This window comes from Burkholderia sp. AU6039, assembly GCF_002223365.1.
Taxonomy (GTDB): Bacteria; Pseudomonadota; Gammaproteobacteria; order Burkholderiales; family Burkholderiaceae; genus Burkholderia.
This window is the reverse complement of record NZ_NKFK01000003.1, coordinates 510,802-622,153: the sequence shown is the minus strand read 5'-3', so window position 1 is coordinate 622,153 and position 111,352 is coordinate 510,802. Positions and strand designations below refer to the sequence as shown.

Sequence of the window (111,352 nt, the reverse complement as noted above, 5' to 3'; positions counted from 1 at the left end):
TCCCGCGCTTTGCGCACCTTCTTCGTCATGCCCAATCTGGATTTCACGCTGACCGGCGAATACGTCGAGCTGCACAACCTCCTCAAGATCACCGGCCTCGCGGACAGCGGCGGCACCGCGAAGCTGATCGTCGCGTCCGGCGCGGTGAAAGTCGACGGCGCGGTCGAGCTGCGCAAGACCTGCAAGATCCGCGCGGGCCAGGTCGTCCTGCTCGGCGACACGCGCATTGCCGTGCGCGAAGCCTAGGGCCGACGGTTCCCCCTGCCTGCGACATGGCCATCGGCGCGCGCGTTCGACACCGTTCGAATAAAGCCGTAAGCTAGCCGTCTCTCAAAATAAATACATATAGCGCGGGCCCGCACCCGCGCGAGCGCCCATTCCATGTCGCATTCCGGTCTTACGCGGACGGCCGCCGCGCCGCCGTCCCTGTCCAGTCATGCCGCCGATACCGCGCGCCTCGCCGCGCCGCTCGCGATCGCGCAGCTCTCGCAGATGGCGATGAGCGTCACCGACACGGTGCTGCTCGGCTCGCTCGGCCCTGATTCGCTCGCGGCGGGCGGGCTCGGCGCGAACTTCTTCTTCGTCATCGTGACCGTGCTGCAAGGCGTGCTGTCGTCGGTCAGCGTCAGCGTCGCGCATGCGCGCGGCGCCAAGGCCGACGAGCGCGTCCCGCACATCTACTGGACCGGCTTCGCGCTGTCCGTGCTGCTCGCGATTCCGGCCATCATCGCGCTGTCGCTGTCCGAACCGATCCTGCTGATGTTCCACGAGCCGCCGCTGCTCGCCCATCACGTCGGCGAATACACCGGCATCCTGCGCTTCGCCGCGCTCGGCAGCCTGATCGGCGTCGGGCTGATGCGCGCGTTCCTGCCGGCGATCGGCGCGGCGCGCCGGCTGCTGTGGGTGTCGATCGGCGGCGTCGGCGTCAATGCCGTGCTGAACTACGGGCTGATCCACGGCGCGTTCGGACTGCCGCGCCTCGGCTTCCTCGGCTCGGCGGTCGCAACGACGATCACGATCTGGCTCACCGCATTCGCCTTGATCTGGCTGCTGCACGGCCGGCAGCGCTTCCGTCATTTCGTCACCGCCGCCCGCCCGAAGCTGCCGATGATGGGCGAACTGATCGGCATCGGCTGGCCCGTCGCGATCACGTACGGGGTCGAGTCGACACTGTTCCTCGCGACCGGCCTGACGGTCGGCGTGCTCGGCGCGACGTCGCTGGCCGCGCACCAGATCGCGCTGAACGTCGCATCGGTGGCGTTCATGGTGCCGCTCGCGATCGGCCAGGCCGCCAACGTGCGGGTCGGTTACTGGGTCGGCGCAGGGGCGCCCGTCGCCGCGCGGCATGCCGGCTTCGTCGCACTCGGCCTCGGTGTGGCGTTCATGACGCTGTCGGGCATCGTGCTGATCGTCGCGCCGCATGCGATCGTCGGCCTGTACCTGAACCTCGACGATCCGGCCAACGCAGCCACCGTGTCGCTCGCCGCGTCGCTGCTCGGCATCGCCGCGGTGTTCCAGATCGTCGACGGCGCGCAGACCGTCGGGTCGGGTGCGCTGCGCGGCCTGAAGGACACGCGCATCCCGATGCTCGCGGCCACCCTCGGCTACTGGGGCATCGGTTTTCCGACCGGCTACTGGTTCGCGTTCCACGTGGGCCTCGGCGCCCGCGGCCTCTGGTGGGGCCTCGCGGCCGGCCTCGCCAGCGTGGCCGTGCTGATGGCGTGGCGCTTCCATCTGAAGAGCGCGTCGCTCGTGACGTCGCCGCACTGAGCGCGACAAGACGCGAAATCCGCGCCGGCGCTATGCTAGTCGGCTGAAGATCTCGAGACGCCGCGCGAGCGGCGCGACTGCCTCACGATACGTCTGATTACGTCTGATGCCGCGCGACCACGCGCGGCCTTTCCCCTTTCCTGGAGGAGTGGATCATGAACGAAGCAGTTCGGATGGAACGCGATACGTTCGGCGAGATCGCCGTGCCGGCCGACCGGCTCTGGGGCGCGCAGACCGAGCGCTCGCTGCAGAATTTCCGGATCTCGACCGAGAAGCAGTCGCCCGAGCTGATCCACGCGCTCGCGATCGTCAAGCGCGCCGCGGCGGCCGTGAACCAGTCGCTCGGCGTGCTGGCCGACGACAAGGCGCGCGCGATCATCGACGCGGCCGACGAGATCATCGCCGGCAAGCATCCGCGCGAATTCCCGCTCGCCGTGTGGCAGACGGGCTCCGGCACGCAGACCAACATGAACCTCAACGAGGTGATCGCGAATCGCGCGAGCGAACTGCTGGGCGGCGAGCGCGGCGAAGCACGCAAGGTTCATCCGAACGACGACGTGAACCGCGGCCAGTCGTCGAACGACGTCTTCCCCACCGCGATGCACGTCGCGGCCGCGTACGCGATCGTCAACCACCTGCTGCCGGCGCTGCGCACGCTGCGCACGACGCTCGACGCGAAGTCGAAGGCGTTCGCCGACATCGTGAAGATCGGCCGCACGCACCTGCAGGACGCGACGCCGCTCACGCTCGGCCAGGAGTTTTCCGGTTACGTCGCGCAGCTCGACCAGGGCATCCGTCACGTCGAATCGGCATTGCCGCACCTGTACGAACTCGCGCTCGGCGGCACCGCGGTCGGCACGGGGCTGAACGCGCATCCGGAGTTCGCGGTGCGCGTCGCCGATGAAATCGGCCGGCTTGCGAAGCTGCCGTTCGTGACGGCGCCGAGCAAGTTCGAGGTAATGGCAGCGGCCGATGCGCTGGTGTTCGCACACGGCGCGCTGAAGACGGTCGCGGCCGGCCTGATGAAGATCGCGAACGATGTCCGCTGGCTCGCGAGCGGGCCGCGCTGCGGGCTCGGCGAACTGTCGATTCCTGAAAACGAGCCGGGCAGCTCGATCATGCCGGGCAAGGTGAACCCGACGCAATCCGAAGCCGTGACGATGCTGTGCTGCCAGGTGTTCGGCAACGACGTCGCGGTCAACGTCGGCGGCGCGAGCGGCAATTTCGAGCTGAACGTGTTCCGGCCGATGATCGCGCACAACGTGCTGCAGTCGGTGCGGCTGCTCGCCGACGGCGCGCAGAGCTTCAACGATCACTGCGCGGTGGGCATCGAGCCGAACCGCTCGCGGATCGACCTGCTGCTGAACGAATCGCTGATGCTGGTGACGGCGCTCAATCCGCACATCGGCTACGACAAGTCGGCGCAGATCGCGAAGAAGGCGCACAAGGAAGGTACGACGCTGAAGGCGGCCGCGCTCGCGCTCGGCTACCTGACCGAGGCGGAATTCGATGCGTGGGTACGTCCCGAGCAGATGATCGGGTCGCAGTAACAGCAGGAAGAGGCAGGATGACGGGCGCGGCGCGATGCGCGGCGCCCGCAGCGGTCAGACCGCGCCCTTCGCGACCTCTTCCGGCTTCATCTCGACGATCTTGTCGAGCGCGGCCCGCACGTCGGCCGCATATTTCGCGAGCACCTTCTGCTCGTCGGTCTCGGGCACGAACGGCGGCACCGGCACCGGGTTGCCGTTCTCGTCGACCGCGACGAACACGACGAGGCAATCGGTCGTCTGGCGCAGCATGCCGCCCTTCGGATCGCCGGCATGCACGGACACATGGATGTGCATGCTGGTGCGGCCCGTCGCGACGACGCGCGCCTTCAGCTCGACCAGATTGCCGACCATGATCGGACGCTGGAAACGGATGTTGCCGACGCTGACCGTCACGCAATAGCGGCTCGACCAGACGGCCGCGCACGCATACGCAACCTCGTCGATCCACTTCATCAGCGCGCCGCCATGCACCTTGCCGCCGAAGTTCACGGACGACGGCTCGGCGAGGAAGCGGAAGACGGTTTCGGTGCGGTCGAGGGCGGCCGGTACGGGGGACGGTTGGGACATCTTGTTGGCTCCAGGCGGCAGGGGCGCTGTAATCGGGCCATTATACGTTGCACTGCGGCAACGCGTCGCGGGGCGCCCCGTGTGGCGCGGCTGCCGGGGATTGGCCCGGCGCGCGCTCGGCCGGCACCGGTCAGCGGCGCACCGTGATGCCCTGATCGATCGTTCCGTACATCTCGATGCTGCCGCCGCGCTCGCCGGCCGCGCCCGCACCGCCCTGCGCACAGGCCGCGCAGACGAGCGCGGCCGCCAGCAAACAGAAAATCGTCTTCATCATTGCATCGTGTCACGTGCGGCCGCCCGCTGCGGCCGCTTTCAGCCATTCTACGCGCGCGCCGCAAGCGGCCGCAGCCCGGTTCCGCCGCATCGACGACGCCCGCGCCAGTGCATCCGACATTTCATCCAAAAGCGAAACATCGAATGCGCACGCCCACTACACTGAAGCTCATCCCGCCTGACGAGACACGACGATGACCGACCAAGACGACCACCACTTTCCGGGCCTGAGCCGCATCGGCTCGCTGATCGCCGACCCGGGGCGCGCCGCGATGCTGTGGGTGCTGATGGACGGCAGCGCGCGACCGGCAGGCGAGCTGACGATGATTGCGGGGCTGTCGCCGTCCGCTGCAAGCGCCCATCTCGCGCGCTTGACCGAGGGCGGCCTGCTCGCGCTCGACGTGCGCGGCCGGCACCGCTACTACCGGATCGCGTCGGCCGACATCGCGGCCTCGCTCGAGGCGCTCGCGAACGTCGCCCGCGCAGCCGCACCGCATCGCCCGGTTCCGGCGCCGTCCCGCACGGTCCCGGCCGAGTTGCGCTATGCGCGCACCTGCTACGACCATATGGCCGGCGAACTCGCGGTGCGCATCTTCGACGGGCTCACCGCGCGCGGCTGGCTGCTTGCCGACGGCGATGCGATCGAGACCACCGAACTCGGCACCCAGGCGCTCGCGCAATGGGGCATCGACGTCGCGCAGCAGCGCACGCGCCGGCGCCGCTTCGCATGCGGCTGCCTCGACTGGAGCGAACGGCGCTCGCATCTCGGCGGCGCACTCGGTGCGGCGCTGCTCGATAGCTTCTGCGCGCACGGCTGGATCGAACGCGCCGCACGGCCGCGCGTGCTGCGCGTCACGGTGCCCGGACAGCAGGTTTTCGACGAGTGGCTTACGTCCGCTTGACGCCTGGATTGCGTCTGCACGACAACGGCGCGTGATCGACAGGTTTTGTTACATCGCGTGCCATTCGACTTACAAAACACCGAGCATTGAAACAGGCCGAGCGGATATTGTGAACTCAACGGCACGAATCGACGCGCCGCGATAATGACGAAGACGCTCACCATGGCCACCCTGTTCACGCTCAAGCGAACCGCCCGCTGCACGCTGGTCGCGTTCGTCGCGCTTGCGGCACTGCCCCCCGCATTCGCGCAATCGGCCGGCGCGCCGCCCTATGCGACCGCAGCACGGCAACCGGGCGGCGATCCACCCAGCCGGGTCGCGCGGCTCAATTACCTGTCGGGCGCCGTGACGACCGAACCGGCCGGCACCGATACGTGGTCGTATGCCGCCGTGAACCGGCCGCTGACGACCGGCGACCAGCTCTGGAACGATGCCGGTGCGCGCTCGGAGCTGCACATCGGCTCGACCGCGGTGCGGCTCGGCGAATCGACGAACCTGTCGGTGCTGAACCTCGACGACACGACGACCCAGCTGAAAGTGGGGCTCGGCACCGTATCGACGCACGTGCGCGATCTGCCGGCCGGCGGATCGTACGAAATCGACACGCCTAATCTCGCGCTCGGCATCACGGGCCCCGGCGACTATCGCGTCGACGTCGCGCCGAACGGTGCGAGCACGACGGTCACGGTGCGCAGCGGCAGTGCGACCGTCTACGGCAGCAACGGCCAGTACCCGCTGTCGCCCGGGCAGCAGGTCGTGTTCACGGGCACCGACCTGCAGGTCGCGCAGCAATCCGCCGCCCCGGGCCCCGACCCGCTCGACCAGTGGGCCGCCAGCCGCGACGCGGCCGAGGAGCGCTCGGTATCGGCCCGCTATGTGTCCCGCGACATCCCCGGCTACCAGGATCTCGACGCGAACGGCACGTGGCGCGAAACCCCGAACTACGGCCAGGTCTGGGTGCCGAACGACACGCCGGCCGACTGGGCGCCGTATCACGACGGCCACTGGATCTGGCAGGCACCGTGGGGCTGGACGTGGGTCGACGACGCGCCGTGGGGTTTCGCACCGTATCACTACGGCCGCTGGGCATACGTTGATGATAGCTGGGCCTGGGTACCGGGCCCGATGGTCGTCAGCCAGCCGCCGGTCTATGCGCCGGCACTCGTCGCGTTCGTCGGCGGTGGCGGCGGCCCCGACTGGAGTGTCGCGCTCACGGTGGGCGGCGTCGCCGCGGCCGGCTGCGCGTGGTTCGCGCTCGGCCCGGGCGAACCGTGGCATCCGGGCTGGGGCGGCTGGAGCCCGCACTACTACGACCGCGTGAACCGCAACATCGTGGTGAACAACGTCAACGTCAACGTGAACAAGACCGTGAACGTGACGAACATCACCAATATCACCAACATCAACAAGACGTACGTGAACTTCCGCGCGCCGCACGCGATCACGGCCGTACCGGCCTCCGCATTCGTGCACGGCCAGCCGGTCGCGCACTTTTCGCAGCACGTCGATCCGCAACAATGGCGCAACGCGCATGTCATGCCGGGGACACCGGGCATTGCGCCGGTGCGCCAGAGCTTCACGGGCGGGCTGCGCAATGCGAGCTACCGTCCGCCTGCGGCGATTGCCCAGCACCCGTACGTCGCGACGCGCAATCCCGCCGTGCCGCCCGCGTATCGCGACCACGCGGCGGCCCACCTCGCGCAGCAAGGCGGGCGCGTACCGGGTGCCGGCGCACCTGTCGTGAAGACGAACGTACCGGCCGACTACACGGCTCGCCCGGTCCGCGTTCCGGGCAAGCCGGACGGCGGCGCATGGGCGATGCACAACGTGCAGCTCGTGAATCCGCACGGCCCCGTCGTGCAACCGGCTCGCGCGCCTCGCGAAGGCCAGCCGGCCGCCGGGCAGGCCGGGCGGCCGGGCACACCGATGCCGGGCATGCCGAATCTCGCGCGGCCGGCGAACGGCGAAACCCCCAACGCACCGCGTTTCGCCAACGGCGGCATGCCGCAGGCGCCCGGCAACCCGGTGCCGCATCAGGCATTCGGGCCCGGCAATGGCGTCCCGCATCCGCCGGTCGCGAACAACGGTCCGGCGGGCATCGGCAATGCACATGCAGCCGAGACGCCGTCACCCGCGTGGATGCAGCCGCACACACCGATGGAACGTCAACGCCCCGCGCCGCCGACCGCGCTCCACGCGGCGGGACAGAATGCGCTGCCGCCCGTGCGAAGCGCGGCGATACCACATCCGGAAGGCGTGCCGACTCCGCAGGGCGCGCAGCCCGGCAGCCGGAACGAAGCGCCGCGCGCCCTGCCGCAACCGCGGCTCGACAGCACGGCGCAGATTCCGCAGCCGCGTCCGCGCCCCGATTTCCAGTCGCCGGCCCAGCATGGGCAATCGCAACCGGAACGGGCCGCACCTGCGCCGCAACCGCACCCCGAATTCGCGCAACCGGCGCCGCATCGCGAAGTCGCGCCGCCCCGTGTGAACGAGTACCGTCCGCCGGCCCCCGCCGTGCATGACATGCCGCGCCCGCAACCGCAGGCGCCGCGCATGGAGCCTCGGCCGCAACCTGCACCGCGTATGGAGCCGCGACCGCAGCCGGCGCCACGCATGGAACCGCGTCCGTCGATGCCCGCTCCGCGCATGGAACCGCGGCCGCAACCGGCGCCGCACGTCGAGGCACCTCACCCGAGCAACCCGCCGCCGCAAGGCGGTCACGAAGAGCGGCATCGCCAGTAAGCGCCGCAAACGTGAAACAAAAAGGCCCGCCCGGGATCAACCGGTCGGGCCATTTTTCTACGGGCGCGGCGCGATGCATCCGCGCGCCCCGGCTTGCTCGATCAGACCGCCATCGGTGCGGTCAGCGGCTCATGGTGGCGGTAGCCGACGAGCGAGAAATCGGACGGCTCGATCTGTTCCAGCCACTCGGGCGCGTAGACGCCCGTCTTCGCGTATTCCGGCACGCGCTCGGCAATCTCGAGCCGCGGGCTCTCGTAAGGCTCGCGCGTGAGCTGGCGCTGCAGCATGTCGAGCTGGTTCTCGTAGATGTGCGCGTCGCCGATGAAGTACGTGAACCAGCGTGGCGCGTACCCCGTCAGCCGGCCGACGAGTTCCAGCAGCGCCGCCCCTTCCGTCAGGTTGAACGGCGTACCGAGGCCGACGTCGTTGCTGCGGATGTACAGGCACAGCGAGATTTCACGCTTCGTCGCATTCGGCAGGAACTGGTACAGCAGGTGGCACGCGGGCAGCGCGATCTGGTCGAGCACGGCCGGATTCCACGCGTGAAACAGGATGCGGCGGTCGGACGGATTCTCCATGATCGTGTCCAGGCACTGGCGCAACTGGTCGATCGCCTTGTACAGCAGCACCTTCGGCGCACCGTCTTCGTCGAAACGCGTGACGATCCGGAAGCCGCGGCGCGTCGCATCGGCGATCTGCGCGTCGGCGCCCGCGTCGAGCACCTTGTAGCCCGGCCACTGGCGCCATTGCACGCCGTACACGTCGCCGAGATCGTCGACGCCCTGGCGATACGGGTTCGCGAGCCATTGCGCGTTCTCGTTCGCGTTCGCATCCCACACCTTGCAGCCGAGCGCGCGGAAATCGGCCGCGCTGCGCGTCGCGCGCAGGAAGCCGACCAGTTCGCCGATCGCCGACTTGAAGGCCAGCTTCTTGGTCGTCACGGCCGGGAAGCCTTGCTGCAGGTCGAAGCGCAGCATCGCGCCCGGCATGCTGATGGTGCGGATCCCCGTGCGGTTCTCCTGCCAGGTGCCGGTATCGAGAATGGTACGAACGAGATCGAGATACTGTTTCATGCGGGTTCCTTCGGCCGCGAGGGCGGCCGTACCCGCCAATTTTAGCAAGCGTGGTGAGGAAGCTCCGGCAACGGCGCCGAAAACCCTGCCAGCGTGTCGCCGCGATCGCGCATGCCGTGTGCGCACATCAGCCGGTAGAGCGTCACGCGCGACACACCGAGTTCGCGTGCGGCATCCGCGAAACGGCCGCGATGCCGCAACAGCGCCTGCTCGATCGCCTGCCGTTCGGCCGCCTCGCGCGCCTCCAGCAGCGACACGGGCGCGAGCGTCGCGAAGTCGTTCAGCTCGAGATCGGCCGCGGTGATCAGCCGGCCTTCCGACATGACGATCGCGCGGCGCACGCGATTGATCAGCTCGCGCACGTTGCCCGGCCACGAATAGCCGTACAGCGACGCGACCGCATCAGGGGAAAAGCCGCGCAGGCGACGATGCGCGTCGCCCTTGAAACGCTCGAGCATGTGGCGCGCGAGCACCTCGATGTCCTTGCCGCGCGCGCGCAGCGGCGGCTCCTCGATCTTCAGCACGCACAGACGATGGAACAGATCCTCACGGAACCGCCCTTCGCGCAGCGCCGCTTCCATGTCCACGTGCGTCGCGCAGATCACGCGCACGTCGACGGGCACCGACACATGGGCACCCAACCGCTCGATCTTGCCTTCCTGCAGGAAGCGCAGCAGGCTCGCCTGGCTTTCGAGTGGCAAGTCGCCGATTTCGTCGAGAAACAGCGTGCCGCCGTTGGCAGCCTCGACGCGGCCGATCTTGCGCTGGTTCGCGCCGGTGAACGCGCCGCGCTCATAGCCGAACAGTTCGGCCTGCAGCAGCGTCGACGGAATCGCACCGCAATTGATCGCGATGAAAGGCGCCTGCGCGCGCGACGAACGTTCATGAATCGCGACCGCCGTCAGTTCCTTGCCCGTACCCGATTCGCCGGAGATGAACACCGGCGCGTCGGTCGCCGCGACGCGGCGTATCGTCCTGAAGAGCCCGAGCATCGCGTCGCAGGTCCCGACCATTTCGCCTTCGCTGCGTCCGGCGCCGACGGGCGGCGCAACGGTTTCGGTCAGCGCGATCATTCCGTGTGCATGGCCGACGGTCTCGACGATCCGCGCCGTCTCGTACGGCATCGTCACGTAGTCGAAACAGTAGTCGCGAATGAGATGGCGCAGCGTAGCGTCCTGCAACTGGCCGCGGCGCGTCGCCGCGATCCAGCCGATGTGCTGAATGCTCAGACAGGATTCGAGTTCGCGCAGGTCGGAAGGCTTGAAGCCCGGCGAAAAATCGAGCAGCCCGGCCGTTGCGACACCATGCTGCACGACGCGCCGTACGTCTCGCACGGTCTCCGCGAGATCGACACGCCAACCGCATTCGTCGAAATGGCCGCGCAACGCGTCGTTCGGTTCGCGCGAATAGTAGATCACGTGCCGCTGATCGGCGCCCATAGCTCACCCCGTTCATCAACCGTCTAACGATTGCCGTGCACGCCAGGTCACGTGCGAAAAGGATCGAATCGGGTCAGCCGAAGGCGGCTCGATTCGCCATGCCGATGCGTGGCGACGACAAAGCCTCGCATGATGGCGCTTATCTCGCGTCCAGTTATTTTGATCAAGACAGCTTAGTTATAGGCACTGAATACGACAATCCAATTTCAGCGCGGTGGGCGATGCGGCCGTATCGCTCAGGAGGTCGATGCATGTCAATCGTCTGCACATAGCCCCGGCGCAGCGATACGCTCTGTCATCAACACTTGCGACGATTTTCATCCTTGAGGCGTATCGATTGAATCAGCAGTATTCCCAAGCCCCCTCGTTTCAGGCCTGAAACATTTTCAGCCGTTTTCCGACACAATTCGCAACGCTTGAGCACGAATCGCAGTCTCGACAACGGTCCCGGCGCGATGGCATGCATTTCGCTGAACATGGAAACCGTCGGAGACAGCGACCATGCGAAAACATCTTTTACTTTCTTTCGTGCCGGTGACCATTGCGGTCGCGGCCGCCGGCCCGCCCACGCCCGTACGCGCAGCCGAAGGCACGAATCCGGGTCGCGCCATGCTGCTTGCGGAAAACACGCCGAGCATGCAGCACGGCAACGGGTTCGGCATCGTGACCGTGTCGTCACCGCAACCGCTGCCGGCCGGCAGGATGTCGGTGACCCTGTGGGACGAGATCCCGCCGCCGCCGCAATTGCCGATGCCGCTTCCGGCACCGCAGCCGGGCGACGTGCAGCACGTGATGGAAGGCACCACGCACGGCAGTACCCATCAGTGATGCACGAGCCGAACCATTTGATCAGGATGACGTATTGATTTGCACGAGCCGGACAGCATCGACCCGATGCCGGCATCGTCGCGCTCGCAACACGAAACGGTTTTTGTGCTCCGTCCCCCGGCGGGCACTCTTTTTATTCATTCCGTCGCCGCGACGCATTGCCTCGGGCGTCGCGGCGCGCAGTGCGGAAAGGCGGATGCGCATACCCGGAACCGGCGCAGGCCGCCGTTCCGGTAAAATCGGCGCCATTCCGGTTTTCCTTTCCCCGACCTTCATGACGACGTTGACCCTGATCGTCGCGCGTGCCCGCAACGGCATCATCGGCCGCGACAACCAGTTGCCCTGGAAACTTCCCGAGGATCTCGCCTTCTTCAAGCGCACGACGATGGGCGCACCGATCGTGATGGGCCGCAAGACCCACGAGTCGATCGGCCGGCCGCTGCCGGGCCGCCGCAATATCGTGGTCACGCGCGACGCGACGCGTCGCTTCGACGGCTGCGACACGGTCACGTCGCTCGCCGATGCGCTGACGCTCGCCGCGCGCGACGGCGTGCCCGAAGCGTTCCTGATCGGCGGCGCGCAGCTCTACACGGAAGGTCTCGCACTCGCCGACAAGCTGGTCGTTACCGAGATCGATGCCGACTTCGACGGTGACGCGTCGTTCCCGGCACCCGACGCCGCGCAGTGGCAGGAAGTGTCGCGCGATGCGCACAAGGCGGCCGCACCGAATACGTTCGGCTATGCGTTCGTCGTCTACGAGCGCAAGCGCGGCTGACGCGTCAGCACGATGAAAAAAGCCCGACCGGCGCGAGCCGTCGGGCTTTTTCGTTTGATGGCGGCCGATGCCGCGTGCCGCTTACTGCCCGGCGATCGTCATCTGCTCGATCAGCACCGAGCCCGTTTCCTTCGTGCCGCGCACGATCGAATCGGCACCGATCGCGACGATATGCCGGAACATTTCCTGCAGCGTGCTCGCGACGGTGATTTCCTCGACCGGATACTGGATCACGCCGTTCTCGACCCAGAAGCCCGCCGCACCGCGCGAATAGTCGCCCGTCACGTAGTTCACGCCCTGCCCCATCAGCTCGGTCAGCAACAGGCCCGTGCCGAGCTTCTTCAGCATCGCTTCGAAATCGTCGCCCGCCTGCGTGTTCGAGCTGCGCAGCGCGAGGTTGTGCGAGCCGCCCGCGTTGCCGGTGGTCTGCGTGCCGAGCTTGCGCGCCGAATAGGTCGACAGGAAGTAGCCTTCGACGACGCCGTCCTTGACGACGCTGCGCGCACGCGTGCGCACGCCTTCCTCGTCGAACGGCGCGCTGCCCATCGCGCGCGGCACGTGCGGATCCTCGACGACCTGGATGTGCGGCGCGAACACCGGCTTGCCGAGGCTGTCGACGAGGAACGACGTCTTGCGGTACAGCGCACCGCCGCTCACCGCCTGCACGAATGCGCCGAGCAGGCCGGCCGCGAGCGGCGCCTCGAACAGCACAGGCACCTTGCGGGTATCGAGGCGGCGCGCACCCATCCGGGCAAGCGCACGCTCGGCCGCGTAACGGCCCACCGCTTCGGGTGCCGCGAGATCGATCGCGCTGCGTTTCGACGAATACCAGTCGTCGCGCTGCATGTGACGGCCGCTGCCCGCGATCGGCGCGCAAGCGATGTAATGACGCGAGTACGGGTAGCCGGACAGGAAGCCGCGCGACGTGGCCAGCACGAACTGCGAATGCTGGGCCGACACGCTCGCGCCTTCCGAGTTGCGGATCTGCGGGCTGACCGCGAATGCGGCGTCTTCCGCGCGGCGCGCGAGCTCGACGGCCTCGTCGGCCGACAGCGCCCACGGATGGTAGAGGTCGAGGTCACGCGGGTCGGTTTCGAGCAGCTCGGCCTCGGCCAGGCCGGCCGCCTCGTCCTCGGCCGTGAAGCGCGCGATGTTGTACGCGGCGGCGACGGTATCCTTGATCGCGCCCGGCGAGAAATCCGACGTGCTCGCGTTGCCGCGCTTCTTGCCGATGAACACGGTCACGCCGACCATCTTGTCGCGGTTGTGCTCGATCGTTTCGACTTCGCCGCGGCGCACCGACACCGACAGGCCGTCGCCCTCGGAGATTTCGGTCGCGGCGTCCGTCGCGCCGAGCGCCTTCGCATGGCGAAGGATGTCGGAGGCGATTTCTTTGAGCTGGTCCTGCGTGTGCGGGAAATAGCGCGCTTGTACGTCGAGATTGGCTGCCATCGTCTTGATATCCGGTGGCGGGCGGGCGCCCGCATGTTCAAAATGTTGCGTATCCCGCGATCATAGCAAGGTCCGGGGCCGGACACCGACAAGCTTGGGGTGTCCGCGGCGCGATACAATGCCGTCCATGACACGCAAAACCCGAATCCAGCCGATCGAGCATGCCGCCGAAGACGACGACAATGGCTACGATCGCCCCAGCAAATCCCAGTTGAAGCGCGAGATGCACGAGCTGCAGGTACTCGGCCAGGCACTCGTCGATCTGCCGAAAGACGCGCTGAAACGCATGCCGATGCCCGAAAGCCTCGGCGACGCCGTGCGCGAGGCGCGCCGGATCACCGATCACGAAGGCAAGCGCCGCCAGCTCCAGTACGTCGGCCGCGTGATGCGCTCGCTGACCGACGACGAGACGGCCGCGCTGCGCACCGCGCTCGACGCGCAACGCGGCGTGAACAAGGCCGCGACGGCCCGCCTGCACTGGATCGAACGCACCCGCGAACAGTTGCTCGCGAGCGACGACGCGCTGACCGAATTCCTGCGCCAGCACCCGGAAGCCGACATCCAGGAAGGCCGCACGCTGATTCGCAACGCACGCAAGGAAGCGCAGCAAGGCAAGCCGCCGCGCTATTTCCGCGAGTTGTTCCAGTGGATCAAGACCGCCGGCGGCACGTCCCAAGCGGACGACGAAGCGGCGGACGACGCCGGAGACGACCATGACGACGACGAAGCGTAACCACCCGAACGAGCTCGTCGTCGGCCTCGTGTCGATCAGCGACCGCGCGAGCACCGGGGTCTACGAAGACAAGGGCATTCCGGCGCTGCAGGAGTGGCTCACCAGCGCGCTGGTGTCGCCGTGGCGCGCCGAAACGCGCCTGATCCAGGACGACGCGCCGACGATCTCCGCCACGCTTGCCGAACTCGTCGACGTCGCGGGGTGCGACCTCGTGCTGACGACGGGCGGCACGGGCCCGGCGCGCCGCGACGTGACGCCCGAGGCCACGCTGGCCGTGGCGACGAAGGAAATGCCGGGATTCGGCGAACAGATGCGGCAGATCAGCCTGAATTTCGTGCCGACCGCGATCCTGTCGCGGCAGGTCGCGGTGATCCGCGAGACGGCCGACCATGCGGCGCTGATCGTCAACCTGCCCGGCCAGCCGAAGTCGATCCGGGAAACGCTCGAAGGGCTGCGCGATGCCGACGGTAAATCGACCGTGCCCGGCATCTTCGCCGCGGTGCCCTACTGCATCGACCTGATCGGCGGCCCGTACATCGAGACCGACGCCGCGGTGGTCGCGGCGTTCCGGCCGAAAAGCGCTCAGCGCGCACCGCGCTAAACGCGTGCCGGCCCGCTCAGGCGGCCGGCGCGGACTCGCCTGCCGAAGCCGACGCGGCAGGAATCAGGAAATGCTCGCGGTAGTACTTCAGCTCGTCGATCGACTCGTGAATGTCCGCGAGCGCCGTGTGCATCGCCCGCTTCTGGAAGCCCTTGTAGATCGCGGGCTGCCAGCGGCGGCACAGCTCCTTGAGCGTGCTGACGTCGAGGTTGCGGTAGTGGAAGAACCGCTCGAATTCGGGCATCCAGCGCGCCATGAAGCGGCGGTCCTGGCAGATCGAGTTGCCGCACATCGGCGACTTGCCGGGCGACACGTACTGCGCGAGGAAGGCCTGCAATTGCTCGGCGGCGTCCGCCTCGGTCACGGTCGACGCGCGCACGCGGTCGATCAGGCCCGAGCGGCCGTGCGTCGACTTGTTCCAGTCATCCATCTTCGCGAGCGTTTCGTCGCTCTGGTGGATCGCGAACACGGGGCCTTCGACGGCGATATCGAGCGTGGAATTGGTCACGACGACCGCGATCTCGATGATGCGGTCGTTATCCGGGTCGAGGCCCGTCATCTCCATGTCGAGCCAGACGAGGTTCAACTCGTTGCGCACGAGCGCGGGCTGGCTGGCGGAAGCGGCGGTATCGGTCATGAGTCATCCTGGAAAATGGCGGACGGCGCGCGGCGCCGCCCGGGCGGCCGGCATCGCATCAGCGGGGCCGGTCCGCAAGAACATATAATTCTCGCATAGAACCCTTTGGCGCCTTCGATGTCACCCTTTTCGTTCACCCTGCTGTTCGCGCTCGCCGTGCTCGCGATGGTCGTCACCAAGCTGTGGCTCGCGTCGCGGCAAATCCGCTTCGTCGCGGCGCACCGTAACGACGTCCCCGCGCAGTTCAGCGCAACCATCCCGCTGACCGCCCACCAGCGCGCGGCCGACTATACGGTCGAGCGCACCCGGCTGACGATGCTCGAAATCGTCGTCAGCGCGGCCGTGCTGGTCGGCCTCACGCTGCTCGGCGGCGTCGGCGCGCTCGACACGCTGCTCACCGGCTGGATCGGCCGCGGCTACGGGCAGCAGGTCGCGCTCGTCGCGGCGGTGCTCGTGATCACGAGCGTCATCGACGTCCCGTTCGAGTATTACCGCCAGTTCGGGATCGAACAGCGTTTCGGCTTCAACCGGATGACGAAGCGGCTGTTCTTCACCGACATGCTGAAAAATTCGCTGCTCGGCGCCGCGCTCGGCCTGCCGCTGCTGTTCGTCGTGCTGTGGCTGATGAACCAGGCCGGCAGCCTGTGGTGGCTGTGGACCTGGATCGTCTGGGTCGCGTTCCAGATGCTCGTGCTGCTGATCTACCCGACCTTCATCGCACCGATCTTCAACAAGTTCGAACCGCTGAAGGACGACGCGCTGCGCGCGCGCATCGAGTCGCTGATGAAGCGCTGCGGCTTTGCGGCGAAGGGGCTGTTCGTGATGGACGGCAGCCGCCGCTCGGCGCACGGCAACGCGTACTTCACGGGCTTCGGCGCATCGAAGCGGATCGTGTTCTTCGACACGCTGCTCGCGCGCCTGTCCGGCCAGGAAATCGAAGCCGTGCTCGCGCACGAACTCGGCCACTTCAAGCGCCGCCACGTGATGAAGCGGATGCTCGTGTCGTTCGTGCTGAGCCTCGTGCTGCTCGCGCTGCTCGGCTGGCTGGCGCAACGCACGTGGTTCTACACGGGGCTCGGCGTCACGCCGTCGCTCGACACGAGCAACGCGGGCGCCGCACTCGTGCTGTTCTTCCTCGCGATTCCCGTGTTCCTGTTCTTCGCAACGCCGTTCGGCAGCCTCACGTCGCGCAAGCACGAATTCGAGGCCGATGCGTTCGCGGCCAGCCAGACCGACGCACAGGATCTCGTCAGCGCGCTCGTGAAGCTCTATGAGGACAACGCGTCGACGCTGACGCCCGACCCCGTCTACACGGCCTTCTACTACTCGCATCCGCCCGCATCGCAGCGGATCGACCGCCTGATGCAGCACGCATGAGCCGGCCGACCTCCCGCAAGCCGGCCCCGCGCGCGTCGAATGCGCAACGGGTCGAAGGCCGCGTGATCGCGGCGCACGGGCGCCACTACATCGTCGCGCCCGACGACGGCGGCCCGATGCTGCAGTGCTTCCCGCGCGGCAAGAAGAGCGACATCGCGGTCGGCGACCGTGTCGTGTACGAACTCGCATCGGCCGACCAGGGCGTCATCGTCGAGATCGGCGAGCGGCGCAACCTGCTGTACCGTTCCGACCAGTTCAAGTCGAAGCTGTTCGCGGCCAACCTCGATCAATTGCTGATCGTGCTCGCGACCGAGCCCTACTTCAGCGAGGACCTGCTCGGCCGCGCGCTGATCGCCGCCGAGGCGAACGAGCTGAAGCCGCTCGTCGTGCTGAACAAGATCGACGTCGAAGCCGCGCTGCCGGTCGCGCGCGAACGCCTCGCGCCCTACCGCGCCCTTGGCTACGACGTGCTCGAGCTGTCCGTGAAGGGCTCGCCCGACGACGCGCGCACACAACTGATGCCGCACCTCGCCGGGCATTCGACGATCCTGCTCGGCCAGTCCGGGATGGGCAAGTCGACGCTCGTGAACCTGCTCGTTCCCGATGCCGAAGCCGCCACGCGCGAGATTTCGGCCGCGCTCAACAGCGGCCGTCACACGACGACGTTCACGCGCCTCTACCCGTTGGCGGGCGGCGGCGCGCTGATCGATTCGCCGGGCTTCCAGGAATTCGGCCTCTACCACCTGACGGAAGGCCGTCTCGAGCGCGCCTTCCCGGAGTTCCGGCCGCTGCTGGCCGACTGCCGTTTCTATAATTGCCATCATCTGCACGAACCTGGCTGCGCGATTCTCGACGCTGTCGCCGACGGCCGCATCGCACCGTCGCGGCATGCGCTGTATGCGCAGCTCGTGCACGAGGCGAGCCAGATCGTTCGCTGACCGCGCGGCACACGCGCGGCAGCCAGCCGGCGCCATGCGGGCCGGCGTTCACCAACAGGAGCCGCGATGCGTTTCAAGGCACCCGATCTCGCGACGGCACAGCATTGGGCCAACGTGCTTCAGGTAGCCGGCATCGGTTGCGAGCTGCATAACTGCTACGCGACAGGCGCGCTCGGCGGCCTGCCCGCCGACGCCTGCACGCCCGAACTGTGGCTCGACGACGAACGCGACGACGCACTCGCACGCCGGCTCCTCGATGCCGCGTCGCACGGCCCGTCGGCCGGCGCCGCGCCGTGGCGCTGCCGGCAGTGCGGCGAGGCGCTCGAAGCCCAGTTCACCGCGTGCTGGCAATGCGGCGCCGTCCGCGATCCGCTGGAAGACGACTGAACCACAGCAAAAAGGCCGGCTTCAAGCCGGCCTTCTGCCTTTCATCGGATACCGCACTGCCCCGTCATGACACCCAGACGGCGAGCGTCAGCATCAGCAGCAGAATCATCCACAGGATCACCGCACGCCAGACGAGACCCACCGCGGATTGCAGCGTACGCGGCGTGCAATCGTCACCGACCGTCAACGGGCCGCTGTCGCCGACGGCCAGCGCATCGAGGCTCGACGGTTCCGCGAGCGGCCCCGCGAGGCGTGCGCCGAGCGCACCGCTGCCGGCTGCCAGCAGGACGCCATCGTTCGGATCGGGCCATTGGCGCGTGTGGTTGCGCCACGCATAGATCGCGTCCTCGAAATTGCCGACGATCGCGAAACCGAGCGCGGTCAATCGCGCGGGAATCCAGTCGATCACGAAGAACGCACGCTGCGCGAACGTCGAGAAGGCCGCCGTGCGGTCGTCGCCCGGCGTCGACCAGCTGCGTGCGAGGTATTCGGAAATCCGGTACAGCACGGCACCGGCCGGGCCGATCGGCAGCACGTACCAGAAGAACACGCCGAACACGTGGCGATGCGATGCGACCACGGCGTGAATCAGCGTATGGCGGACGATTTCGCCGACCGGCATGTCGACCGTGTCGATGCCCGTCCACTCGTGCAGGATTTCGCGCGCACGCGGCACGTCGTCGTTATTGAGCGCGAGGTGGATGTCGGTGAAGTAATGGCTGAACTGACGGAAGCCGAGCGTGAAATACACGACGACGACGTTCCAGATGAATGCGAGCACGAAGCTCACCTTGAACAGCAGGAAATAGATCAGCGCGACGATCAGCACCCACGGCAGCACGACCGCGAGCCAGGCGAGGATGCCGTGCTTCTGCTTGCCCGCGTCGAGACCATGCGCGACGGTTTCCGCATGAAACTGGAACAGCGCGAACACCGGATTGTTCGGCGACAACGCGCGGACCTGTTCGATGATGAGAGCGAGGAGAACCGAAAAGAAAGTCATGCGTGGCGCCGTCTTCGGAGTTATGTCATTTTTTGCATAACGATAGCACAGCGTAAGCACCGGATGGCTGCCGGTGCAGCCGCCCGCCAGCCGGCCACGCACGCCGACAATCGTGCACGCCTAGCCGGCGGCCAAGAAGCGGTACAGATTGCGCAACATGCCGGCAGTTGCGCCCCAGATGAAGTAATGCCCGCCGGGTTCGCCATTCGGATAGGGCATCGCAAAAAAACGACGCTCGCCGCCTTCCCAGCGGAACACACGGACCTGATGGTTCGCGGGATTCATCAGGAACGCGAGCGGGACCTCGAAAATCTCGGCCACTTCGAACGTGTCGGCCTGCACGGTGAACGGCGGATGCACGAGGCCGACCACCGGTGTCACGCAAAAGCCCGTACCGGTCAGGTAGTCGGGCAGCGCGCCGAGGATCTCGACACGCTCGTCTGCCAGACCGATCTCTTCCTTCGCCTCGCGCAGCGCGGTGGCGGTTGCATCGCGATCGAACGGTTCGCGACGACCGCCGGGGAAACTGATCTGCCCGGCGTGGTCGTTCAGGTGGTCGGCGCGCTGGGTCAGCAGCATGGTGAGGCCGGACTCGCGGACGACGAGCGGCACGAGGACGGCCGCGCTGCGTGGGTCGACGCCCTCCTGCAGCCTCGCCTCGCCGGGCTCGACGCTCCATTCGAGCGTGCGCGCGAAACGGTCGCGCAGGCCGGACGGCGTCATCAGGCGGGAATCGATGGCCGGCAGGCCGGCGCCAGTGCCTTCGACCGGCAGGACTTCGGGATCGATGATGGGGCGGCGATTCAATGGGGCTCTCGGGTTCGTGTCGTATCGAGCATATTCTCGCGCCAGAATGAAAAAAGCACCCGGTTGGGTGCTTTTTCCTTACAGCTCTTACTCTTGGGAAGCTGCTGCGGCGCGATCCTTCGACACCAGCTTTTCCTTGATACGAGCCGACTTGCCCGAACGCTCGCGCAGGTAGTACAGCTTCGCACGACGCACATCACCGCGGCGCTTCACGACGATGCTTGCCAGCAGCGGCGAGTACGTCTGGAACGTACGCTCGACGCCTTCGCCCGACGAGATCTTGCGGACGATGAAGTTCGAGTTCAGACCACGATTGCGAATCGCGATCACGACGCCTTCGTAAGCCTGAACGCGCTTGCGGTTACCTTCAACCACGTTCACGTTCACGATCACCGTGTCGCCCGGGGCGAATTCGGGGATCGTCTTGCCGGCGAGCGCGCGCTCGATTTCTTCCTGCTCAAGTTTTGCGATCAGATTCATTACTGACTCCTTATGCCATCGTGTCGGCGTTGGTACCCGCCTGCTTCCAGGCCTGGCCCCGATAGAGGATGGATTCACATCAGGCGCCGCACACGCATGTACGGCACCGCCAATTCCCGCTCGCGCAGCCGCCTCAGGAGGCGTCCTTCGCTTCGCGTGCGAGGTTCGCGAGCCACGCCTCGTCGGCGCGGCTCAACAACTTCTCGCGGCGCGCCCGGACGATCAGGTCCGGCCGCTTCCGCAACGTATTTCTCAATGCTTCCTGGCGCCGCCACTTCTCGATCTCGGCATGATGCCCGCCGAGCAGCACGTCCGGTACGCGCACGCCGTCGTATTCCTCGGGGCGCGTGTAGTGCGGACAATCGAGCAGGCCGTCAGCGAAACTGTCCTGCACGGCCGACAGCGAATCGTTCAGCACACCAGGCAGCAACCGTACGACAGCATCCATCATCGCCATCGCCGGCAATTCTCCGCCGGACAGGACGAAATCGCCGAGGCTGATTTCCTCGTCGACGCAACGATCGAGCAGGCGCTGGTCGATCGCTTCGTAGCGGCCGCACAGCACGACGACACCGGGTTCCTGCGCCATCCGCACCGCACGCTCGTGCGTGAGCGGCGCGCCCTGCGGCGACATCATCACGACACGCGTGCTCGCGATGCCCTGCTCCGCCTGCGCCGCTTTCGCGGCATCGATCGCGGCTTCGAGCGGCCTGGCCAGCATCACCATGCCCGGACCACCGCCGTACGGACGATCGTCGACCGTGCGGTAGTTGTCCGTCGTGAAATCACGCGGATTCCAGGTGCGCAGCCCGAAGCGCCCTTGCTTGACGGCCCGGCTGGTGATCCCCCAGTCGGTCAGTGCACGGAACATCTCGGGAAAGAGCGTGACGACGTCGAACTGCACCGCGCTCTCGGTAACCTGGTTCATTTCAGTAATCGGCTTCCCAGTCGACGACGATACGACGCGCCGCCTGATCCACCGTTTTGACGTATACGCCGACGAACGGAATCAACCGCTCGTCGGTGGTCGGCTGACCGTCTTTGCCGGTCGCCGGATACTCGACACGCATGATCGAATGCACGCCATTGTCGATCATCCCGCTCACCTTCCCGAGTGCCACCGATTGCTCGTTGACGACGTCGAGACCGATCAGGTCGACCCAGTAGAATTCGTCCGCGGCCAATGCCGGGAAATCTTCCCGGCGCACGAACACGCGAAAGCCGCGCATCGCGTACGCGGCATCGCGGTCGCTGACGCCCGCGGGTTGCGCAACGACGGTGTCGCTGTGCGCCTTCGACTGCATGATGCGGACGGAAAGCCGCTCCGCTCCGCGTTCCAGCCACCAGTGGCGCGCCTTGAGCAGCGCATCGCCACCGCGGCCGGCGTCGGCATGCGTCGCCACCTTGACCCAACCCTTCAGGCCATAGGCGTCGACCACCGCTCCGACCTCGACGGCATCGTCGGGCCAGGCTTGCGCCACTTCGAGACTGCCCTGCTGCTCGGCAGCCTGACCGGCGTTCGCGACAGCGTCGCGCTCGACCGGCTTGCGGACGAATGCGCCAAACGACGCACGCCCGCGCCTTGCATTACCGGAATCGTGACCCGCCATCAATGCACCTCACAGCCGGCACGACCGGCACACCGCGCCATGTTAGGCAGCCGGTTGCGCCTTTTGCGCTTCCTTCACGAGACGCTGGACGGTCGGCGACAGTTGCGCGCCAACACCTTGCCAGTACGTCAGGCGATCCTGAGCGATACGCAGCGATTCGCCCTTCGTAGCGACCGGGTTGTAGAAACCGACGCGTTCGATGAAGCGGCCGTCACGACGGTTGCGCGAATCGGTAGCAACGATGTTGTAGAACGGGCGCTTCTTCGAGCCGCCACGAGCCAGACGGATGATAACCATATGATGTCCTTCGGGAAAACCGGGTTCGAAACTACTGAAACACGCGATTATAGCCGGAAACCAGAGGTACAACAAACACTTACGCGGAAAAAATCCGGAGGCGGCCTGTCCGCCGGGCATACAATCGTCGTGTCCGGGACGTTCCACACCGTCATGCCGCCCCTTCGCGCCGCCTCGATGCGCCGCGCGCAGCACCGTTTCGCGGTGCTGCTTGCCGGCCTTGCCTGCCTCGCGTCCGCACTGGCGTTTGCCGCGCCGTTGCCGGTGGGCGAACTCGTCGTGCCGCCCGGCTTCCACGTCGAAGTGCTGGCCGACGCGGTACCGACCGCGCGCGAAATGGCGTGGTCGCCGCGCGGCATCCTGTATGTCGGCACCCGGGAAGGCCGCGTTCACGCGTTCGTCATGCACGAGGGCCGGATCAGCGCGCGCTATGTTGTAGCGTCCGGGCTCGACATGCCGGTCGGCGTCGCCTACCGTGGCGGCGCACTCTATATATCCGCCGTCTCACGCATCCTGCGTCTCGATCACATCGACGACCGGCTGGCCACGCCGCCCGCCCCTGCGGTCGTCACCGACGCGCTGCCGACCGAACACCATCACGGCTGGAAATTCATCGCGTTCGGCCCCGACGGCAAGCTGTATGTACCGACCGGCGCACCGTGCAACGTCTGTCTCGCCGATCGCAGCCGCTACGCGATCATCGCACGCATGAAGGCGGACGGCGGCGGGAATGAGGTCGTTGCCCGCGGCGTACGCAATACGGTCGGCTTCGCGTGGCATCCGGATTCGGGCGAGCTTTGGTTTACCGACAACGGGCGCGACATGATGGGCGACGATGTGCCCAACGACAAGCTGAACCGCGCACCGCGTGCCGGCCTCGACTTCGGTTTCCCATACTGCCATGGCGGCGACACGCCCGACCCCGAATTCGGCAGCGCCGACGTATGCCGCCGCTATGTGCCGCCCGTATTGAAACTCGGGGCTCACGTCGCAGCACTCGGCATGCGCTTCTATACAGGGTCGATGTTTCCGGCCTCGTATCGCAATAATGTCTTCATCGCCGAACACGGCTCGTGGAATCGCAGCACGAAGGTCGGCTACCGCGTGATGCGCGTCGTCGTTTCGGCGGATGGCAGCCAGGCGCGCCAGACCCCGTTTGTCACCGGCTGGCTGCGACCCGACGGCACGGTATGGGGACGCCCCGCCGACGTACTGCCGCTGCCGGACGGCTCGCTGCTCGTCAGCGACGACTATGCGGGCGCGATCTACCGCGTGACCTATGCGGCACCTTGACGCAGGACAGGGGTGACCGGGCCCGACCGGGCGTCGTAGAATGCGTGCCGGGCCGCGCGCCCGCGCCGGCCCGCCGGCCGCCCATGCCAACGACAATACGCCGCCATCCATGTCCAGCAGCACCGCACCGTCCCGCCGCTTTCGCTCCAAGACGCTCACCGCCGCCCTCGCGTTCCTGTTCGGATCGCTCGGCGCGCACCGCTTCTATCTGTATGGCTTTCGCGACGTGTTCGGCTGGGCGCACCTGCTCGCGACGATCGTCGGCATCCCGGGCTTCCTCCTGCTCGCCGCAACCCAGCGCAGCGCGGGCCTCGGCTGGTGGCTTGCCGTTCCCGGCGCGATCTCGCTGCTGGCGGCGTTCCTCGCCGCACTCGTCTACGGGCTGCGCCCCGACGAAAAATGGGACGTGCAATTCAACGCGGAGACGGGCAAGCACAGCAAGTCGGGCTGGACCGTGATCTTCGTGGTGATCTTCTCGCTGCTGATCGGTGCGTTCCTGCTGATGACCGCACTCGCGCTGTCGTTCCAGACGTACTTCGAGTCGCAGGTCGAAGCGGCGAAGCAGATTTCGCAGTAAGCGTAACCGCCGCTACGCGCCGGCGCCCTGCGCCGGTTTGGCACGCCGTTCAGAACAGGTTCAATTGCGAGTCGTCACGCGACTGCGTCGACCGTGTCGCGGCTGAACGAACAGCAACGCGCGGCGCCGCGGTGGCCGGCGCACCGCGAAACTGCGACAGATCGAGAATCCCGTTCGTGCGCTCGTTCAACCCGAGCCGCTTGACGGCCTGGCGGAAACGCTGCCGCAGCAGGTCGGCCCAGATCCCCTCGCCCTTCATCCGTTTCGAGAAATCCGAGTCATAGTCCTTCCCGCCGCGCATGTCGCGCACGCGGTTCATCACGCGCTCCGCGCGATCGGGAAAATGCGCGGCAAGCCAGTTCTTGAACAGCGGCGCGACTTCCCACGGCAGCCTCAGGATGATGTAGCTCGCATGCGTCGCGCCGGCTTCCGCGCATGCCTCGAGCACGCGCTCCATGTCGGGCTCGGTGACGAACGGAATCATCGGGGCAATGCTCACGCCGACCGGCACACCCGCCTCGCTCAGCGCACGAATCGTACGCAACCGGCGCGCCGGCGTTGCCGCGCGCGGCTCGAGCGTGCGCGCGAGATCGGCATCGAGTGTCGTGATCGTGACCGCCGCCATCACCTGCCCGCGTTCGGCCATCGGCGCGAGCAGGTCGAGATCACGCTCGATCAGCGACGACTTCGTGATCGCGGCGAACGGCAACCCGCGATCGTGCATCACCTGGATCACGCTGCGCGTGATGCGCAGGTCGCGCTCGACCGGCTGGTAGGCGTCGGTGTTGACGCCGAGCGCGATCGGCTCCGGCACGTAGCGCTTGCGTGAAATCTCGCGCTCGAGCAGTTCGGCCGCATTGACCTTCGCATAGATGCGGCTTTCGAAATCGAGCCCCGGCGACAGGCCGAGATAACTGTGCGTCGGCCGCGCGAAGCAGTAGATGCAACCGTGCTCGCAGCCGCGATACGGATTGAGCGATACGCTGAATGGAATGTCGGGCGACTGGTTGTGCGTCAGGATGCTCTTCGCACGCTCCTCGAAGACCTGCGTGCGCAGTGGCGCGGGGAAATCGGTATCGTCCGACTCGTGTGCCCAGCCGTCGTCGACCGCTTCGCGCTGCGCGATCTCGTATCGCCCCTGCAGGTTGTCGACCGCACCGCGCCCCTTGCGGGGCACGGGCGGCGCTATCGGAAATTCGTTGTCGGATCGATCGTCCATGTGCCCACCCATTCGCCTGCACCCAATACTGTATATTTATACAGTATTGGGTGCAGCATGCCAAGGGCGGGATAAAGGGCCCGACGGCCCGCCGCAGGCGCGTCAGTCACCCACCGCGATCGTCAGCGTCTCCTTGATTTCCTCCATCACGACATAGCTCTTCGACTGCACGGCGCCGGGCAACTGCAGCAGGATGTCGCCGAGCAGCTTCCGGTAGTCGGCCATCTCGCCGATCCGCGCCTTGATCAGGTAGTCGAAATCGCCAGACACGAGATGACACTCGAGCACCTCGTCGATCTTCATCACTTCCCGGCGGAACTGCTCGAACATGTTGCCGCCCTTGTGGCCGAGCGTGATCTCGACGAACACCAGCAGCGCGGCATCCAGCTGGTGCGGGTCGACCCGCGCGTGATAGCCGGTGATCACGCCATCGCGCTCCATGCGCCGCACACGCTCGATACACGGCGTCACGGTCAGTCCAACCTGTTCCGCAAGGTCTTTCATCGCCATCCGGCCGTCGTCCTGGAGCAGTTTCAGGATGCGTCGATCGAGCTTGTCGAGCGAGCGTACGGGCTGACGTTGCGTTCTCATTTGTTTATGCTGAAAACCTGAAAAATACGATAACAAAACCTACACATTCGACAATACCATAGCGCAAAAAACTAGATCAGCTAGAGGTTACACGGAGACGCAGGTGCGCCCGGCCTCGATCTGGTCCCTTCCATCTGGAGCAGCTATGCGAGTCGTCATTCTGGGCAGCGGTGTGGTGGGCGTGGCAAGCGCGTATTACCTCGCGCGCGCCGGCCATGAAGTCACAGTGATCGACCGGGAAGCCGGCCCGGCGCTCGAGACGAGCTTCGCAAACGCAGGCCAGATCTCCCCCGGCTATGCCGCGCCGTGGGCCGCGCCCGGCGTACCGCTGAAGGCCGTCAAGTGGATGTTCGAAAAGCACGCGCCGCTCGCGATCCGCCTCGACGGCACGCGCTTCCAGCTCCAGTGGATGTATCAGATGCTGCGCAACTGCACGGCCGAGCGCTACGCGGTCAACAAGGGCCGCATGGTTCGTCTCGCCGAATACAGCCGCGACTGCCTGCAGGCACTGCGCGCCGATACCGGCATCCAGTACGAGGGCCGCACGGGCGGCACGCTGCAACTGTTCCGCACGCAGCAGCAACTCGACGGCGCGGCGAAGGACATCGCCGTGCTTCAGGAAGCGAACGTGCCGTTCGAACTGTTGTCGCCGGCCGACCTGAAGAAAGCCGAACCGGCGCTTGCCGCCGTCTCGCACAAGCTGACGGGCGGCCTGCGCCTGCCGGGTGACGAAACGGGCGACTGCCAATTGTTCACGACGCGCCTTGCCGCGCTCGCCGAATCGCTTGGCGTGAAGTTCCGCTACAACACGCCGATCGATGCGCTCGCGATCGCGGGCGGCAAGATCGCCGGCGTGCAATGCGGCAGCGAAACGGTGCGCGCGGACGCGTACGTCGTCGCGCTCGGCTCGTACTCGACGAGCTTCATCTCGAACCTGATGAAGATCCCCGTCTATCCGCTGAAGGGCTATTCGATCACCGCGCCGATCGTCAACGAAGCGGCCGCGCCCGTGTCGACCGTGCTCGACGAGACCTACAAGATCGCGATCACGCGTTTCGACCAGCGCATCCGCGTCGGCGGCATGGCGGAAATCGTCGGCTTCGACAAGAAGCTGCGTGCCGCCCGCCGCGAAACGCTCGAAATGTGCGTGAACGACCTGTTCCCGGGCGGCGGCGACACGTCGAAGGCAACGTTCTGGACGGGCCTGCGCCCGATGACGCCGGACGGCACGCCGATCGTCGGCCGTACGCCGGTGTCGAACCTGTTCCTGAACACCGGCCACGGCACGCTCGGCTGGACGATGTCGTGCGGCTCGGGCCAGCTGCTCGCGGACCTGATCTCGGGCAAGATGCCCGCGATCCAGGCCGACGACCTGTCGGTGCATCGTTACCTGAAGGACGTGGCCGGCCAGACGCGCCCGGCGTACGCGTAAGCCGCGGCTGCCTGCAGCCATGCGTGCCGGCAGGCATCAAAAGGAAAGGCGCCCGCGGGGCGCCTTTCTCGTTTCACCGGATGCGTGACGGAATCAGAACTGAGCTTCCGCTCGGGTTGCGGTCGCCTTCGGCGTTCAGCGCGGCCAGCACCTCGCCGCAGAACTTCGCGGACTCGTCTAGCACGGTCTGCGCCGTGTCGTAACCGGCATCCTCGCAGCCCGGCAACTGCGCAACGGCGTCGATGCCGGCCAGTTCCTTCAGCACGAACAGCACGTCCTTGACGGGGGCGTGATAGCTCATGGTGTGCCCCCTCTTCTCTCTTCTGTCGATGGCGAAAAAAAGGGGCGCTCGTGGCGCCCCTCTTCTCGTGTGCTTACCGCCGAAGCGTCACACTGCTTTAGCCGAGCTCGGCTACGAGTTCCGGCACGAGCGCGAACAGATCACCGACGAGGCCGTAGTCGGCCACGCTGAAGATCGGCGCTTCCGGATCCTTGTTGATCGCGACGATCACCTTCGAATCCTTCATGCCGGCCAGATGCTGAATCGCACCCGAGATGCCGACCGCGATGTACAGCTGCGGCGCGACGATCTTGCCGGTCTGGCCGACCTGATAGTCGTTCGGCACGTAGCCCGCGTCGACAGCCGCGCGCGAGGCGCCCAGCGCCGCGCTCAGCTTGTCCGCCAGCGGCTCCAGCACCTTCGTGTAGTTCTCGCCGCTGCCCAGACCGCGGCCGCCCGACACGATGATGCTTGCGCTCGTCAGTTCCGGACGGTCCAGCTTCGTCACTTCACGGCTCACGAACTGCGACTTGCCTGCATCAGCTGCCGCTTCGATCTTCTCGACCGACGCGCTGCCGCCTTCCGCCGCCACCGGATCGAAACCCGTTGCACGCACCGTGATGACCTTGATCGGATCGCTCGACTGCACCGTCGCGATCGCGTTGCCCGCGTAGATCGGGCGCTCGAACGTGTCGGCCGAATCGACCGCCGTGATGTCCGAGATCTGCGCGACGTCCAGCTTCGCGGCGATACGCGGCGCGATGTTCTTGCCGTAGGCGGTAGCCGGCGCGAGGATGTGCGAGTAGTCCTTCGCGATGTTCAGCGCGGTCGCTTCGACGTTTTCCGCGAGGCCCGCTTCGAGTTGCGGCGCGTCGGCCAGCAACACCTTGCCAACACCTGCGATCTTCGCTGCCGCGTCGGCTGCCCCTTGCGCGTTGTGGCCCGCGACCAGCACGTGAATGTCGCCGCCGATCTTCGCCGCCGCCGCCACCGTGTTCAACGTCGCGGCCTTGATCGACGCGTTGTCGTGTTCTGCAATCACCAGAATCGTCATTTCTTTCCGCTCCCTCTTACAGCACCTTGGCTTCGGTCTTCAGCTTCTCGACCAGCGTCTTCACGTCCGGCACCTTCACGCCGGCTGCGCGCTTCGGCGGCTCGACCACCTTCAGCGTCTTCAGACGCGGCGCGACGTCGACACCCAGGTCTTCCGGCTTCACGGTTTCGAGCGGCTTCTTCTTCGCCTTCATGATGTTCGGCAGCGTCACGTAACGCGGCTCGTTCAGGCGCAAGTCGGTCGTGATGACGGCCGGCAGCGACAGCGACAGCGTTTCCGCGCCGCCGTCGACTTCGCGTGCGACCGTTGCTTTACCGTCGGCCACCGTGACCTTCGATGCGAACGTCGCTTGCGGCAGGCCTGCCAGCGCGGCCAGCATCTGGCCCGTCTGGTTCGAATCGTCGTCGATTGCCTGCTTGCCGAGGATCACCAGTTGCGGCTGCTCCTTGTCGACCAGCGCCTTCAGGATCTTCGCGACGCCCAGCGGCTCGACGCTGTCGTTCGACTCGACGAGGATCGCGCGATCCGCGCCGATCGCCAGCGCCGTACGCAGCGTTTCCTGCGCTTGCGTGACGCCCACCGATACGGCGATCACTTCGGTCGCCACGCCCGCTTCCTTCAGGCGCACCGCTTCTTCAACAGCGATTTCGTCGAACGGGTTCATCGACATCTTCACGTTCGCGATGTCGACACCCGTGTTGTCCGACTTCACGCGGACCTTCACGTTGTAATCGACCACTCTTTTCACTGGCACCAGGATTTTCATGCACACGCTCCAAAGTTACGAATACGACCAGAGGCCATTCTATAGCGAGGCCTCATGACTGCGCGGCCAAGCGGACCCAACCTTCGTGGTTGTCGAGGATACCGCTTCTTGGCGACGCGCCAATGATAGCGAACGGTCGTTCTATTTTAAAAGAGAAAAAACCCGGACGCAAAGCCCGGGTTTTCGATCATCGACTCTAATCTCGCCGGGCGTCCCGTGCTTCGCCTGTTACCAGGCGGCAATGACCGCGCCGCCGAACTTGCCTTCGATGAACTGCTTCACCTCGGCCGAATGATAGGCCGCGACCAGTTTCGCGACCCACGGCTTGTTCCGGTCCGCCTCGCGGATCGCGAGGATGTTCGCGTACGGACCGTTCGGGCCCTCGATCGCGATCGCGTCCTGTTTCGGTTTCAACCCCGCTTCCATCGCGTAGTTGGTGTTGATCGCAGCCGCGTCGACGTCGCCGAGCGAGCGCGGAATCTGCGCCGCATCGAGTTCGACGATCTTCAGCTTGCGCGGATTGTCGACGATATCGAGCGCCGTCGCCTTCAGCCCCGCGTCCGCGCGCAGCTTCAGCAGGCCCTGCTTCTGCAGCAACAGCAGCGCACGGCCGCCATTGGTCGGATCGTTCGGGACCGCGATCCGCGCGCCCGGTTTCAGTTCGGCCAGCGACTTCACGCGCTTCGAATAGATACCCATCGGGAACGTGACGGTATCCGCGACCTTGACCAGCTTGTAGCCGCGGTCCTTCACCTGCGCCTGCAGATACGGATCGTGCTGGTAGCTGTTCGCATCGAGGTCGCCCGACGCAAGCGCGGCGTTCGGCTGCACGTAATCGGAGAATTCGACGATGCGGATGTCGAGGCCGCTCTTCGCCGCGACCTTCTTCACCGCTTCCATGATCTGCGCGTGCGGCCCGCCCGTCACGCCCACCTTGATGGTTTCGGCCTGCGCGTGCGCGCCCGCGAACAGCGCGGCCGCGCCCAGTGCCGCCGCGAATTTCAGCATGAAGCGTCGTTGCATCGAGTGTCCCCTAACGGATCAATCTTGTTTTACTTGTGGCTCAGCCGGCGGACGAGCCAGTCGCCGAACGACTGCACGATCTGCACGAACACGATCAGGATCGCGACCACCGTCCACATCACTTCGGGCAGATAGCGCTGGTAACCGTAGCGGATCCCGAGATCGCCGAGGCCGCCGCCGCCGATCGCGCCCGCCATCGCCGAATAGCCGACCAGCGACACGAACGTGATCGTCAGGCCCGCGACGACGCCCGGCAGCGACTCGGGCAGCAGCACCTTGAAGACGATCTGCGACGTGGTCGCGCCCATCGATTGCGCAGCCTCGATCAGCCCGCGGTCGACTTCGCGCAACGCCGTCTCGACCAGACGCGCGATGAATGGCGCGGCCGCGAGCGTCAGCGGCACGACCGCCGCGGCCGTGCCGATCGACGACCCCGTGACGAGCCGCGTAAACGGAATCACCGCGACCAGCAGGATGATGAACGGCGTCGAGCGGACGGCATTCACGATGCCGCCGAGCACGCGATTCACCGCGAGGTTCTGCAGCACGCCCTGGCGGTCGGTCAGGTAGAGCAGCACGCCGAGCGGCAGGCCGACGAGCGCGCCGACCACTCCGGAGATGCCGACCATGATCAGCGTCTCCCAGAACGACTGCACGAACATATCGAACATCTCACTCAACATACGAAAGCTCCTCTACCACCACACCTTGCTCGCGCAGGAACGCGAGCGCCTGCCCGACCTTGCCCGGCTCGCCGCCCGCGAGCACCGCGAGCGAACCGAAGGCCTGCCCCTGGATCTCGTCGATCTGGCCGTGCAGGATGTTGAAATCGAGTTCGTACCGGCGGATCGTCTCGGACAGGATCGGCTGGTCGACACCCGAGCCCGTGAACGCGAGCCGCAGCAAATGCCCGCTGCCCGTCTTCAGCCGCTCGGCCACGCGCACCTTCAGCGCGGGCGGCAATTCCTGCGCGATCACGTCGCCGATCAGCGCGCGCGTCACTTCGTGATGCGGCTGCAGGAACACGTCGATCACGCGGCCTTCCTCGACCACGCGCCCCGCATCGAGCACGGCGACGCGATCGCACACCTGCTTGATCACTTCCATCTGGTGCGTAATCAGCACGATCGTCAGGCCAAGCTCACGATTGATGCGCTTCAGCAGGTCGAGAATCGAACGCGTGGTCTCGGGATCGAGCGCGGACGTCGCTTCGTCCGACAGCAGTACCTTCGGCCGGCTCGCGAGCGCGCGGGCGATGCCGACGCGCTGCTTCTGCCCGCCGCTGATCTGCGACGGATAGCGATCCTTCTGCGCGGACAACCCGACGAGGTCGAGCAGCGGCAGCACGGCGGCCTCGATCTCGGCACGGCTTGCACCGGCCAGTTCGAGCGGCAGCGCGACGTTGTCGAACACCGTGCGCGACGACAGCAGGTTGAAGTGCTGGAAGATCATGCCGATCTCGCGGCGCGCCTCGCGCAGCGCGCCGGCCGGCAGCAGCGTGAGATCGCGCCCGCCGACGACGACATTGCCTTCGGTCGGCCGCGTGAGCAGGTTGATGGTGCGCACGAGCGTGCTCTTGCCGGCGCCGCTTCGGCCGATGATGCCGAACACCTCACCCTGCGGAATCGTCAGGTTGATGTTGCGCAGCGCCTCGACCCAGCCGCCCGGCCCGGGAAATCGCTGCGAAAGATTGCGTAATTCGATCATGTAAACAAAACGGCGGCCCGGCTGGCGAGTTGGCCCGCCAGTCGGCCGCCGATGCATCTGGAATAACCGTCGATTTTACCGCAAACCCCTCATTCCCCTTAATAATCGATTTCGATCTTTTCATAACCGCACGAAATTAGAGGAGCACCGCTGGCGCGCCGCGACGGTGCCGCGACTATGATCCGGAACACACATACCAACCGACAGGGGACCCGCCAGATGACCGCTACCACTACGCCGGCCGCCGCACCTGCCACCGCCGGACCGGCGCCTTCGTCGTCGCCCGCGCCGATCATGGGCCGGCTGCGTACCGCGGACGGGCTCGAACTGGCGTCGTACCGGTGGGCCACCGGCAACGGCTCCACGCCGCCGCGCGCGACCATCGCGCTCGTTCACGGTCTTGCCGAACACGCGGGGCGCTATGCCGCGCTCGCCGGCCGGCTGAATGCGGCCGGCATCGACGTGCTCGCGATCGACCTGCGCGGGCACGGCCAGTCACCCGGCAAGCGCGCGTGGGTCGAGCGCTTCGACGGCTACCTGAACGATGCGGATGCACTGGTCGCCGAAGCCGCGCGCGGCAATTCGCCGCTGTTCCTGATGGGACACAGCATGGGCGGCGCGGTCGCGGCGCTGTACGCGATCGAACGCGCGCCGACGCGCGGCCACGCGTTGACGGGCCTCGTGCTGTCGAGCCCGGCGCTCGCGCCGGGGCGCGACGTGCCACGCTGGATGCTCGCGGTGAGCCGCGTCATCAGCCGCGTCTGGCCGACCTTCCCCGCCATCAGGATCGATGCGGCACTGCTGTCGCGCGATCCGGCCATCGTCGCGGCCAATCGTGCTGATCCGCTCGTGCATCACGGCGCGGTGCCCGCGCGCACGGGCGCGGAGATTCTCGACGCGATGGCGCGCATCGAAAGCGGCCGCGGCGGGCTGCGCGTTCCGGTGCTCGTCTATCACGGGACCGAGGACAAGCTGACCGAGCCCGACGGCAGCCGGGCGTTCGGCGCGCGCGTCGGCTCGCCCGATCGCACGCTGACGCTATACGAAGGCGGCTTTCACGAAACGATGAACGATCTCGAACGCGATCGCGTGATCGACGCGCTGATCGCGTGGATTCACGCACGCGTGCCGGCGCGCTGAGCGCGCCCGGCCCGGCCGCTCAATCGGTAATCAGATCCCGGCCAGCACGCGCAGGTGTGCGACGACGCTGCGCCCGAGCGCGGACAGGTTGTAGCCGCCTTCGAGGCAGCTCACGATGCGGCCCTGCGCATGCCGGCGCGCCACGTCGACGATCTGCGCGGTCAGCCATTCGAAGTCGGCTTCGACGAGGCCGAGGTTGCCGATATCGTCCTCGCGATGCGCATCGAAACCCGCCGACACGAACAGCATCTGCGGCTTGAACGCATCGAGGCGCGGCAGCCAGAACATGTCGACGGCCTCGCGGATCGCCATCCCGTTGCTGCGCGCGGGCATCGGCAGGTTGACCATGTTCGGCGCCTGGTGATCGGCGCCCGAGAACGGGTACAACGGATGCTGGAAGAAGCTGCACATCAGCACGCGCTCGTCATTCGCGAATGCGGCCTCGGTGCCGTTGCCGTGATGCACGTCGAAATCGATGATCGCCACGCGCTCCAGACCGTGTACGTCGAGCGCGTGCCGCGCGGCGATCGCGACGTTGTTGAAGAAGCAGAAACCCATCGCACGCGCGGGCTCCGCATGGTGGCCAGGCGGGCGCACGCCGCAGAACGCATTCGCATAGCGGCCCCCGATCACCGCGTCGGTCGCCGCGATCGCGGCACCGGCCGCGCGCAGCGCCGCACGCCACGTATCGCGGTTCATCAGCGTATCGGGATCGATCTCGACGTAGCCGTCAACCGGCGTCATGCTCCGGATGTAGTCGATGTGCGCCTGCGTATGCACCCGGCCCAGCGCCACCTCGCTCGCGAACGGCGCGGTTTCGTGCACGATCAGGTCGTCGATGCGGCTCGCGATCAGTTGGTCCTGGATCGCCGACAGGCGGGCCGGGCATTCCGGATGCCATTCCCCCATCTCGTGCAGCATGCAGTCGGGGTGCGTATAGAAAGCGGTTGCCATAAGCTGTCATCCGCGGCGCACGGTGCGCCGCAGGTCTCCATCAATGATGTCCATCGTCTGCCGCGAATTCGCCGCTAACTTACCACAACGGGGGCCCGCGACGCCCCGGCGCGCCGGATCCGTCGGGTATACTGCGCCGAACCCAATCGCCTTGTCCGCCCGCTTCGACATGAATTCCAGCAAGCCTGCCGCCCTTCTCTCCGCGCTGTTCCGTGCTCGCGTGCCGCTCGTTGCGGCCGCTGTGGTCGCGGCCCTCGGCACCGCGCCTGCCGGCGCGCAGACGCAACCCGCGAAGTCCACGGGCAAGCTCGTCGCACAGGCCCAGCCGCAGCAGCCGACGCCGCAAGGCCAGACCTTCGAAGAGGAAATTGTTCCGCAGCGTTACGCGAACAACGCGAAGGTCGATGCGTTCATCGACGAGATGGTCAGCCGCAACGGCTTCGACTCCGCGAGCCTGCATGCGCTGTTCTCGCGCATCAGCTATTCGGCGACGGCCGTCAAGCTCGTGAAGCCGGCCCCGTCGCCGACGGTCAAGAACTGGCGCGTCTATCGCTCGCGCTTCATCGAGCCGATCCGCATCAACGCGGGCGTGAAATTCTGGAAGGCGAACCAGGCAACGCTGCAGCGCGCGTCCGAGCAATTCGGCGTGCCGCCCGAGGTGATCGTCGGCATCATCGGCGTCGAGACGATCTACGGCCGCTACATGGGCAATTTCCGCGTGCTCGACGCGCTGACGACGCTCACGTTCGACTATCCGGACACGCCGAATCGCGACAGCCGTCAGGCGACGTTCCGCAAGAACCTCGAGGACTTCCTGGTCTGGACGCGCGACAACCAGCTGGACCCGACCACCGTGCTCGGCTCGTATACGGGCGCGATCGGGATTCCGCAGTTCCTGCCGAGCAGCATCCGCGAATATGCGGTCGACTTCGACGGCACGGGCCATGTCGACCTGCGCAGCAGTCCTGTCGATGCGATCGGCAGCGTCGCGAATTACCTGAAGCAGCACGGCTGGGAAACCGACCGCCCGGTGGTCTGGCAGATCACGCCCGATACGGGCAGCCTGGGGATCGCCCAGGCCGCCGCCGACGGCCAGCCCGAACCGCACTGGGCGCTGTCGCAACTGCTGCGCGCGGGCATGACGCTGAACGAGCCGACGGTCAACATCACGACCGAAGGCGGTACCCCTGTGACGGTGGTCGACCTGCCGTCGCCGGGGCGGGCGACCGAGTACATGCTCGGCCTCAAGAATTTCTATGTGCTGACGCGCTATAACCGCAGCTTCTTCTACGCGCTCACCGTGTACCAGCTTGGCGAGGCGGTGAAGGCGCAGATGGAAGCGAGCGGCGCACTTCAGCCGGCCGCCGCCGACACCGAGTCGCAATAAGCACCAACCGCTCAAAGAAAAAGCGCCGCACTAGCGGCGCTTTTTTATCGCATGCGCGCTGCGCGCACCTGCCTGCGTTCAGGCAGGAAACACGCCCGTGGACAGGTAGCGGTCGCCGCGATCGCAGATGATGAACACGATCGTCGCATTCTCGACCTGACGCGCGATGCGCATCGCGACTTCACATGCGCCGCCCGACGAAATGCCCGCGAAGATGCCTTCGACCGACGCGAGCCGGCGCGCCATCGTTTCCGCCGCGGCCTGGCTCACGCTCTCGACGCGGTCGACGCGGCTGCGATCGAAGATGGTCGGCATGTACGCTTCCGGCCACTTGCGGATGCCGGGAATGCGCGAACCGTCTTCCGGCTGCGCACCGACGATCTCGATCGCCGGGTTCTGTTCCTTCAGATAGTGCGACGTGCCCATGATCGTGCCCGTCGTGCCCATGGCCGACACGAAGTGCGTGATGCGCCCTTCGGTATCGCGCCAGATTTCCGGGCCCGTCGCTTCGTAGTGCGCAATCGGATTGTCGGGATTCGCGAACTGGTCGAGGATCACGCCCTTGCCTTCGCGCTGCATCTGGTCCGCGAGATCGCGTGCCAGCTCCATCCCGCCCTTCACCGGCGTCAGGATGATTTCGGCGCCGTAGGCGGCCATGCTCTGGCGGCGCTCGACCGACAGGTCCTCCGGCATGATCAGCACCATCTTGTAGCCGCGGATCGCCGCTGCCATCGCAAGTGCGATACCCGTATTGCCGCTCGTCGCCTCGATCAGCGTATCGCCCGGCTTGATGCGCCCGCGCGCCTCGGCCTTGCTGATCATCGACAGTGCCGGACGATCCTTCACGGAACCCGCCGGATTGTTGCCTTCGAGCTTCGCGAGGACCACGTTGTTGCGCGCGCGAATTTCATCGTCCGGCAAGCGGACCAGTTGGACGAGCGGCGTATTGCCGATCGTGTCTTCGATAGTTTTGTAAGCCATGGAGATACCGTGAGTACGAGGCCGATCAATCGATCGATTGTAAACCAGCACCGCTGCTCACGCCGGCAACCCCATTGCGACGATGGAATATGCGTGCCGTGCAACACACCGCCGCCTACACCGCGCCCACGCAAAAAACCCGCGGCATGCCGCGGGAAGCCGTCGCAATGACGGCGACTGAAGGAGCTCGTTGTCGGTCGCGCGCGTCGCGTTACTTCTGTGCCGTGCGGGCGGGTGTTGCCGCGGGCTTGCCGGGCGGCTTGCCCGGTGCGGGCGGCGTGGCACCCGTGCCGGCCGCGCCGACCGTCAGGCCTTCCCGCTGAAGCCGCTCGACGGTATGGCCGCCCATGCCTTTCACGCGCGACGCGAGATCTTCCGCATTCTTGAACGGACCGCGTGCGCCGCGTTCGTCGAGAATCGCCTTCGCCCGTGCCGGGCCGATGCCCTTGATGCCGACGAGCGCATCCTCGTTCGCGGTGTTGACGTCAACGGCCGCCCAGGCCGACGCGATCGTGCCGAGCATTGCCGCTGCGGCCAACCATTTCCTGATCATGTGCTGGATCTCCGATGAAAAACGGCCGGCGGCTGCCGACCGTGAGACCCAGTCTATCTATGCAACGCTTCCGCTTAAACCTGGCCAGATAGCCAACGCACATAGCGGTCGACGCCTTCCTGCACGGTCAGGAACGGTGCGTCGTAACCGGCCGCGCGCAGCTTCGTCTGATCGGCCTGCGTGAAGCACTGGTACTTGCCGCGCAGTGCATCGGGGAACGGCACGTATTCGATCAGCCCTTGCTCGACCTGCTGCGCGAGCGTCAGCGGCGGCTGGTTGTCGAGTGCACGCAGCGTATTCACGACCGTCGACGCGATATCGTTGAACGGCTGCGCACGACCCGTGCCGAGGTTGAAGATGCCCGACTTCTCCGGATGATCGAAGAAGAACAGGTTCACCTTCGTCACGTCCTCGACCGACACGAAGTCGCGCGTCTGCTCGCCCGGCGCATAGCCGTTGTACTCGCCGAACAGCTTCACCTTGCCTTCCGCACGGAACTGGTTGAAGTTGTGGAACGCGACCGACGCCATGCGCCCCTTGTGCGTCTCGCGCGGGCCGTACACGTTGAAATAGCGGAAGCCGGCGATCTGGCTCTTCGCGGTCGGCAGCACGCGACGGATCACCTGGTCGAACAGGAACTTCGAATAGCCGTAGATGTTCAGCGGCGCCTCGACCTCGCGCTCCTCGACGAAACGCGTCGATCCGCCGTAGGTCGCGGCCGACGATGCGTACAGGAACTGCGTGCCCTGCGCGAGGCAGGCGTCGAGCACCGCGCGGCTGTAGCGGAAGTTGTTGTCCATCATGTAGCGGCCGTCGGTTTCCATCGTGTCCGAACAGGCGCCTTCGTGGAAAATCGCGCGTACCTTGCCGAAATCGCCGCGTGCGAAACGTTCGACGAATTCCGTCTTGTCCAGATAGTCGTCGATCTCGCAATCGACGAGATTCCGGAACTTGTCCGCGCGCGTCAGGTTGTCGACTGCGATGATGCGCGTTTCGCCGCGCTCGTTGAGCGCCTTGACGAGGTTCGCGCCGATAAAACCGGCTGCGCCGGTGACGATGAGGGTCATGATCGTCCTGCCTGAAAAGTGCGAGCCATGCGTGCGGCGCGCTCGTCGCGCCACCGCATGCGCTCAGTGAAACAGTTCGTCGTAGTCCACCGTGGCCGTGCCGAGCTTGCCGACCACGATGCCTGCCGCGCGATTCGCGAGCACGACGGCGTCGACGAGCGGCACGCCCGCGCCGAGCATCGTCGCGACCGTTGCAATCACGGTATCGCCCGCGCCCGACACGTCGAACACCTCGCGCGCGAGCGCCGGTGCGTGCAGTTCGCCGGTGGCGGAAAACAGCGTCATCCCTTCTTCCGAACGCGTGAGCAGCAGCGCGTCGATGCCGAGTTCCGCGCGCAGCTTCGCGACGCGCGCGCGCAGATCGTCTTCCGACTTCCACTGCCCGACCACTTCGCGCAGTTCAGCACGATTCGGCGTGATCAGCGACGCGCCGCGATAGCGTGCCCAGTCGTCGCCCTTCGGGTCGACGAGGACGGACTTGCCGGCCGCACGCGCCTTCTCGATCATCGTCGTGACGTGCGTCAGGCCGCCTTTCGCGTAATCCGACATCAGCACGACGTCGTGTTGCGGCAGCAGCGCATCGAAGCGCGCGAGCCCCGCGAGCAGCACCTCGTGCGTCGGCATCGCCTCGAAGTCGACGCGCAGCAGTTGCTGCTGGCGCGCGAGCACGCGCAGCTTGATCGTGGTCGGCAGCGCCGGGTCGCGCTCGAGATGCGGCGTCACGCCGCTGCTGCCGAGCAGCTCGACGATCCGCTCGCCGGGTTCGTCGCAACCGACGACGCACAGCAACCCGGCCTGGCCGCCGAGCGTCACGGCGTTGCGCGCGACGTTGGCCGCACCGCCGAGGCGCTCTTCCTGACGCTGCACGTGCACGACCGGCACCGGCGCTTCAGGTGAAATGCGATCGACGTTGCCGAACCAGTAGCGGTCGAGCATCACGTCGCCGACGACAAGCACGCGCGAGCGCGCGAGCTGCTCGCGCGGCACCGGAACGACTTCGCGGAGAGTATTCATCGTGTGGTCAGCCACGGGTGAACGACTGGGGATCGACATACGGCCGGCCGATCGCGTAGTAGTCGATGCCCAGTTCGGCCATCGCATCCGGCTCATAGAGATTGCGACCGTCGAAGATCACCGGCGCCTTCAGTTCGGCCTTCAGGCGCGTGAAGTCGGGGCTCCGGAACTCCTTCCACTCGGTCACGATCACGAGCGCGTCCGCGCCCGTCACGGCAATGTCTTGCGTCTCGACGAGATGCAGCCGGGCCAGCGCGTCCGGATCGGTGCCGAAATCGAGCGCAAACACGCGCCGCGCCTCTTCGACCGCGACCGGATCGTACGCGCGCACGGTCGCGCCGCGTTCGAGCAGCGCGGCGATCAGGCGGCGGCTCGGTGCCTCGCGCATGTCGTCGGTGTTCGGCTTGAACGCCAGGCCCCAGACCGCGAACTCGCGGCCGGTCAGGTCGGCGCCGAAGCGCTGCTCGATCTTGCTGATCAGCACGTCTTTCTGCGCATAGTTGGCCGCCTCGACGGCCTCCAGGATGCGCAGCGGCTGGCCGTTCTCACCGGCCGTGCGAATCAGCGCCTGGACGTCCTTCGGAAAGCACGAGCCGCCGTAGCCGACGCCGGCGTACAGGAAGTGATAGCCGATGCGCGGATCGGAGCCGATCCCGCGGCGCACCGCCTCGATATCGGCGCCGACCTTGTCGGCCAGATTCGACATCTCGTTCATGAACGAGATGCGCGTGGCGAGCATCGCGTTCGCCGCATATTTCGCGAATTCGGCCGAACGCACGTCCATGTAGATCGTGCGCTCGTGGTTGCGATTGAACGGCGCGTAAAGCTTCTTCATCTTCTCGCGCGCGATCGTGCCCGTCTCGTCGTCGTCGACGCCGATGATGATCCGGTCCGGACGCATGAAGTCTTCGACCGCGGCGCCTTCCTTCAGGAACTCCGGGTTCGACACGACCGAGAAGCGATGCGCGACGCTGCCTGCCAGACCGCGGGCGGCAAGCGCCTCGTCGACCACGCCGCGCACGCGCTGCGCGGTGCCGACCGGCACTGTCGACTTGTCGACGATCACCTTGAAGCCCGTCATGTGGCGGCCGATGTTGCGTGCGGCTTCGAGCACGTATTGCAGGTCGGCCGAGCCGTCCTCGTCGGGCGGCGTGCCGACGGCGATGAACTGGATCTCGCCGTGCGCGACGCTCGCCTCGATATCGGTCGAGAAGCGCAGGCGCCCCGCCGCGCGGTTGCGCGCGATGATGTCCAGCAGCCCCGGTTCGTGAATCGGCATCCCGCCGTTGTTCAGGATGTCGATCTTGCGCTGATCGACGTCGAGACAGAAGACGTCGTGACCGATCTCCGCGAGACAGGCGCCCGTGACGAGACCGACATAGCCGGTGCCGATGATGGTGATTTTCATAGATGTTCCGGTACTTCCCGGTAATTGACTAACTTGGCCGCCGGGACGAGCCCGGCGACAACCGCAGCGCGTTGGCTCCGCGTGCCGGGATCAGCCCGGCATAGCAGGTTCGACGCGGCGCGGTGCATAGGTTTCCCAGCCGCTGCATCCGGGGCACTGCCAATAGAAGAGCCGTGCCCGGAAACCGCAATTCTGGCACGTATACCGTGGCAGATTCTTCGTGCGCTGCTTGATCAGCGCACGCATCATTTCAAGTTCCTTACGACGCGGTTCGTCGGCCGCGGCGATTTGCGCATCCAGCAGATGCAGCATCCCCGACAGGTTCGGTGACTTCTCCATCTGCGTGCGCGCGAGCGTGTGCGCCGCATCCTGGCCGCGCAACCCCGCGATGTGCTGGTACGCGATGTCGAGCAGGTCGTTCGACGGATAGCGGTCGATATACCCCATCAGCAGCTCGGCGCCTTCGGCATGCTTGCCGAGCGCGACGTACGCCTTCATCAGCTTGTCGGCAACGAGCGGCAGATACGCCGGATTCTGCGCCTCGACGCGCTTCCAGTGCTCGATCGCGGCCGCGTGGTTGCCCTCGGCTTCCGCCGCGTCGCCGGACAGCACCGTCGCGCGCACGTTCTGCGGGTTCACGCTCAGCGCCAGGCGCAGCTGTTCGGCGGCCGCTGCCGCGTTCTTGCGCTGCAGCGCGTCCTGCGCGAGTTCGCAGTGGAACTGGGCAATTTCGACGCCAAGCGGCTTGTCGCTCATCGACTCGATGCGCTTTGCCGTATCGATCGATTTGTTCCAGTCCTTCTCGATCTCGTAGATCGTCAGCAGCGCCCGCTGCGCGCCGAGCGCGTAATCGCCGTCGGCGAGCTTGTGAAACGCCTCTTCGGCACGATCGAGCAGCCCGGCCTTCAGGAAATCCTGGCCGAGCTCGTACAGCGCGTGGTCGCGCTCGTTGACCGGCAGGTCCGTGCGGCTCAGCAGGTTCTGGTGCACGCGGATCGCGCGATCGGTCTCGCCGCGGCGGCGAAACAGGTTGCCGAGCGCGAAGTGCAGCTCGACCGTCTCGGGATCGAGCTTGGCGACCTCGATGAACGCATCGATCGCCTTGTCGGGTTGTTCGTTCAACAGAAAATTCAGGCCGCGAAAATACGATCGCGGCAGGTTGGCACTCTCCGACAGGAGATTCTTCAGGTCATAGCGTGACGCCGCCCAACCGAGCGCGAACGCGACCGGAATCGCGAGCAACCACCAGAAATCCAGATCCATGCGAAATATCGAAGCAGAGACGAAAACCGCGCGATGATCGCGCGGCGTCCGTGTTAAATGACGGGCGGCATCGGCGGCTGGTCGATGACGGCCGGCGTTTCGCGCGCCGCACGCAGATCGCGCTTCAGGCGCCCGTTCTCGAGGCGCAGGCGGAAGATCGAAGGCAGCGCGGACAGCAAGCCGGCCAGCAGCCCCACGGCGAAGAACGCCAGGCCGATCAGGATCAGCGGCGCTTGCCATGAATAGCCGGCAACGAAATTCAGCGTCGCGGTTTGCGTATTGGCCAGCGCAAGCACCAGCAGCAGTACGAACACCAATACCCGGATCAGCCAGACGATAAACTTCATGAAGCCCTCTCTTTGTTGAGGTTTGCCGCGGCGCGCGACTCCCCTTCGTCGCACCGAATCGACCCGTATTGTAAAGGATGCGTTTCCGCGGCTGCGCAGATCCTGCGTGCCGCCGTTGCGCGGCGATCGCCGGAAATGAAAAAAGCGCCCGCAAGGGGCGCTTTTCTTTTCAGCCTTCGCCGGATGGGTTCCGGGCAACCCGGATGACGCTTAACGCTCGTCGTCCGGATCATCAGCCTTCAGCGGTTCACCGGCGCGGCCGTCGACGCGTTCGCGCAATTCCTTGCCAGGCTTGAAGTGCGGCACGAACTTCTCGGGCACCTGCACTTTCTCCCCTGACTTCGGGTTGCGTCCGACGCGCGCCGGGCGACGGTTGAGACCGAAGCTGCCGAAACCCCGAATTTCAATGCGATGCCCTTTCGCCAGGGCGTCAGACATCGCATCGAGCATCGTTTTCACCGCGAAATCCGCATCCTTGAGGACAAGTTGCGGAAATCGCGATGCCAGCTGCGCGACCAACTCGGATTTGGTCATACTTCAGCAGACCTCGTGAGGCTTACTGGTTCTGGCCGTCGAGCTTCGCCTTCAGCAGCGCGCCGAGGTTGGTCGTACCGGTCGCAGCAGCGCTCGAGTCCGACTGCAGGCCGCGGATCGCTTCCTGTTGTTCAGCCGAATCCTTCGCCTTGATCGACAGGTTGATGCCGCGCGACTTGCGATCGATGTTGATCACCATCGCGTTGACCTTGTCGCCTTCCTTCAGCACGTTGCGTGCGTCTTCGACGCGATCCTGCGAGATTTCCGACGCGCGCAGGTAGCCTTCGATGTCGCCGGTCAGCGTAACGACCGCACCCTTCGCATCGACCGTCTTCACGACGCCGTCGACGATCGAGCCCTTGTCGTTCATTGCAACGTAGTTGCTGAACGGGTCGCCTTCGAGCTGCTTGATACCGAGCGAGATACGTTCCTTCTCGACGTCGATACCGAGGACGATTGCTTCGACTTCGTCGCCCTTCTTGTACTTGCGAACCGCTTCTTCGCCAGCTTCGCTCCACGACAGGTCCGACAGGTGGACCAGGCCGTCGATGCCGCCCGGCAGACCGATGAACACGCCGAAGTCGGTGATCGACTTGATTGCGCCCGTGATCTTGTCGCCCTTCTTGAAGTTGCGGCTGAAGTCATCCCACGGATTCGGCTTGCACTGCTTCATGCCGAGGCTGATACGACGACGGTCTTCGTCGATCTCGAGGACCATGACTTCGACTTCGTCGCCCAGCTGGACAACCTTCGACGGAGCAACGTTCTTGTTGGTCCAGTCCATTTCCGACACGTGGACGAGGCCTTCGATGCCCGATTCCACTTCGACGAATGCGCCGTAGTCGGTGATGTTCGTGACCTTGCCGAACAGGCGCGTGCCCGACGGGTAACGGCGCGAGATGCCTTCCCACGGATCGTCGCCCAGTTGCTTGATGCCCAGCGAGACGCGGTTCTTCTCTTGGTCGAACTTGAGGATCTTCGCGGTGACTTCCTGGCCAACCGACAGGACTTCGCTCGGGTGACGCACACGACGCCATGCGATGTCGGTGATGTGCAGCAGGCCGTCGATGCCGCCGAGGTCGACGAACGCGCCGTAGTCGGTGATGTTCTTGACCACGCCGTTGACGATCGCGCCTTCCTTCAGCGTCTCGAGCAGCTTCGCGCGCTCTTCGCCTTGGGTTGCTTCGATCACTGCACGACGCGACAGCACGACGTTGTTACGCTTGCGATCGAGCTTGATCACGCGGAACTCGAGCGTCTTGCCTTCGTACGGGGTCGTGTCCTTGACCGGACGCGTGTCGACCAGCGAACCCGGCAGGAACGCGCGGATGCCGTTGACCATCACGGTCATGCCGCCCTTCACCTTGCCGGTGATCGTGCCGGTGACGAGTTCGTTGTTGTCGAGCGCCTTTTCCAGCGACAGCCACGATGCAAGGCGCTTCGCCTTGTCGCGCGACAGGATCGTGTCGCCGTAGCCGTTTTCGAGTGCGTCGATCGCGACGGACACGAAATCGCCCGACTGCACCTCAACCTCGCCCTGATCGTTCAGGAATTCCTCGATCGGAATGTAAGCCTCGGACTTCAGGCCTGCATTGACGACCACGAAGTTGTGGTCGACGCGCACGACTTCGGCGGAAATCACTTCGCCGGCGCGCATGTCTTGGCGGGTCAGCGACTCTTCGAACAGAGCCGCGAAAGATTCAGTATTCGGGGTAGAGGTTTGCAGGTCGGACATAAAAATCTGATTGTGCATGGATCGCTGTGCCACGCCGGCCGGAATGGCAGGCTGAAAGGGCCAGATCGAGGTCCACACGGGGTTAAGGGTTCGAAACACGCTCCGCACTTATACGCGGAGCACCTACCGCTGCCCGCCTTCTCAGGCCGGCTGGCCGAGCGCCCGGTACCACTGCAGCACCTGGTCGACCGCTTCATCGACCGAAAGCGCCGACGTATCGAGCAGCTTGGCATCTGCCGCGGGCTTCAGCGGCGCGGCCGCGCGATTGCTGTCGCGCGCGTCACGTTCACGAAGATCCCGGAGCAAGTCATCTATATTAGCAGAAAAACCTTTTTGCATCAATTGCTTATGCCGTCTGGTCGCGCGCGCCTCGGCGCTGGCCGTCAGGAACACCTTCAGCACGGCGTCCGGGAAGATCACGGTACCCATGTCGCGCCCGTCCGCAACGAGGCCCGGCGTCTTGCGGAACGCGCGCTGGCGCGCGACGAGCGCGGTGCGCACCGGCCCGTGCACGGCGATCGCCGACGCGCGGTTGCCGACCGCTTCGGCGCGGATGTCGTTCGACACATCGACGCCGTCGAGCTGCGCGCAGCCTTCGCGGAACGTGATGTGGAGATCGTCGATCAGCTTCACCAGCGCGTCGATGTCCTCAGCCTCGATGCCGTAGCGCACGCTTGCGAGCGCGGCGAGCCGGTACAGCGCGCCGCTGTCGAGCAGGTGGAAGCCAAGATGCGCGGCGACGAGCGCGGCGACGGTGCCCTTGCCGGAAGCAGTCGGGCCGTCGATCGTGATGACGGGAGTCGGGTGAAAGGGTCGGGTCGATTTCATCAGAACAGTGGGGTCAGGCTTTGGCGAGCGCGGCGAAGCGGTCGAAATAGTCGGGGAACGTCTTGCCGACGCACTTCGGATCGTTGATCCGCACGGGCACGCCGCCCAGGCTGACGAGCGAGAAGCACATCGCCATCCGGTGATCGTCGTACGTGTCGATCGCCGCGTTCGGCGTGAGCTTTTCCGGCGGCGTGACGACGAGGTAGTCGGGGCCTTCCTCGACGATCGCGCCGACCTTGCGCAGCTCGGTCGCCATCGCGGCGATGCGGTCGGTTTCCTTCACGCGCCAGCTCGCGATGTTGCGCAGCGTGCTCGTGCCGTTCGCAAACAGCGCCGCGACCGCGATGGTCATCGCCGCATCGGGGATCAGGTTGAAGTCCATGTCGATCGGCTCGAGCTTGCCGTGGTCGTGGCCGATGCCGCGCACGTCGATCCAGTCGTCGCCCATCGTCACGTTCGCGCCCATCTGCATCAGCGCGTTCGCGAAGCCGACATCGCCCTGGATGCTCGCCCGCCCTACGCCTTCGACGCGCAGCGGGCCGCCGCCGAGCGCGCCGGCCGCGAGAAAGTACGACGCGGACGACGCATCGCCCTCGACCATGATCCGCCCCGGCGAGCGATAGCGGACGCCGGCCGGCACGACGAAGCGCTGCCAGCCGTCGCGCTCGACGGTCACGCCGAAGCGCTCCATCAGCCGGATCGTGATGTCGATGTACGGCTTCGAGATCAGCTCGCCATCGACCTCGACGACGATCTTGCCGTCCTTCGCCTTCACGAGCGGCAGCGTCATCAGCAACGCCGTGAGGAACTGGCTCGACACGTCGCCGCGCACGCGGATCGGCGCGTCGACGGAAATGCTTGCCGGCTTGATCCGCAGCGGCGGGTAGCCTTCGTTCAGCTCGTAGTCGATCTGCGCGCCGATTTGCCTCAGACCGTCGACGAGGTCGCCGATCGGCCGCTCGTGCATGCGCGGCACGCCGTGCACGCGATAGTCGCCGCCGTTCACCGCGAGCGCGGCGGTCAGCGGCCGCACGGCCGTGCCCGCGTTGCCCAGGAACAGATCGGCCGTCTTCGCGGTGAATGCGCCGCGCGTGCCCATCACGACGCAGGTGTCGCCATCGCGCGCGAGCTTCACGCCGAGCTTGCCGAGTGCGTCGAGCATCACGCGCGTGTCGTCGGAATCGAGCAGGTTGGTGATCGTGGTTTCGCCTTCGGCAAGCGCCGCGAGCAGCAGCACGCGGTTCGAAATGCTTTTCGAGCCGGGCAGGCGCACGGTGCCCGATGCACTGGAGTACGGGCCGAGATCGAGATAGTCCATGGGAATCGTCCTGTTATTTCTTGACCGGTTCGGCAGCGGGCGTACCGCCACGCTCCTGCCATGCCTTGCGCGCAGCGCGCGAGCGCGTGAACACCGCTTCGAGCGCCGCGCCGTCGCCGGCGTCGATCGCCGCGCGCAGCCGCGTGAGCACACGCGTGTAGCCATCGAGCTCATCGAGCAGCGCCGCGCGGTTCGCGACGCACACGTCGCGCCACATCTCCGGGCTCGACGCCGCGATACGCGTGAAATCGCGGAAACCGCCCGCCGCATACGAAAATTTCAGTTCCGCGTCGGCCTCGCCGAGGATCTGCTCGACGAGCGCGAACGACAGCACGTGCGGCAGATGACTGATCGACGCGAATACGCGATCGTGCTGCTCCGTGCTCATCGTGCGCACGTCGGCGCCCGTTGCACGCCACATCGCATCGATCCGCGCAACGGATTCGGGTGCGTTCTCCGGCAGCGGGCACAGCACGACGTTGCGGCCGACGTACAGATCCGGCAACGCGGCCTCGACGCCGCTCGACTCGCGACCGGCGATCGGGTGACCCGGCACGAACTGCGCGATCCGCGCGCCGAGCGCTTCGCGCGCGGCCGCAACGACATCGGACTTGGTGCTGCCTGCATCGGTGACGATCGTCGCCGCTTCAAGCCACGGCGCGATGCGCGCGAGCAGTGGGCCCGTCTGCGCGACAGGTGCAGCCAGCAGCACCAGATCGGCACCCGTCAGCGCGTCGCGCAATTGCGCGTCGTCGTCGAGCGCCGCCGCGCGGTCGATCACGCCGAGTGCGAGCGCACGCTCGACCGAAGCACGCGAACGGCCCACGCCGACAACCTCGCCCGCGCCGCCCGGCGCGCGCTCGCGCAGCGCGCGGGCCAGCGATCCGCCGATCAGGCCGACGCCGAAGATGACCAGTTTGTTGAATGCAAAGCCTGACACGACTAGAGCCAAGTTACGCGCGCAGGACGACGCCCCGCACGCGGAATTCCAGATTCCGGGCCACGGGCCCGCACCCGGCGCAACCTGCGCCGGATGCCGCCCGAACCCGCCTTCGGCAGCACCGATCGGCCTGCCCTGCCCGCGTGGCCGCAACGCCTGCGCGAACAGGCGACGGGCCGCCACGCATCAGCGTGCGCGCGGATACGAACCGAGTATCTTCAGGAACGCGGCCTTCTGGCCAAGTTCCGCGAGCGCGGCCGCAACCGACGCATCGTCCCGGTGCCCCTCGATGTCGATGTAGAAGTAGTACTCCCACGTGCCGACGCGCGCCGGACGCGACTCGAAGCGCGTCATCGACACGCCGTGCCGCGCGAGCGGCTCGAGCAGCTTGAACACGGCGCCCGGTTCGTTCTTCACCGATACGATCAGCGACGTCTGGTCGTGACCGCTCTGCCCGGCCGGCTGCTTGCCGATGATCACGAAGCGCGTGCGGTTGTGCGGATCGTCCTGGATCAGCGAGAACGCGATCTGCAAGCCGTAGTGTGCGGCCGCGCGGTCGCCCGCGATCGCCGCGACGGTCGGATCGGCCGCCGCGAGACGCGCAGCCTCCGCGTTGCTCGCCACCGCCTGCCGCTCGAGCTGCGGCGCATTCGCCGCGAGCCACTGCTGGCATTGCGCAAGCGCCTGCGCGTGTGCACAGACGCGCTTCACGCCGTCGAGCGTGCCGCTCTGCGTCAGGAGGTTGTGATGGATCGGCAGCGCGAGTTCGCCGCTGATCAGCAGTTGCGTCTGCAGCAATAGGTCGAGCGTGCGCGACACGGCGCCTTCGGTCGAATTCTCGACCGGCGCGATACCGAACGCGGACGCGCCGGCCTCGACCGAGCGGAACACCTCGTCGATCGACGGGCACGGCAGCCCTTCGATCGACTGGCCGAAATACTCGAGCATCGCCTGCTCGCTATACGTGCCGACCGGCCCGAGGAACGCGACGTGGATCGTCTGCTCGAGCGCGCGGCTCGCGGCCATGATCTCGCGCCAGATGGCGCTGATATGCTCGCTCGCGAGCGGCCCCGCGCTCATGTCCTGCAGCCGGGCGATCACTTGCAGCTCGCGCTCCGGCCGGAACACCGGCGCGTTGAAATGCTTCTTGACCTCGCCCACCTCCAGCGCCACCGCGGCGCGCTGGTTCAGGAGCGCGATCAGCTGCGCGTCGATCGCATCGATGCGATCGCGCAGCGGTTTCAGGCGGGAATTCAGTTCGTCGTCCATGCGTTTTGCCGTGCTGTTTGAACAGCGCCGCCGTCAGGCGCCGCGCTGCTCGAAGTCCTTCATGTACTCGACGAGCGCTTTCACGCCCTCGAGCGGCACCGCGTTGTAGATCGACGCCCGCATGCCGCCGACGGACTTGTGGCCCTTCAGCTGCAGCAGCCCGCGCGCCTTTGCGCCGGCAAGGAAGTCTTCGTTGCGCGTTTCGTCGGCCAGGAAAAACGGCACGTTCATCCGCGAACGTGCTGCCGGGTCGACCTTGTTCAGATAGAAACTGCTCGCATCGATCGTGTCGTAGAGCAGCTTCGCCTTTTCGATATTGCGGGCCTCGATCGCTTCGAGGCCACCCTGCCGCTTCAGCCACTGGAACACCAGGCCCGCGATGTAGATCGCGTAGGTGGGCGGCGTGTTGTACAGCGAGTTGTTCGCCGCGATGGTCTTCCATTCGAACGCGGACGGGCAGATCGACAGCGCACGGTCGAGCAGATCCTCGCGCACGATCACGAGCGTCACGCCGGCCATCCCGATGTTCTTCTGCGCGCCGCCGAACAGCACGCCGTACTTCGCGACGTCCAGCGGACGCGACAGGATGTGCGACGAGACATCCGCGACCAGCGGCACGTCACCGAGATCGGGAATCTCGAACGTCTCGACGCCGTCGATCGTCTCGTTGGTACACAGATGCACATAGGCCGGATCGTCCGACAACTGCCATTCGGCGCGCGCGGGCGCACGCGTGAAGCCGTCTTCCGTCTTGCCGGTTGCGGCGAGATGCGGCGTGCCGTATTTCTTCGCTTCGCTGAACGACTTCTGCGACCACGAGCCCGTGACGACGAAGTCGGCCGTCGTGCGCGACCCGAGCAGGTTCATCGGGACGATCGCGTTTTCCGCGATACCGCCGCCCTGCAGGAACAGGATCCGGTGACTGGCCGGCACGCCGAGCAGGTCGCGCAGGTCGGTCAGCGCGGCCTCGTGGATCGACATGAATTCCTTGCCGCGATGGCTCATCTCCATCACGCTCATGCCGCTGCCATGCCAGTCGAGCATTTCGTCGGCCGCTTGCCGCAGCACTTCCTCGGGCATCGCCGCAGGGCCGGCGGAGAAATTAAAGACGCGCATCGTGAAAACCTCGGAGGGACGCGACCGGCTCGCCGCCGGCAGAACGCGCCAGAAAAGAAATGGCCGCTTGCGCTCGCGCGCAAACGGCCATTATCGCACTGTCGTCAGGCTCCCGCCAAACCCGGCCGAACGGCCGGGGGCATGCCCGGACGGCTTTACTTGCCCGGCTTGACTGCTGCGACTTCCTTGTCAGCCTGCGTGCGCGTTGCCTGGATAGCTTGCGGCATGTACTTCTGCATCAGGCCGTTGACCACGTCGCGACCGACCTGATCCTGAACCTGGATGAACTTGCGGCCCGTCGGGCTCTTGTAGAACGTCGTCAGATCCTTGATCTCCGACGTGCTGTAGTACTTCGCGTAGGCGTCGTACTGAGCCGACATCGCGTCGCTCTGGAACTGTTGCGTGCCGAACACCTTGCCTGCGCCGTCAACCAGCTTCGGCACCGCGTTCTTCTGCAGCGTCGGAACGGCAGCCTGCTTCTGCTTGTCGTTCAGCGTCTTGTTTTCCGACAGCGCGTCCGACAGGATTGCCGGGACGAGTTGCTTGGCCTGCATTTCGGCGCTGTTGCCGATTGCCGACACGAGCTTCGGCGCGTCGATCGCGTCGAGCAGATCCTTGATCGCTGCCTTCTTGTCGGCGTCGATCGGCGCAGCTGCTGCCGGAGCTGCCGGTGCGGAATTCGACAGCGCTTGCGCCATCGCGAACGTCGGCACCAGTGCAGCCAGCAGAACCAGTTGCTTGAATTGCTTTTGCATCATCACTCCCTTTTGGAAATATGAATGGTTGCTCGCCGGCCGCGGCGCTTCGCGCCTGCGGCGGCTAGAGTCTCATCCGTTCTTCAGGCTTCGCCGTCCGACGCCTCGTCGGCTTCGCCCTCTCCCTCTTCGGCCTCCGCGATCTGCTGCAGGCCAGAGAGCTTGGTACCCTCATCGAGACTAATGAGTGTAACACCTTGCGTGGCGCGCCCCATCTCGCGAATCTCCGAGACACGGGTGCGAATCAACACGCCGGCCGTCGTGATCAGCATGATCTGATCTTCGGCATCGACGAGCGTTGCAGCCACGACCTTGCCGTTACGCTCGGACGTCTGGATCGCGATCATACCCTTCGTGCCGCGGCCGTGACGCGTGTACTCGGTGATCGGCGTGCGCTTGCCGTAGCCGTTCTCGGTCGCGGTGAGCACCGTCTGCTCCTCGCTGCCGGCAACCAGCATCGCGATGACCTGCTGGCCATCCTCGAGCTGCATGCCGCGCACGCCGCGGGCCTCGCGCCCCATCGGACGCACGTCGTTCTCGTCGAAGCGCACGGCCTTGCCGGAGTCGGAGAACAGCATCACGTCGTGCGCGCCGTCGGTGATCGACGCACCGATCAGGAAGTCGCCTTCGTCGAGGCCGACCGCGATGATGCCCTTCTTCATCGGACGGCTGAATGCCTCGAGCGGCGTCTTCTTCACGGTGCCGAGCGACGTTGCCATGAAGATGAACTTGTCGGCCGAGAATTCCTTGACCGGCAGCACGACGTTGATCTTCTCGCCTTCCTGCAGCGGGAACATGTTGACGATCGGGCGGCCGCGCGAGTTGCGCGAGCCCTGCGGCACTTCATAGACCTTGACCCAGTACACGCGGCCGCGGTTCGAGAAGCACAGGATGTAATCGTGCGTGTTCGCGATGAACAGCGTCTCGATCCAGTCGTCTTCCTTCATCTGCGTCGCCTGCTTGCCACGACCGCCGCGCTTCTGCGCACGGTACTCGGACAGCGGCTGCGACTTCACGTAGCCCGCATGCGACATCGTGACAACCATGTCCTGCGGCGTGATCAGGTCTTCGGTGTTCAGCTCGGTCGCGTTCAGCTCGATCTTCGAGCGACGCGCGTCGCCGAACTCGGCCTTCACCGAGGTCAGCTCCTCGCCGATCATCGTCGTGATCCGCTCGGGGCGCGCGAGGATGTCCAGCAGGTCGGCGATCTGCGCCATCACTTCGCGGTACTCGCCGATGATCTTGTCCTGCTCGAGGCCGGTCAGGCGCTGCAGACGCATCTGCAGGATTTCCTGGGCCTGCGTGTCGGACAGGCGGTACAGCCCGTCGGCCTGCATGCCGAACGCCGGGTTCAGGCCTTCCGGGCGATACGCGGAGCGGCCGCCGGCCGCCGCGTTCTCGCTCTCGGCACGCGTGAGCATCTCGCGCACGAGCGACGAATCCCACGGCTTCGCCATCAACTCCGCCTTCGCGATCGGCGGCGTCGGCGCGGCCTTGATGATCGCGATGAACTCGTCGATGTTCGCGAGCGCGACCGCGAGACCTTCGAGCACGTGGCCGCGTTCGCGGGCCTTGCGCAGTTCGTAGATCGTGCGGCGCGTCAGCACTTCGCGTCGATGCGACAGGAAGCACTGCAGGATTTCCTTCAGGTTCAGCAGCTTCGGCTGGCCGTCGACGAGCGCGACCATGTTCATGCCGAACGTATCCTGGAGCTGCGTCGCCTTGTACAGGTTGTTCAGCACCACTTCCGGCACTTCACCGCGCTTGAGCTCGATCACGACACGCATGCCGCTCTTGTCGGACTCGTCGCGGATGTCGGAGATGCCTTCGAGCTTCTTCTCGTTGACGAGCTCGGCGATCCGCTCGAGCAGCGAGCGCTTGTTCACCTGGTACGGCAGCTCGTCGACGATGATCGCCATCCGCTGGCCGCGGTCGATCTCCTCGAAGTGCGTGGCAGCACGCATCACGACGCGGCCGCGCCCGGTGCGATAGCCGTCGCGCACGCCGGCGACGCCGTAGATGATGCCGGCCGTCGGGAAATCCGGCGCCGGGATGATCTCGATCAGCTCGTCGATCGTCGCTTCCGGGTTGCCCAGCAGGTGCTGGCACGCGTCGACGACTTCGTTCAGGTTGTGCGGGGGGATGTTGGTCGCCATGCCGACCGCAATACCCGACGAGCCGTTGATCAGCAGGTTCGGGATGCGCGACGGCAGGACCGACGGCTGCATTTCGTTGCCGTCGTAGTTCGGCTCGAAATCGACCGTTTCCTTGTCGATGTCGGCGAGCAGCTCGTGACCGATCTTCGCCATGCGAATTTCGGTGTAACGCATCGCCGCGGCATTGTCGCCGTCGATCGAGCCGAAGTTGCCCTGCCCGTCGATCAGCATGTAGCGCAGCGAGAAGTCCTGCGCCATCCGCACGATCGTGTCGTAGACCGCGGTGTCACCGTGAGGGTGGTACTTACCGATCACGTCACCGACGATACGCGCCGACTTCTTGTACGCGCGGTTCCAGTCGTTGTTCAGTTCGTGCATCGCGAACAACACGCGCCGGTGCACGGGTTTCAGGCCATCGCGGACATCCGGGAGGGCACGTCCGACGATCACGCTCATCGCGTAATCGAGATACGAACGGCGCATTTCCTCTTCTAGGGAGGTGGGCAGGGTCTCTTTGGCGAATTGATCCATGTATCCGTATCGTTTCGGAGCGAAGACGGCGAACGCCTTTCGCGTGGGCGCTGCATGCGCAACGCAACGCGAGATTCTAACATGCGCCCATCAGCCGCCAATTCGCCCCCTCTATATATGAATAGCAAAAATCGCGGCGTCGGCGAATCGGCCGCAATGGCACATCGCAATCGCACCCGACTCGTCACCACAGACGATTGCCGCGTCACGTGTTCCTCGCGCACGAGTAAACATCTGCATTCATCGGCGCAATTTCGCCGCCACACTCTTGACAATTTCTAAAAGTTACGGCAGGCCAGTGTTGCGCATGCACCACAAAGTTGAAGCGATCTTGGGGTGGGGAGGATTTTTTTTCGTAGGAAGGGAACGATATGGCAAAATGCCAACGCACTGAAAGTTAGACGCTGCTCGAAGTCTACACAGAGGCGGCGCCGCGTTTTTTGTGCCGCACCAATGTTATACTTCGAGCAATGTATGACTTGTCACCGTCAACAGGCTCGCAGTAAACCTGCGGTAATCTCAATTTCGAGAGGAGAAATATGAATAAACTTTCAAAGCTCGCGTTCATTGCAGCTACCGCAGTTATGGCTGCATCCGCTTCGGCACAGTCGGTGCCGGCGTCGCGCCAAGCCGTCAATGACAACTGGGTCAACGGCACGGGCGAATGGGTGTGGATGAACGGTACGAACGAGCTCTGCTGGCGCGATGCGTTCTGGACGCCGGCCACCGCCAACGCGAAGTGCGATGGCGCACTGGTCGCCCAGGCACCGCAGCCGCCGGTCGCTCCGGTCGCTCCGGCTATCACGAGCCAGAAGATCACGTATCAAGCTGACGCACTGTTCGACTTCGACAAGGCAACGCTCAAGCCGCTGGGCAAGCAAAAGCTGGACGAACTGGCTTCGAAGATCGAAGGCATGAACACGGAAGTGGTCGTCGCAACGGGCTACACGGACCGCATCGGTTCGGACAAGTACAACGACCGTCTGTCGCTGCGCCGTGCGCAAGCCGTGAAGTCGTACCTGGTCAGCAAGGGTGTGCCGGCCAACAAGATCTACACGGAAGGCAAGGGCAAGCGCAACCCGGTTACGACTGGCTGCAACCAGAAGAACCGCAAGCAACTCATCGCCTGCCTCGCACCGGATCGCCGCGTGGAAGTCGAAGTGGTTGGTACGCAGCAAGTGCAGAAGACGACCGTTCCGGCAAACTAAGCCGCGGTTTTCGACTGCTTCAAAGCCCCGCTCCGGCGGGGCTTTTTCTTTGACGCCCGTCCAGGCGCTCGCCGCTTCGCCGCTCGTCCGCTTCTTATATACTCGGGGCTGACGAATCGCAGCACCGCCCTCCTTCCGTAGCCCGTTTGCCGACATGACCAACGCCGACCCGCACGAACTCCAGAAATTCAGCGACCTCGCCCATCGGTGGTGGGATCCGAATGCCGAATTCAAGCCGCTGCACGACCTGAACCCGGTCCGGCTCGGCTGGATCGATGCGCACGCACACCTCGCCGGCAAGCGCGCACTCGACATCGGCTGCGGCGGCGGCATCCTGTCCGAATCGATGGCCGGCCTCGGCGCGCAGGTGAAAGGCATCGACCTGTCGACCGAAGCACTCGGCGTCGCCGACCTGCACAGTCTCGAAAGCGGCATCTCGGTCGATTACGAGGCCATCGCGGCCGAAGCGATCGCCGCGCGCGAACCGGGCACCTACGATGTCGTCACGTGCATGGAAATGCTCGAGCACGTGCCGTCGCCCGGCGATATCGTCGCCGCCTGCGCGACGCTCGTGAAGCCGGGTGGCTGGGTGTTCTTCTCGACGCTGAACCGCAACCTGAAGGCGTACCTGTTCGCCGTGATCGGCGCGGAGTACATCGCGCAAATGCTGCCGAAGGGCACGCACGACTACGCGCGCTTCATCCGTCCGTCGGAACTGGCCAGCTTCGTGCGGGCAACGGATCTGCACATCGTGGAGATCAAGGGCATCACGTATCACCCGATCGGCAAGCGCTTCGCGCTGTCGAACGACGCCGACATCAACTACCTCGTCGCGTGCCGTCGCGGCGCGTGACCTTCCAACCGGCATGACGACTCCCCTCTCGACCGCGCGGGCGGCACTCGACGAACCGCGCCTGCTGCACTGCGATGCCGTGCTGTTCGACCTGGACGGCACGCTCGCCGACACGGCCCCCGATCTCGCCGCCGCCGTCAACAAGATGCAACGCGTGCGCGACCTGCCCGAGACACCGCTCGACGTGCTGCGGCCGCTAGCCTCGGCCGGCGCGCGCGGCCTGCTCGGCGGCGCATTCGGCATCGATCCGCACACGCCCGGTTATGAAGCGATGCGCGACGAGTTCCTGGCCAACTACGCGACGGATCTATGCGTGCATACGACGCTGTTCCCCGGCATCGACGACGTGCTCGACGAACTCGACGCGCGCGGCGTGCGCTGGGGCATCGTCACGAACAAGGCCATGCGGCTCACGGCGCCGCTCGTCGACCTGCTCGGCCTCGCGCGGCGCGCCGCCTGCGTCGTCGGGGGTGACACAACGCCGCACCCTAAGCCGCACCCGGCCCCGCTGCTGCATGCGGCCGACCAGTTGACGCTCGCGCCTGCGCGCATCGTCTACGTCGGCGACGACTTGCGCGACATTCAAGCCGGCAGCGCCGCCGGCATGGCGACGGTCGCGGCGGCGTACGGCTATTGCGGTGATGGCGCGGCGCCGGCCGACTGGCAAGCGCAGCATCTCGTCGACACGACGCTGCAACTGCGCGAACTGCTGCGCGATGTTGGGCTATAATGATTGATCTTATCCGCGGGGGCGACCTGGTTTCGACAGGGGTTGTGAAGCGGCTAGGGCATGTCGAGGACCCGTCACCTCGTTAATCAATGGGAAAATCGTAACTGCAAACGACGATACGTTCGCACTGGCAGCCTAAGGGCCGCCGTCCTCTGCCTAGTTCACTGACGGGCTAGTGTCGCAAGACCGGTAGCAATACCGCCAGAGGTCATTTACGTCAGTTAAGCCCTGTCGGCGTCGCGACGCCAGGGTCGAAAACCTAGCGAATCGCCGTAGTGCAGCGTGTTCGTCCGCGTCGCTGCGGTTAAATCAAATGACTGAACTAAACATGTAGAACTAGTCGTGGAGCGCTTCTGGACGCGGGTTCGATTCCCGCCGCCTCCACCAAATTCTCTTCCGTGATGTTCCGAGGAAGTACAGAAACCCGCGATAGCTCAAGGCTTCGCGGGTTTTTTTATTCCGAATTGATCCGGATTCGTCCGTAGACAGCCGGGGGCAAGTGGGGGCAAGATTGGGGGCATGCGGGGTTCGCCCGCCAGCTGTTGCCCCCATCGAGGTGCCCCATGCCCCTAACCGATACCGCGATCAAGAACGCCAAACCAGCATACAAGCCCGTGCGCCTGTTCGACGGCGGTGGCCTGTATCTGGAAGTTGCCCCCAGCGGGGGCAAGTGGTGGCGACTCAAGTACCGCTTTGGGGGCAAGGAAAAGCGGATTTCGCTGGGCGTCTACCCTGATGTGCCCCTGAAAGAGGCTCGGGAGCGGCGCGACAAGGCGCGTGCGCTGCTGGAGGCTGGCGCCGATCCCGGAGAGGCCAAGAAGGCCGAGAAGCGAGCCGCACGGTTGAGCACTGAAAACTCGTTCGAGGCGGTCGCCCGGGAATGGCATGCGAAGTACGCATCGAGCTGGTCCGCCAGCCACGGCGCCCGCCTGCTCCGCCGGCTTGAGGTCGATGCATTCCCGTGGATCGGCGGCAAACCGATTGCCGAGCTCGCGCCGCCCGACGTGCTCGACGTACTGCGCCGGGTCGAGAAGCGCGGCGCGCTCGAAACGGCCCATCGGTTACATGCGAACGTTGGCCAGGTGTGCCGTTATGCGGTCGCGACCGGCCGCGCCGCCCGCGATGTGACCGCCGACCTTCGCGGCGCGCTGCCGCCGGTGCAGCAGGAGCACATGGCAGCCATCACGGACCCGAAACAGGTCGCCGAGCTGCTGCGCGCGATCGACGGCTATCAAGGCACCCTCCCCGTTTCGTGCGCACTGCGTCTTGCGCCGCTGCTGTTCCAGCGGCCCGGCGAGCTGCGCGCCGCCGAGTGGGTTGAATTCGACCTCGAGGCCAGCACATGGGAGATTCCCAGCGATCGGATGAAGCGCACGAAGCAAGGCAAGGCGGCCGGCGGCGCGCATATCGTTCCGCTACCGACGCAAGCCGTCGCCATCCTGCGCGAGCTGCAGCCGCTCACTGGCAATGGGCGCTTGCTGTTCCCCAGCGTGCGCACGAAGGACCGCCCGATGTCCGACAATACGGTGAACGCAGCGCTGCGGCGTCTCGGCTACGACGGCGACACCATGACCGGGCACGGCTTCCGCGCGATGGCGCGCACGATCCTCGACGAAGTGTTGGGCGTGCCCGCGCCGATCATCGAAGCCCAGCTCGCACATACCGTCAAGGATCCGCTTGGGCGCGCATACAACCGCACTGCCCACCTGCAGCAGCGCCGCGAAATGATGCAGAAGTGGGCGGACTACCTCGACCGGCTCAAGGCCGGCGCGCAGATCATCCCGATCGGAGCAGCGGCAGGCTGATCGGCGCAGCGTCCGCGAACTGCGCCTCGCGCGCGCACACGCGCATAGTGGCGGTCATCGCGCCGACGCGCCGTCATCGAATACCACACGGGGAGGCAACACATGAGAGCATCGAATGGGTTCACGCGCCTCGGCGCAGTCCTGAAGGTCGTCGGATACGTCCTCTTCGCCTTCGCCGCATCTGCGTGGATTTACGGACCCGCAGGCGTGGCCGGCGCGCTCTTTTTCGGCGTGCCCGCGGCTGGGGTCTGGGCGCTAGGCTGGGTAATCGGCGGATTCGGAGAAGCGTGAGCGGTTAGCTATCGTCGAACGGCTGGCCGACCGTTCCCCCAATCGCTTCGATTGCGTTCACCACTGAAAATATTGCGTCCCGGACCCGCTGCCTCTGTTCGTCCATCCACTTGGCCGTGAGGAGCTGGTTGAACTCGACCTTAACGCGACCTCTCACGGGGCGCGAGAACTTCACCAATCGCATGTCCGCGTCACCCTCATGCCGCATGATTCGCCCATGTGCGAACGCATCTCGAATCGCAACGATCCCGCGATCAATCTCCACACCTAGGTCTCGGCGTCCGGAGATCGCATTGAAGTCATCGATCAGTTGCCCGAGGGAGCGCCAATCCGTCATTGGAGTCTCGTCCACCTCTTCACCAACGCCACGGTTCCAGTCACCTTGATGCGGCGCGGCGTGTGCACGAGCATCTTGCGAAAGAAAGAACCGTAGCGTGGCCTCCAGGCTGCTGAGATTGCCATGCAATTTCCCAAGCAGGTTGCTGTGCTCGTCCAGTTTCAATTCACTCTCCATGCGCGCTTACGCGATCACAAACTGCCGAACGACAGGGTACCCGTTCCCGGCGGCGCGCGACGAAGCGCGACCGCCACGCGATCAGGCTCGGAACCGCGGAATCGCCATGCAGAGGTCGCGGAACCGCAGGAGCGAGTCGGTATAGCCCGTCAGCTCGCTGATGCCGTGCAGGCGCCCCAGCGACCCAATACGGCGGCCGGCGATGCTCGGCGGCTCGCATTCGGGGATCCAGTAGCCCACACGAAAGCCGCGCCGCCGCGGCCGCTCTCTGACCTTGCCGAGCACGATCGCGCCGAGCATCGCCGGCCGCACCGCATCGGCGGGAACCCCAAACTTGAGGGAGATCGCCTCGGCAGAGTAGACGCGGCCGGGCACCAAGTCGCGCAGTACGTTCTCGAGGGTGAACGGCGGCGGGTTCTTGCGGGCCCTCAATCGCTCTCTCCCTCGCCGTCGAAGGAATCTAGCTCTCCGAGCGCGATCTTGGTCAGCCGCATCTGCCGAACTTGCTCGCCGTGGATCAACCGCAGACGCCGCTCGTATTCCACGGCCACCTTGGGGTGGAAGTCGCGGAGGTAGCGAAGCTTCCCGCCGTTTTCATCCAGGTAGGCGGTACAGTGCAAACAATCGAGCGATCCCATGCCGTACTCGTATTGCCGGGGGATCTCCACACCGTGCCCCCGCAGATACTTCAGCACGTCACTTTTCGTCCATCCCCTGATCGAGAGTAAGTAGACACAACCATTGCCGTCGGCAGCACCTGATGCGAACGGCACGCGCTTGGCTTCATCGTCGCGCTGACCGCGGATCACCAGGTCGAAACCACCAGCAGCGACGGCAGCAGCCATCGGCTGCCAGACATTCGCGAGACAGCAGTCGTAGCGATTTACAAGTCCGAACCCATCGTCGGTCGGCTCGACCATTCGGCCGAACCATGTCGCGCGCGCTGGGACACAATCCGCCGGCCATGTGTTAGCGGACGCTGCACGCCACTGCTCATCGCCGCCGACCTCAACGACGTCACACACCTTCCCGCGAACGTCCTCGAACAGCTCACGCGCCTCGGGATACGCATCGTTGCGGCTCGACCATATAACCGTCAACCGATCCCAGTACGGACGTAGCAGATACAGGCAGGCGAGCGAATCCTTGCCACCGGAAAACTGCAGGCACGGCCGCCGGCACGCCGCCATCGCTCGGTCGATCTCCTCGCGCGCAGCATTGACCAGGAACTCCATGCGGGGAAGCGCGCCGACTGAACCCGAGGCGAGCAGCTTCTGTCGCATCTCATCGATGTCCGCGGCCCAATACGGCGACTGCTCCCCATATCGAAACAGCGAGAGCGCCGCGGCCGGGCTGAGAGCCGGCATCAGCGAGTCTTCGACAGGTACGGGCGGGGATGCCTCTGCGTTGCCCGCAATCAATGCTGGATCCGGCTTGCTCATGGTCTCGCTCATTCCGGAAGCTCCTCGACAGGCGTCATGCGCAGGAGAACCACCTGTCGGCGCGATTCGACCGGCCGGCGCTGCAGGCTGACGAGATCGACGGCACGCCGCTCGGTTTCGGCGATTGCCTCATCGGGTGCGCATGGGAAGAACTCGCCGTTAGCGCTGATTCCCGTGAAGGCACCGCCAGCGGCCGACAAACGGCGGATCCGCACGACCAAGGTCTCGATGCCGCTCCCTACACCGAGTCCGCGTGCGGCACGCTCGAGGCGTCTAATGCGTGCTTTGAGATTGATGGTTGCCATCGTCCTTGCCCTCCAAGATTGCGAGCCGTTTCTCGAGCTCGTCCACTTCGATGATTCGTGCCTGCGCGGCGATGACCTGCATCACTGCGCTCGCTTCGTCCGGCGTGATCCGTCCGCGCGCCATCGCGTGCATGACCGCCGCCCCCTGCTCGGCGAGCGAGCCAGTCAGCTCGGGTAGATCGACCGGCGCATCCTTCGCCTTGATTGCCGGAATGCAGCGATCGATGCAGATGCGCAGCGCGGTCGTATCGCCCGCCTTGGCGAGCTCGACTGCTTTCGCCACCAGGTCGGCAGCGTGCGGCTGGAGCAACTCACGCAGCGCAGTGCGCTTGTCGCGTGCGCCCTTCGGCTTGCCGGCCGGATTGCCGCTCTGCCCCTTCTTGAACTGGGTCATTGCCCTGCTTTCCCCCTGCTAAATTCAGCCTCACCGACCGGAGCCATTACCGCTTCCACTCGTGCTTCCATGCACCGGAAGCGAGATCCAGATACCGGCCCGGCGCGTTTGGGTCATCTCTGAGCTGCTGGCTCGCTTTATCGAACCAAAGTCGCGTCGGCCCCTCCCAAGCAAAGTGACGCTGCTTCTCGCAGAGCAGGAGCACGTCGGGAACGCGACGCAGCTCTTCAATCTTCGCGGCTCGTTTCGCCTCGTCCTGAAGCTGACGCGCCGCCTGAACGCTGTTTTCCTTATGCTTGTTGCGATGGACGATCAGCACGTTGTCGACGAGATCGGTGATTTCACCCGCGCCCTTGATATCGAACTTGTCCGGCGCAGATTTCTCGGTGTCGCCCTTGCGAATGTGATGCACGAGATGGATGTGCACGCCGGTATCTCGAGCCAACACGCAAAGCGAATCGACGAAGCGCGCCTGCCCGGCGTAATCGTCCGGCGCCATGCCGCACTTCATGAGACTGTCGATGACCATGTGGTCAACGCCCAACTCCTTCCGGCAGTACCGCGTGACCGCAACCATGCGGTCCCTCGTCATCGCACCGCGATGCCCGTACAGCCAGAGGCGCGCGTCGGTCCAGCGATGGAACTTCGTGATGTAGTCGATGGATGGCGATGCGCCGCCGGCCGACTGCGTGCACATCCGACTCATGGTTGCCTGCATTGGCATTTCGAGTGATGCGATACATGCGCGGCGACCCAGCGCCATCGCATCCAACATGACGTAGCCGAGCGCGCCGGACTTGCCGTGTCCGTTCACGCCAGCCCAGAGCGTTACTTCGCCTGAGCGGAACTTGAGGTTGTCGCCCACCGAGGGCCACGGCGACGGGTCGCCTGCCACCTCCTCCGTGCCGTGGAACATCCTGATAACGTCATCCATAAATTCAGATGCCGGGCGCACATCGGCACGACCGTCGTCCGCGTCATTGACGTAGGCGTTCCAGTCGATCGAATCGGGAATAGTTCGAGCCATCAGGTCATCTCCAAAGTGTTCAGGTGGTTTTCCGCGGCGAGCTGCGCGACGAGCTCACACGCGTGGTCGTAGGGATTCGGCAGCATGTCGTCCAGGGCATCGAATAGGCGGCGCGCCAACGTATGCGAGGCCGGCCAGCACATCGGCGCTATCGCCATCGGGAACCAGTCGAAGAGCGCGAAGTCCTCGCCAGGCACCTTGCGCCGCTCGCCGCAGTGCACGCGCGGACCTTCGCGGAACGTGAGCACCAGCGTGTCGGGTACCGCGGCCGCGATGTCGGCGAGCGTGCGCAGCAGGTCGCTCCATGACACATCCGCCGACGCGAATACCTCGACATCGAGCGCGGCAACAGGACGCCAGTCGAAGGGCTGGCCAGCGGCCGCCGAGAGAGTCACGTTGTCGAATCGCAGCGGCCCGGCAAGCGTCACGAGGACCGGCAGCTCCGGCACTCGGCCGGCTCGGCGCATGGACACGAGCGCGGCACCGTTGGAGGGATAGCGATGGCTCATGACACGGGCGCCCAAGGGTCGAAGGCTTGGCCGTTTGCCGCGCCAGCACCAAGCGGCAACTCGTCTTCCCAGCGACGTTGATTGAGGTATGTCAGAGGCGCAGGCTCGTAGCCGTCCAGCCATTGCCGCGTCGCTTTCATCGCCACCACGTGTCCGATTACCTGCTCGGCGATGGCATCCAGACAGGCCAAGCGCCATTTCTGCCGGCATTTGGCCTTTGCGACCTTCCGGCCCGTCGACGGCCATACATCCCAAAAGCGATCGAACTCGGAGGAGCCGTTGAGCGATGCCGTGTCACCGCGAGGTGACGATATGGTTTTTATTGAAGATGAAGATGAAGATGAAGAGCCGTCACCTAAGGGGGGCTTTGGTGAAGCTTTGGTGCTATCACCCAAGGGGGGCTTTGGTGCACCCTTCGATACGCTGTCGTCGGTCTGAAATCGCGACGACTCGCCACGAACCGAACGCACGTACTCGTCCTTGACCATCCGCGACGAGTACCAGATCGGCCCTTCCTGCTCGGCAACCAACGTCACCGGCTCGCCGTCACGGCGGCCGGAGCGCGGCACGTAGATGCACGCGGTACACGGCTGCCCGTTGTCGGCGCCCTTCAACACGCCCTTGCTGACGATGGCCCTGAGCGTCACGAGCGGCGCGCCGATCGCCTGTGCGATCTCCTTGAGCGGCCAGCGCAGAACGCCGTATTCCTCCGAGTCGTGCAGTAGGCACATCACGTCGATCCACACGCCCTTCTCAGCGTGTGTGCAGCGCCTCAGGTTGCTGTTCGCCTGCCAGTCGCCCGGGTAAAACTGGAACGATGGGCGGGTCATACCGGCAGCCCCATCGCATCTTCCATGCGCCGGATCTGCACCGCGCTACGGTGCCGGATTTCCAGACGCATGAGATAGCTGCAGCGAGCGCGCAGGACGCGCGTGCCGGCGGCGCGCATCAGCCGCCCGAGCGCGTCGATACGGAGCTCGCGTGCATGATCGTCAACAGATCGCCCGAGCGCGGCCGCAGATCGAATGGAGGCGCGCGTCGACCAGCTTCGCAACTGGATCGCACCAACGCGGCGCGCGCGGGTCGCAAGGTTTGCCGTCATGGCGCACCTCACGCGTTTTCGGGAACACGGTAGCCGGCCGGGTCAGCCAGCCATGCGTCGATGTCTGCGCGCCGCCAGACGATGCTGCGGGCGCCGATGCGGATCGCCTTGGGGAAGGTGCCCGCCTTCATACGATCGTAGATCGTGCTGCGCGCCAGGGTCGTTTCGACTTCGACTTGCTTGCGACGCATCAGCGTCTGCGGATTGGGCTGCTGATCGGACATTCTCGGCTCCTGTCGGGAGTGCCGGACAAAACCGGCACTTGGGAGCCATGATGTCGACCGCCGAAACGACGGTCACGGTATGAAATTGCGAATTAAATACCGTGCGGAGTGGACCGCGAAGCGCTATTCAGCATCCGTTGCCGACCGCCCGGCATGTCAAACCCTTCGTTCTTGCCTCTCGCGCTCGATTTGTTCTTGTATCCACACTTCGCGCTCTTGATACAACTCAAGCCATTGCCGATTCGCGGCCGGCCCCTTTGTAAATTCAAGTTCACGCATCAGCCCATATTTTGGAAACCTCGTCAGCCAGTATGCGTATGTGAGTGGGGTGTCTTCTTCAATTTGCGGCCGACGGCCAAATGCGCGCCGATCCGCGGCGGATCCGGCTTTCGCCAAGAGCCATGCCTGATAGCCTTTCTTGACGGCGTCAGCGCTCTTCGGTGCAAATTTCGGGGCATAGCGCTCGGTCCAGGCGACCTTTTCCAGGGTCCTCCCTTCGGCCACCCACTGAATTGCCCTCTCAACCGTGAAAGGGGCGTCAAGAGGTCGCAGCAACGCGGGGACGCGCTTCGCAATTCTCAGTAGCTCGTGAACGTGCTGACCGCGTGCAAGGGATTCTTCGCGCGCTTCGCTGGATGCAGGCCGGCCGCGCCGTCCTTGAACAGCGGCCCGGAGCACGACGCCACTGTCACCTCGAAAGCTCTCGACGAGAAAGTCGAGCAGCCGCTCGTCAAGCGCGGTGTATGGAACGATGGGGGCACCCCCAGGCTCGCCGTTCACTCGATTCTGTCGCACCGTCGCACAAAACTCATCGACGAGTCGGCGCGCGGCCTCTATATCGCCATCACGCGCCGCATCGATCCAGAGCGAGAGCTGATCACGCCCACTGTCCGCGCCCATTGCGCCCTCACGCAAAGCCCCTTGAGAGGAGCCGCGCCGGCCGGGTAAGGGAGCCCGGTTTTCGCCCCGTCGAGCTAGGCGCGGTGAAACGATTATGCCAAAGCGGATCAATCGCCTATCGTCTCAGACGAATTCCGCGACAGGACTGCGTCGATGCTTTCGGCAGTGATCCGGCTGCCCTGAGTGCCGACCTTCACGAGCCGCAGCTTGCCTGCTGCGACCATGCGATAGATCGTTGCCCGCGATACGCTCAGTTGAACCATCACATCGGAAATGCGGTACAGCTTAGGAACGGCGCTGCTCATGAAAACCTCCATTCGAGAGTCGTAACATGCCGGCCGCCGGCCATTTGAGCCGATGTGAAGCCACGGAATACCTCGCCGGCAACTCATTCTGCGCATGCGTTCAACCTGCTGGCACCGGTACCTCTCAGAACGAGGCGCCGTTTGCGCTGAGACAACGCTTACGCGCGCCCCTCCGGCAACGCATATTTTTCCGCCCAGTCCGACAGGTCTTCGATGTCCTTCACGAGCGACTGAGATACGGCCACTCCCATTGCAAGCAGGGCCTCCACGCTCGTGGAACTCAAGGGACGCTCTACAGACCCATCCCCTTCGGAGTTGCGGTATATGTGCTCCTGAACGATGTTCCCTCGCGCGATCGCGAAAATCTGCTCGAGCCCACGAACTATGACGAATGTCCGCTCAAGGCTGTTCAGCAGCGGACCAGCCTTCACGAGGGTGCCGTCGGCAGCAGCTTCGGACACGCGTGGGCTGAAGATCGGGAACCGGGAGTCGAGGAAGTTTTCGCCGCTCATCACGACACCTCCGTGCGGGCGAGTTCGGCCAGGCGGCGCAGCGCGTCGCCGGTGGTGTCGAGCGCATCCTGATAGGTCGGCGCGAGCGCGGCGGCGCGCAGGGCGGCGCGAATGATTTCGAGAGGGGATTGCAGCTGCTCGGGACGAGCGAGGGCTTGGCGCATGGTGCGACCTCCTTTTGCGGGTTGATGCCCGCTCCCGTCGCCAAACGGGGTGAGCGGGCACTGGGCGGGGTTGGCGAACCGGTGCAAAAGGAAACCGGCAGACCCGAAGGTCTCCCCACCCAGGCCCGCCCATAGAAGGCGTGCGAAGGCAGCGCAAATAGAAAAGCCGCGGGTCGAACGACGGCGCGGCTTCATTGCGCCTTTTGCATGTCAGGTCGCCAAACCCGGCCGCTGTTGTTTCAGCGACGCCTATAGCGTAGTCCCATCGCACCGGGCGCGTCAAGAACGTCGGCGGCTGCAATCGATCATGCCTCGATGTGGGACTCGGCCCAGGCGATCACGTCTTTCGCGCGCCAGAGCGGCCGAGCGCGCTCGGTTGCGCTTTTGCCTGACGGGATGCGAATCGGCCGCGGGAAACCGTCCTGCGTGATGATCCACTGCCGCGTGTGCTGCTCGCTGCGGTGTAGGTAGACAGCCAGCTCGGCCAGATCCCAGAGTGCGTGCGGCGTCAGGCACATCGCGATCCGGCGCGCCAGTCCGTCGAGGCTCTCCCCGTCAACTGGTCGTGCCATGGCGTCGGAGGCCGCCGGAGCAGCCGGCGGCGATGGTTGTCGGCCGGCCCGCGCGGCCAACCATGCTTCGACGTCATCCTCGAGCCATGCAGTGCGCCCTGGTACGAGCTCGAACGGCTTTGGGAACGTACCGGCCGCGATCATGCGGTAAAGCGTCGACTGGCCGAGCCCCACCTTCGCGGCAACCTGCTTGAATCTGAGCGAGTTCATCGTTGCACCTCCCACACGTTGTCGGAATTTCGATCCAAGGAGGTGACGAAGTGGAAATCAAGAGCGCTCGATCGTCGCGCATGCGTGTCGAGCGACTAATACAGGGGGTAGCGGGGCAACTCCGGGGGCAACTTTGGGGGCAACTTTTCTTTCGAAATGCGCTTGCCCCTTTACTGTCGTGGCTTTCACGCCACAATTCGAGTGACGCCGCCCCACCAAATTCCGCGCTCGCCGCACGAACCCCGCATGACGCAAGTCTGCGGGGTTTTTTGTTGCCGGCGAAACGCACTCGCCCTCTCCTTCCGAAAAAGCACCCAGCCACGGGTGGGCCGGGCGGAATGCCACCGGACTTCCGGCGACAGGAGGTGACGGATAGCCTGCCGTGCCCGCGCGCTCATCGATCGCGCCGGGCAGCGGCCCGCCCGGGTGCTGCGGCTCCAGGCGCGACGCGTCGTCGCACCCGGCATTCACGCACACCGGGCAATACGCGGTTTAGCTGCCGCGATACAGCGACTTCATTTCTTCAGCGGTGGCCGGACGCACGCCCATCGCACGCGAACCCGATGCCGATGCGCCCTGTGCCTGTGCGCCGTAACCGCTGGCGTCGGCGCCTTGTGCTTGCGCCAGCGCAGCGCGCTGCTGCTCTGCAACACGCGCCGTGGCAGCCTGGATCGCTTCCGGGTAGTGCGGATCTTCACCGCGAGCGGAGTTGTAACCAGCCTGCTGCAACTGGACCAGTTCGGCACGAACCTGCGCGCGAGTGATCGTCGAGCCCGACTGGGCGAACGACACGACCGGGGCGACGAGAGCGGCAGCAACGACAACAGCTTGAACGAGCGATTTCATGATGACCTACCTCCAGATTTGTCTGTGTTCGCGGTGAACACCTTGTTCATCGCTGACAATCCGAAGTTTATGTAGGCGGATGCTTAAGAATAAGGCAGGTTTCTGGAAGACATCCTTCCTGAATTACGGGTTAACCCTAAATCACCCGGTATCGAATCGCATGACGATTCGACGGAAAGCAAAAGCCCCGCGAAGCGGCAACGCTTCGCGGGGCTCGGACAAAATCGGAATCGCACGGGACGCCTGCCGCCACCAATCACACAGCCAGATCGGCACGCGCGCGCAACACCCGCCAGTCGAATCGGTGCTGCGAACGCGCCCGTCAGCCAGGTTACCGGCTATCCATCGGACACTTCAGATTGCAGCCGTTGGGATCCCCCAGGTCACCCTTGCGGCGCAAGGTCGACTTCTTGCCGCTCTGGTATTTCTGCGACGGCGCGGACGCCGCGAACGGCATCTGCGGATGCTCGTTCAGGCGAAACTGTTCGCTCAGGATACCGCCGGGCACACCGGGCGAATTCTGCGCGAGCGCAAACGGCGAAACAGCGGCCAGCAGCCCCGCGGTCAACACTGCCGCGGTGAGGGGAACGGAAAATTTCATGGCGGGATGACGCTTGAACGGCGTACTTGTTGGAACGTTGGTCAAGCGGCAAGCGTAGCGCAAATCCCCTGCTGCTGCATCGCGGTTCGATTGCATCCGCGTTACCGGGCATTGCCCGCCGGCACGCTCGCGCCGTCGCCGCCGGCCAGCCCCGACGCGATGCTCGTCAGCGTTCCACATGCAGCCGGATCGTAGCCGTCGAGATGCGCGACGCGCTCGACGAAGCGCGCATCGCGCAGCAGCGCCAGCACGCCGGCAAGCGGCCGCGCGTCGAGCCGCGCGCGCTCACATGCGAAGTAATAGTCTTCGTCGACGACCGGGATGAAATCGAGCCCGAAATGATGGGCGGCCGGCTCGACGCCGAAGCCGAGATCGGCCATCCCGCTCGCGACGAACGCCGCGATCGCCGAATGCGTGAGCTCGGCCGACGCGTAGCCGTCGATGCGCTCGGGATCGATGCCGATCGCTCGCAGCGCGAGATCCAGCAGCATGCGCGTGCCCGACCCCGGCTGGCGGTTGACGAAGCGGATGTCATTGCGCGCGAGATCCGCGAGCCCGCGAACCTGCTTCGGATTGCCGCGCGGAATGAACAGCCCCTGCTGGCGCCGTGTCAGGTGGATCAGCACATGGCGCGTATCGTCGAGCCACGGCCGGTAGATCTGCGCGCACTGCGCGCGAAACGCGCCGCGCGGCAGATGGAAGCCGGCCAGGTCGCACTCGCCGCGGGCAAGCGCCTGCACGGCCTCGACGCTCTCGCGATACTTGATGTCGACAGCCGCCTGCGCGTCGACCAGCGCGGAGACGAGCGTCGCGACCGCGTAGCCGTGCGACGCATGGATACGCACGGCGCCGTCGCGCTGCGCGAGCCGCCGGTTCAGGTCGCTCGCCACTTCGGCGGCCAGCGTGCGCAGGTTCCCGTCGAGCCGGCTGCGCGCGAGGCGCTGCGCATCGACGACGGCCTGCCCGAGCGCCGACAGCGTCGAGCCCTTGCCGCGCGCGGTTTCGATCAGTTCCCCGCCGATGCACGCCTCGAGCGCACGCAGCATGCCCCACGCGTGCCGATAAGACAGCCCTTTCGCTTGCGCGGCCTGCGCAATGCTGCCCGTGTCGGCCACGAGTTCGAGCAACGGCGCGACATCCGACAGGCTGGCCGCACGGCCTTCCGTGTCGCGTACGGTCAGATACGCGTCGCATTCGATGCGAATCAATTATGCACTCCGATTTCCTATTGCGACCACCAAATCTTCCGCTTATCGTTGGGCGAAATCAATCAGAACGAAGTCGCGATGCGCACTATATGAATCTCGAGCGCATATGAGACTTTGGAGGAGCACAACTGATGTCCCCGAATTCCCAAGCGCCCGACGCGCTCGTCGAGCGCCATGCGCGCGCCGGCCGGTCGCTCGTGGCGATCCTGCACGCGATCCAGGACGACGCGGGTTACGTGCCGCCAGGCTGCGTCGCGCCGCTCGCCCGCGCTCTCAACCTGTCGCGCGCGGAAGTGCACGGTGTCCTGACTTACTACCACCACTTCCGCACCGCGCCGCCCGCCCGCGTGACGATCCAGATGTGCCGCGCCGAAGCGTGCCGCAGCATGGGCTGCGAAGCGCTGGCCGCGCATGCGGAAGCCCGCACGGGTTGCCGGTTCGACGCGGCGCACGACGATGCCGCCGATGCGCATGCGCCCGGTGACGTCGCACTCGAATCGGTCTACTGCCTCGGACTGTGTGCGCAGTCGCCGTCGCTGACGGTCAACGGTGTGCTGCATGCCAAGGTCACGCCGGAGAAATTCGACGCGCTGCTTGCCGACGCGGTCGCCCGCACCCCGGAGGCCGCATGACGACCCGCCTCTACGTCCCGCGCGATTCGTCCGCGCTGGCGCTCAGCGCCGACGCGCTCGCCGCCGCGATCGAGGCGGAAGCCGAACGCCGCGGCATCGCCGTCGAACTGGTCCGCAACGGTTCGCGCGGGCTGCTGTGGCTCGAGCCGCTCGTCGAGGTCGGCACGGCCGCCGGCCGCGTCGGCTATGCGAACCTGTCGGCCGCCGACGTCCCGGCCCTGTTCGACGCAAACTGGCTCGAAGGCGGCACGCATCCGAGCGGCGTCGGCCTCGTCGACGCACTGCCCTATCTCGCGCGCCAGCAACGCCTCACGTTCGCCCGGATCGGCCTGACCGACCCGCTGTCGATCGACGACTACCTGCGATACGAAGGCCTCGCCGGCCTGAAGAACGCGCTCGCGCTCGGCGGCGATGCCGCGTGCGAAACATTGATCGAATCAGGGCTGCGCGGCCGCGGCGGTGCAGCGTTCCCCGCAGGCATCAAGTGGCGCACGGTCCGGCAAGCACGCGCCACGCAGAAGTACATCGTCTGCAATGCGGACGAAGGCGATTCGGGCACGTTCTCCGACCGCCTGCTCATGGAATGCGATCCGTACTGCCTGATCGAAGGAATGATCATCGCGGGCGTCGCGACCGGCGCGACGGTCGGCTACATCTACGTGCGCAGCGAATACCCGCACGCGATCGCCACGCTCGAAGCCGCGATCGTCCGTGCACGCGAAGCCGGCTGGCTCGGCGAGCACGTGCTCGGCTCCGCGCACGCGTTCGAGCTGCACGTCGCGAAAGGCGCGGGCTCGTACGTGTGCGGCGAGGAAACGGCGCTGCTCGAATCACTCGAAGGCAAGCGCGGCGTCGTGCGTGCGAAACCGCCGCTGCCCGCGCTCGCCGGCCTGTACGGCCAGCCGACCGTCATCAACAACGTGATCACGCTTGCAACGGCGCCCGTGATCTTCGCGCGCGGCGCCGCGTTCTATCGCGACTACGGGATGGGCCGCTCGCGCGGCACGCTGCCGTTCCAGCTAGCCGGCAACATCCGCCACGGCGGCCTCGTCGAACTCGCGTTCGGGGTCACGCTGCGCGAGCTGCTGTTCGACTTCGGCGGCGGCACGGCCAGCGGGCGGCCCGCACGTGCCGCGCAGGTGGGCGGCCCGCTCGGCACCTACCTGCCCGACCACCAGTGGGACGTGCCGCTCGACTACGAAGCGTATACGGCGATTGGCGCGGTGGTCGGCCACGGCGGCATCGTGCTGCACGACGACTCATCGAACCTCGCCGAGCTGGCCGAATACGCGATGAAGTTCTGCGCGATCGAGTCGTGCGGCAAGTGCACGCCGTGCCGGATCGGTTCGACGCGCGGCGTCGAGACGATCGCACGCATTCGCCACGGCGATACGTCGGAGCGGCAGGTCACGCTGCTGCGCGACCTGTGCGACACGATGCTGGCCGGTTCGCTGTGCGCCATGGGCGGCATGACACCCTACCCGGTGCTGTCCGCGCTCGACCATTTCCCCGAAGATTTCGGGCTCGCTGCCGGCAAACCTGCCGCGTCGGGTCCGGTCAAGGCTGCGGCCTGACCCAGAAGGAGCCCTGCATGTCCCTCGACACGAACAATGTCCGCCAAGGCGGCTGCGGCTCGGGCCAATGCGCGTGCAAGAGCGCTGCGCAGGCGCGTGCCCTCGATCCGTTCGACGATACCGACTACGGCACGCCGCAACGGCATGCCGATACCGACGTCACGCTCGAAATCGATGGCCAGCCGGTCACGGTGCCGGCCGGCACGTCGGTGATGCGTGCGGCGATCGAAGCCGGCGTCAACGTCCCGAAGCTCTGCGCGACCGATTCGCTCGAACCGTTCGGCTCGTGCCGTCTGTGCCTCGTCGAAATCGAAGGCCGGCGCGGTTATCCGGCGTCGTGCACGACACCTGCGGAAGCGGGCATGAAGGTGCGCACGCAGTCGGACCGGCTGCAGTCGCTGCGGCGCAACGTGATGGAGCTGTACATCTCCGACCACCCGCTCGACTGCCTCACCTGCCCCGCCAACGGCGACTGCGAGCTGCAGGACATGGCCGGTGTGGTCGGGCTGCGTGAGGTGCGTTACGGCTTCGACGGCGCGAATCACCTGCGCGACAAGAAGGACGAATCGAATCCGTACTTCACGTACGACCCGTCGAAGTGCATCGTCTGCAACCGCTGCGTGCGCGCCTGCGAGGAAACGCAGGGCACGTTCGCGCTGACGATCGCCGCACGCGGCTTCGAATCGCGCGTCGCAGCCGGCGAAAGCGAATCGTTCATGGCGTCGGAATGCGTGTCGTGCGGCGCGTGCGTCGCCGCCTGCCCGACCGCCACGCTGCAGGAAAAATCCGTCGTGCAACTCGGGCAGGCCGAACACTCGGTCGTCACGACCTGCGCATACTGCGGCGTCGGCTGCTCGTTCAAGGCCGAGATGAAAGGCACGCAGGTCGTGCGCATGACGCCGCACAAGAACGGCCTCGCGAACGAAGGCCACGCATGCGTGAAGGGTCGCTTCGCGTGGGGCTATGCGACGCACAAGGACCGCATCACGAAGCCGATGATCCGCGAGAAGATCACCGACCCGTGGCGCGAAGTCAGCTGGGACGAAGCGCTCACCTACGCGGCAACGCAATTCCGCAAGCTGCAGGACAAGTACGGCCGCGATTCCATCGGCGGCATCACGTCGTCGCGCTGCACGAACGAGGAAACCTACCTCGTGCAGAAGCTGGTGCGCGCCGCGTTCGGCAACAACAACGTCGACACCTGCGCACGCGTGTGCCACTCGCCGACGGGCTATGGCCTCAAGACGACGCTCGGCGAATCGGCCGGCACGCAGACGTTTGCATCGGTCGGCCAGGCCGACGTGATCGTCGTGATGGGCGCGAACCCGACCGACGGCCACCCGGTGTTCGGCTCGCGGCTGAAGCGGCGCGTACGTGAAGGCGCGAAGCTGATCGTGATCGACCCGCGCCGCATCGACGTCGTCGACGGCCCGCATGTAAAGGCCACGCACCACCTGCAACTGCGCCCCGGCACCAACGTCGCGATCGTCAACGCGCTCGCGCACGTGATCGTCACCGAAGGGCTCGTCGCCGACGCATTTGTCGCCGAGCGCTGCGACACGCGCGCATTCGAGCAATGGCGCGAGTTCGTCTCGCGAGCCGACAACTCGCCCGAGGCGAGCGCCGACGTGACGGGCGTGCCGGCCGAGCTGGTACGCGAAGCCGCGCGCCTCTATGCGACGGGCGGCAATGCCGCGATCTATTACGGCTTGGGCGTCACCGAACACGCACAGGGCTCGACGACGGTGATGGGCATCGCGAACCTCGCGATGGCGACCGGCAACATCGGCCGCGAAGGCGTCGGCGTCAATCCGCTGCGCGGCCAGAACAACGTGCAGGGCTCGTGCGACATGGGCTCGTTCCCGCACGAACTGCCCGGCTACCGGCACATCGGCGACGAAGTCGTGCGCACGCAGTTCGAAGCGGCGTGGTCGGCGAAGCTGCAACCGGAACCGGGGCTGCGCATCCCGAACATGTTCGACGCGGCGCTCGACGGCAGCTTCAAGGGGCTTTACTGCCAGGGCGAGGACATCGTCCAGTCGGACCCGAATACGCAGCACGTCGCGGCCGCGCTGTCGGCAATGGAATGCATCGTCGTGCAGGACATCTTCCTGAACGAGACCGCGAAATACGCGCACGTGCTGCTGCCCGGCTCGTCGTTCCTCGAGAAGGACGGCACGTTCACGAACGCGGAGCGCCGCATCTCGCGCGTGCGCAAGGTGATGCCGCCGCTCGCGGGCTACGCGGACTGGGAAGTCACGCTGATGCTGTCGCGCGCGCTCGGCTACGAGATGGACTATGCGCATCCGTCGGAAATCATGGACGAGATCGCGCGGCTCACGCCGACCTTCTCGGGTGTGTCCTACGCGAAGCTCGACACGCTCGGCAGCATTCAGTGGCCGTGCAACGAGCACGCGCCGGAAGGCACGCCGACGATGCACATCGACGCATTCGTGCGCGGCAAGGGCAAGTTCGTGATCACGCAGTTCATCGCGTCGCCGGAGAAGGTCACGCAGCGCTATCCGCTGATCCTGACGACGGGCCGCATCCTGTCGCAGTACAACGTCGGCGCGCAGACGCGCCGCACCGAGAACGTGCGGTGGCACGAAGAGGATCGCCTCGAGATCCATCCGCACGACGCGCAGGATCGCGGTATCCGCAGCGGCGACTGGGTCGGCATCGAATCGCGTGCGGGGCAGACGGTGCTGCGCGCGCTCGTGACCGAACGCATGCAACCGGGTGTCGTTTATACGACGTTCCACTTCCCGGAATCGGGCGCGAACGTGATCACGACGGACAGCTCGGACTGGGCGACGAACTGCCCCGAGTACAAGGTGACGGCCGTGCAGGTGCTGCCCGTCGCGCAGCCGTCCGACTGGCAGCAAGCGTATGCGCGCTTCAACGCGGAGCAGCTCGACCTGCTCGAGCGCCGCGCCGCCGCGACCGCCGGCGTGACGACAGGCAAGTGAGGAAGCGATGGACAACGGACACCTGATCGACATGGCCAACCAGATCGGCGCATTCTTCGAATCGATGCCCGATCGAGACGAAGCGCTGACCGGGATCGCCGACCATATCCGGCGCTTCTGGGAGCCGCGGATGCGCCGCGCGTTTCTCGCGGCGCTCGACGATCCGTCGAGCGAGGCCGGACAACGTGCGGCACCGATCGTGCGCGACGCGATCGCCGTGCACCGCGCGTCGCTCGTACCCGCCACGGCGAGCGCCTGACGGCGCCGCTACGCGGACCGCGACAGGCCCGCGAACCAGCTTTCGCAGTGGCGCAGCAGCGCGTTCGCATCGGTCGCCGTGCGCCCGCGCACGGCGACGTAACCATCCGGCCGCAGCAGGTAGAACGACGGCCGCGAGCGGCCGTATTCCTGCGCGAGCCCGGCATCGCCGCCTTCGGCATCGGTGACGCGCCAGACGCGCACCGCATCCGGCATGATCCGCTCGAGCCCCTGCACGAGCGCCTGCGCATCGGTCGGCATCGGCGGCACCGCGCCGGTGTCGGCATTCTCCGGCTCTTCCAGCAACAGCAACGTGAAGCTCGCCGGATCGTGCAGGTCGTATAGCCGCGCCGTTCCGGGCGCCTGACCGAGCGGCCCGTCGAGCACCCGCACGCGCGCGTCGGGTGCCCGCTCGCCTGCGCGCGGCCCGCCATCGAGCACGCGCTCGAGCGTCAGCGGACTCTTCCGGTACTGCACGCCGAGCTCGCTGACCGTGCGCCGCACCGCGTCGCGCATCGGCCCGAACGACGCCAGCACCGGCACGACGTGATCGCGCAGCAGCTTCATCGCGCCACGCTCGGCTTCGACGATCTGCGTGACGAAACCGGTCTGCCGCAACACGTCGCGCTCGATCGGATGACGCTCCGCGTGATACGTGTCGAGCAGCCGCTCGGGCGTGCCCGCGCCGAGCACGCGCGCGAGCTTCCAGCCAAGATTGAACGCCTCCTGGATGCCGGTGTTCATGCCCTGCGCGCCGGCCGGGCTGTGGACGTGCGCGGCGTCGCCCGCGAAGAACACGCGGCCGTGACGCAACCGGTCGACCATCCGGCTGTGCAGATGAAAATACGCCGACCACGCGAGATCGCTCGGCGAGATCGACGCGCCGGCACGGGCACGCACGATCGCGTCGCATTCCGCAAGCGACGGGGTCGGCGCATCGGGCGACGCGTCGCCGCCGGGCGGCCGGTCGGCCACGAGCCGGTAACGGCCGCCGCCCATCGGAAACAGGCCGGCGATGCCTTCGGATGTCGTGAACAGGTGGATCTCTTCGTCCGGCCAGTCGGGTATCGCCGCGAAATCGGCAAGCAGGAAGGTCTGCTCGAACGCATGCCCGGCGAAGCCCAGGCCGAGCAGATGCCTGACCGTGCTGTGCGCGCCGTCGGCGGCGATCAGGTACGACGGCGCGAACGATTCGTCGCGGCCGTCGGCGCAGCGAATCGACACGTCGAGCGATGCACCGTCCGCATCGCACGCGGTCAGCGTCGCGCCGCGCTCGACCGTCACGCCGAGCCGGGCCAGATGTTCGGCAAGCAGGCGCTCGGTGACGGTCTGGTCGAGAAACAGCAAGTACGGATAGCGCGTTTGCAACGGATCGAAATCGAGCCGTGCGATCACGCGGCCGTCGGCATGCAACTCGGCCGCATGGGCACGATGACCGAGCGCGAGAAACGGCTCGACCGCGCGATGCTGCTCCAGCAGTTCGAGCGTGCGCGCCTGGATGCCGATCGCGCGCGAATACGGCGCGGGCGCAGCGAGCCGATCGATGATGCGCACCGGCACGCGGGCTCGCGCGAGGCTCATCGCCGCGGCAAGGCCGGTCGGCCCCGCGCCGACGATCAGCACGGGCGGGATATCGGGCAGTGTGTCAGCCATGAGAACCTCGATGACACGCGACCCTGCAAGTCTACGCCGCTCCGCGTGACGGGGCCATATGCCGATCGGCCGACGCGCGGCACCATCGCGCGGTGTGGGAAAATACGCGCTTTCCGCCAGTTTTCGCGTTATGGATTCCGCATTCGACCGGGCGTATGCCGCACACCGCGCGGGCCGCCTCGCCGAGGCCGAGCACGGCTATCGCAACGCGCTCGCCTCCAATCCCGCCGACGCCGACGCGCTGCATCTGTTCGGCGTGCTGCGGCACCAGCAGGGCCAGCACGCCGAGGCGGCCGATCTCGTCGGCCGCGCCGTCGCGCTGCGGCCAGGCGATGCCGCGCTGCAGCTCAATCTCGGCAACGCGCTGAAGGCGCTCGGCCGGCTCGACGAAGCAGTCGACCGCTTTCGCAACGCGCTGACGCTCGCGCCCGAATTTCCGCTCGCGCACTACAACCTCGGCAACGCGTATGCGGCGCTGCAGCGCCACGACGATGCGATCGATGCATTCGGCCGCGCGCTGCGGCTCACGCCCGACGATGCATCGATCCACAACAATCTCGGCAACGCGCTGAACGCGCTCGGCCGCCACGACGACGCGCTCGCCGCGTTCCGTCGCGCGCTCGAGTTGCGGCCCGGGCATGCGGGAGCGCACAACAACCTCGCGATGGCGCTGAACGCGATGGGCCGCGCCGACGACGCAATCGCGCACTTCCAGGCCGCGATCGCCGCGCAGCCGCGCTTCGTCGCCGCCCATTTCAATCTCGGCAACACATACGATGCGGTCGGCCGGCATGCGGAGGCGACCGCCGCGTTCGAAGCCGCGCTCGCGCTGCATCCGCCGTTTCCGCTCGCGCTGTTCGGGCTCGCGAACGCACTGAGCGCGCAGGCCCGCCACCGCGACGCGCTGCCCTACTATGAGCGTGCCGTCGGTCTCGATCCATCGTTCAGCCTGGCCTGGCTGAATCTCGGCAACGCACATCACGCGCTCGGTGCGCACGAGATGGCGCTGCGCGCCTTCGACCAGGCACTGCGCGTCGCGCCCGATCTCACGCTGGCACGGCTGCACCGCGCGGTCACGCTGCTGACGCTCGGCAACTTCACGCGCGGCCTGCCCGCCTACGAAGCGCGCCACGACACGCCCGGCGCGACGCCGCTCGGCACGCTGCCGCGCTGGCAAGGCGAGCCGATCGCGTCGCGCACGCTGCTGATCCGCGCGGAACAGGGCTTCGGCGACACGCTGCAGTTCGTCCGCTTCGTGCCGCTCGCCCGCGCACGCTGCGCGCGCGTCGTGCTCGAAGTCCAGCCGGAACTGGTTACGCTGCTGGCGCCGGCCGCGACGCGCTGGCGCGTGACGCTCGTCGCACAGGGCGCGGCAAGACCGCCTGCCGCGGATGTCGCGTGCACGCTGATGAGCCTGCCGTTCCTGCTCGGGCTTCAGACGAAGGAGGACATCGTCGCGGGCTCGCGCTACCTCGACGCGCCCGACGGCGCCGGCCGGCGCTTTCGCGGCTCGCTCGGCGGGCAGTCGAAGCGCAAGTTCGGCCTCGCGTGGTCAGGGCGCCGGCAGGCGCAGGAAAACCGTTCGATGCCGTTCGACGCGCTCGCACCGCTGCTCGCGCTGCCGGACATCGACTGGATCGTGCTGCAGCCCGCACTCGACGACGACGAACGCGCGCGCGTCGACGCGCATCCGCGCGTGCATCGGCTCGACGGCCGGCTGAACGACTTTGCCGACACGGCCGCGCTGATCGATCGGCTCGACGGCGTCGTCACGATCGATACGGCGGTCGCGCACCTGGCCGGCGCGCTCGGCAAGCCGCTGTGGGTGATGCTGCCGTTCGCGCCCGACTGGCGCTGGTTCACCGGCGACGACTGCCCGTGGTATCCGCAGGCCAGGCTCGCCCGCCAGCCCGCGCCGGGCGAATGGCACGACGTGGCGGCCGCGGTCGCCGGCATGCTGCGCGAAGCCTGAACGCAGACGAACAAAGGGAGCGCGCCGCGCTCCCTTTTTCATTGCATGGTGTACGGCCGGCGCCGCGCGTCATACCGCTGCCGGTCAGGCCGCCTTGTACTGGTTGCGCGCCTCGGCCGTGCGATACAGCACGAGTGTCGCGATCAGCCCGCAAATCGCGGCAACGCTCAGCCACAACCCCGGCGCCGCCTTGTTCCCGGTCTGATGAATCAGCAGCGTCGAGATCGCGGGCGTGAAGCCGCCGATCGTCGTCGCCAGGCTGTATGCCAGCGAGAAACCCGCCGTGCGCACGTCGGCCGGCATCACTTCGGTCAGCGCGACGACCATCGCCCCGTTGTACGACGCGTACAGGAACGACAGCCACAGCTCGACCGCGAGCAGCCGCAGGAACGACGGATCGCCGACGAGCCACAGCACGGCCGGGTAAGCCGTCAGCAGCGTCAGCACCGTGAACGCGATCAGCACCGGGCGGCGACCGACGCGGTCGGACAACGCACCGGACAGCGGCAGCCACACGAGATTGGAGATCCCCACGCAGACGGTCACGACGAGTGCATCGAGCGACGACAGGTGCAGCACTTCCTTGCCGAACGTCGGCGTATAGGCGGTGATCATGTAGAACGACACCGTCGTCATGATCACCATCCCCATGCCCGCCACCACGACGCCCCAGTTGTCGAGCATCGAACGCATGATCTCGCCCATCGTCGGACGATGACGCTTCGCGAGGAACTCGTCGGTCTCCTTCAGCGAACGACGGATCAGGAACAGGAACGGCACGATCAGGCAGCCGATCAGGAACGGAATGCGCCAGCCCCACGCGGTCATCTCCTCGGCCGGCAGTGCGCGGTTCAGCAGCACGCCGACGAGCGCGGCGAACACGACGGCCACCTGCTGGCTGCCCGACTGCCACGACGTATAGAACCCCTTGTGCCCCTTCGTCGCGATCTCCGACAGGTAGACCGACACGCCGCCGAGTTCGACGCCCGCCGAGAAGCCCTGCAGCAGCCGGCCGAGCAGCACGAGCACCGGCGCGAGCACGCCGATCGTCGCATAGCCGGGTATCGCGGCCACCGCGAGCGTGCCGATCGCCATCAGCCCGAGCGTCAGGATCAGCCCCTTGCGGCGGCCGTGATGGTCGATGTACGCGCCGAGCACGATTGCGCCGACCGGCCGCATCAGGAAGCCCGCACCGAACACCGACAGCGACAGCATCAGCGACGCGAATGCGTTGCCGCTCGGGAAGTAGGTTTTCGCGATGGCCGACGCGTAATAGCCGTAGACCATGAAGTCGTACATTTCCAGGAAGTTGCCGCTGACGACCCGGAACACGGTGCGGAATTTCGATTCCTGCGCGATGGCGTGTGACGCTGTGGACATGTTTTTCTCGCTCAGCTCGGATGGCGCGAATCCGCGCCGCATGGATCCGACGACGCACGCGGCGCCGGGCCGGCGCGCACGGGCATCGCTGCCCGCCGGCGGCGCACCGCGCAACGACGCGCGCACCGGCATGGTTCGCGCATCATGCCACGCCAACCCGACATTTGCCTTGTGTCGCCCCTGCCGGTGCGGTCGCGGCGTTCTCCTCGTACAAGTCGTCCCGAAACGGCAGCAAAAATCAGATTGATCTGATCGACCGGCCTTCGCCGGCTGACCACAATGTCCCGATTTGCAACCAACGTTCGGCGCCGCACCGGCACGGTTGCCCGTGTCGCATGGCGCACCGCCCTCATGACCCCATCGCCCCTCGTCCCCGTCGCAGGCGCGCTCGCCCGCCCCCGCGTCGCTCCGCTCGATCACGTGCCGTCACTCGGCCGCGACTGGACCTTTCGCGGCGCCCCCGGTGCGCGGCCCGGCAAGCACTGCCTCGCGACACTGACGACGTCCTGCATCGACGTGGACCGGCCGCACCGCGCATGCCACTGGAAGCCGCTGTCCATCACGGCGTCGGCACCAACGCGTGCCGGGTCGCCGGTTGCACTGCCTGCCGCCGCGGCCCCGTGCTCCCGCCGTATCGCCGGCGGCTTTCGCGACCGGCGTGCGAAGTACGCGATCTGCTGGAGTATCGGCGCGTTCGGCATCATCGGCTGGCTGATTGCCGCATATGAACCGATTGCAGGGTTCGGGCCTGCCTACGCGATTCACGCGGCAGGTGACGTACCGGATCACGCTACGTCGTCGTCCGGGGCCGTGCGGGTCGCTGCGGTTCAGCCGCGTACGTCGACGAGCGCGCCTCCGCAGCGCAAGGTGGCCGCGCCTGTCGCGACAACGGCCGAGCCACTGCCGGCCACGCACCAGGTCGCGCGTCCTCCCGCATCGCTTCGTCCAAAGGCAACATCCGGCGTGCCGCCGACCGCCACCGCCACCGCCACTGCCACTGCCGCGTCGCCTCGTTCGAGCGGCAAGCGCATGGCGACGGCGCCGGTCCGAACACCAACCGTGATGCGAATGGCCACACGGCCGCCGGTCCGCGGCAACACGGTCGACACCCGCACCCGCGAGCGGCTCGCCGCATTGCCGCGTGCAACCGGCGACATGCGCGACACGCTCGATGATCCGCTCACGCTGATCGCGATGGCGAGCGCGCTGCGCGCTACCGAGCCTGTCCGCGCATCGCACGCGCCCGCCACCGGTGTGGACTGGACGGCGCAACTGTCCCACCGCCGCCTGACCGATACGCCGGACGCATTCGCGCGCTGACGGCCCGGCCATAAAAAAACCCGGCGAAGCCTGCTTCGCCGGGTTTTGCTCGTCTCTGCGCCCGTCTGACGATTCGTTACTTGTGCGCGGGCAGCCCCGTCTCGGTCTGCTTCTCGAGCTGTCGCACCTGCTCCTGCAGATCGCGCAGCTGCATCTGTGCAGCCCGCTTCTCGACCTGCAGCGCCTGCGCCTGCTCCTGCGCCGAGCGCTGCCGCTGCGCGACTTCAGCCTGCTGGCTGCGCGCAACGCTCAAGTCGGCCTGCAACTGCTGCGCACGATTCGCCTGCAGCGCGATCACGCGCTCGAGAAACGCCTTCTGCGCCTCCAGCTCGGTGCGGCGGATCTCGATATCGGCGAGTTGTACGGTCTGCTGAACGAAGTTCGCGTACACCATCTCCGCGCGGGTCTTTTCCTGCGACCGGATCACGCGCCACAGATGCTTGTCCTGGAACAACGCGACGTAGTACGTCATCTCGCGCGGGTCGAACATCAGGCTCGCACCATAGCTGCCGTTGTACGTCGTGCGCATCTCGACGATCCGGCCGTCGTGCAGCATCTGCGTCAGCTCGGCGACGTTGCCTTGTGCGGAGGCATCCGGCGCCGCCGTGGCGGATGCCTCCGTGTCGCCGCGCAGGCTCGTGACCGCCGGACGCGTTCCGGCGGCGGGCGCCGTCGCGTCGGCGGACCAGGCCGCGCCCGCTTGCGCGCAGGCAGCCAGCGCGACGATCCACGTGGCGCATCGTGCAGGGGAAAAATTTCGGAAAGCCAACGTCAGACTCCGGCAAACGAATCGGAACTCGCGATTATCGTTCAAAACGAAACGGCCGCATCTCGAATTTGTCGGGATGCGGCCGGCCTTCGTGCGACGCGAAGCTTGCGGCTTGCTACAGGCGGGTTTCGCGCGCCGCGCGCAGGAATGCATCGAGCAGCGGCGTGCAGTCGAGCAGCTCCGAACCGCCGGCCCGATGGAACTCGGGGTGCCACTGCACGCCGACGACGAACGGCGAACGGCGATGGCGAATGCCTTCGATGATCCCGTCGCCGGCCGACACGGCCTCGATGTTCAGATCGCGACCGAGATCGCGGATCGCCTGATGGTGGATCGAGTTGACGATCGCTTCGCTGCGCCCCGGGAACATGCTCGCAAGCGTCGACGAATCCGGGAAGCGGATCGCGTGACGATGCTGGTCGTAATGCTCGCTCACGTGCGCATTCGCGGTCGGCACGTCGGTGGCGATGTCCTGGTACAGCGAGCCACCGAACGCGACGTTGATCAGCTGGCAGCCGCGGCACACGCCGAGCACGGGTTTGCCGGACTCGACGAACTCGTGCAGCAGCTCGAGCTCGTACATGTCGCGCACGCGATCGCCCGGCCACTCGGGGCGGGCGTCGGACGCGGCATAGGTTTGCGGCGATACGTCTGCGCCGCCCTGCAGCAGCAGGCCGTCGAGATGCTTCGCGTAGTCGCGCAGGCGGATGTTGCTCGGATGAATCATGCCCTGATGGCCGACGGTCGGAATCATGAACACGAGCACGTCGCGCGACATGACCCAGTGCGCGATCGATTCCTCGAGGTACTGGAGCGTCTTGCCTCTCAGCCCCTTCGCACCCGGTTCCGGATGGAAGATCCGCGCCGACACGCCGATGCGCAGCGTGCGCTGCGTGATGCGCTGGCCGGCACGGTCGAACAGCCGGCGGGCGCGCGCGGCCACGATCCGGCCGAATACCGACCACGGCGTGTCGCTCTGCTTCAGATAGGCCGGCGGCGCATTCTGCGCGCTCGCGGGCGGCGGGCGCGGCGTGTCGAAATCAGGCTGCGCGCCGAAACCGGGTGGCGGCGTGCCAGCCTTCGGCGGCGCGGCGGCAGCAGCAGCACCATCGATGGCGGCGCCGGTCGCCCCGGGCGCGCCCGGCTCGGACGCAGCCGTAACCGGTGACGCGCCGTCGGCAGCGACGTTCTGCGCGGCGGCCTGGGCGGCCGGCGCATCGGGCGCTTTCGCCGGATCGGTACGGGGTGAATCGGAAGAAACGGAGGAGGTGCCGGGCAGACCGGCCGGGGAAGGCGTGTTTTCGCTCATGACGATGGTCTGGTACGTCGCTCACGCGTATGGATAAACGAAGATTCATTATGCTTCAGCGCACGATCGAGCGGCAAACCTGCAACATCCTGTCGATATTGTTGCAAGTCGGCGGCAAACTGCGTCGGGGAGCGTCCCCGCCCGCGCGCCGGCCAGGCGGATGCGGCATCGCCAATACTGGACATCAGTGATATATCACAATAATATCCACGCATCGTCCACGCTTCCCGACCGCCTGCGCCATGATCGCGCCCCGCCCGGCCGCCGCGCCGCACCCCGCATGAATGCCCTCGCCGACGTCAGCCACGAGCACCCGGCCGCACCGACGGCCAGCCTCGCCGACCGCGCGTATGCGCTGATCCAGCACGACATCATCACGATGCGCCTGAAGCCCGGCGCCGCCCTCAACGAAGCCGACCTCGTCGCCCGCACCGGCATCGGCCGCACGCCGGTGCACCAGGCCGTGCATCGGCTCGTGCTCGAAGGGCTGCTGTCCGTGATGCCGCGCAAGGGATTGATGGTGCAGCCGCTGTCGCTCGACGACATCGTCGCGGTAATCGACGTGCGGCGCATCAACGAAGCGCACTGCGCGGAACTCGCCGCGCGCCACGCAACGCCTGACGATCTCGCGCGCCTGGCCGCGCTGCTCGACGACGGGCAGGCCTGCGTCGACACGCACGACGTCGAAGGCATGATGGAACTCGACCGCGCATTCCACCAGGCGATCGCCGCGGCCGCGCGCAACGCGGTCCTCGCCGACATCCTGCGCGGGCTGCATGAGCGCTCGCTGCGCTTCTGGTTCGTCACGCTGTCCGAACCTCACCATCTCGCCGACGTCCAGCACGAGCATCGCGAACTGTTCGATCGGCTGTCCGCGCGCGACGCCGCCGGCGCACGCGCGGCCGTTGAAAGTCATATCGATTCGTTCCGCTCCACGCTTCTTCAACATCTTCGCCCCTGAGCCGCCCATGACCACTTTCACGCCCTTCCCTCCGCTCGCCCAGCTCGCCGCCGACCTCGCCGCCGGCCGGACCACGAGCCGCGCGCTCGTCGACACCGCGCTCGACCGGATCGCCGATCCGTCGGGCCAGGGCGCGGTCGTCTTCACCGAAGTCGATGCCAACAACGCGCGCGCGGCCGCCGACGCGCACGACCGGCTGCGCGCCGCGGGCACCGTGCTGTCGCCGCTCGCGGGCATCCCGGTGTCGGTCAAGGACCTGTTCGACGTCGCGGGGCAGGTGACGCGCGCGGGTTCGCGCGTGCTCGACGGTGCGCCGGCCGCGCGCACCGACGCGGTCGCGGTCGCGCGGCTCAAGCGCGCAGGCGCGGTGCTGGTCGGCCGCACCAACATGAGCGAGTTCGCGTTCTCGGGGCTCGGGCTGAATCCGCACTTCGGCCATCCGCGCTCGCCGTACCACCGCGACGTGCCGGGCGACGCGCGGATTTCCGGCGGGTCGTCGTCCGGCGCGGCCGCGTCCGTCGCCGACGGGATGGCCGCCGTCGCGCTCGGCACCGACACGGGCGGCTCGATCCGCATTCCGGCCGCCCTGTGCGGGCTGACGGGCTTCAAGCCGACCGCGAGCCGGATCCCGACGCAAGGCGGCGTGCCGCTGTCGACGACGCTCGACTCGTTCGGCCCGATCGGCCTGACGGTCGCCTGCTGTGCGCTCGTCGACCGGATGCTCGCGGGCCTCGAACCGCACGTGCCGGCCGCCCGGCCGCTCGAAGGCGTGCGGCTCGGCGTGCTGACGAACTATGTGACGGACGGCGTCGATGCCGACGTCGCGGCCGCGCTCGACGCCGCGCTCAAGCATCTCGAAGCCGCCGGCGCGATCGTCACGGAAGTGCGCTTCCCCGCGCTCGACCGGCTGCCGGACGTCAACCGCTTCGGCTTCTCGCCGATCGAGGCCTACGCGTGGCATCGCCCGCTGCTCGCCAAGCACCGTGACCAGTACGACCCGCGCGTGCTCACACGGATCCTGAAGGGCGAACCCGCGAGCGCGGCCGACTATCTCGACCTGCTCGCCGCGCGCACGGCGATGCTCGACGAAGCCGCGCACACGGTCTGGTCGCGCTTTGATGCGCTCGTCGCGCCGACAGTGCCGGTCGTGCCGCCGCGCATCGCCGAACTCGAGGCGGACGACGATGCCTTCACGCGCACCAACGCGCTGATCCTGCGCAACCCCAGCGCGTTCAACTTCCTCGACGCGTGCGCGTTGTCGCTGCCCTGCCATCCGCGCGACGCGGCGCCGGTCGGCCTGATGCTCGCGGCCGCGCCGCACCGCGACGACGCGCTGCTCGCGATCGGCCAGGCGGTCGAGGCCGTGCTGAACACGATCCGCTGAGCGCCGCCAGCCGGGCGCCGACGGGCAGGACGCGCGGTGCGGCAGGTTGCCGCACGCGCGCTGTCAGTTTCGTGCCAGACCGTTCGCGCTAAAATCGCGCGATTGTTTTCCGGACCGACCACGAGGAACCCCGCCGACATGAACGACTACACGCTCGCCATCCGCCGCGAACGCCGCCTGCTGATGCTGCTCGGATGGGTGTGCATCGCCCTGCTGACCGGTGCGCTCTACCTGCAGTACGTGAAGAACGAAGATCCGTGCCCGCTGTGCATCATCCAGCGCTACTTCTTCTGCGCGATCGGGATCTTCGCGTTCCTGGCCGCCGGGATCCGCAACTGGCGCGGTGTCTGGGTGCTCGAGCTGCTGATCGCGATCGCCGCGGCCGGCGGTGTCGGCACGGCCGCCCGGCACCTGTCGATCCAGATGAATCCGGGCTTCAGCTGCGGCTTCGACACGCTGCAGCCGATCGTCGACAGCCTGCCGCCCGCGCAGTGGTTCCCCGGCATGTTCAAGGTCGCCGGGCTGTGCGAGACGGTCTACCCGCCGATCTTCGGCATCCTGCTGCCCGGCTGGGCGCTGATCGGCTTCGCCGTGATCCTGGTCGCGGTCGCCGCGAGCCTCTGGCGCCATCGCCGCAAGCTCGTGGCCTGACCGGCCGGTTTCGACCGGCCTGCGCGCGGCCCGTTCGCCCGGGCCGCACACTACCGCCGGCCGGTGACCGCCCGGCTCCGGCGCGCCCGCCGGCCCAGCCCGGCGAGCCGCATCCGGCCCGTCGAGCGTAAACACCTACCCCGCCGCCGCCCCGGGACTCCGGGCGAACGCGCATCGCGCGAGTTCCGCGCCCAGCCCCGCCACGCCTGCGTTTCGGCCCGATGTGCGCGCATTGGCGCCCCGATCCCGCGCGGCGGGCCTATGATCGACATGATCGCCTCCTGATAGCCCGGATCACCGCCTGGCGATGTTTCCGTCGCCTCGCGGTGCTATCTTCGTGACTGGATGGCGATCTACGTGCGCGAGGCCAGGCGGTCTCACCACCCCTGCGTAACGCGCGCCCGATCCGCAATGTCGACTGGATTCATCATGACAACGCAAACCATCCGCATCCGTCACCCTCATGCCGTCCGCGCGCGCCGTTCGCGCGCTGCCGCCGCACTGCATCGGCCGTGCGGCCGGCCCGCCTCGCTCCCGTCCGTCATCGTTGCCGCCACGCCCGCCAGCCCGCGCCGCGTGTCGTGCCGCGTCGTCCCGAACGGAGCGTGCTGATGGAAGCCTGGCTCGGCGATCTGCAGCAACTGCTCGCGCACGGCGAAGCGGCCGTGCTCGTGACGGTCGCGCACACCGACGGCTCCGCGCCGCGCGAAGCCGGCACCAAGATGCTCGTCACGCGCGACACGGCCCGCCATACGATCGGCGGCGGTCATCTGGAATGGAAGGCGATCGAGATCGCGCGGCATCTGCTGAAGGATGGCGCGCACGTGCCGCACGCGCGCCGGCTCGAACGGCTAGCGCTTGGCCCGAGTCTCGGCCAGTGCTGTGGCGGCGCCGTGGTGCTCGCGTTCGAGCGGCTCGATGTGGGCGATCTCGGCTGGATCATGTCGCTCGCGAAGCGTGTCGCGGCCGGCGCCGCGACCGTGCGTAGCGTATCATTCGGCCCCTCGCCGGGCGCGCCGCTGTTGAGCGAGCCCGAATCGGAAGCCGCGCGTGCCGACTGCCTGCTGTGGGAAACCGGCGGCGTGTCGCTGATGACCGAAACGATCGCGCCGTATGCGTTCCCCGTCGTGCTGTTCGGCGCCGGGCACATCGGCACCGCGCTCGTGAAGGTGCTGGCGACGCTGCCGTGCCACGTGCGCTGGATCGACGGGCCCGATGCGGTGTTCCCGCCGGCCGACGCGCTCGCCGGCATCGGCAACCTCGCGATCGAAGCGGCCGCCGCCCCGGCCGACGCGGTCGACGCCGCACCGCCGCAGTCGTACTTCGTCGTGATGACGCACGACCACGCACTCGATTTCGTGCTGGCCGAGCGCATCCTGCGTCGTGCCGACTACGCGTACTTCGGGATGACCGGCTCGCACGCGAAACGCGTGCAGTTCGATCATCGTCTCGCCGCGATCGGCATCGACCCGGCCCAGGTCGCGCGGATGCGCTGCCCGATCGGTGTCGAAGGCATCATCGACAAGGCACCCGAAGTAATCGCGATCTCGGTGGCTGCGCAATTGCTGCAGGCCGTCGAGGCAAACGCGAATGCAAACGCGTCCACGCAGGCTTCCCCTACCTACTGACCGACCAAGAACGACGCCATGACCCCGACATTCAAGGACAAGATTGCCCGCGCGCCGAAAGCGGAGCTGCACATCCATATCGAAGGCTCGCTCGAGCCCGAACTGATCTTTGCGCTCGCGCAGCGCAACGGCGTGAAGCTCGCGTACGACTCGATCGACGCGCTGCGCGCCGCATACGCGTTCACCGACCTGCAGTCGTTCCTCGACATCTATTACGCCGGCGCGAGCGTGCTGCTGACCGAGCAGGATTTCTACGACATGACGGCCGCGTACTGCGAACGCGCGCTCGCCGACAACGTCGTCCACACCGAGCTGTTCTTCGATCCGCAAACGCACACCGAGCGCGGCGTGCCGATCGAGACGGTGGTCGCGGGCATCGAGCGTGCACTCGCCGATGCCGAGCAACGCGGGCTGTCGAGCAAGCTGATCCTGTGCTTCCTGCGCCACCTGTCCGAAGAGGACGCGCTCGCGACGTTCGAATCCGCGCTGCCGCTGTTCGAGCGCTATCGCCATCGCCTGATCGGCGTGGGCCTCGACTCGTCCGAGCTCGGCCATCCGCCGACGAAGTTCGCACGCGTGTTCGAGAAGGCGCGCGCGCTCGGGCTGAAGCTCGTCGCGCACGCAGGCGAGGAAGGCCCGCCGGCGTACATCTACGAAGCGCTCGACGTGCTGAAGGTCGACCGGATCGACCACGGCGTGCGCAGCATCGAGGACGCGGCGCTCGTCGAGCGCCTCGCGAAATCGCGTACGGCGCTCACCGTCTGCCCGCTGTCGAATCTCAAGCTGTGCGTGTTCGACGACATGGCGAAGCACACGCTGAAGGCGCTGCTCGATCGCGGCGTCGCGGTGACGATCAACTCCGACGATCCGGCCTATTTCGGCGGCTACGTCAATGAAAACTACTTCGCGACGGCCGAAGGGCTGCAACTCACGGATGCCGAAGTCCATGCGGTGATCCGCAACGGCTTCGAGGCGTCGTTCATCGAACCGGCGCAGCGCGACGCGCTGTACGCGCGCCTCGACGCGTACTGGCAGGCCGCGTGACGGCCGGCATCGAGGAACGCTGACAGATGAAACACGGCAACGGCATCCGCTTCGCGACCACCGGCCCGGCCCTGCGCCGGGACGACCGCGGGCGTGAGCGCGCGGCGACGGCGCTGTGCGTCGTCGCTCGCGCATGCCTGCCGTCGCGATTTGCCGTTTCGCGCGCGGCCGCATCGGTCGTGAGCGCAACGGCTGCGAGGCCCGCCGGCAACCACTCGCCGGCGGCTTCGGCCGCCACGTTCGCCCGCGCAATCGCTTCCGGTCGTGCCGCACGCAGCGTGCCGCACCCGCTCGCCAGGCGCCACGTTGCCCCCGTGCGGCGTCGCCCGTTTTCTTCTGTTCGCCTTACCTTGATGCAGGACCATTCGTCATGACGCAAACCGCTTTCCGTTCCCAGCTGCTGACCTTCAACGGCGACCCGGCGCAATCGAGCCAGGCCGCGAACTACGAGACCGACGGCCTTCTGGTCGTCGACGACGGCAAGGTCGTCGCGGCCGGCCCGTACGCGCAGCTCGCCGCGACGCTCGCGCGCGACGCGATCGTCCATGACCTGCGCGACAAGCTGATCGTGCCCGGCTTCATCGACACGCACATCCACTATCCGCAGACGGACATGATCGCGTCGCCGGCGCCGGGCCTGCTGCCGTGGCTGGACAAGTACACGTTCCCGACCGAGCGCCAGTTCGGCGATCCCGAGCATGCGCGCGAAGTCGCCGACTTCTTCGTCGACGAACTGCTCGCCTGCGGCACGACGAGCGCGCTCGTCTACTGCACGGTGCACAAGCAGTCGGCCGATGCGCTGTTCGCGGCGAGCGATGCGCGCGACCTGCGGATGATCGCGGGCAAGGTGCTGATGGACCGCAACTGCCCCGAATTCCTGCGCGATACCGCGCAATCGGGTTATGACGACAGTGCCGAGCTGATCGACCGCTGGCACGGCAAGGGCCGCCAGATGTACGCGCTCACGCCGCGCTTCGCGCCGACGTCGACCGAGGCGCAGCTCGAGGCGTGCAGCGAACTCGCGCGCCGCCATCCGGACGTGTTCGTGCAGAGCCACGTCGCGGAAAACGTCGACGAGGTGAAATGGGTGGCCGAGCTGTTCCCCGGCCATCGCAGCTATCTCGACATCTACGACCGCTACGGGCTGCTGCGCCCGCGCGCGGTGTACGGCCACTGCATCCACCTCGACGACGAGGACCGCCGCCGGATGGCCGAGACGCGCACCGTCGTCGCGCACTGCCCGACGTCGAACTTCTTCCTCGGCAGCGGGCTGTTCGATTTCGACAAGGCCGGCGAATACGACGTGCCCGTCACGCTCGCGACCGACGTCGGCGGCGGCACGTCGTTCTCGATGCTGCAGACGATGAACGAAGCGCACAAGGTCGCGCGGCTGTCGGGCCACCACCTGAGCGCGACGCGAATGTTCTGGCTCGCGACGGCCGGCGCCGCGCAGGCGCTCGACCTCGCCGATACGGTCGGCACGCTCGCACCGCGCACCGAGGCCGACTTCGTCGTGCTCGATCCGCAGGCCACGCCGCTGCTCGCGCGCCGCACGAAACGCGCGGATTCGCTCGAGGAACTGCTGTTCGCGTTCGCGCTGCTCGGCGACGACCGCGCGGTGTACCGCACCTATGCGGCCGGCCAACTCGTCCACGAGCGCGGCGCGGCACGCCGCCCCGCCGCGTAACGACCTGCCGGGGTTCGCCCCGGCACGCGCGGGCCTCCACCGCCGCGCGTGCCGGGCCGCCGAGACTGCCGTACGCCGATCCCGCCCCGACTCCGGGCACAGCGCCCGCCAACCGCTTTCCCGCGCGCAACGCACCGTGCTAGAATTCGCCGCTCATTGGGGAGTAGCCGCTCCGCTCGATGTCCCGCGCTCCCGGCGCGCATCGTGACGGAGGCGTCCGTCAACAGACTTGGCCGTACGGCCATGGCGGACGCAGCCACCGAGGCCTGGCGAGACCGATGGTTCACAGCGCGCCGCATCAGGGCCCGGCGCGCGGTGGATCGTCGCTCGCACGCACAACATCGGCCCGTGGAACCCCATACGTGTCTCAAGCCTTCCTGATCTCCACCGGCGCCGTCGCCCTCGCTGAAATCGGCGACAAGACCCAACTGCTGTCCCTCGTACTCGCCGCGCGCTATCGCAAGCCGGTGCCGATCATTCTCGGCGTGCTCGTCGCGACGCTCGTGAACCACGGTTTCGCCGGCGCGCTCGGCGAATGGCTCGGCGTGCTCGTCACACCGTCGATCATGCGCTGGGCGCTCGCGTTCTCGTTCATCGCAATGGGGTTGTGGATCCTCGTGCCGGACAAGCTCGATGCCGACGAAGCCAATGCAAACCGCTCACGGCTCGGCGTGTTCGGTGCGACCCTCGTCGCATTCTTCCTCGCGGAAATGGGCGACAAGACGCAGATCGCGACCGTCGCGCTGGCCGCGCGCTTCCAGGACTACATCGGTGTCGTGGCCGGCACGACGTTCGGGATGATGCTCGCGAACGTGCCCGCGATCCTGCTCGGCGACCGCTTCGCGCACCGCCTGCCGACGAAGCTCGTGCACGCGATCGCGGCCGTGCTGTTCGTCGTGCTCGGCGCGCTGGCGCTGCTGGGTATCGGGGTCTGACGGAAGGGCAGGGCCGGCGCGGCCGGACGGCCGCGCCGAGAGGAATCCCGCGTTATTTCGCGACGGCGGCACCCGACGCGGGCGCGGCCGGCACCACGCGTTCGTTGGCGGCCGGCGCCGCCGGGCCGCCGCGCTTGTCGACCGGCAGCCGGACCGAGCGAACCGCGCCGTTGGACAGCGGGAAGTCGGCGAGCGCACTGCGCGCGAGGAACGGCATCGCGTACAGCAGCGTGCCGTTGTCGCCGGTCGTGCGCGCGGACACGTTGTACACCTCCTTGCCCGTCGCGCGCTCGGTGATGCGGATACCGAGCGTGTAGTCGAACACCTGGTACGTCTGCGCGACGTAGCCGGCCGGCATCGGCCCCCAGGGACCCCACGGGCCCCACGGCCCGCGCCGCCAGTACGGCCCGGGCGCGAACCACGGATCGTAATAGACCGGCTGCGGCACCGTCACGAGATCGCTGCCGACCGCATAGGTCAGCCCGACGAGATACCGCGCCTGCGCCTGCGGAACCTGCCGGAACGCATACGTCGACAGCTCGTTCGCGACGATCGGCTCATAGGTCGACTGCTCGATACTGTTCTTCTGCGCCTCGGTGCGCGTGAACGCATAGGTGCGTGTCGCGTCGCTGCCGCTCCAGTCGGAGAAGGCCGTGACCTGGGTCGTCACGTAGCTGGTGCAGCCGGTCAGCAGCGTCACGCACAGCACCGCCGCCCAGCCCGCACCGCGTTGAATCCATTCGCGTTTCATGTTGATCCTCTTCGATCCGTCACCCGTTCGTCGCACCGCGCGAACCGTAACGGGATGCCGATAATACGCGGACTCCCGGAACCGGTAAAAAGTTCGCCCGGCACGCGGCCGCCAGCCTTTGTACAATGGCCCGGTTCGCCCGGCCCGTGCCACGGGCCCGTCCCCCACTCCACCGATCTCGACGACCATGTCCGACAACGCCTCCTCCACCGTGATCCGCCGCGCCGACTACACGCCGCCGGCCTTCCTCATCGATGCCGTCGCGCTCGAATTCGATCTTGCGCCGGCCCGCACGATCGTCAGGAATACGATGCGCGTGCGCCGCAATCCGGACGCCGCGCCCGCGCCGCACCTGGAGCTGATGGGCGAAGCGCTCGAATTCGTCGGCGCCTGGCTGGATGGCGCGCCGCATGGCGCCGTGCGTGCGCACGAACACGGGCTGACGGTCGAGAACGTGCCCGAAGCGTTCGAGCTGACGCTCGAAAGCGCATGCGCACCCGACCAGAATACGACGCTGTCCGGCCTCTACGTGTCGAGCGGCAACTTCTTCACGCAGTGCGAAGCCGAAGGTTTCCGCCGCATCACCTACTTCCTCGATCGTCCCGACGTGATGGCGTCGTACACGGTGACGCTGCGCGCCGACAAGGCCGCGTACCCGGTGCTGCTGTCGAACGGCAACCTCGTCGATTCCGGCGACCTGCCCGACGGCCGCCACTTCGCGAAATGGGAAGACCCGTTCCGCAAGCCGAGCTACCTGTTCGCGCTGGTCGCGGGCAAGCTCGTCGCGATCGAGGAGAAGATCACGTCCGGCTCGGGCAAGGAGAAGCTGCTGCAGGTGTGGGTCGAGCCGGCCGATCTCGACAAGACGCGTCATGCGATGGATTCGCTGATCCACTCGATCCGCTGGGACGAGCGGCGCTTCGGCCTCGAGCTCGATCTCGACCGCTTCATGATCGTCGCGGTGGGCGATTTCAACATGGGCGCGATGGAGAACAAGGGGCTCAACATCTTCAACACGAAGTACGTGCTGGCGAACCCCGAGACCGCGACCGACACCGACTTCGCGAACATCGAATCGGTGGTCGGCCACGAATACTTCCACAACTGGACCGGCAACCGCGTGACCTGCCGCGACTGGTTCCAGCTGAGCCTGAAGGAAGGCCTGACGGTATTCCGCGACCAGGAATTCTCGGCCGACATGGCCGCGGGCGACGACCTCGAATCGGCGGCCCGCGCGGTCAAGCGCATCGAGGACGTGCGCGTGCTGCGCCAGCTGCAGTTCGCCGAGGACGCGGGCCCGATGGCGCACCCGGTGCGCCCGGAAAGCTACGTCGAGATCAACAACTTCTACACGATGACCGTCTACGAGAAAGGCTCGGAAGTCGTGCGGATGTACCAGACGCTGTTCGGCCGCGACGGCTTCCGCAAGGGGATGGACCTGTACTTCAAGCGCCACGACGGGCACGCGGTGACCTGCGACGACTTCCGTCACGCGATGGCCGACGCGAACGGGCGCGATCTCGCGCAGTTCGAGCGCTGGTACAGCCAGGCGGGCACCCCGCGCGTGTCGGTGCGCACCGCGTACGACGCGGCCGCGCGCCGCTATACGGTCACGCTCGCGCAGGGCTACGGCGACGCGTCGCCGGCCGCGCGCGAGACGCAACAGGGGCCGCTCCTGATCCCGTTCGCGATCGGCCTGATCGGCCGCGACGGCCGCGACCTGCCGCTGCGTCTCGACGGCGAAGCCGCCGCCGCAGGCACGACGCGCGTGCTCGACTTCACCGACACCGAGCAGACCTTCACGTTCGTCGACGTGCCGGAACAGCCGCTGCCGTCGCTGCTGCGTAATTTCTCGTCGCCGGTGATCGTCGAGTACGACTACAGCGACGACGACCTCGCGTTCCTGCTCGCGCACGACAGCGATCCGTTCAACCGCTGGGAAGCCGGCCAGCGCCTCGCGACCCGCGCGCTGCTGACGCTCGCCGCGCGTGCGGCCGCGAACGAGCCGCTCACGCTCGGCGAGAACTTCGTTGCTGCATTCCGCCGCGTACTGACCGACGCGACGCTGTCACCCGCGTTCCGCGAACTCGCGCTGACGCTGCCGTCGGAAACCTACCTCGCCGACCAGATGGCCGAAGCCGATCCGGCCGCCGTGCATCGCGCGCGCCAGTTCGTGCGCCGCCGGCTCGCCACCGCGCTTCGCGCGGAATGGCTCGCCGCGTACGCGCAACACCAGACGCCCGGCGCCTACGAACCGACGCCGGAAGCCTCGGGCCGCCGTGCGCTGAAGAACCTCGCGCTCGCGTATCTCGCCGAACTCGAGGATCCGGCCGATGCGGTGCGCCTCGCGAGCGCGCAATACGATGCGGCGAACAACATGACCGATCGCGCGGCTGCGCTCGGCGCGCTGCTGTCCGCCGCGGCCGCCGGCGCGACCGAACCGGCCGAGCACGCGCTCGACGATTTCTATCGTCGCTTCGAGAAGGAAGCGCTCGTGATCGACAAGTGGTTCGCGATGCAGGCGGCACAACGCGGCACGCCCGCGCAGCCGACGCTCGCGAAGGTGCGCAAGCTGCTCGCGCACCCGGCGTTCAACCTGAAGAATCCGAACCGGGCGCGCTCGCTGATTTTCAGCTTCTGCGCGGCCAACCCCGCGCAATTCCATGCGGCGGACGGCTCGGGTTACGCGTTCTGGGCGGAACAGGTGCTCGCGCTCGACGCGATCAACCCGCAGGTCGCGGCGCGCCTCGCCCGCTCGCTCGAACTGTGGCGCCGCTTCACGCCGGCGCTGCGCGACCGGATGCGCGAAGCGCTCGAGCAGGTCGCCGCCGGCGCGAAATCGCGTGACGTGCGCGAGATCGTCGAGAAGGCGCTCGCGTAACGCCATCGCCCGCGTCGCGCCTGCGCGATACAGCCGGTGCCGCTCGTCGCGGCACCGGCTTTTTTATGGTGTGAAGACTGCTGGAACCACGCGCAATCGCGAGGGCCGACCGCGCCGCCTGCCGTTGGTGTCAAGCGCGTCCCGCCGGTTTCCAACCCTGGGAAACCGGGCCGGGACGGCCGCCCGGTCATGTAACCGGACGAAAAAAGCCGGTGGCACGGGAGGCGCGGCGGGTAAAATTGCGGCTATTCAAGGATTCTTTTGGCCTTCTGGAGTCTGTCATGTCCATTGCCCGCCGCACCACGCTGTCGAAGTTCCTGATCGAACAGCAACGTGAGACCAACAACCTCCCCGCCGACCTGCGCCTGCTGATCGAAGTCGTCGCGCGCGCATGCAAGGCGATCAGCTACAACGTGTCGAAGGGCGCGCTCGGCGAAGCGCTCGGCACCGCCGGCAGCGAGAACGTCCAGGGCGAAGTGCAGAAGAAGCTCGACATCCTGTCGAACGAAATCCTGCTCGACGCGAACGAATGGGGCGGCAACCTCGCCGCGATGGCATCGGAAGAAATGGAAACGTTCTTCCCGATCCCGGCGAACTACCCGCGCGGCGAATACCTGCTCGTGTTCGATCCGCTCGACGGCTCGTCGAACATCGACGTGAACGTGTCGATCGGCACGATCTTCTCGGTGCTGCGCTGCCCGGACGGCAAGCAGGCCACCGAGGAATCGTTCCTGCAGCCCGGCACGCAGCAGGTTGCGGCCGGTTATGCCGTGTACGGCCCGCAGACGGTGTTCGTGCTGACGACCGGCAACGGTGTGAACTGCTTCACGCTCGACCGCGAAGTCGGCTCGTGGGTACTCACGCAGAGCAACATGCAGATCCCGGCCGACACGCGCGAGTACGCGATCAACGCATCGAATGCCCGCCACTGGTACGACCCGGTCAAGCGCTACGTCGACGAGCTGAACGCCGGCAAGGACGGCCCGCGCGGCGACAACTTCAACATGCGCTGGATCGCATCGATGGTGGCCGACGTGCACCGGATCCTGAACCGCGGCGGCATCTTCATGTACCCGGCCGACAAGCGCACGCCCGATCGTCCGGGCAAGCTGCGCCTGATGTACGAAGCGAACCCGATGTCGTTCATCGTCGAACAGGCAGGCGGCGCCGCGACGACCGGCACGCAGCGCATCATGGAAGTGCAGCCGACGGGCCTGCATCAGCGCGTCCCGGTGTTCCTCGGTTCGAAGAACGAAGTCGAGCGCGTGACGGGCTACCATCAGGAAAAGCAATAAATTTGCACTGCAGCACTAGACAGTGTCGCGCGACGTACGTAGAATCGCGGCTCTCGATGTGACCCCAACGGGTCGCATCGCAGTGAAACGAAGCGGGAAGTTTGCCGAGTCGATGCGTTTCGCGAAACAGCAGCAGCAAGCTGAAAAAATTTCGCAAAACCTATTGCCAAGGTCTCAGATTTCACCTTATAATTTCGTTTCTCTGATGCCGGTGTAGCTCAGTTGGTAGAGCAGCGCATTCGTAATGCGAAGGTCGTAGGTTCGACTCCTATCTCCGGCACCAAGTTATAAAGGGCTGACAAGCAATGCTTGTCAGCCCTTTTCTCATTCCGGGCGCCCAATCGTGCTGCCCTTCTTCTCTCCGCGTCCGCTCCGCTTGCGGGCATCACCCGACTCCCGCGCCGCCCGCCGCCGATTACAATCGCCGGACCCCTCCGCCCTTTCCGAGCATCATGCGCACCTGGCGTCTCGAGCGACCGAACCTCACCGGGCAACTGGACGTATCGCGTGCGACGCGCCTTGTCGCCGCGATCGGCGGCAACGAGCCCAACGCATTCGCAGCCGAAGTGCTGACGCTGTTCGACGATGCGCTATCGGTCACGCAATGCACGATCTTCGCGTACGAGTTCGGCAACCGTCCGCGCACGCTATCCGTCGCCGACCACCGCGGCGGCCGCTACCTGCGCGACGTCGCCGACACCTACGCGCGACACTTCTACGCGCTCGACGGCAACCAGAAGATCGTGTCGAGCGCACCTCGCGGCGCGCGCCGCCACGACCTGCTGCTGCACCAGCAGGCCGGCGACGAGATCGATCATGAAGCGTATCGAGCGGCCTGCTATCGCGGCCCCGACGTGTCCGACCGGCTGTCGTTGCTGATGCAGCCCAACGATGCGAGCTGGCTGTCGATCAATTTGTACCGCGCGCATCGCAGCGGCGCGTTCCAGCCGCGCGAGATCGCGGTGATCGAAGCGCTCGCGCCACTGATCGCGCAGGCAGCGAAGCATCACTACGCGCTCGCCGGTGCCGCGCAGATCGGGATCCCGCAACGGATGCTCGCGCGGCTGCGCAGCGCCTGCCCGGCGCTGTCCAAGCGTGAACTCGACGTGCTGCGCGGTGTGCTCGAAGGCCAGACCGCACAAGAGATCGGCGAGACGATCGGCGTGAAGGCGTCGAGCGTCGTCACGTACCAGAAACGCGCCTACCGGCGCCTGGGCATCTCGAGCCAGCGCCAGTTGTTCGCACTCTGCCTGCAGCCCTGAACCGAACCGGCCTGCGATGACCGAATCGGGGTAAATCCCGGTCGGTGTGCTGTACCCGGAATGGGGACAGTGGACTTCCGCCCGGCTTCCATACTGCTTCGGCTGCCTGCACGCGTTGCCCCGGCGCGCGTGCACGTCGAACCACCCTCCCCCGGAAGCCACCAATGGATATCGACTTCAAGCCCTACCCGTTCGTCGCCGAGCGCCATCCCGCGCATCTGCCGGCGTGCGACGACGGTATCGATACGCACCGGCATCGCGTAGCGATCGTCGGCGGCGGCCCCGTCGGCCTCGCCGTCGCGCTCGGTCTGGCGAACCATGGCATCCGTAGCGTGCTGATCGAGGCCGACGATGCGGTCTGCCATGGCAGCCGTGCGATCTGCATCTCGCGGCGCAGCCTCGAGATCATCGAGCGGCTCGGCGCGCTCGACGACTTCCTGCGCACGGGGTTGCCGTGGACCGGCGGACGCAGCTTCTACCGTCGCGACGAAGTGCTGCATTTCACGATGCCGCAGGACGAAAACCAGAAGCTGCCGCCGATGATCAATCTCGCGCAATATCACATCGAGCAATTCCTGCTCGACGCCGCGCTGCGCCGCCCCGAACTCATCGAGATCCGCTGGCAAGCGAAAGTCACCGGCGTGACCCGGCAACCGGACGGCGTGCGCCTGGACGTCGACACACCGCTCGGCAGCTACGCACTCGACGCCGACTGGGTCGTCGCGTGCGACGGCGGTCGCAGCACGATGCGCGAAGCGCTCGGCCTGTCGCTGCAGGGCACGAGCTACGAGGGCCGCTACGTGATCGTCGACATCGCGCTCGACAGCGACCGGCCGACCGAACGGCTCGCATACTTCGATCCGTCGTCAAACCCGGGCTCGACGGTACTCGTCCACAAGCAGCCCGACAACGTGTGGCGAATCGACTACCAGTTGCGCAACGATGAGGATCCCGAAGCGGCCATCAAACCGGAGAGCGTGATCCCCCGCGTGCAGGACCTGCTCGACATGATGGGCGAGCACGGCGACTGGTCGCCGATCTGGATCACGATCTACAAGGCGAATGCGCTGACGCTCGAACGCTATCGGCACGGCCGCGTGCTGTTCTGCGGCGACGCCGCGCATCTCGTGCCGATCTTCGGCGTGCGCGGCGCGAATTCGGGCATCGACGATGCCGACAACCTTGCATGGAAACTCGCGTACGTGACTCGCGGGCTCGCATCGGACACGCTGCTCGACAACTACTCGGACGAACGCGTGTTCGCGACGCACGAGAACCTGCGCTACGGCACGAAGAGCACCGAGTTCATGGCGCCGCCGTCGTTTGCGTTCGACCTGATGCGCAAGGCCGTGCTGTCGCTCGCGGTCCGGCATCCGGCACTGCGCTCGCTGATCAATCCGCGCCAGACGACCGCCATCGCGTATGCGACGTCGTCGCTCAACGCGGCCGAACGCGACACGTTTTCGGCCGGCCCAGCGCCCGGCACGGTGCTCGCCGAATGTCCGCTGATGCGGTACACGGCGCACGGCAACGAAACGCGCCGCGGCCACCTGACCGACCTCGTCGCCCCGCGCCTCACCGCGTTCTGCTTCACGTCCGACGGCGTGCCCGATCCGACGCTCGCCGATCTTGAACGGCGTCTGCAGGCAGCGCGGATACCCTTCGCGCTCGTCACGCTCGCGCGATATGCGGCACCGCGGCAACCGGCCTGCGGCGGCCATGACGACGACGGCCGACTGTTCGACAGGTACGGCGCGCGCGACGGCACCGTCTATCTCGTGCGTCCGGACGGTCACGTACTCGGCCGCTGGCACGACGCTCGCGCGAGCGACATAACCGCCGCGCTCGAACGCGCACTTCGCCCGGGCGCATCAACCGATCCTCAGGAGACCGCATGATGACGGACACCGAACGCGACACGCTCTACACCGACCTGTGCCGCACGATGACGCGGATCGGTGAAGCCGATGCGTCGCTCTTTCTCGCCCGCTTCGCGCTGCTGTCGATAGAAGCGATCGGCGAACCCGCGACCGTCGCACGGCTGATCGCCGACGCAGGCGACGGATTGCCCGACACGGGCATGCAGGCATCGATGCACGAACGATGACGCCGATGACCGACCGGCTTCACCGGCGGTCTTTTCTTACAGATTCATTTCGTCGCGTATTGCCCGTGCGCGAGCCATGCCGTATGTAGACAAATTCCCTGGAAAATCCCGTTAAGGGTGCATAACATTACTTAACGATTCCGACCCGTCTATCGCGTTACATTGCGTGGGCGGCGCGGCGGGTCGCGATGCCGCCTTCATTCAGCTTGCGGCGACACAGCCGACGTCCGGTCTTTCGACACCACTCAAGGAGAGGACAACCATGACTCATGGCTTGATTATGTGGCTCATCATCGGCGCGATTGCCGGCTGGCTTGCCGGCTTGCTCGTCAAGGGCGGCGGCTTCGGGCTGATCGTCGACATCATCGTCGGGATCGTCGGCGCGGTGATCGGCGGCTGGCTCGCCGGGATACTCGGCCTCAGCGTCGGCAGCGGCTTCATCGGTTCGGTGATCGTCGCGGTCGTCGGCGCGGTGATCCTGCTGTTCGTGATCCGGCTATTCAAGCGAGCGGCCTGACGCTTCTCTCCACGCGCCTTCGGGCGCGTTTTCGCATCAGGCCGGCGCGCGGCACGCTCGCCGCGCGCCGCCGGCCCGTTCAGCACTTCGCGCGCTGCAACCAGCCGTCGAGTATGTCGGCCGTCAGCAGTCCACTGCGCGCTTCGCGTGTATCATCGCGCCCGATCCACATGATGCGCGGCCTTTCCCCTCTCCATCCCGCATCGAGCGCCGCGCGCAAACGCTCGGGCATCGGCTGGCGACGGCAACGCGCACCACAGCGCGCCGCCTGCCGCGAGCGATCTCACAGCGTCCATTTCAGTTCTCCATAGAAAGTACGGCCCGGATACGGGTGGAACACGTAATAGCGGCGGTCCGTCAGGTTGTCGATGCCGAGCGACGCAGTCCAGTGACGGTCGACGCGGTAGCGCGCCTTCAGGTCGACGACCGTGAACGAGCTCGTGCCGCCGTAGACGCCGGGTTCACGTCGCTGTTGTCGAGCGTGTTGAACTGGCGGCCCGAGTAGCGCACGCCGACGCTCGCGAGCCAGTGCTCGTCGAAGCGATACGACGCGAGCAGGTTCGCACGCATGCGCGGAATCCGCGGAAAGCGCGAGCCGACATACGCGGGATTCGCGGCATCGGCAAGAATCTGTGCATTGCTCGCCGACACGTTCGCGTCGATCGCGAGCCCCTTCAAACCGACGTTCTCGCCGCTGAACGCGAGCTCGACGCCGCGCACGCGCACGCGATCGACGTTCGAGATGTTGGTCACCGTCGTCGCGCCCGACACCGTCGTCTGGCTGTAGATCGAATCGCGCAGGTCGCTCTGGAACACGCTGGCACGCACGACGCCGACACCGACGTCGCGTTCGGCCGTGAAGTCCCAGTCGATCGCCTTTTCCGGCCGCAGGTTCGGGTTGTTGTTGACGATCGCGTTGTTCGAGATCGTGCCCTGGAACAGTTCGCCGACCGTCGGGAAACGCGTGCCGGTCGCGAACGACAGCCGGAAGCGCCACACGTCGGTCGCATCCCATTGCAACGCGACCTTCGGCGACAGCGCATTCGCGCTGCGGTCCGCATAGCCGAGCGTGCCCGTTGCATTGCCGAGCGCACCGCCGTACGCATCCCAGCGCTCGTAGCGCAGCCCCAGCGTCGCGAGCCAGCCCGGCGCGAAGCGCCACGCGTCCTGCCCGAACAGCGCCTGCGTGCGCGTGTCGCCGCGATAGACGCTCGACAGCGACGTGGTCGGCCCCGCCAGCCAGTCGGCCGTGTTGTACGTGACGTTGCGCAGGAAGTAATTGTCGTAGTGATAGCCGAACGTGAACGTGTGGCCCTTCGCTTCCGGCGCCTCGGCCTTCAGGTCGAGCGTGCGCCAGCCGGTGCCGTCGCCCCGGAACAACGTGCCTGCGCCGCCCTGCACGGTCGACGCCGAGCGTTGCACGTCGCGCGACACGTCGTACGCGGACACGACGCCCGACAGGCGCCAGCCGGAATCGAGCCGGCCATTCAGGCCGAGTGCATACAGCCAGTTCTCCTGGTCGCCGCGCTGCGGCGCGAACGCGTTCGGCGCGACGGTCATGTTCCGGCCGCCGATCGACACGTTGCCACCGTAGACTGGATTGCCGGCCGCATCGCGCAGGAAGGTTTCGCCGTGCTGCCGGTAATGGTTCTCCCAATGTCCGAGCGTGAGCGTTGCATCGACGTGGTCGGTGAACGCATAGCCCATCCGCACCGTCTCGTTGAGCTGCTCGGTCCGCTCGATCGTCTGCGCGCCGACGATCGTCCGCGGCTTGCCATTGGGCCCGATGTCGGTCGCGGCGCCCGTCACGGGCACGGCGGCGCCGAGCTTCGGGTTGTATGCCGAATTGGGGCTCGCATACTGCATCGGCTGACCGTTGTTCTCGAGCCGGTCGAGCGACAACGCGAACCAGAACCGGCCGACCCGGTTCGCGATCCGCGCGGTCTGGTGATTGCCGCCGAAACTGTCCGCGAATCCGTAGCCGTCGTGATAGCGCTGCGTGAAGAACTGCGTCGACAGCGACGCCCCGAGCTTTTCCGGGCGGCGCGTCGTGAGCAGCACGGTCGAGCCGATCGAGTTGCCCGGATACAGCGCTGAAAAGGGGCCATAGAGCACGTCGACGCGCGCGATATCGTCCGGCGGAATCAGCGACCAGCGCGGCGGATACGCGTAGCTCGAGCCGAGCAGATTCGACAGCAGCACGCCGTCGGCGTAGACCAGCCCGCGCGCGCTCTGCAGTTCGTTGAAGTCGCGACCGGCGAACACGCTGTTGCGGTCGCCGATATAGCGCTTGCGGACCATCAGGTTCGGCGCGTACTTCAGCGCGTCCTCGGTGGTGACGTTGGTGTGCGACTCGATCTGCTCGCGCGTGATCGACGTGACGACGGCCGGGGTATCCGGATCGACCGGTTGCCGCTGCGCGGTCACGCTGACGGCGCTCAGCGTTTCGCCGGCCACCGGTGCCGGCGGCGCGATTGCGACGGCCGAAGCGGGAGCGGCGGGATCGGCGGCACGCTCCACGCCACTGCGCGTGGTAGCGCTGCGTGCAGCGTCGGTCGAGGCCGCATGGGCGGCAGGCCACGCGAACGCGGCCGCGCATGCGAGCGCGAGCCGGCCGCGCGACGGCCGTGCGGCGAAGGGAGAGGACATGAGTGAATTCCTGAAAACGTGATCGGACGCCGCCGGACACGAGCGCGCACCGCGCACGGACGGCGCGGCACGCGGCCCGGCCGCGGACGGCACGCGCGCCACCGGGGCGCGCGGACGACATCAATCAGATCGGAGCGTTTTCAGGCGGGGCGCGAGGCTGCGCGAGACGGATGCCCTTGCGGGGAAAATCGGGAATGACGGGCGCCGCCGCGCGATAGGCGAACGTCCGCACGAAGCCCGGCAGGGCGGGCAGGCTCGACCCGAGCGCCACGTTCGCCGCGAAGCCGGGGCAGTACACGCAGTGCGGCACGCCGGCATGGTCGAACGACGACGTGTCGTGATCGCCGCCCGCCTGCGCGAGCACGATCTGGCGGGCGCCCGCTGCACTGCACAACTCGAGCGTGAGCTCGCCGGAGCCGCTCGACGCAAGACGCGCATAGCCGATGACGGGCGACAGTACGTTCAGTACCAGCGCCAGCCATACGAGGCCGATCCATCGCGTCGTTCGTTTCATCGCGGTCCAGAAAAAGTGCGCGCAAGTATAACAAGCAGCCCGATTGCCGCCGATTCCGCACGATGCAATAGTCGGCATCGCAGCACGCGCCAGAGCGCATGTGCCGTTAATACAACAGAGACAAAATCTAACGATTCGCCACTGGCATAAATCCAAGCACGAGGTTGATAATCATCGAACCTGCTGGAGAAATGACCATGGACGAAAGACCAACTCGCATGCCACCGCCGGAGCAAGTGATGAGCCCGGATCCGGAACCCGTCGGCGTGGAATTCCTCGCCGAATTGCCCGACCACGTGCGGGCATTCTTCGACGAGCAGCACAAGCTGTACTCGCCGAAGTGAACGCCTGTCCGGTTCTGTAACCGCCACGTGTCGATCCTCGCTATCGTGCGGTTCATCACTGCGCATCGCGCGCAATTCGCCTCGCACCCGGGCCGCAACAGCCTGACGGTGCCGGATCAGCTCGCCTGCTGATTCTCCGGTCGCTGCGCTACGCCGCGCGACTGTCTTCGTCTATCCTTCTGGTTTTCCACCTCCGGCCCGCCCCGGCTCTCCCGATCGTTCCGATGAAGCAAGCCATTCGTGCCAGCCTCGCTGTCGCCGCGCTCGGCGTCGCCCTCTTCTCGTCCCCGCGCATCGCCACTGCAGACGGTGACGACACGGCCCTCACCAATATCGTCGCGCTCGCGTCGCAGCGCCTCGCGCTCGCCGAACCGGTCGCTCGATGGAAATGGGCGAATCACAAGGCAATCGAGGACCGGCCGCGCGAAGCGGAACTGCTCGTGTCAGTCGAGAAGCGCGCGGCACAGGCCGGCGTCGATCCCGCGTTCGCACGGACGTTCTTCGAGGATCAGATCACCGCGAGCAAGGATGTGCAGAATGCGCTGTTCGCGACCTGGCGCGCGACGCGGCCGCCGGAAGGCACGCCGCCCGATCTCGCGACCAGCACGCGCCCGGCGCTCGACCGGCTGACGCAGAAAATGCTCGCGGGGCTCGCGCAGGTTGCACCGCTGCGGGATGCGCCTGATTGCCAGGCGCGGCTCGCGCGCAGCATCGCCAACTGGAAGACGCTCACGCGCTACGACGCCACGCAAACGCAGGCACTCGACACCGCGCTGTCGCACGTCTGCTCGGCCGGCGGCGCAAGCGCGATCGGCTGACGACAGCGGGCGCGGGTCACGCGACCGCGCCTGATTAACCCGCCTGCGCCGCGGGTGTGAGCGCGGCGAGCGGAATCAGCTGCAGGCCGCGTGCGAGATGCGTCTGCAGCAGACGGTGGGTAAAGGGCTCGAACGCACCGTCCGTCCCGTCGGCCGCGAGTTGCGCGGCCGCGTCGAGCGACTCCGCCGCGCCGAGATAGCGCCAGCCGTCGATCACGTGAAACAGGCTGCGCTCGCCGCTCGCCTCGAATGCGACCGCACCTTCGAACGGCCAGGGCGCAGCGCCGGCACGGGCGTCGGCCGCGAGGCGCCGGTTGTATGACGGCCGCAGCCGGGCAATCCATTGCGCTTCGGCCAGCATCGCCCCCAACTCGTTGCCGGTCTCGCGCCATTCGACCCGCCGCACCTGCTGCGCCAGTCGCATTTCCTTCGACGAACGGCGCTCGCCCATCAGTAGCGCACGCAGCCGCTGCCGCACACGCACGCTGCGGCCAACATACAGCGGCACATCCTCCTCCCCGAACAGTGCGTACGCACCGCAGCCGGGTGGCGCGGTATCGAGCCAGGCTTCGGTCAGGTCGCCACCCAGACGGAAGTGGCGCGTCGTGCGCGCGATCTGGTCACGCAGCCGCTCGAGCGGCACGATATCGTGCAACAGGCGCCAGAACTGCCACAGCAGGTCGGCATCCGCCAGCGCCCGGTGGCGCGCAGCCGGCACGAGGCCGTGACGTTCGATCAACGCGTCGAGGCCGTGCCGCGACTCACGCGGAAACAGCGCCTTCGACAGCCGCACCGTACACAGCACATCGGGATTGAACGCGAAGCCGGCGCGCTCGAATTCGGCCCGCAGGAAGCCCCGGTCGAAGTTCGCGTTGTGCGCGACGAAAAGCTTGCCGTCGAGCCGCTCGAACAACGCCGGCGCCAGCGACGCAAATGACGGCGCATCGCGCACCATCTCGTCCGAAATGCCCGTCAGTTGCTGGATGAACGGCGGAATCGGCTGCCCCGGATCGACGAGCGTCGTCCACGTCGACACGCCGAGCGGGCCGATTTCGACCACGCCGATTTCGGTGATGCGGTGTTCGGCGGGCGAGCCGCCAGTGGTTTCAAGGTCGACGAAAACGAGCGGCTGTTCGCTGGCGGGATCGGACGGACGGGGGGAATCGGGCATGAAAAGACTGGGAAACGATGCTTCCGTGAGTATGCACCGGCATCCGGGTTCGCGGCCAGCCCGAACCGGAATGTTCCGCCCCCCGTAAAACAAAAAGCCCCCGCAATGCGGGGGCCGGACGTGATCGGCAATGCGTGGCGCGTCAGACCGCCTGGATATTCGCTGCCTGCTTGCCTTTCGGCCCGACTTTCACGTCGAACGAAACACGCTGGTTTTCCTTCAGCGTCTTGAAGCCGTCCATCTTGATTTCGGAAAAGTGTGCAAACAAATCTTCACCGCCATTGTCCGACGTAATAAAGCCGAAACCTTTAGCATCGTTAAACCATTTCACGATACCGGTATCCATGTCTTCGTTCCCCACTCGATTAGATCCAAAAAAGCTATTTTTATAGCCGTTTCCCGAAATCCCGAAACATTGCGCCAGCACCCACACCAGCACGCCGCCCGAGGACGGAGTGCTGACTTTATAAATTGGACAATCCGGGTGCGTCAAGGAAATTTTTGACGATCGTTTTATCAAAAAAGAGCTAATACCACTGGAATCGGTACACCGGCGCCTTTGATTAATTGATTCGCATCAAAAACCTGTCAACCTTACCGGGATCGGACCATTAATAATCTTGCGCGAGAAAATCCTACCGGGGACAAATCGGCTCGGTAAATTCCTCGGGTTTTTTCCGGGTTGCGGAAACCCGAGGACATTGCGATGCTCACTTAACGTCGGAAGGAAGGAGAAGGTCATGTGGCTGGACGGAATCAAGCGCTTCGCGAGCCGGCTCGGACGCGTACACCGCAAGTCCCGCGCCCTGGCCGAGTCAGTGTCCTCGCGCGAAGCGCCGTGCGACACCGAATTCGATACGACCTGGCACGGCGATCACTGGCAGAACCTGCTCTCGTCGCCCCTCGATGCCCGTCACTACGTGATGGAAGACTGGACATACACGCCGCCCCCCAACGAATCCAAGGAGGCCGCACCCGCGGCCAAGCGCAAGCGGCGCTCGTTCGCGCAATAGCGCGCGGGCCGACAGGGCAAAAAAAAGCGCGACTGGGAAGTCGCGCCGACAAAGGTTTGGAGATCTTTTCCGTCAACGAAAAAGTCTGCTTCGGAAAGCAGAGATCGCAGTATAACGAGAGAACAACCTTTCATTAGCCATGCTCCACACAAACCTCTATTGCCGATGTGTCAATAATCGGATGACGGCCATCCTCGCCTCCTGCTGACCGCCTGTCGCGATCGCGCAACGCCCGTTCCGTAGTCCTGATCGCCATTTTTCTTCGCTGCACCGCCACAAACCCTTGATGGGCAACCGTTTGCGCCACATTGCCGATCTTTGCGGATTCCAAAATATACTATTGCTTAAAGCGCATTCCTCCCCCACTCCACGCACTCCGTACACTGCAGATGGCTTTTTGATAAGCGCACCGCCGCTCTGCCGGACCGGCCGCAACGTCAAGCACAACATGCCAGTCCGCAGCAGGTTCGATCGACATCATCCTGTTTGGAGACAGATCCATGAAAAAAACCCTGATCGTCACCGCGTTGTCGGGTGTATTCGTGACGGCAGCTCACGCCCAAAGCAGCGTGACGCTCTATGGCCTGATCGACGCAGGCATCACCTATACGAACAACCAGGGTGGCCACAGCTCATGGTCGGAACGCAGCGGCCAGATCAACGGCAGCCGCTGGGGCCTGCGCGGCACGGAAGATCTCGGTGGCGGACTGAAAGCAATCTTCGTGTTGGAAAACGGCTTCAACATCGCCAACGGCACGCTTGGCCAGAATGGCCGCGAATTCGGCCGCCAGGCGTTCGTCGGCCTGTCTCATGACCAGTTCGGCGCCGTCACCCTCGGTCGCCAATACGACAGCGTCGTCGACTACATCGGGCCGCTGTCGCTGACCGGTACGCAATTCGGCGGCACCCAGTTTGCCCACCCGTTCGACAACGACAACCTGAACAATTCGTTCCGGATCAATAACGCCGTCAAGTACACGAGCGTCAATTACGGCGGTCTGAAGTTCGGCGCGTTGTACGGCTTCTCGAACAGCAGCCAGTTCTCGAACAATCGTGCGTACAGCGCGGGCGTGTCGTACACCTATGCCGGCTTCAATATCGGCGCCGGCTACCTGCAGTTGAACAATGACATCTCGGGCCTCACGTCGGCGGCGGTCACCAACAGCGGCGGCGCGGTGGCCGGCGACAATACGTTCGTCGGCAAGCGTCAGCGCGTGTTCGGCGGCGGCCTGAACTACACATTCGGCCCGGCAACGGCCGGCTTCGTGTTCACGCAATCGCGCGTGAACCGGGCGCTCGGCATCTCCGCGGGGGCCTCGGGCGTGTCGAATGGGCTGGGTCTCGACGGCACGTTTGCCCGCTTCAACAACTACGAAGTAAACGCCCGCTACGCGCTCACGCCGGCCTTGTCGCTGGCCGGGTCGTACACATACACCGCCGGCTTCCTGGACGGCCGTCATCCGGGCTGGAACCAGTTCAACCTGCAGACCGACTATGCACTGTCCAAGCGGACCGACGTGTATGTGCAAGGCGTGTATCAGCGCGTCAGCACGGACGGCCTGGGCATCGGCGCCTATGTCAATGGCCTCGGTGGTGCTTCATCGACCAACAAGCAGATCGCGGTCACGGCAGGCCTGCGCCATCGCTTCTGAGCGACCGGCATTCCGCCGCACGCCGGATGACGAAGCGCCCCATCGGGGCGCTTTTTCTTTGCCGGGTTGCGCCGTGCGCTGTTCAGGCGTTGCCCGGCGCCGGGTAACGGACGTCGAGCACGTCGATCGGCTGCGGGCCGGCCGGCGTCATCAGCATGACGGTATCGCCGATCTTCGCCTTGATGAGTGCGCGCGCGACCGGCGAAATCCAGCTGACACAGCCGCGATCGAGATCGACCTCGTCGATCCCGACGATCGTGATCGTGTGATCCTCGCCGTCCGGTGTCTCGTAATCGACCGTCGCGCCGAAAAACACTTGGTCGACATTCTCCTGCCGGCTTGCATCGACGACTTCGGCCAGATCGAGCCGCTTCGTCAGGAAGCGGATGCGGCGATCGATCTCGCGAAGCCGCCGCTTGCCGTAGATGTAGTCGCCATTCTCCGACCGGTCGCCATTCGACGCGGCCCAGGACACGAGCCGCACGACCTCGGGACGCTCGACGTCGATCAGGTTCAGCAGTTCGTCCCTCAGCCGCTTGTGGCCGGCGGGCGTGATGTAGTTCTTCGCACCCGCCGGAATCGCGGGCTGGGCCTGGTCGAGATCGTCGTCGTCGCCGTCCGACTCTTTGACAAACGCCTTGTTCATGATGCAGATTCAACATGGATGACTGATGCTCCAAGGGTACACGAAGGGCGCCCCGGCAAGGTCATGGCACCTAATTTGCGAATAAGGCTTCCCTTTTTATACAACCCTGCTATACTTCCGCTTCTGCGTGCGGCTGTAGCTCAGTTGGATAGAGTACTTGGCTACGAACCAAGGGGTCGTGGGTTCGAATCCTGCCAGCCGCGCCACTTTTTTCGAGGGCCTTCCCAACCGAAGGCCCTTTCAGTTCGAAGCAGTAGAAGTCTTGTTGTTGCGTGCGGCTGTAGCTCAGTTGGATAGAGTACTTGGCTACGAACCAAGGGGTCGTGGGTTCGAATCCTGCCAGCCGCGCCACTTTTTTGGGAACCTTCCCATCGCAGAAGGTTCCGTCAGTTAAGCAGTACCGTTTTGCGTGCGGCTGTAGCTCAGTTGGATAGAGTACTTGGCTACGAACCAAGGGGTCGTGGGTTCGAATCCTGCCAGCCGCGCCACCTTAAAAGGGCTTTCCTCCGGGAAAGCCCTTTTTCTTTTCCGCCTTCCCTTCCCTACTCATGACATAGCAACGTCCGGTTGCGTGGCGCTTTTTTTCGGAAGAACGTCGACCACGCCGCACGTTCGCCTCTCCGGCAGCACAAATGAAAACGGCGGCCATTGGCCGCCGTCGATCGCCCGCCCACACGGGCCGCGTCAGTAATCCTGACGCTCGCGCTCGATGCGCATGCCGCCGTCGTGGCGCGCATGCGCACCGTCGTCGGTCGAACGCTCGCGCATGATCCGCATCACGTCCGGATTGGTTCGCACGCGCCGCATCACGTTCGCGAGATGCACGCGGTCGCTGACCTGGATCACGAAGCGCAGCACCGTCGATTCGTGCGTCAGATCCTCGTCCATTGCGATATGCACGATGTTCGCGTCGGCCGACGTGATGTCCGCCGCCACGCGCGCAAAAATGCCCTTCGTGTTCTTCACGAGCGCCTTCACCGCGACATCGAACAGGCGGCCCGGCTGCGGCGCCCATTCGACGTCGATCCAGCGGCCCGGATCGCGGCGATGGATACGCTGCGCCACGCGGCAATCGGTCGTATGAATCGCCATCCCCAAGCCGATGCCGATGTAACCCATGATCGCGTCGCCCGGAATCGGACGGCAGCATGCGGACAACTGCACGGACATCCCTTCGGTGCCGGTGATCACGACCGGCGGCGCGTGGTGCGCGAGATGCCGCTCGGACTTCGGCAGATCGTCGTCCGCATCGCGGCCGCTCATCAGCACCTCGATGCGCTTGGCCATCACCGCGGCCACGCGGCGGCCAAGGCCGATGTCCGCGAAGATTTCCTGACGGCTCTTGTTGCCCGTCCACTGCACGAGCTTCTCCCACACTTCCGGCTCGACATCAGCCAGCGCGAGACCATAGCCCTTCAGGCTCTGGTCGACCAGCCGCTCGCCCAGCTGCACCGATTCGTTCAGGCGCATCGTCTTCAGGTAGTGCCGGATCGCCGAGCGCGCCTTGCCGGTACGCACGAAACCGAGCCACGCAGGGTTCGGCTTCGAATACGGCGCCGTGATCACCTCGACGATGTCGCCGCTCTTCAGCTCGGTGCGCAGCGGCAGCAGCTCGTTGTTGATCTTCACGGCCACGCACTGGTTGCCGAGATCGCTGTGGATCGAATACGCGAAATCGAGTGCCGTCGCGCCGCGCGGCAGCGCCATGATCTTCGACTTCGGCGTGAACACGTAGACCGCATCCGGGAACAGGTCGATCTTCACGTGCTCGAGGAATTCGCTCGAATCACCGGCTTCGCTCTGGATGTCGAGCAGCGACTTCAGCCACTGGTGCGCGCGCTTCTGCACGTCGCTGAGATCCGCGCTGCCGTTCTTGTACAGCCAGTGCGCGGCGACCCCCGCCTCGGCGATCTCGTGCATCTTGCGCGTGCGCACCTGGAATTCGATCGGCGCGCCGAACGGGCCGACCAGCGTGGTGTGCAGCGACTGATAGCCGTTGATCTTCGGGATCGCGATGTAGTCCTTGAACTTGCCGGGCACGGGCTTGTACAGCGCATGCAACGCCCCGATGCACGTGTAGCAGTCGAGCGGGCTGTCGACGACGACGCGAAAGCCGTACACGTCGAGCACCTGCGAGAACGACAGCTGCTTGTCGCGCATCTTGCGGTACACGCTGTAGATGGTCTTTTCGCGGCCGGTGATCTCGGCGTCGATCTTCGCATCGGCCATCGCGCGCTGCGCGGCTTCGAGGATCTTGCTGATCACTTCGCGGCGGTTGCCGCGCGCGGCCTTCACGGCCTTCTCGAGCGTCGCGTAGCGATGCGGGTTGAAATTCGCGAAGCTCATGTCCTGCAGCTCGCGATACGTGTTGTTCAACCCGAGGCGGTGCGCGATCGGCGCGTAGA

General features: G+C 66.2%; 109 protein-coding genes, 4 tRNA genes, 1 other RNA gene, 3 pseudogenes and 1 riboswitch (1 of these 118 cut by a window edge). Of the genes and pseudogenes, 50 read left to right on the top strand and 67 right to left on the bottom strand.

Features of this window, described 5'->3' with window-relative positions; genetic code table 11:
• The first annotated feature begins 27 nt into the window (after positions 1-27).
• From CFB39_RS05555 to fumC, 3 genes are all read left to right on the top strand, one after another.
• Positions 28-246 (top strand): RNA-binding S4 domain-containing protein, encoded by a 219-nt coding sequence (locus CFB39_RS05555; RefSeq protein WP_006486208.1) that lies wholly within the window; start codon positions 28-30, stop codon positions 244-246.
• A 135-nt stretch (positions 247-381) separates the two neighbouring features.
• A complete protein-coding gene (gene norM, locus CFB39_RS05550; RefSeq protein ID WP_089424825.1) occupies positions 382-1,770 on the top strand; it encodes a multidrug efflux MATE transporter NorM in 1,389 nt (462 codons plus the stop codon).
• Between the two features lie 155 nt (positions 1,771-1,925).
• Positions 1,926-3,320, top strand: a complete 1,395-nt coding sequence (gene fumC, locus CFB39_RS05545; RefSeq protein ID WP_043181919.1) for a class II fumarate hydratase — start codon at positions 1,926-1,928, stop codon at positions 3,318-3,320.
• Between the two features lie 54 nt (positions 3,321-3,374).
• On the opposite strand, the gene CFB39_RS05540 is transcribed toward fumC, so the two are convergent.
• Both CFB39_RS05540 and CFB39_RS40125 read right to left on the bottom strand, forming a co-directional pair.
• Entirely contained in the window at positions 3,375-3,887 is a 513-nt protein-coding gene (locus CFB39_RS05540; protein WP_039370920.1) for an acyl-CoA thioesterase, read from the bottom strand.
• Between the two features lie 130 nt (positions 3,888-4,017).
• The gene (locus tag CFB39_RS40125; RefSeq protein ID WP_163008963.1) at positions 4,018-4,158 is read right to left on the bottom strand and encodes a hypothetical protein; all 141 of its coding nucleotides are present in this window, start codon (positions 4,156-4,158) and stop codon (positions 4,018-4,020) included.
• A gap of 196 nt (positions 4,159-4,354) precedes the next feature.
• On the opposite strand from CFB39_RS40125, the gene CFB39_RS05530 reads away from it, so the two are divergent.
• Together CFB39_RS05530 and CFB39_RS05525 are read left to right on the top strand one after the other, a co-directional pair.
• Complete coding sequence (locus CFB39_RS05530) at positions 4,355-5,062, top strand: helix-turn-helix transcriptional regulator (protein WP_089424824.1); 708 nt, start codon at positions 4,355-4,357, stop codon at positions 5,060-5,062.
• Between the two features lie 162 nt (positions 5,063-5,224).
• Entirely contained in the window at positions 5,225-7,804 is a 2,580-nt protein-coding gene (locus CFB39_RS05525; RefSeq protein ID WP_089473228.1) for a DUF6600 domain-containing protein, read from the top strand.
• A 101-nt stretch (positions 7,805-7,905) separates the two neighbouring features.
• Here the strand turns inward: CFB39_RS05525 and CFB39_RS05520 are convergent, their stop codons facing one another.
• Entirely contained in the window at positions 7,906-8,877 is a 972-nt protein-coding gene (locus tag CFB39_RS05520) for a thymidylate synthase (protein WP_089472396.1), read from the bottom strand.
• Positions 8,878-8,918: 41 nt separating this feature from the next.
• Complete coding sequence (locus CFB39_RS05515; protein ID WP_089472395.1) at positions 8,919-10,316, bottom strand: sigma-54 dependent transcriptional regulator; 1,398 nt, start codon at positions 10,314-10,316, stop codon at positions 8,919-8,921.
• A 501-nt stretch (positions 10,317-10,817) separates the two neighbouring features.
• Here CFB39_RS05515 and CFB39_RS05505 point away from each other — a divergent pair.
• Entirely contained in the window at positions 10,818-11,144 is a 327-nt protein-coding gene (locus CFB39_RS05505; RefSeq protein WP_089472394.1) for a hypothetical protein, read from the top strand.
• A 274-nt stretch (positions 11,145-11,418) separates the two neighbouring features.
• Positions 11,419-11,919, top strand: a complete 501-nt coding sequence (locus tag CFB39_RS05500) for a dihydrofolate reductase (RefSeq protein WP_089472393.1) — start codon at positions 11,419-11,421, stop codon at positions 11,917-11,919.
• An 81-nt stretch (positions 11,920-12,000) separates the two neighbouring features.
• On the opposite strand, the gene pmbA is transcribed toward CFB39_RS05500, so the two are convergent.
• Positions 12,001-13,371, bottom strand: coding sequence for a metalloprotease PmbA (gene pmbA, locus CFB39_RS05495; protein ID WP_089472392.1), 1,371 nt, complete (start codon positions 13,369-13,371; stop codon positions 12,001-12,003).
• A 127-nt stretch (positions 13,372-13,498) separates the two neighbouring features.
• Here pmbA and yjgA point away from each other — a divergent pair, with 127 nt between their 5' ends.
• Entirely contained in the window at positions 13,499-14,104 is a 606-nt protein-coding gene (yjgA, locus tag CFB39_RS05490) for a ribosome biogenesis factor YjgA (RefSeq protein ID WP_306426917.1), read from the top strand.
• Positions 14,085-14,705 (top strand): molybdopterin adenylyltransferase, encoded by a 621-nt coding sequence (gene mog / locus CFB39_RS05485; RefSeq protein WP_089472390.1) that lies wholly within the window; start codon positions 14,085-14,087, stop codon positions 14,703-14,705. The genes yjgA and mog overlap by 20 nt, the downstream gene beginning before the upstream one ends.
• Before the next feature lie 16 nt (positions 14,706-14,721).
• Here mog and orn read toward each other — a convergent pair whose 3' ends face one another.
• Complete coding sequence (gene orn, locus CFB39_RS05480; RefSeq protein ID WP_089472389.1) at positions 14,722-15,342, bottom strand: oligoribonuclease; 621 nt, start codon at positions 15,340-15,342, stop codon at positions 14,722-14,724.
• A 117-nt stretch (positions 15,343-15,459) separates the two neighbouring features.
• Here orn and CFB39_RS05475 point away from each other — a divergent pair, with 117 nt between their 5' ends.
• From CFB39_RS05475 to CFB39_RS05465, 3 genes are all read left to right on the top strand, one after another.
• Complete coding sequence (locus tag CFB39_RS05475) at positions 15,460-16,719, top strand: M48 family metallopeptidase (RefSeq protein ID WP_089424819.1); 1,260 nt, start codon at positions 15,460-15,462, stop codon at positions 16,717-16,719.
• A complete protein-coding gene (rsgA, locus tag CFB39_RS05470; protein ID WP_089472388.1) occupies positions 16,716-17,657 on the top strand; it encodes a ribosome small subunit-dependent GTPase A in 942 nt (313 codons plus the stop codon). Before CFB39_RS05475 ends, rsgA begins: the two co-directional genes overlap by 4 nt.
• 66 nt (positions 17,658-17,723) lie before the next feature.
• On the top strand, positions 17,724-18,044 hold the full coding sequence (locus CFB39_RS05465; RefSeq protein ID WP_089424817.1) for a putative signal transducing protein: 321 nt from the start codon (positions 17,724-17,726) through the stop codon (positions 18,042-18,044).
• 64 nt (positions 18,045-18,108) lie between these two features.
• Here the strand turns inward: CFB39_RS05465 and CFB39_RS05460 are convergent, their stop codons facing one another.
• The 6 genes from CFB39_RS05460 to rpsP form a co-directional block, all read right to left on the bottom strand.
• On the bottom strand, positions 18,109-19,047 hold the full coding sequence (locus CFB39_RS05460; RefSeq protein ID WP_011351361.1) for a CobD/CbiB family protein: 939 nt from the start codon (positions 19,045-19,047) through the stop codon (positions 18,109-18,111).
• Between the two features lie 120 nt (positions 19,048-19,167).
• On the bottom strand, positions 19,168-19,854 hold the full coding sequence (locus CFB39_RS05455; protein WP_069247448.1) for a CoA pyrophosphatase: 687 nt from the start codon (positions 19,852-19,854) through the stop codon (positions 19,168-19,170).
• A gap of 87 nt (positions 19,855-19,941) precedes the next feature.
• The gene (rplS, locus tag CFB39_RS05450) at positions 19,942-20,334 is read right to left on the bottom strand and encodes a 50S ribosomal protein L19 (protein WP_006753174.1); all 393 of its coding nucleotides are present in this window, start codon (positions 20,332-20,334) and stop codon (positions 19,942-19,944) included.
• 133 nt (positions 20,335-20,467) lie between these two features.
• The gene (trmD, locus tag CFB39_RS05445) at positions 20,468-21,262 is read right to left on the bottom strand and encodes a tRNA (guanosine(37)-N1)-methyltransferase TrmD (RefSeq protein ID WP_089472387.1); all 795 of its coding nucleotides are present in this window, start codon (positions 21,260-21,262) and stop codon (positions 20,468-20,470) included.
• A 1-nt stretch (position 21,263) separates the two neighbouring features.
• Positions 21,264-21,944 (bottom strand): ribosome maturation factor RimM, encoded by a 681-nt coding sequence (rimM, locus tag CFB39_RS05440; RefSeq protein WP_089472386.1) that lies wholly within the window; start codon positions 21,942-21,944, stop codon positions 21,264-21,266.
• A gap of 42 nt (positions 21,945-21,986) precedes the next feature.
• Positions 21,987-22,241 (bottom strand): 30S ribosomal protein S16, encoded by a 255-nt coding sequence (rpsP, locus tag CFB39_RS05435; protein WP_006476550.1) that lies wholly within the window; start codon positions 22,239-22,241, stop codon positions 21,987-21,989.
• A 153-nt stretch (positions 22,242-22,394) separates the two neighbouring features.
• Here rpsP and CFB39_RS05430 point away from each other — a divergent pair, with 153 nt between their 5' ends.
• Together CFB39_RS05430 and CFB39_RS05425 are read left to right on the top strand one after the other, a co-directional pair.
• Complete coding sequence (locus CFB39_RS05430) at positions 22,395-23,534, top strand: sorbosone dehydrogenase family protein (protein WP_089473227.1); 1,140 nt, start codon at positions 22,395-22,397, stop codon at positions 23,532-23,534.
• A gap of 109 nt (positions 23,535-23,643) precedes the next feature.
• Entirely contained in the window at positions 23,644-24,111 is a 468-nt protein-coding gene (locus CFB39_RS05425; RefSeq protein WP_089473226.1) for an NINE protein, read from the top strand.
• Positions 24,112-24,160: 49 nt separating this feature from the next.
• Here CFB39_RS05425 and CFB39_RS05420 read toward each other — a convergent pair whose 3' ends face one another.
• On the bottom strand, positions 24,161-25,342 hold the full coding sequence (locus tag CFB39_RS05420; protein WP_089472385.1) for a PA0069 family radical SAM protein: 1,182 nt from the start codon (positions 25,340-25,342) through the stop codon (positions 24,161-24,163).
• Between the two features lie 90 nt (positions 25,343-25,432).
• A complete protein-coding gene (locus CFB39_RS05415; protein WP_011351353.1) occupies positions 25,433-25,921 on the bottom strand; it encodes an Lrp/AsnC ligand binding domain-containing protein in 489 nt (162 codons plus the stop codon).
• 145 nt (positions 25,922-26,066) lie between these two features.
• Here CFB39_RS05415 and CFB39_RS05410 point away from each other — a divergent pair, with 145 nt between their 5' ends.
• Complete coding sequence (locus tag CFB39_RS05410) at positions 26,067-27,353, top strand: D-amino acid dehydrogenase (RefSeq protein WP_011351352.1); 1,287 nt, start codon at positions 26,067-26,069, stop codon at positions 27,351-27,353.
• Between the two features lie 109 nt (positions 27,354-27,462).
• On the opposite strand, the pseudogene CFB39_RS05405 reads toward CFB39_RS05410, so the two are convergent.
• The 6 genes and pseudogenes from CFB39_RS05405 to CFB39_RS05380 form a co-directional block, all read right to left on the bottom strand.
• Positions 27,463-27,654 (bottom strand): annotated as a pseudogene (locus tag CFB39_RS05405) (acyl-CoA dehydrogenase family protein); the annotation flags it as partial.
• A gap of 97 nt (positions 27,655-27,751) precedes the next feature.
• Positions 27,752-28,687, bottom strand: coding sequence for an electron transfer flavoprotein subunit alpha/FixB family protein (locus tag CFB39_RS05400; protein WP_089472384.1), 936 nt, complete (start codon positions 28,685-28,687; stop codon positions 27,752-27,754).
• Between the two features lie 16 nt (positions 28,688-28,703).
• Positions 28,704-29,453 (bottom strand): electron transfer flavoprotein subunit beta/FixA family protein, encoded by a 750-nt coding sequence (locus tag CFB39_RS05395; RefSeq protein ID WP_089472383.1) that lies wholly within the window; start codon positions 29,451-29,453, stop codon positions 28,704-28,706.
• Between the two features lie 228 nt (positions 29,454-29,681).
• Entirely contained in the window at positions 29,682-30,476 is a 795-nt protein-coding gene (locus tag CFB39_RS05390) for a MetQ/NlpA family ABC transporter substrate-binding protein (protein ID WP_089472382.1), read from the bottom strand.
• 29 nt (positions 30,477-30,505) lie between these two features.
• Complete coding sequence (locus CFB39_RS05385; RefSeq protein ID WP_011351347.1) at positions 30,506-31,159, bottom strand: methionine ABC transporter permease; 654 nt, start codon at positions 31,157-31,159, stop codon at positions 30,506-30,508.
• Positions 31,149-32,183, bottom strand: coding sequence for a methionine ABC transporter ATP-binding protein (locus tag CFB39_RS05380; protein WP_089430771.1), 1,035 nt, complete (start codon positions 32,181-32,183; stop codon positions 31,149-31,151). The genes CFB39_RS05385 and CFB39_RS05380 overlap by 11 nt, the downstream gene beginning before the upstream one ends.
• A 219-nt stretch (positions 32,184-32,402) precedes the next feature.
• Here CFB39_RS05380 and CFB39_RS05375 point away from each other — a divergent pair, with 219 nt between their 5' ends.
• On the top strand, positions 32,403-33,323 hold the full coding sequence (locus CFB39_RS05375; protein ID WP_089472381.1) for an alpha/beta hydrolase: 921 nt from the start codon (positions 32,403-32,405) through the stop codon (positions 33,321-33,323).
• A gap of 30 nt (positions 33,324-33,353) precedes the next feature.
• Here the strand turns inward: CFB39_RS05375 and CFB39_RS05370 are convergent, their stop codons facing one another.
• Positions 33,354-34,277, bottom strand: a complete 924-nt coding sequence (locus CFB39_RS05370) for a histone deacetylase family protein (RefSeq protein WP_089472380.1) — start codon at positions 34,275-34,277, stop codon at positions 33,354-33,356.
• 43 nt (positions 34,278-34,320) lie between these two features.
• On the opposite strand from CFB39_RS05370, the gene mltB reads away from it, so the two are divergent.
• Positions 34,321-35,664: a lytic murein transglycosylase B gene (gene mltB / locus CFB39_RS05365; RefSeq protein WP_089472379.1), complete on the top strand. Its 1,344-nt coding sequence runs from the start codon at positions 34,321-34,323 to the stop codon at positions 35,662-35,664.
• Between the two features lie 78 nt (positions 35,665-35,742).
• Here the strand turns inward: mltB and cysM are convergent, their stop codons facing one another.
• The 16 genes from cysM to gyrA all read right to left on the bottom strand — a co-directional run bounded on the left by cysM (position 35,743) and on the right by gyrA (position 53,479).
• Positions 35,743-36,645 carry a cysteine synthase CysM gene (gene cysM, locus CFB39_RS05360; protein WP_089424806.1) on the bottom strand — a complete coding sequence of 301 codons (903 nt, stop codon included), beginning with the start codon at positions 36,643-36,645 and terminating at the stop codon, positions 35,743-35,745.
• A gap of 211 nt (positions 36,646-36,856) precedes the next feature.
• Positions 36,857-37,198, bottom strand: coding sequence for a helix-hairpin-helix domain-containing protein (locus CFB39_RS05355; protein WP_089472378.1), 342 nt, complete (start codon positions 37,196-37,198; stop codon positions 36,857-36,859).
• A gap of 74 nt (positions 37,199-37,272) precedes the next feature.
• Positions 37,273-38,265 carry an ADP-glyceromanno-heptose 6-epimerase gene (gene rfaD / locus CFB39_RS05350; RefSeq protein WP_089472377.1) on the bottom strand — a complete coding sequence of 331 codons (993 nt, stop codon included), beginning with the start codon at positions 38,263-38,265 and terminating at the stop codon, positions 37,273-37,275.
• A gap of 63 nt (positions 38,266-38,328) precedes the next feature.
• The gene (gene rfaE1 / locus CFB39_RS05345) at positions 38,329-39,279 is read right to left on the bottom strand and encodes a D-glycero-beta-D-manno-heptose-7-phosphate kinase (protein WP_011351339.1); all 951 of its coding nucleotides are present in this window, start codon (positions 39,277-39,279) and stop codon (positions 38,329-38,331) included.
• 7 nt (positions 39,280-39,286) lie between these two features.
• Positions 39,287-40,687 (bottom strand): UDP-glucose/GDP-mannose dehydrogenase family protein, encoded by a 1,401-nt coding sequence (locus CFB39_RS05340; RefSeq protein WP_089472376.1) that lies wholly within the window; start codon positions 40,685-40,687, stop codon positions 39,287-39,289.
• A 90-nt stretch (positions 40,688-40,777) separates the two neighbouring features.
• Entirely contained in the window at positions 40,778-41,950 is a 1,173-nt protein-coding gene (gene lapB, locus CFB39_RS05335) for a lipopolysaccharide assembly protein LapB (protein WP_089472375.1), read from the bottom strand.
• Between the two features lie 53 nt (positions 41,951-42,003).
• Positions 42,004-42,297: a lipopolysaccharide assembly protein LapA domain-containing protein gene (locus tag CFB39_RS05330; RefSeq protein WP_021157458.1), complete on the bottom strand. Its 294-nt coding sequence runs from the start codon at positions 42,295-42,297 to the stop codon at positions 42,004-42,006.
• Between the two features lie 210 nt (positions 42,298-42,507).
• Positions 42,508-42,831 carry an integration host factor subunit beta gene (locus CFB39_RS05325; RefSeq protein ID WP_006486894.1) on the bottom strand — a complete coding sequence of 108 codons (324 nt, stop codon included), beginning with the start codon at positions 42,829-42,831 and terminating at the stop codon, positions 42,508-42,510.
• Positions 42,832-42,853: 22 nt separating this feature from the next.
• On the bottom strand, positions 42,854-44,566 hold the full coding sequence (gene rpsA, locus CFB39_RS05320; RefSeq protein ID WP_011544885.1) for a 30S ribosomal protein S1: 1,713 nt from the start codon (positions 44,564-44,566) through the stop codon (positions 42,854-42,856).
• A 141-nt stretch (positions 44,567-44,707) separates the two neighbouring features.
• Positions 44,708-45,394: a (d)CMP kinase gene (gene cmk / locus CFB39_RS05315; RefSeq protein WP_039343267.1), complete on the bottom strand. Its 687-nt coding sequence runs from the start codon at positions 45,392-45,394 to the stop codon at positions 44,708-44,710.
• Positions 45,395-45,407: 13 nt separating this feature from the next.
• The gene (aroA, locus tag CFB39_RS05310) at positions 45,408-46,712 is read right to left on the bottom strand and encodes a 3-phosphoshikimate 1-carboxyvinyltransferase (RefSeq protein ID WP_089455808.1); all 1,305 of its coding nucleotides are present in this window, start codon (positions 46,710-46,712) and stop codon (positions 45,408-45,410) included.
• A 13-nt stretch (positions 46,713-46,725) separates the two neighbouring features.
• Positions 46,726-47,652, bottom strand: coding sequence for a prephenate dehydrogenase/arogenate dehydrogenase family protein (locus tag CFB39_RS05305; protein WP_089424800.1), 927 nt, complete (start codon positions 47,650-47,652; stop codon positions 46,726-46,728).
• 186 nt (positions 47,653-47,838) lie between these two features.
• On the bottom strand, positions 47,839-48,921 hold the full coding sequence (gene pheA / locus CFB39_RS05300; RefSeq protein ID WP_069247429.1) for a prephenate dehydratase: 1,083 nt from the start codon (positions 48,919-48,921) through the stop codon (positions 47,839-47,841).
• A gap of 33 nt (positions 48,922-48,954) precedes the next feature.
• Positions 48,955-50,037 (bottom strand): 3-phosphoserine/phosphohydroxythreonine transaminase, encoded by a 1,083-nt coding sequence (serC, locus tag CFB39_RS05295; RefSeq protein ID WP_089472374.1) that lies wholly within the window; start codon positions 50,035-50,037, stop codon positions 48,955-48,957.
• 155 nt (positions 50,038-50,192) lie between these two features.
• On the bottom strand, positions 50,193-50,792 hold the full coding sequence (locus CFB39_RS05290) for a DUF2059 domain-containing protein (RefSeq protein ID WP_006486966.1): 600 nt from the start codon (positions 50,790-50,792) through the stop codon (positions 50,193-50,195).
• An 83-nt stretch (positions 50,793-50,875) separates the two neighbouring features.
• Positions 50,876-53,479 carry a DNA gyrase subunit A gene (gene gyrA / locus CFB39_RS05285; protein ID WP_089439493.1) on the bottom strand — a complete coding sequence of 868 codons (2,604 nt, stop codon included), beginning with the start codon at positions 53,477-53,479 and terminating at the stop codon, positions 50,876-50,878.
• 539 nt (positions 53,480-54,018) lie between these two features.
• Here gyrA and ompA point away from each other — a divergent pair.
• The 5 genes from ompA (at position 54,019) to CFB39_RS05260 (ending at position 58,075) form a co-directional block, all read left to right on the top strand.
• Complete coding sequence (gene ompA, locus CFB39_RS05280; protein WP_006476579.1) at positions 54,019-54,687, top strand: outer membrane protein OmpA; 669 nt, start codon at positions 54,019-54,021, stop codon at positions 54,685-54,687.
• A gap of 154 nt (positions 54,688-54,841) precedes the next feature.
• Entirely contained in the window at positions 54,842-55,540 is a 699-nt protein-coding gene (gene ubiG, locus CFB39_RS05275; protein ID WP_089424797.1) for a bifunctional 2-polyprenyl-6-hydroxyphenol methylase/3-demethylubiquinol 3-O-methyltransferase UbiG, read from the top strand.
• 13 nt (positions 55,541-55,553) lie between these two features.
• On the top strand, positions 55,554-56,270 hold the full coding sequence (gph, locus tag CFB39_RS05270; protein WP_089455806.1) for a phosphoglycolate phosphatase: 717 nt from the start codon (positions 55,554-55,556) through the stop codon (positions 56,268-56,270).
• Positions 56,271-56,287: 17 nt separating this feature from the next.
• Positions 56,288-56,657, top strand: a transfer-messenger RNA (tmRNA) gene (gene ssrA / locus CFB39_RS05265).
• A 176-nt stretch (positions 56,658-56,833) separates the two neighbouring features.
• Positions 56,834-58,075: an integrase arm-type DNA-binding domain-containing protein gene (locus CFB39_RS05260; RefSeq protein ID WP_089472373.1), complete on the top strand. Its 1,242-nt coding sequence runs from the start codon at positions 56,834-56,836 to the stop codon at positions 58,073-58,075.
• A gap of 295 nt (positions 58,076-58,370) precedes the next feature.
• Here CFB39_RS05260 and CFB39_RS05250 read toward each other — a convergent pair whose 3' ends face one another.
• From CFB39_RS05250 to CFB39_RS05165, 18 genes are all read right to left on the bottom strand, one after another.
• The gene (locus tag CFB39_RS05250; RefSeq protein WP_144030234.1) at positions 58,371-58,868 is read right to left on the bottom strand and encodes a hypothetical protein; all 498 of its coding nucleotides are present in this window, start codon (positions 58,866-58,868) and stop codon (positions 58,371-58,373) included.
• 93 nt (positions 58,869-58,961) lie between these two features.
• Complete coding sequence (locus CFB39_RS05245) at positions 58,962-59,312, bottom strand: hypothetical protein (protein ID WP_089472370.1); 351 nt, start codon at positions 59,310-59,312, stop codon at positions 58,962-58,964.
• The gene (locus tag CFB39_RS05240; protein WP_089472369.1) at positions 59,309-60,334 is read right to left on the bottom strand and encodes a phosphoadenosine phosphosulfate reductase family protein; all 1,026 of its coding nucleotides are present in this window, start codon (positions 60,332-60,334) and stop codon (positions 59,309-59,311) included. The genes CFB39_RS05245 and CFB39_RS05240 overlap by 4 nt, the downstream gene beginning before the upstream one ends.
• On the bottom strand, positions 60,331-60,627 hold the full coding sequence (locus CFB39_RS05235) for a hypothetical protein (protein ID WP_144030233.1): 297 nt from the start codon (positions 60,625-60,627) through the stop codon (positions 60,331-60,333). The genes CFB39_RS05240 and CFB39_RS05235 overlap by 4 nt, the downstream gene beginning before the upstream one ends.
• Entirely contained in the window at positions 60,596-61,021 is a 426-nt protein-coding gene (locus tag CFB39_RS05230; RefSeq protein ID WP_089472367.1) for a DUF5681 domain-containing protein, read from the bottom strand. Before CFB39_RS05230 ends, CFB39_RS05235 begins: the two co-directional genes overlap by 32 nt.
• A 46-nt stretch (positions 61,022-61,067) precedes the next feature.
• Positions 61,068-62,048 carry an AAA family ATPase gene (locus tag CFB39_RS05225; protein ID WP_089472366.1) on the bottom strand — a complete coding sequence of 327 codons (981 nt, stop codon included), beginning with the start codon at positions 62,046-62,048 and terminating at the stop codon, positions 61,068-61,070.
• Positions 62,048-62,557, bottom strand: a complete 510-nt coding sequence (locus tag CFB39_RS05220; RefSeq protein WP_089472365.1) for a histidine ammonia-lyase — start codon at positions 62,555-62,557, stop codon at positions 62,048-62,050. The genes CFB39_RS05225 and CFB39_RS05220 overlap by 1 nt, the downstream gene beginning before the upstream one ends.
• Positions 62,554-63,387 (bottom strand): hypothetical protein, encoded by an 834-nt coding sequence (locus CFB39_RS40710; RefSeq protein ID WP_256991357.1) that lies wholly within the window; start codon positions 63,385-63,387, stop codon positions 62,554-62,556. Before CFB39_RS40710 ends, CFB39_RS05220 begins: the two co-directional genes overlap by 4 nt.
• The gene (locus CFB39_RS05210) at positions 63,384-63,659 is read right to left on the bottom strand and encodes a hypothetical protein (protein WP_089472364.1); all 276 of its coding nucleotides are present in this window, start codon (positions 63,657-63,659) and stop codon (positions 63,384-63,386) included. The genes CFB39_RS40710 and CFB39_RS05210 overlap by 4 nt, the downstream gene beginning before the upstream one ends.
• A gap of 8 nt (positions 63,660-63,667) precedes the next feature.
• Positions 63,668-63,883, bottom strand: a complete 216-nt coding sequence (locus CFB39_RS05205) for an AlpA family transcriptional regulator (protein WP_089472363.1) — start codon at positions 63,881-63,883, stop codon at positions 63,668-63,670.
• Positions 63,884-64,039: 156 nt separating this feature from the next.
• A complete protein-coding gene (locus CFB39_RS39215; protein WP_144030232.1) occupies positions 64,040-64,783 on the bottom strand; it encodes a hypothetical protein in 744 nt (247 codons plus the stop codon).
• Between the two features lie 107 nt (positions 64,784-64,890).
• The gene (locus CFB39_RS05195; RefSeq protein WP_089473225.1) at positions 64,891-65,088 is read right to left on the bottom strand and encodes an AlpA family transcriptional regulator; all 198 of its coding nucleotides are present in this window, start codon (positions 65,086-65,088) and stop codon (positions 64,891-64,893) included.
• 158 nt (positions 65,089-65,246) lie between these two features.
• Complete coding sequence (locus CFB39_RS05190; RefSeq protein WP_089472361.1) at positions 65,247-65,600, bottom strand: hypothetical protein; 354 nt, start codon at positions 65,598-65,600, stop codon at positions 65,247-65,249.
• A complete protein-coding gene (locus CFB39_RS40120; protein ID WP_179257645.1) occupies positions 65,600-65,764 on the bottom strand; it encodes a hypothetical protein in 165 nt (54 codons plus the stop codon). Before CFB39_RS40120 ends, CFB39_RS05190 begins: the two co-directional genes overlap by 1 nt.
• A gap of 305 nt (positions 65,765-66,069) precedes the next feature.
• A complete protein-coding gene (locus CFB39_RS05180) occupies positions 66,070-66,546 on the bottom strand; it encodes an AlpA family transcriptional regulator (protein WP_089472360.1) in 477 nt (158 codons plus the stop codon).
• 492 nt (positions 66,547-67,038) lie between these two features.
• Positions 67,039-67,392: a DUF4148 domain-containing protein gene (locus tag CFB39_RS05175; protein ID WP_069247423.1), complete on the bottom strand. Its 354-nt coding sequence runs from the start codon at positions 67,390-67,392 to the stop codon at positions 67,039-67,041.
• A 331-nt stretch (positions 67,393-67,723) separates the two neighbouring features.
• Positions 67,724-67,993: a hypothetical protein gene (locus CFB39_RS05170; protein WP_089472359.1), complete on the bottom strand. Its 270-nt coding sequence runs from the start codon at positions 67,991-67,993 to the stop codon at positions 67,724-67,726.
• 101 nt (positions 67,994-68,094) lie between these two features.
• A complete protein-coding gene (locus tag CFB39_RS05165; RefSeq protein ID WP_089472358.1) occupies positions 68,095-69,201 on the bottom strand; it encodes a substrate-binding domain-containing protein in 1,107 nt (368 codons plus the stop codon).
• 131 nt (positions 69,202-69,332) lie between these two features.
• Here CFB39_RS05165 and CFB39_RS05160 point away from each other — a divergent pair, with 131 nt between their 5' ends.
• From CFB39_RS05160 to CFB39_RS05145, 4 genes are read left to right on the top strand one after another with little or no spacing between them, the layout of a single operon-like run.
• Positions 69,333-69,833 (top strand): NAD(P)H-dependent oxidoreductase subunit E, encoded by a 501-nt coding sequence (locus CFB39_RS05160; protein ID WP_089472357.1) that lies wholly within the window; start codon positions 69,333-69,335, stop codon positions 69,831-69,833.
• A complete protein-coding gene (locus tag CFB39_RS05155) occupies positions 69,830-71,407 on the top strand; it encodes an NADH-ubiquinone oxidoreductase-F iron-sulfur binding region domain-containing protein (protein WP_089472356.1) in 1,578 nt (525 codons plus the stop codon). The genes CFB39_RS05160 and CFB39_RS05155 overlap by 4 nt, the downstream gene beginning before the upstream one ends.
• A gap of 17 nt (positions 71,408-71,424) precedes the next feature.
• Positions 71,425-74,376: a formate dehydrogenase subunit alpha gene (gene fdhF, locus CFB39_RS05150; RefSeq protein ID WP_089472355.1), complete on the top strand. Its 2,952-nt coding sequence runs from the start codon at positions 71,425-71,427 to the stop codon at positions 74,374-74,376.
• A 7-nt stretch (positions 74,377-74,383) separates the two neighbouring features.
• Entirely contained in the window at positions 74,384-74,635 is a 252-nt protein-coding gene (locus tag CFB39_RS05145) for a formate dehydrogenase subunit delta (RefSeq protein ID WP_089424772.1), read from the top strand.
• Between the two features lie 8 nt (positions 74,636-74,643).
• Here the strand turns inward: CFB39_RS05145 and CFB39_RS05140 are convergent, their stop codons facing one another.
• On the bottom strand, positions 74,644-76,287 hold the full coding sequence (locus tag CFB39_RS05140; RefSeq protein WP_089472354.1) for an FAD-dependent monooxygenase: 1,644 nt from the start codon (positions 76,285-76,287) through the stop codon (positions 74,644-74,646).
• Between the two features lie 58 nt (positions 76,288-76,345).
• Between CFB39_RS05140 and CFB39_RS05135 the strand changes: the two genes are divergently transcribed.
• Positions 76,346-78,259, top strand: a complete 1,914-nt coding sequence (locus CFB39_RS05135; protein WP_089472353.1) for a tetratricopeptide repeat protein — start codon at positions 76,346-76,348, stop codon at positions 78,257-78,259.
• A gap of 84 nt (positions 78,260-78,343) precedes the next feature.
• On the opposite strand, the gene CFB39_RS05130 is transcribed toward CFB39_RS05135, so the two are convergent.
• Positions 78,344-79,639, bottom strand: coding sequence for an MFS transporter (locus CFB39_RS05130; protein ID WP_089473224.1), 1,296 nt, complete (start codon positions 79,637-79,639; stop codon positions 78,344-78,346).
• A gap of 351 nt (positions 79,640-79,990) precedes the next feature.
• Between CFB39_RS05130 and CFB39_RS05125 the strand changes: the two genes are divergently transcribed.
• Complete coding sequence (locus CFB39_RS05125) at positions 79,991-80,959, top strand: hypothetical protein (protein WP_089472352.1); 969 nt, start codon at positions 79,991-79,993, stop codon at positions 80,957-80,959.
• A 76-nt stretch (positions 80,960-81,035) separates the two neighbouring features.
• On the opposite strand, the gene CFB39_RS05120 is transcribed toward CFB39_RS05125, so the two are convergent.
• Both CFB39_RS05120 and CFB39_RS05115 read right to left on the bottom strand, forming a co-directional pair.
• Positions 81,036-81,728, bottom strand: coding sequence for a DUF2968 domain-containing protein (locus CFB39_RS05120; RefSeq protein WP_089472351.1), 693 nt, complete (start codon positions 81,726-81,728; stop codon positions 81,036-81,038).
• A gap of 115 nt (positions 81,729-81,843) precedes the next feature.
• Positions 81,844-83,037: a gamma-glutamyl-gamma-aminobutyrate hydrolase family protein gene (locus tag CFB39_RS05115; protein WP_089472350.1), complete on the bottom strand. Its 1,194-nt coding sequence runs from the start codon at positions 83,035-83,037 to the stop codon at positions 81,844-81,846.
• 280 nt (positions 83,038-83,317) lie between these two features.
• Here CFB39_RS05115 and CFB39_RS05105 point away from each other — a divergent pair, with 280 nt between their 5' ends.
• The 8 genes from CFB39_RS05105 (at position 83,318) to CFB39_RS05060 (ending at position 91,327) form a co-directional block, all read left to right on the top strand.
• A complete protein-coding gene (locus CFB39_RS05105; RefSeq protein ID WP_089472349.1) occupies positions 83,318-83,998 on the top strand; it encodes a GntR family transcriptional regulator in 681 nt (226 codons plus the stop codon).
• A gap of 7 nt (positions 83,999-84,005) precedes the next feature.
• Positions 84,006-85,382: an amidase gene (locus tag CFB39_RS05100; RefSeq protein WP_089472348.1), complete on the top strand. Its 1,377-nt coding sequence runs from the start codon at positions 84,006-84,008 to the stop codon at positions 85,380-85,382.
• Positions 85,383-85,520: 138 nt separating this feature from the next.
• Positions 85,521-86,033, top strand: coding sequence for a disulfide bond formation protein B (locus CFB39_RS05095; protein ID WP_089472347.1), 513 nt, complete (start codon positions 85,521-85,523; stop codon positions 86,031-86,033).
• A gap of 611 nt (positions 86,034-86,644) precedes the next feature.
• Positions 86,645-87,661, top strand: a complete 1,017-nt coding sequence (xdhC, locus tag CFB39_RS05085; RefSeq protein WP_089472345.1) for a xanthine dehydrogenase accessory protein XdhC — start codon at positions 86,645-86,647, stop codon at positions 87,659-87,661.
• Positions 87,662-87,679: 18 nt separating this feature from the next.
• Positions 87,680-88,705, top strand: coding sequence for an adenosine deaminase (locus CFB39_RS05080; RefSeq protein ID WP_089430754.1), 1,026 nt, complete (start codon positions 87,680-87,682; stop codon positions 88,703-88,705).
• Positions 88,706-88,731: 26 nt separating this feature from the next.
• Entirely contained in the window at positions 88,732-89,079 is a 348-nt protein-coding gene (locus CFB39_RS05075) for a hypothetical protein (protein ID WP_089472344.1), read from the top strand.
• Positions 89,076-90,392: a guanine deaminase gene (guaD, locus tag CFB39_RS05070; RefSeq protein ID WP_089430753.1), complete on the top strand. Its 1,317-nt coding sequence runs from the start codon at positions 89,076-89,078 to the stop codon at positions 90,390-90,392. Before CFB39_RS05075 ends, guaD begins: the two co-directional genes overlap by 4 nt.
• A gap of 146 nt (positions 90,393-90,538) precedes the next feature.
• Positions 90,539-90,676, top strand: a riboswitch (yybP-ykoY riboswitch).
• A 78-nt stretch (positions 90,677-90,754) separates the two neighbouring features.
• Positions 90,755-91,327, top strand: coding sequence for a TMEM165/GDT1 family protein (locus CFB39_RS05060; RefSeq protein ID WP_046545165.1), 573 nt, complete (start codon positions 90,755-90,757; stop codon positions 91,325-91,327).
• 52 nt (positions 91,328-91,379) lie between these two features.
• Here the strand turns inward: CFB39_RS05060 and CFB39_RS05055 are convergent, their stop codons facing one another.
• Positions 91,380-92,078 (bottom strand): DUF4136 domain-containing protein, encoded by a 699-nt coding sequence (locus CFB39_RS05055; RefSeq protein WP_089472343.1) that lies wholly within the window; start codon positions 92,076-92,078, stop codon positions 91,380-91,382.
• Between the two features lie 187 nt (positions 92,079-92,265).
• On the opposite strand from CFB39_RS05055, the gene pepN reads away from it, so the two are divergent.
• The 7 genes from pepN (at position 92,266) to CFB39_RS05020 (ending at position 100,140) form a co-directional block, all read left to right on the top strand.
• Positions 92,266-94,959, top strand: coding sequence for an aminopeptidase N (pepN, locus tag CFB39_RS05050; protein WP_089472342.1), 2,694 nt, complete (start codon positions 92,266-92,268; stop codon positions 94,957-94,959).
• 281 nt (positions 94,960-95,240) lie between these two features.
• Complete coding sequence (locus CFB39_RS05045) at positions 95,241-96,254, top strand: class 1 fructose-bisphosphatase (RefSeq protein ID WP_089439471.1); 1,014 nt, start codon at positions 95,241-95,243, stop codon at positions 96,252-96,254.
• 207 nt (positions 96,255-96,461) lie between these two features.
• Positions 96,462-96,537: transfer RNA gene (locus CFB39_RS05040), tRNA-Thr, on the top strand.
• A 169-nt stretch (positions 96,538-96,706) separates the two neighbouring features.
• On the top strand, positions 96,707-97,516 hold the full coding sequence (locus CFB39_RS05035; protein ID WP_089472341.1) for a LuxR C-terminal-related transcriptional regulator: 810 nt from the start codon (positions 96,707-96,709) through the stop codon (positions 97,514-97,516).
• Between the two features lie 164 nt (positions 97,517-97,680).
• A complete protein-coding gene (locus CFB39_RS05030) occupies positions 97,681-99,414 on the top strand; it encodes an FAD-dependent oxidoreductase (protein WP_089472340.1) in 1,734 nt (577 codons plus the stop codon).
• Entirely contained in the window at positions 99,411-99,623 is a 213-nt protein-coding gene (locus tag CFB39_RS05025) for a hypothetical protein (RefSeq protein WP_089424755.1), read from the top strand. Before CFB39_RS05030 ends, CFB39_RS05025 begins: the two co-directional genes overlap by 4 nt.
• Before the next feature lie 262 nt (positions 99,624-99,885).
• Positions 99,886-100,140 carry a GlsB/YeaQ/YmgE family stress response membrane protein gene (locus CFB39_RS05020; RefSeq protein ID WP_089424754.1) on the top strand — a complete coding sequence of 85 codons (255 nt, stop codon included), beginning with the start codon at positions 99,886-99,888 and terminating at the stop codon, positions 100,138-100,140.
• 79 nt (positions 100,141-100,219) lie between these two features.
• On the opposite strand, the pseudogene CFB39_RS40705 reads toward CFB39_RS05020, so the two are convergent.
• From CFB39_RS40705 to CFB39_RS05005, 3 genes and pseudogenes are all read right to left on the bottom strand, one after another.
• Positions 100,220-100,378, bottom strand: a pseudogene (locus CFB39_RS40705) (TlpA family protein disulfide reductase); the annotation flags it as partial.
• Positions 100,379-100,423: 45 nt separating this feature from the next.
• Positions 100,424-102,789 (bottom strand): annotated as a pseudogene (locus CFB39_RS05010) (TonB-dependent receptor).
• A gap of 124 nt (positions 102,790-102,913) precedes the next feature.
• Positions 102,914-103,303 carry a DUF2946 domain-containing protein gene (locus CFB39_RS05005; RefSeq protein WP_089472339.1) on the bottom strand — a complete coding sequence of 130 codons (390 nt, stop codon included), beginning with the start codon at positions 103,301-103,303 and terminating at the stop codon, positions 102,914-102,916.
• A 239-nt stretch (positions 103,304-103,542) separates the two neighbouring features.
• Here CFB39_RS05005 and CFB39_RS40115 point away from each other — a divergent pair, with 239 nt between their 5' ends.
• A complete protein-coding gene (locus CFB39_RS40115; protein WP_162269111.1) occupies positions 103,543-103,647 on the top strand; it encodes a chorismate mutase in 105 nt (34 codons plus the stop codon).
• A gap of 224 nt (positions 103,648-103,871) precedes the next feature.
• Positions 103,872-104,465, top strand: coding sequence for a chorismate mutase (locus CFB39_RS05000; RefSeq protein WP_089472338.1), 594 nt, complete (start codon positions 103,872-103,874; stop codon positions 104,463-104,465).
• Between the two features lie 34 nt (positions 104,466-104,499).
• Here the strand turns inward: CFB39_RS05000 and CFB39_RS04995 are convergent, their stop codons facing one another.
• On the bottom strand, positions 104,500-105,636 hold the full coding sequence (locus CFB39_RS04995) for an exonuclease domain-containing protein (RefSeq protein WP_089472337.1): 1,137 nt from the start codon (positions 105,634-105,636) through the stop codon (positions 104,500-104,502).
• Positions 105,637-105,778: 142 nt separating this feature from the next.
• Positions 105,779-105,982 carry a cold-shock protein gene (locus CFB39_RS04990; protein WP_011351289.1) on the bottom strand — a complete coding sequence of 68 codons (204 nt, stop codon included), beginning with the start codon at positions 105,980-105,982 and terminating at the stop codon, positions 105,779-105,781.
• 394 nt (positions 105,983-106,376) lie between these two features.
• On the opposite strand from CFB39_RS04990, the gene CFB39_RS04985 reads away from it, so the two are divergent.
• Together CFB39_RS04985 and CFB39_RS04980 are read left to right on the top strand one after the other, a co-directional pair.
• Positions 106,377-106,649: a hypothetical protein gene (locus CFB39_RS04985; protein WP_089424750.1), complete on the top strand. Its 273-nt coding sequence runs from the start codon at positions 106,377-106,379 to the stop codon at positions 106,647-106,649.
• 500 nt (positions 106,650-107,149) lie between these two features.
• Positions 107,150-108,301, top strand: a complete 1,152-nt coding sequence (locus CFB39_RS04980) for a porin (RefSeq protein WP_089472336.1) — start codon at positions 107,150-107,152, stop codon at positions 108,299-108,301.
• Positions 108,302-108,383: 82 nt separating this feature from the next.
• Here CFB39_RS04980 and greB read toward each other — a convergent pair whose 3' ends face one another.
• On the bottom strand, positions 108,384-108,947 hold the full coding sequence (greB, locus tag CFB39_RS04975) for a transcription elongation factor GreB (RefSeq protein WP_089472335.1): 564 nt from the start codon (positions 108,945-108,947) through the stop codon (positions 108,384-108,386).
• A gap of 129 nt (positions 108,948-109,076) precedes the next feature.
• Here greB and CFB39_RS04970 point away from each other — a divergent pair.
• The 3 genes from CFB39_RS04970 to CFB39_RS04960 all read left to right on the top strand — a co-directional run bounded on the left by CFB39_RS04970 (position 109,077) and on the right by CFB39_RS04960 (position 109,435).
• Positions 109,077-109,153, top strand: a tRNA-Arg gene (locus CFB39_RS04970).
• Between the two features lie 68 nt (positions 109,154-109,221).
• Positions 109,222-109,298 (top strand) — tRNA-Arg (locus CFB39_RS04965).
• Between the two features lie 60 nt (positions 109,299-109,358).
• Positions 109,359-109,435: transfer RNA gene (locus CFB39_RS04960), tRNA-Arg, on the top strand.
• Positions 109,436-109,631: 196 nt separating this feature from the next.
• On the opposite strand, the gene CFB39_RS04955 is transcribed toward CFB39_RS04960, so the two are convergent.
• On the bottom strand, positions 109,632-111,352 hold the 3' portion of the coding sequence (locus CFB39_RS04955) for a bifunctional (p)ppGpp synthetase/guanosine-3',5'-bis(diphosphate) 3'-pyrophosphohydrolase (protein ID WP_089472334.1). 646 nt of this gene lie beyond the right edge of the window; 1,721 of the gene's 2,367 nt are visible here — the last part of the coding sequence; its start codon lies off the right edge, out of view; it ends in the stop codon at positions 109,632-109,634.

Excerpts from the sequence above, each read along its gene's own strand:
- CFB39_RS05555 (WP_006486208.1), top strand. The coding sequence starts at position 28 with ATGCCCAATCTGGATTTCACGCTGACCGGCGAATACGTCGAGCTGCAC.
- norM (WP_089424825.1), top strand. The coding sequence starts at position 382 with ATGTCGCATTCCGGTCTTACGCGGACGGCCGCCGCGCCGCCGTCCCTG.
- fumC (WP_043181919.1), top strand. The coding sequence starts at position 1,926 with ATGAACGAAGCAGTTCGGATGGAACGCGATACGTTCGGCGAGATCGCC.
- CFB39_RS05540 (WP_039370920.1), bottom strand. The coding sequence starts at position 3,887 with ATGTCCCAACCGTCCCCCGTACCGGCCGCCCTCGACCGCACCGAAACC.
- CFB39_RS40125 (WP_163008963.1), bottom strand. The coding sequence starts at position 4,158 with ATGAAGACGATTTTCTGTTTGCTGGCGGCCGCGCTCGTCTGCGCGGCC.
- CFB39_RS05530 (WP_089424824.1), top strand. The coding sequence starts at position 4,355 with ATGACCGACCAAGACGACCACCACTTTCCGGGCCTGAGCCGCATCGGC.
- CFB39_RS05525 (WP_089473228.1), top strand. The coding sequence starts at position 5,225 with ATGGCCACCCTGTTCACGCTCAAGCGAACCGCCCGCTGCACGCTGGTC.
- CFB39_RS05520 (WP_089472396.1), bottom strand. The coding sequence starts at position 8,877 with ATGAAACAGTATCTCGATCTCGTTCGTACCATTCTCGATACCGGCACC.
- CFB39_RS05515 (WP_089472395.1), bottom strand. The coding sequence starts at position 10,316 with ATGGGCGCCGATCAGCGGCACGTGATCTACTATTCGCGCGAACCGAAC.
- CFB39_RS05505 (WP_089472394.1), top strand. The coding sequence starts at position 10,818 with ATGCGAAAACATCTTTTACTTTCTTTCGTGCCGGTGACCATTGCGGTC.
- CFB39_RS05500 (WP_089472393.1), top strand. The coding sequence starts at position 11,419 with ATGACGACGTTGACCCTGATCGTCGCGCGTGCCCGCAACGGCATCATC.
- pmbA (WP_089472392.1), bottom strand. The coding sequence starts at position 13,371 with ATGGCAGCCAATCTCGACGTACAAGCGCGCTATTTCCCGCACACGCAG.
- yjgA (WP_306426917.1), top strand. The coding sequence starts at position 13,499 with ATGACACGCAAAACCCGAATCCAGCCGATCGAGCATGCCGCCGAAGAC.
- mog (WP_089472390.1), top strand. The coding sequence starts at position 14,085 with ATGACGACGACGAAGCGTAACCACCCGAACGAGCTCGTCGTCGGCCTC.
- orn (WP_089472389.1), bottom strand. The coding sequence starts at position 15,342 with ATGACCGATACCGCCGCTTCCGCCAGCCAGCCCGCGCTCGTGCGCAAC.
- CFB39_RS05475 (WP_089424819.1), top strand. The coding sequence starts at position 15,460 with ATGTCACCCTTTTCGTTCACCCTGCTGTTCGCGCTCGCCGTGCTCGCG.
- rsgA (WP_089472388.1), top strand. The coding sequence starts at position 16,716 with ATGAGCCGGCCGACCTCCCGCAAGCCGGCCCCGCGCGCGTCGAATGCG.
- CFB39_RS05465 (WP_089424817.1), top strand. The coding sequence starts at position 17,724 with ATGCGTTTCAAGGCACCCGATCTCGCGACGGCACAGCATTGGGCCAAC.
- CFB39_RS05460 (WP_011351361.1), bottom strand. The coding sequence starts at position 19,047 with ATGACTTTCTTTTCGGTTCTCCTCGCTCTCATCATCGAACAGGTCCGC.
- rplS (WP_006753174.1), bottom strand. The coding sequence starts at position 20,334 with ATGAATCTGATCGCAAAACTTGAGCAGGAAGAAATCGAGCGCGCGCTC.
- trmD (WP_089472387.1), bottom strand. The coding sequence starts at position 21,262 with ATGAACCAGGTTACCGAGAGCGCGGTGCAGTTCGACGTCGTCACGCTC.
- rimM (WP_089472386.1), bottom strand. The coding sequence starts at position 21,944 with ATGGCGGGTCACGATTCCGGTAATGCAAGGCGCGGGCGTGCGTCGTTT.
- rpsP (WP_006476550.1), bottom strand. The coding sequence starts at position 22,241 with ATGGTTATCATCCGTCTGGCTCGTGGCGGCTCGAAGAAGCGCCCGTTC.
- CFB39_RS05430 (WP_089473227.1), top strand. The coding sequence starts at position 22,395 with ATGCCGCCCCTTCGCGCCGCCTCGATGCGCCGCGCGCAGCACCGTTTC.
- CFB39_RS05425 (WP_089473226.1), top strand. The coding sequence starts at position 23,644 with ATGTCCAGCAGCACCGCACCGTCCCGCCGCTTTCGCTCCAAGACGCTC.
- CFB39_RS05420 (WP_089472385.1), bottom strand. The coding sequence starts at position 25,342 with ATGGGTGGGCACATGGACGATCGATCCGACAACGAATTTCCGATAGCG.
- CFB39_RS05415 (WP_011351353.1), bottom strand. The coding sequence starts at position 25,921 with ATGAGAACGCAACGTCAGCCCGTACGCTCGCTCGACAAGCTCGATCGA.
- CFB39_RS05410 (WP_011351352.1), top strand. The coding sequence starts at position 26,067 with ATGCGAGTCGTCATTCTGGGCAGCGGTGTGGTGGGCGTGGCAAGCGCG.
- CFB39_RS05400 (WP_089472384.1), bottom strand. The coding sequence starts at position 28,687 with ATGACGATTCTGGTGATTGCAGAACACGACAACGCGTCGATCAAGGCC.
- CFB39_RS05395 (WP_089472383.1), bottom strand. The coding sequence starts at position 29,453 with ATGAAAATCCTGGTGCCAGTGAAAAGAGTGGTCGATTACAACGTGAAG.
- CFB39_RS05390 (WP_089472382.1), bottom strand. The coding sequence starts at position 30,476 with ATGCAACGACGCTTCATGCTGAAATTCGCGGCGGCACTGGGCGCGGCC.
- CFB39_RS05385 (WP_011351347.1), bottom strand. The coding sequence starts at position 31,159 with ATGTTGAGTGAGATGTTCGATATGTTCGTGCAGTCGTTCTGGGAGACG.
- CFB39_RS05380 (WP_089430771.1), bottom strand. The coding sequence starts at position 32,183 with ATGATCGAATTACGCAATCTTTCGCAGCGATTTCCCGGGCCGGGCGGC.
- CFB39_RS05375 (WP_089472381.1), top strand. The coding sequence starts at position 32,403 with ATGACCGCTACCACTACGCCGGCCGCCGCACCTGCCACCGCCGGACCG.
- CFB39_RS05370 (WP_089472380.1), bottom strand. The coding sequence starts at position 34,277 with ATGGCAACCGCTTTCTATACGCACCCCGACTGCATGCTGCACGAGATG.
- mltB (WP_089472379.1), top strand. The coding sequence starts at position 34,321 with ATGATGTCCATCGTCTGCCGCGAATTCGCCGCTAACTTACCACAACGG.
- cysM (WP_089424806.1), bottom strand. The coding sequence starts at position 36,645 with ATGGCTTACAAAACTATCGAAGACACGATCGGCAATACGCCGCTCGTC.
- CFB39_RS05355 (WP_089472378.1), bottom strand. The coding sequence starts at position 37,198 with ATGATCAGGAAATGGTTGGCCGCAGCGGCAATGCTCGGCACGATCGCG.
- rfaD (WP_089472377.1), bottom strand. The coding sequence starts at position 38,265 with ATGACCCTCATCGTCACCGGCGCAGCCGGTTTTATCGGCGCGAACCTC.
- rfaE1 (WP_011351339.1), bottom strand. The coding sequence starts at position 39,279 with ATGAATACTCTCCGCGAAGTCGTTCCGGTGCCGCGCGAGCAGCTCGCG.
- CFB39_RS05340 (WP_089472376.1), bottom strand. The coding sequence starts at position 40,687 with ATGAAAATCACCATCATCGGCACCGGCTATGTCGGTCTCGTCACGGGC.
- lapB (WP_089472375.1), bottom strand. The coding sequence starts at position 41,950 with ATGGATCTGGATTTCTGGTGGTTGCTCGCGATTCCGGTCGCGTTCGCG.
- CFB39_RS05330 (WP_021157458.1), bottom strand. The coding sequence starts at position 42,297 with ATGAAGTTTATCGTCTGGCTGATCCGGGTATTGGTGTTCGTACTGCTG.
- CFB39_RS05325 (WP_006486894.1), bottom strand. The coding sequence starts at position 42,831 with ATGACCAAATCCGAGTTGGTCGCGCAGCTGGCATCGCGATTTCCGCAA.
- rpsA (WP_011544885.1), bottom strand. The coding sequence starts at position 44,566 with ATGTCCGACCTGCAAACCTCTACCCCGAATACTGAATCTTTCGCGGCT.
- cmk (WP_039343267.1), bottom strand. The coding sequence starts at position 45,394 with ATGAAATCGACCCGACCCTTTCACCCGACTCCCGTCATCACGATCGAC.
- aroA (WP_089455808.1), bottom strand. The coding sequence starts at position 46,712 with ATGGACTATCTCGATCTCGGCCCGTACTCCAGTGCATCGGGCACCGTG.
- pheA (WP_069247429.1), bottom strand. The coding sequence starts at position 48,921 with ATGGACGACGAACTGAATTCCCGCCTGAAACCGCTGCGCGATCGCATC.
- serC (WP_089472374.1), bottom strand. The coding sequence starts at position 50,037 with ATGCGCGTCTTTAATTTCTCCGCCGGCCCTGCGGCGATGCCCGAGGAA.
- CFB39_RS05290 (WP_006486966.1), bottom strand. The coding sequence starts at position 50,792 with ATGCAAAAGCAATTCAAGCAACTGGTTCTGCTGGCTGCACTGGTGCCG.
- gyrA (WP_089439493.1), bottom strand. The coding sequence starts at position 53,479 with ATGGATCAATTCGCCAAAGAGACCCTGCCCACCTCCCTAGAAGAGGAA.
- ompA (WP_006476579.1), top strand. The coding sequence starts at position 54,019 with ATGAATAAACTTTCAAAGCTCGCGTTCATTGCAGCTACCGCAGTTATG.
- ubiG (WP_089424797.1), top strand. The coding sequence starts at position 54,842 with ATGACCAACGCCGACCCGCACGAACTCCAGAAATTCAGCGACCTCGCC.
- gph (WP_089455806.1), top strand. The coding sequence starts at position 55,554 with ATGACGACTCCCCTCTCGACCGCGCGGGCGGCACTCGACGAACCGCGC.
- CFB39_RS05260 (WP_089472373.1), top strand. The coding sequence starts at position 56,834 with ATGCCCCTAACCGATACCGCGATCAAGAACGCCAAACCAGCATACAAG.
- CFB39_RS05240 (WP_089472369.1), bottom strand. The coding sequence starts at position 60,334 with ATGAGCGAGACCATGAGCAAGCCGGATCCAGCATTGATTGCGGGCAAC.
- CFB39_RS05235 (WP_144030233.1), bottom strand. The coding sequence starts at position 60,627 with ATGGCAACCATCAATCTCAAAGCACGCATTAGACGCCTCGAGCGTGCC.
- CFB39_RS05230 (WP_089472367.1), bottom strand. The coding sequence starts at position 61,021 with ATGACCCAGTTCAAGAAGGGGCAGAGCGGCAATCCGGCCGGCAAGCCG.
- CFB39_RS05225 (WP_089472366.1), bottom strand. The coding sequence starts at position 62,048 with ATGGCTCGAACTATTCCCGATTCGATCGACTGGAACGCCTACGTCAAT.
- CFB39_RS05220 (WP_089472365.1), bottom strand. The coding sequence starts at position 62,557 with ATGAGCCATCGCTATCCCTCCAACGGTGCCGCGCTCGTGTCCATGCGC.
- CFB39_RS40710 (WP_256991357.1), bottom strand. The coding sequence starts at position 63,387 with ATGACCCGCCCATCGTTCCAGTTTTACCCGGGCGACTGGCAGGCGAAC.
- CFB39_RS05210 (WP_089472364.1), bottom strand. The coding sequence starts at position 63,659 with ATGACGGCAAACCTTGCGACCCGCGCGCGCCGCGTTGGTGCGATCCAG.
- CFB39_RS05205 (WP_089472363.1), bottom strand. The coding sequence starts at position 63,883 with ATGTCCGATCAGCAGCCCAATCCGCAGACGCTGATGCGTCGCAAGCAA.
- CFB39_RS39215 (WP_144030232.1), bottom strand. The coding sequence starts at position 64,783 with ATGGGCGCGGACAGTGGGCGTGATCAGCTCTCGCTCTGGATCGATGCG.
- CFB39_RS05195 (WP_089473225.1), bottom strand. The coding sequence starts at position 65,088 with ATGAGCAGCGCCGTTCCTAAGCTGTACCGCATTTCCGATGTGATGGTT.
- CFB39_RS05190 (WP_089472361.1), bottom strand. The coding sequence starts at position 65,600 with ATGAGCGGCGAAAACTTCCTCGACTCCCGGTTCCCGATCTTCAGCCCA.
- CFB39_RS40120 (WP_179257645.1), bottom strand. The coding sequence starts at position 65,764 with ATGCGCCAAGCCCTCGCTCGTCCCGAGCAGCTGCAATCCCCTCTCGAA.
- CFB39_RS05180 (WP_089472360.1), bottom strand. The coding sequence starts at position 66,546 with ATGAACTCGCTCAGATTCAAGCAGGTTGCCGCGAAGGTGGGGCTCGGC.
- CFB39_RS05175 (WP_069247423.1), bottom strand. The coding sequence starts at position 67,392 with ATGAAATCGCTCGTTCAAGCTGTTGTCGTTGCTGCCGCTCTCGTCGCC.
- CFB39_RS05170 (WP_089472359.1), bottom strand. The coding sequence starts at position 67,993 with ATGAAATTTTCCGTTCCCCTCACCGCGGCAGTGTTGACCGCGGGGCTG.
- CFB39_RS05160 (WP_089472357.1), top strand. The coding sequence starts at position 69,333 with ATGTCCCCGAATTCCCAAGCGCCCGACGCGCTCGTCGAGCGCCATGCG.
- CFB39_RS05155 (WP_089472356.1), top strand. The coding sequence starts at position 69,830 with ATGACGACCCGCCTCTACGTCCCGCGCGATTCGTCCGCGCTGGCGCTC.
- fdhF (WP_089472355.1), top strand. The coding sequence starts at position 71,425 with ATGTCCCTCGACACGAACAATGTCCGCCAAGGCGGCTGCGGCTCGGGC.
- CFB39_RS05145 (WP_089424772.1), top strand. The coding sequence starts at position 74,384 with ATGGACAACGGACACCTGATCGACATGGCCAACCAGATCGGCGCATTC.
- CFB39_RS05140 (WP_089472354.1), bottom strand. The coding sequence starts at position 76,287 with ATGGCTGACACACTGCCCGATATCCCGCCCGTGCTGATCGTCGGCGCG.
- CFB39_RS05135 (WP_089472353.1), top strand. The coding sequence starts at position 76,346 with ATGCCGATCGGCCGACGCGCGGCACCATCGCGCGGTGTGGGAAAATAC.
- CFB39_RS05130 (WP_089473224.1), bottom strand. The coding sequence starts at position 79,639 with ATGTCCACAGCGTCACACGCCATCGCGCAGGAATCGAAATTCCGCACC.
- CFB39_RS05125 (WP_089472352.1), top strand. The coding sequence starts at position 79,991 with ATGACCCCATCGCCCCTCGTCCCCGTCGCAGGCGCGCTCGCCCGCCCC.
- CFB39_RS05115 (WP_089472350.1), bottom strand. The coding sequence starts at position 83,037 with ATGAGCGAAAACACGCCTTCCCCGGCCGGTCTGCCCGGCACCTCCTCC.
- CFB39_RS05105 (WP_089472349.1), top strand. The coding sequence starts at position 83,318 with ATGAATGCCCTCGCCGACGTCAGCCACGAGCACCCGGCCGCACCGACG.
- CFB39_RS05100 (WP_089472348.1), top strand. The coding sequence starts at position 84,006 with ATGACCACTTTCACGCCCTTCCCTCCGCTCGCCCAGCTCGCCGCCGAC.
- CFB39_RS05095 (WP_089472347.1), top strand. The coding sequence starts at position 85,521 with ATGAACGACTACACGCTCGCCATCCGCCGCGAACGCCGCCTGCTGATG.
- xdhC (WP_089472345.1), top strand. The coding sequence starts at position 86,645 with ATGGAAGCCTGGCTCGGCGATCTGCAGCAACTGCTCGCGCACGGCGAA.
- CFB39_RS05080 (WP_089430754.1), top strand. The coding sequence starts at position 87,680 with ATGACCCCGACATTCAAGGACAAGATTGCCCGCGCGCCGAAAGCGGAG.
- CFB39_RS05075 (WP_089472344.1), top strand. The coding sequence starts at position 88,732 with ATGAAACACGGCAACGGCATCCGCTTCGCGACCACCGGCCCGGCCCTG.
- guaD (WP_089430753.1), top strand. The coding sequence starts at position 89,076 with ATGACGCAAACCGCTTTCCGTTCCCAGCTGCTGACCTTCAACGGCGAC.
- CFB39_RS05055 (WP_089472343.1), bottom strand. The coding sequence starts at position 92,078 with ATGAAACGCGAATGGATTCAACGCGGTGCGGGCTGGGCGGCGGTGCTG.
- pepN (WP_089472342.1), top strand. The coding sequence starts at position 92,266 with ATGTCCGACAACGCCTCCTCCACCGTGATCCGCCGCGCCGACTACACG.
- CFB39_RS05045 (WP_089439471.1), top strand. The coding sequence starts at position 95,241 with ATGTCCATTGCCCGCCGCACCACGCTGTCGAAGTTCCTGATCGAACAG.
- CFB39_RS05035 (WP_089472341.1), top strand. The coding sequence starts at position 96,707 with ATGCGCACCTGGCGTCTCGAGCGACCGAACCTCACCGGGCAACTGGAC.
- CFB39_RS05030 (WP_089472340.1), top strand. The coding sequence starts at position 97,681 with ATGGATATCGACTTCAAGCCCTACCCGTTCGTCGCCGAGCGCCATCCC.
- CFB39_RS05025 (WP_089424755.1), top strand. The coding sequence starts at position 99,411 with ATGATGACGGACACCGAACGCGACACGCTCTACACCGACCTGTGCCGC.
- CFB39_RS05020 (WP_089424754.1), top strand. The coding sequence starts at position 99,886 with ATGACTCATGGCTTGATTATGTGGCTCATCATCGGCGCGATTGCCGGC.
- CFB39_RS05005 (WP_089472339.1), bottom strand. The coding sequence starts at position 103,303 with ATGAAACGAACGACGCGATGGATCGGCCTCGTATGGCTGGCGCTGGTA.
- CFB39_RS40115 (WP_162269111.1), top strand. The coding sequence starts at position 103,543 with ATGAGCCCGGATCCGGAACCCGTCGGCGTGGAATTCCTCGCCGAATTG.
- CFB39_RS05000 (WP_089472338.1), top strand. The coding sequence starts at position 103,872 with ATGAAGCAAGCCATTCGTGCCAGCCTCGCTGTCGCCGCGCTCGGCGTC.
- CFB39_RS04995 (WP_089472337.1), bottom strand. The coding sequence starts at position 105,636 with ATGCCCGATTCCCCCCGTCCGTCCGATCCCGCCAGCGAACAGCCGCTC.
- CFB39_RS04990 (WP_011351289.1), bottom strand. The coding sequence starts at position 105,982 with ATGGATACCGGTATCGTGAAATGGTTTAACGATGCTAAAGGTTTCGGC.
- CFB39_RS04985 (WP_089424750.1), top strand. The coding sequence starts at position 106,377 with ATGTGGCTGGACGGAATCAAGCGCTTCGCGAGCCGGCTCGGACGCGTA.
- CFB39_RS04980 (WP_089472336.1), top strand. The coding sequence starts at position 107,150 with ATGAAAAAAACCCTGATCGTCACCGCGTTGTCGGGTGTATTCGTGACG.
- greB (WP_089472335.1), bottom strand. The coding sequence starts at position 108,947 with ATGAACAAGGCGTTTGTCAAAGAGTCGGACGGCGACGACGACGATCTC.